The organism is Streptomyces thermodiastaticus (assembly GCF_014656135.1).
Lineage (GTDB): Bacteria > Actinomycetota > Actinomycetes > Streptomycetales > Streptomycetaceae > Streptomyces > Streptomyces thermodiastaticus.
Genome location: NZ_BNBV01000010.1, coordinates 57672 through 167262 on the forward strand (window position 1 = coordinate 57672; position 109591 = coordinate 167262).

Below are 109591 nucleotides of genomic sequence, written 5' to 3' on the forward strand. Positions count from 1 at the left end.
AGCCAGATCGCGCCGTCGCGGGTCTCCAGGCCGGTCAGGCCGCGCTGCACCAGGTCGAGGGTGCCCGCCATGGCGCCCAGGTGGATGCCCTCGCCGGTGGTTCCGCCCTGCACGTCGGCGATGTCGCCGCGCAGGGCCTCCTGCACGAACGCCCAGGCCTCCGCGCGGCGGGCGCGGGCCAGGACCCAGCCGTGCACCAGGCCGCTGAGCGTGGAGCCGTGGCTGGTGCGGGCCAGGTAGTAGTCGACGCAGCGATGCCAGAGGTCCTCGTCGACCGGCCGGCCCAGGCGGCGGAACAGCGCCTGGAGTTCTGCCGGGGAGAACAGGTAGCCGAGCATCAGCAGGTCCGCCTGCTTGGAGGCCTTGTAGCGGTTGGGGGTGTCGCCCTCCGCCTCCAGGATGCGGTCCAGCCGGCGGATGTCGCCGTAGCGTGCGCGGTAGCCCGCCCAGTCGAGTTCCTCCAGCTCGCCGTAGCCGTCGAACTGGCTGATGACGTCGTCGTGGGTGGGCACGTGCAGGGTGCGGGACACCTCCTCCCACCGCTGCGGCTCGTCGTCGTCCATCTCCAGCCGTTCCACGAGTTCGCTTCTGCGGGGCTCGGGCAGGGCGCGGAGGGTGTCCAGGGTCCGGGCCAGCACCCAGGCGGCGGTGACATTGGTGTAGGTGTTGTCGTCCAGGCCGGACCGTTCGGAGCCGGGGTAGGCGTCGTGGTACTCGTCCGGGCCCACGACGCCCCGGATGCGGTGCCGCCCCAGGTGGGGGTCCCAGGTGGCACAGTCGGCCCAGAAGCGGGCGATCTGCACGAGCATCTCGGCGCCCTGGGTGTGCAGGAACCCGGTGTCGCCGCTCGCCTCGCAGTACTGCCAGATGTTGTAGGCGATGGCCGAGCCGACGTGCCGCTGCAGGTGGGTGTGGTCCGGCAGCCAGCGCCCGGAGCGGGGGTTGAGGTGCAGGCGCTGGGTCTCCTCCCGGCCGTCGCTGCCGCTCTGCCACGGGTACATCGCGCCGCGCCGCCCCAGCGCGCGGGCCGCCGTGCAGGCCGCGCCCAGACGCCGGTGCCGGTACTGCAGCAGGGCGCGGGACACCTCGGGCAGATGCAGGTTCAGATACGGCAGGACGAACAGCTCGTCCCAGAACACGTGCCCGCGGTAGGCCTCCCCGTGCAGGCCGCGGGCAGGGACCCCGACGTCCAGGTCGGCGGTGTTGGGCGACAGGGTCTGCAGGACGTGGAACAGGTGCAGCCGCAGGATGCGGCCGGGGTCCCCGGGGACGTCGATGTGGGCCCGGCGCCACAGCCCGTCCCAGGCGGCCCGGTGGGCCGTCAGCAGGTCGTCGAAGTGGGGCGCGACCAGCACCCGGTCGGTCGCGGCACGCAGCGGGTCGCTGATGGCCGGGTCGTGGGAGGTGTGCAGGGCCACGGTCTTGTCGAGGGTGACGGGGCGGCCGGCCGGCAGACGCAGGTGCACCATCTGGATCGCCTGCTGGTGCTCGTGCCGGGTGTGGACGATGGCGTCGCCGTGGGCGGTCAGCCGGGAGGCCACGCCGATGCCGGTCTCGGAGGTGCGGGTGCGGCAGTGCAGCCAGACCGTGCCGGGGGCGAGGGTGCCGGTGTCGACGTCGGTGAGGTGGCGGCCGTCCAGGTCCCGGTACCGGGGCACGCCGGCGTTGGTGACACCGCCGTCGATCGCCGCTTCCACCTCGAGGTCCACCGGGCCGCCCTCGGCGGTGAGTTCGGTGCGCAGGGCGGCCAGGTACGGGTCGGCCATGTGCACGATGCGCACCTGGCGGACCGTGAGGGCCTGGCCGTCGCCGAGGTCGTAGCAGGTGCGGCGTTCCAGCACACCGGCGTCCAGATGCAGGGTCTGCCGGTGGCCGAGGACGGTGACGGTGTCGGGGGTGAGCCAGGAGCCGCCGGGCTGCCGGAAGCGCACCGGCAGCCAGTTGGGCAGGTTGACCAGGTCCTCGTTCTCCACCTGGCGGCCTGCGACGCGGGAGACGAGCCGGTTGTAGCAGCCGGCGACGTAGGTGCCGGGGTAGTGCACGTCGTCCGCGGTGCACTCGGGCAGCGCGCCGCGGGTGGCGAAGCGGCCGTTGCCGAGGGTGCACAGCGCCTCCCGCAGCCGTTCCTGCGCGGGGTCGTACCCGTCGTACTCCCATGTCCCGGCCGTGATCGACGTCATCGGGGCTGTCATACCACCCGGTGCGGCACGACGGCGACCGGGCACTGCGCGTGGTGGAGCAGTGCGCGGGTGGTGCGGCCCAGCTGGGGGCCGGGGTGTCCGGTCGCACGGCGGGCTCCCACGATCACCAGATCGGCGGCGGCCGAACGGTCCACGAGCACCCGGTGCGCGGGCCCCTCGGCCGTCGTGGCCCGTACCCGCACCGAGGGGTGCTCGGCCCGCGCCTGGTGCAGCAGCTCGTCGAGGACGGCGGCGTCGCGTCGTGCGCCTGCGCGGGGCTGCGTCTCGTCCGTGCCGGGGGAGGCGGCGGTGCGGCGCCCGGCGCGGACGACGTCGAGGACGCAGTCGCGCAGCTCGGCCTCGCACAGCGCGAAGCGCACCGCCTCACCGCAGGTCGCGGGGTCGCCGGCGCCGAGCAGGATCCGTTCGTGGCTGCCGGCGAGGCCCGCGGTGTCGCCGCGGACCACGATCACCGGGCACCGGGCCCGGGCCGCCAGGGTCCGGCTCACCGAGCCGAGAAGCAGCTCCCTCGGTCCGCCGCGCCCGCGGCTGCCCGTGACGAGGACGCAGGCGCCGGCACTCGCGTGCACCAGGGCCGACACGGGGTCCTCGGGGAGGACGCTCGTCCACACCGTCACCTCCGCGTCGCGCCGCCGGGCCCACTGTGTCGCCGTGTCGGTCACCTGCCGGGCCATCAGCCGTTCCGCGGGCAGCTCGGTGCCCGCGGGGGCAACGGCGCCCTCGTAGCGCTCCCAGAGGGAGGCGTGCACCAGCCGCAGCGGCACCCCGCGCCGGGCGGCCTCGTCCACCGCCCAGTCGACCGCGGTCAGGGCGGGGCCCGACCCGTCCACACCCACCACGACCGGCAGCTCCATGTCCACCGCCACCTTCACCGAGCGCTGCCGCCGGACAGGGCCTGTCGGTCGGATCAGGCCTCAGCACGGCAGGACGTCCGTACCTCTCACCGTCGCATCACACCCGGCCCCGGCGCGAGGGCGCAGTGGCCCCGGTCCGGGACGTTCGGCCCGGTCCGCGGCCCACTCGGCCTCTGGGGCGGCGGCCCGGGCCGCCGGAGGGTGGAGACGACGACCGGGAGGGAGAACGAGCGATGACCACGGCCGGGCCGGCGCCCGTGCACGCCCTGCTGGCCGACGGCACCACGGTCCGCATCCGGTGCCCGGTCCCGGGCGACCGTGCGGCGGTGCGGCGGCTGTACGAGGAGATGTCGGACGAGAATCTGCGGCTGCGGTTCTTCTCGCTCAGCCGTTCCTCCGCGCGGCAGGCCGCCGAGCGGGTGGCCGGGCCGCCGCGTCCCGGCTGCGGAGCTCTGGTGGCCGAGCACGGCGGCCGACTGATCGGTGTCGCCGAGTACGAGGCCGGCCCGGACGAGGGGGCGGCGGAGGTCGCGGTGGCGGTGGCCGACGACTGGCACCACCGCGGCGTGGCCACGCTGCTGCTGGAGCATCTCGCGGACGCCGCCCGCAAGGCGGGCTTCACCGCGTTCACCGCCGACGCCCTGGCCGAGAACGTCGATGTGCTGCGGGTCTTCCGTGATCTGGGCCTGCGGGTCAGGCGCCGGTTCGAGGGACCCGAGGTGCACTGCGTGGTGGAGCTGACCGAAGACGAGACGTATGTGCGGGCGGTGGACGCCCGTGACCGGCTCGCGGACGTCGCGAGCCTGCGGCCGCTGCTGCGGCCCAGGTCCGTGGTGGTGATCGGGGCCGGTCGCAGCCCGGGCTCGGTCGGGCGGGCGATCCTGCGCAACATCGTCACCGGCTCGTTCCCCGGGCGGGTCTTCGTCGTGCACCCGTCGGCCGGTGTGCTCGCCGGGGTGCGCGCCTGCCCGTCCGTGGCCGCGCTGCCGCAGGTGCCGGATCTGGCGGTGGTCGCCGTGCCCGCGGGGGCGGTTGCGCAGGTGGCCGAGGAGTGCGGGGCGGCCGGTGTGCGCGGCCTGCTCGTCGTCTCCGCCGGGCTCGACGCCCGCCAGGGGGCGGCCCTGCTGGACGCGTGCCGCCGGCACGGCATGCGGCTGGCCGGCCCGAACTGCCTGGGCCTGGCCAACACCGAGGACGGGGTCCGCCTGGACGCCACCTTCGCCGCCCGGCATCCGGGCTCCGGCACCGCGGGCGTGGCGGTGCAGTCCGGCGGGGTGGGCATCGCGCTGCTGGACGGGCTGGCCCGCCTCGGCATCGGTGTGTCGAGCTTCGTCTCGCTCGGCGACAAGTACGACGTCAGCGGCAACGACTTGCTGCGGTGGTGGGAGGCGGACGGACGCACCGGCCTGGTGCTGCTGCACCTGGAGTCCTTCGGCAACCCGCGTGCCTTCTCCCGCACCGCCCGCCGGGTGGCGCGCACCCTGCCGATCCTGACCGTGGACGCCGGACGGTCCGAGGCGGGACGCCGGGCCGCGGCCTCCCACACGGCGGCGGCCGCGACCCCCACCATGACCCGGCAGGCGCTGTTCACGCAGGCCGGCATCACCGCGACCCGCACGATCGGCGAACTCCTCGATGCGGCCGCCCTCCTGCACTGCCAGCCGCTGCCGGCCGGCCCGAAGGTGGCGGTCGTCAGCAACGCCGGCGGTGCGGGCGTGCTGGCCGCCGACGCGTGCGCGGAGGCGGGGCTGAGCGTGCCGGTGCTCCCCGCCGACCTGGTGCACGGGCTGACCGCGCTGCTGCCCGAGGGCGCGACCGCCGCCAACCCCGTGGACACGACCGCGGCGGTCGGCGAGGACCGGCTGGGGGCCTGCGTGGAGCTGCTGGTGCAGTACGGCGCCGTCGACGCCGTCCTGGTGACCCTGGTCCCGACCGCGGTGGCCCAGGCGACCGGCGAGGACCTGGTGCGGGCGGTGACCGGCATCCCCCGGCCGCAGCTGCGCCCCACGGTCGTGGTGCTGCCCGCGCAGGCGGCCCGCGTGGAGCTGCTCGGCACCGAGGCCGAGGGCCGGGTGCCCGCCTACGGCGACGCGCAGGACGCGGCACGCGCCCTGGCGCACGCCGCCACCCGGGCCCGGTGGCTGGCCGAGCCGCCCGGCAGCGTGCCGCGGCTGACGGACGTGGACACGGCGCGGGCGCGGCGGATCGTCACCCGGTTCCTCGGCGGCCGTCCGGAGGGTGCCTGGCTCGACCCGCACACCGTCTCCGACCTCCTTGGCTGCTACGGCGTCCCGCAGATCCGCTGGGCCTGGGCCCGCGGCGAGGACGAGGCGGTCGCCGCCGCCGAACGGCTGGCCGGTCCCGACGGCCGGGTGGTGATGAAGGCGTACTGGCCGGGACTGGTCCACAAGAGCGAGCAGCACGCCCTCCACCTCGGCCTGCAGGGCGCGGCCCAGGTCAGAAACGCCCACCGGGATCTGGTGGCGCGGTTCGGGGACCGTCTGACCGGGGTGGTGCTCCAGCCGCTCGCCGGACGCGGCACCGAGCTGTTCGCCGGCGTCGTCCAGGACGAGGTGTTCGGCCCACTGGTGCTCTTCGGCCTCGGCGGCACCGCCACCGACGTCCTCGCCGACCACGCCGGCCGGCTCGCCCCGCTCACCGAACGCACCGTGCGTGAGCTGCTCACCTCCCCCCGCTGCTCCCCTCTGCTCTTCGGTCACGCGGGCGCCCCCGCCGCCGATCTCGAAGCCCTGGAGCAGCTGCTGCACCGGATATCCCGGATGGCCTGCGATCTGCCGCAGCTCGCCGAGGCCGACCTCAACCCGCTGCTCGCCGGCCCCGACGGTGTCATGGCGCTCGACGTCCGGGTCCGCCTCGAACCGCGCCGGCCCCGCGCCCCGTACCTGCGGCGCCTGCGCTGAGCGCGGGCCGAGGGCCGAAGGGTCCCGGTCCGGGACCGGGCGGCCCGTGGTGTTCCATCTCGCGCGGCCACAGTCTGGAAGCAGCCCGCCCCGCGGTCGCGTGGGGCCGGCAGCCCGGTGCACGGGGCGGCGCGGCCGACGGCATCCCGGCCTCGACGGCACCGACGACGAAGGAGCGCACGACGATGACGACCTCCTCCCCCACCCTGACGGCGGCCCTGTCGCCCGAGCACCGTGCCCGGCTGATGTCCCTCGCCCACGACGTCGCGTTCGAGGCGGGCACACGGCTGTTCGACGAGGGCCGGCACGCCGACCGCTTCTGGATCATCAAGACCGGCACGGTCGCCCTCGACCTGCATGTCCCCGGCCGCCGCGCCGCCGTGATCGAGTGTCTGGGCCACGGTGAACTGCTCGGCTGGTCCTGGCACTTTCCGCCGTACCTGTGGCATCTGGGCGCCGAGGCGTCCAGCCCGGTGCGGGCCCACGAGTTCGACGCGGTGACCGTGCGGACGCTGTGCGACGAGGATCCGTTGTTCGGCCGTGCCGTCGCCGTCTGGGTGGGCCAGGTGGTCGCCCAGCGGCTGCACGCGGCCCGGGTCCGCCTTCTCGACCTGTACGCCCCGTACGGCAGCGGCCGCGGAGAAACCCTGTAGCAGCCGCCCGTGCCGGGGAAGCACTCCCGGGCTACAGGCCGTACAGGCTGCGTCCGCCTGCCAGTGCGCGGCCGGTGATCAGTTCCGGCTCGATACGGATGACGACCTCTTCGGGCCACGGCACCCAGGAGCGCGGCACCTTGCCGGCCAGACGACGCTGGTGCGCGAGGTCGGTGATCACGGAAGCGGTGCCGGTGACCACGACACTCCACCCGGAGTGAGCGGCCGCGTCGACCTCGTCGGCCTCCAGGGCGACGACCGCGCCGTCGACGGCCCGGGCCAGCTCGGAGGCGGCCGAGGTGCGGATGAGCACGGCGGCGTCGTCGTCCAGGGCGAAGTTCACCGGGAGCACCGCGGGCAGGGCGTGGCGCGTGTGGACGATACGGCCCACGGGAGCCGTGGCCAACAGCTCCAGGCACTCGCGCCGTTCGAGTTCGCTGAAACCGTCGTTGCGATACATCAGCCGGTCGTCCTTCTGCCGCGCCGGCCCTGCGGCCGTGGAAGTCGGTGGACGGCCTTTCCGCCGCGCCACCTCACAGACTCAGCGTGCCCGGCTGTCCGCGGGCGGACATGGGCCCTTCGGCCCCGAGGGCCTGCCGACCGGGGCGCATCCGCGGCACTCGTCACCTGCTCCCCTGCGCGGCCGGTCCGGGACGGTCCGGTGCCCCACGGCTCCGAGCGGCTGCCGGGGTCACGACGTGGGGTGGTCCGGCTCGTCGCCGTCGACCCGGTAGGTCTTGGTCCACGTGGCTCCGCACCGGCAGCGGGAGTACTCGACGAGTTCGCCGTCCTCGGAGACGCTCAGCCCCTTGCTGAGCCGTACATGTACATGTTCACCCATGAATCCGTTCCCCTGACGTCCGGAAAACGTCGATCATGCCGCCTTTGGTCTCCCGGCGGCTATGACGCAGCCCACACGCAACGGGACGCCTGCGGGTACGCGTGGCGGGTCGGACTTCACGCCGCCAGGTGCCCCGGGCATCGCGGGCACGGCCCGGGTCGGGCCCTGCGTCCCGTGCGGCGGGGACGAACGGCGGCCTCGCCGGCACGGCCGCCCCAGGCGCCGGGTGCGTGCGGCCGCCACGCTGGAGGAGTGGCCGGGTGTGCGGTGTGCCGAACCGGGCGGCACCTCATCCGGCGCGAGGAGGAGGAGACCATGCAGCAGCACCGAACGGTGGGAGACCTCATGACCCACGGTGTCGTCCGCGTCCGGCGGGACACCCCCTTCAAGCAGATCGTCCGCACCCTGGCCGACCACGACGTGACCGCCGTACCGGTCGTCGACGACCTCGGCCATCCCGTCGGCGTCGTCTCGGAGGCGGACCTGCTGCGTACGGTGGCCGGCCGCGCCGACCCGGCCGGGCTGCTGCCCCCGCTGCCGCCCGACGAGCCGGAGGCGGGACTGGAGCGTGCCACGGCCGAAGAACTCATGACGGTTCCGCCGGTGTGCGCCCGGCCGGAGTGGAGCGTCGTCGAGGCCGCGCGCACCATGGACGAGGCCAAGGTCAAGCGTCTGTGCGTGATCGACGAGACCGGGGTCCTGACCGGCGTCGTCAGCCGCGGCGACCTGCTGCGGATCTTCCTGCGCCGGGACGAGGCGATCCGTGAGGAGATCATCCGGGACGTCCTGGCGGGCACCCTGGGCCTGGCGCCGGCCGACCTCACGGTCTCCGTGACGGACGGCCGGGTCGCCCTCGCCGGGACCGTGGAGGACGAGAGTTTGGTGCCGGTGGTCGAGCGCCTGTGCCTCGGGGTGGACGGCGTCGTCTCGGTCACCTCGGACATCGCCGTCCGCGCCGGCATTCCGGGCGACGCACCTGGACCGCGCTGACCTTCCGCGCGGTCTTCGACGGTGCCGGCCCGGTTCAGGCGCGGTGCAGCCAGTCGTCCAGCACGCTCTGCCTGGCGCCGTCGTCGAAACGCGGGTCCGTGTCGTCGACCCGGTGGGTGAGGTTGTCGACGACGTCGACCACGCCGTCGATCTGCCGGGCCATCGACACCGCGACCTCGGCGTCGCTCCTCCGTTCCAGGCTGCCCTCCAGGGTGACGACACCCCCGGTCACCGTCACCGTGACGCTTCCCGGCGGAACACGCAGGGCGTTGACGCACACCTCGCGGATGACCTCCTCGCGGATCTCGGCGTCGGGCCGCAGGAACACCCGCAGCAGGTCCTGCCGGGTGACGATGCCGACGAGCCGGTCCTCCTCGTCGATCACCGGCAGCCGCTCGACCTGCCGCTCGGCCATGGTCCGGGCGGCCTCGGCGATGGTGTCGTCGGCGTGCACGGTGACGGGTGGCTGCGACATGAGCTGTCCGGCGGTGCGGGCCTTGGCCTTCACGGCCTGGCGCCGGGCGGTCATCGTCAGAAGGGCACGGAAATGCCGGCCCGGCGCCCAGGGCTCCGCCGTGAGCACCTGGCGGGTCATCAGGTCGGCCTCCGAGACGACGCCGATGACGTGGTCGTCCTCGTCCACCACCGGCAGGCCGCTGATCCGGTGGTCGGCGAGCATGCGCGCCACCTCTTTGAACGGGGTGCCGTACTCGGCCCGGACGACGTCCTGCGTCATCACCGAACCGATCTTGTCGTGTTTCATGTCCGCTCGCTCCTCACCCCGGCCGGCACGGAGGGCGGCTGTCCGGAACCGCCGCTTCTTCCGCGGTTCGAGCATCCCGCGGCACGGACCGGAAGCCCATGGGCTGTCCGGGGCTCGCCGGGGGCCGGTCGGCCCTGAGTGCTCCGCGCCCGGCTGGCAGGGTCGGGTCAGGACCGGCAGCGTGGAGTAAGGAGCAGCGACGCCGAAGCGAGGTGGGCATGCAGACCAGTGGACCCGAGCCGCGGGTGGTCGTGGGTGTGGACGGTTCGCCGTCGTCGTATGCCGCGCTGCGCTGGGCGGTGCGGTACGCGGAGCTGGTGGGCGGGGTGATCGAGGCGGTGTCCGCCTGGGACACGCCCTCGGACATCGGCTGGGCCGGACCGGCGGTCGATCCCGACTTCGACCTCGAGCAGGCCCGGCAGCGGTTCACGGAGGAGCTGAACGCCGTGTTCGCCGAGGGGCAGCGGCCGGCCGGTCTGCGGGAGCATCTTGTGGAGGGCGACCCGTCCGAAGTGCTGATCCGTGCCTCGCAGGGGGCGGACGTCCTCGTGGTGGGCAGCCGGGGGCGGGGCCGTTTCGCCCGGGCGATGCTGGGCTCGGTCAGCCAGCGGTGTGCCCAGCACGCCGCGTGCCCGGTCGTCGTGGTCCGCCAGGACCACGATCCGGCCCACTGACCGCGTCCCGCGACCGTGCTCCACCGGTGCCGCACCGGTGGCCGTTCATCCGTCGGTGGCCGCTCAACCGCCGGCGGGTGTGATGCGCCGTCCGGTCAGCCGCGTGGGCCGCACCCGCACCCAGAGCGTGCGGGCGCCACCCGCCCACGGTCCGGAGCGTGCCTGCCGGTGCAGCCGGTCGGCCGTCTCCGGGTCGTCGACGGCCTCGGCACGCCCCACCACGAGCACGCTCCAGCCCCGGCTCATCACCTCGTCGACACGGTCGACCTCGAAGGCGACCTCGCGGCCCACGGCCGCGGCGGGTGCCGCATCGGGTGCGGTGCGGAAGCAGACGTCGCCGTCCACCATCTCGTAGTTGACCGGGAACGCGGCCGGCCCGTCCGGTGCGCTGAAGGCGATGCGTCCCACCCCGTGCGTGGACAGCAGCGCCCGGCACTCGTCCTGGCCGAGGCCGGTCAGACGGGGGTGCAGCAGGGCCGCTCCCTGTCCGGGAGGCAGGTCCTGATCGCAGCCGCGCAGGGCGCTGAGGCTGGTGTCGAGCGCGTCGGCCAGGCGCAGCACGGTGGCGATGCCCGGCTCGGAGGGCCGCTGTTCGAGATAGGCGAGATACTGCGGCGACATCCGGGCACGTGCGGCCGCCTCCTGCAGGCTGAGCCCCCTTTGCCGGCGGGCCTCGGCCACACGTCGTCCGAAGTCCCCGGGGTGCCCTGCCTGCGCGGCGGCGGGTGCCGGCGGTGCCTGCCCGGGTGACGGGGGCCGTTCGTGCCTCAGGTGCTGGACATGTGCGTCCGGCCCGGGGAAGACGAGGGTGACCTCGCCCGTGTCCGACCAGCGCACGTCGTACGGGGGTGTGCCGTCGTCGTGGTGCAGACCGACGATCTCGCCGTCACGCCGGGTCACCCCGGTGGCCGGGCTCTCCACGACCAGTCGGTCGCCTAGCTGAGCGTGCATGGCATGCCCTCCCTCCGGGACGTGTTCTCAGCATCGCCCCGATCCGGCACCCGCACCAATGGGTCCGAGGTCCCGGAACGGCACACCTGACTAAGGGGCCGTACGGCCGGAGGACGGGCGGTGGGCGGCGGCGCCGAGGGGTGCGTGCCACACCAGGACCGTCCCTCCGCCCTCGGGCGTGGCGATCTCCAGGGAGCCGCCGAGACCGCGGGCCCGCTCGGCCATGTTGGCCAGGCCGCTGCGGCGGCCCCGGGGCGGTATGCCGACGCCGTCGTCGGTGACCGTGAGGCACACCTGCTCGCCGTCGGTCTCCAGCACGACCTCGGCGCGCTGTGCGCGGGCGTGCCGGGCGATGTTGGTCAGGGCTTCGCACAGCACGGCGATCACATGGTCGGCGACCTCTTCGGGCACATGTGTGTCCAGCAGGCCCTCCATGCGCACGGCGGGTGCGAAGCCGAGCACGGGTGTGGCCTCGCCGACCGCCCGGACCGCGCGTGCCCTGAGTCCCGGGGCCGCCTCGTCGTGCGTGCGCAGACCCAGGATGGTCGACCTGATGATCTTGATGGTCTCGTCCAGGTCGTCCACGGCCCGCAGCACCCGTTCCTTGGCTTCCGGGTGCTCGATGAGGGGGCCGGCGCTCTGCAGGGTCATCCCGGTGGCGAACAGCCGTTGGATGGCCAGGTCGTGCAGGTCCCGGGCGATGCGGTCGCGGTCCTGCCACACCGCGATCCGTTCGGTGTCCTGGCGGCGCTCGGCCAGCTCCATGGCGAGTGCGGCCTGTGCGGCGAAGCTTTTGAGCCGGTCCAGTTCCCGGGCGGAGAAGTCGTCGGCGCCGGTCAGCCGGGCCAGCAGGACGACTCCTCGGACGTGGGCGCGGGAGCCGATGGGGAGCGCCACCGCCGGGCCGAGGCCGGCGAACCGCGCCGGACGGGCGGTCACCCGTTCGTCGTGCTCGATGTCCGGGCTGATCACGGGTGCGCCCTCGGCGAAGGCCTGCCCGGTCAGGGTGCCGTCCATGGGCAGGACCAGGCCGCGGTGGGCCTCCGCCTGCCGGCCCATGGCGACGTCCACGCTGAGCGTGTCCGTGTTCGGCACAGGTGTCGACATCACCGCCAGGGCCGCACCGGTGATCTCCCGTGCGCGTTGCGCGATCAGTGCGAGGACCTCCGCGTGGGCGGCGCCCGACATGAGGCTGTGGGTGATCTCCGCGTTGGCCTGCAGCCAGCGCTCCCGCAGCCGGGACTCCTCGTACAGGCGGGCGTTGTCGATCGCCACGCCCGCCGCGACCGCCAGCGTGGACAGGATCGACTCGTCCTCCTCGTCGAACTCGCCCCCGCCCCGTTTCTCCGTCAGGTAGAGGTTGCCGAACACCTCGTTGCGCACCCGGATCGGGACGCCGAGGAAGCTGCGCATCGGGGGGTGGTGCGGCGGGAAACCGTACGACGACGGGTGTTCGGCCAGGTTCGGTATGCGCAGCGGCTCGGGGTGGCGGATCAGCTCCCCCAGGATGCCGTGGCCCTCCGGGTACCGGCCGATCCTCGCGACGACCTCCTCGGACACCCCGACCGTGTGGAACGCCGACAGCCGCCGGCCGTCGGGGCCGATCACGCCCAGGGCCGCGTACTCGGCGTCCACCAGGACGGCGGCGGCCTCCACGATCCGCCGCAGCACCTGCTGCAGCTCCAGCTCGCGCCCGACGGAGAGCACCGCCTCCAGCAGATGGTGCACCCGGTCCCGGGTACAGCGGGCGGCGTCCAGGCGTGCCTGCAGTTGCTCCAGCAGTTCGTCCAGCCGCAGCTGGGGCAGCCGCACCCTGGCCGTCCCGGCCTCGCCGAACTCCTCGGAACCTCCCACCGGTGTGCCTCCCAGCCCCCGATGTGGCGCTCTTCTGCCACCGTAGTGGCCGCGGCACCGGACGGCACGGGCACCAGCCGGCCCGGACGCCACGGCGCCGGGGCGCCCGCGATGCCGTCGGGGGGCCCGCACAGCGGGTCGCGGGCACCGGGAAGGGCCGGTTCGTCAGCGGGTGTCGCCCTTCAGCCGGTCGCGGGCCTCGGTGGCGATGACGGCGGCCTGGATGCGCCGTTCGACCCCGAGTTTGGCCAGCAGCCGGGAGATGTGGTTCTTGACCGTCTTCTCCGCCAGGTACAGGCGCTGGCCGATCTGGCGGTTGGTGAGGCCCTCGCCGATCAGGGCGAGGATCTCCCGTTCACGGTCGGTGAGACCGGGCAGCGCGTCCGGCGGCTCCTGCGGTCCTCCGCCTCGCAGCCGGGCCATCAGTTTCGTGGCGGCGCTGGGATCCAGCAGCGACTGCCCGCCGGCGACGGTGCGCACCGCCGCGACCAGATCGGAGCCGCGGATCTGCTTCAGCACATAGCCGGCGGCCCCCGCCATGATCGAGTCCAGCAGGGCGTCCTCGTCGTCGAACGAGGTCAGCATCAGAGGTGCCAGGTCCGGCTGGCGGGAGCGCAGTTCCCGGCACACGCTCACCCCGTCCCCGTCGGGCAGGCGCACGTCCAGCACCGCCACGTCGGGGCGCAGCGCGGGCACCCGTGCCAGAGCCTGCTCGGCGGTGGCGGCCTCGCCGACCACCTCGATGTCCGGTTCGTCGTCCAGCAGGTCGTGCACGCCCCGCCGCACCACCTCGTGGTCGTCGAGGAGGAAGACCCGGATCGGGGCGCCGGGCCCTGCCGCGCTGTGCGGTGCGGGTGCCGTCCTGTGCTGCGCTTCGGTCGGCCACACGGCTGCTCCTTCTTTCGTGCACCGCACGTCCGGCGCCCGGCGTCCCGTGCGGACGTGGCATCCGGGGCGACGTGACGTGACGGGGTGTGCGTTCTCACGGTCGTGCGTCGTGGTGCTCGGTCACCGCTGTGCGTCCCGCGACGCGTGCGGCGATGCCGGTGTGCCGCCGCCGTGGTCCGCGGTGTCGTCCCGGTCGAAGCCGAGCCGGGTGACCACCTCCACCACGCCGTCGACACAGTCGCACAGCCGTACGAGGATCGGGATCAGGCTCTTGTGCGGGACGGTGCCGCTGAGGATGACCCGTCCGTCGGTGACCTCGACGGTCAGCGCGGACGGCGGCAGGCCCAGCGTCCGTACGATGACGTCCTCCAGGATCTCCTCCTGGATCGCGCGGTCCCTGCGCAGGAACAGCTGCACCAGGTCGCTGCGGCTGATCACCCCGATGAGCCGGCCGTCGCCGTCCACCACGGGAAGCCGCTTGACCTTGTGGCGCTCCATCGTCCTCGCGGCCCGCACGGCATGCCAGCCGGGCTCGGCGACGACGGCGGGGCTCGTCATCAGGTCCTGCGCGCTGCTCCCGGCGCCGCTGTCCGTCTGCTTGCGCAGCAGGTCCGCCTCGGACACCACCCCGACCGGCCGCTCCTCGTCGTCGATCACGGGAACGGCCGTGATCTGGTACTCGTCGAGGATGCGGGCGATCTCCTTGAACGGCGTGCCCGGCCGCACACTCACGGCGGTGGGTGTCATCAGATCGCCCACGCTGCGTTGCCTCATCGCCACGCCCTTCCCGGTTGCTCGTCACCGGTGCGCCGGCCGGGCGGGCGCGCCGGGAGGCGGTGCCGCCGCCCGGCGCGCCGCGCTGCCGCGTACCGTGCGCCCGGCGGCCGGGAGGCGGCCGGCGGTGCGCCGCGGTGACGGACGTCATCCACCGTGCTGGACCTCGATGTGCTTCTCCTCGGTCCGCTCACGTCCCATGCCCACGCTGACGGTGAGCATGCCGTCGGTGTAGTCGGCGGTGACGTCGTCCTCGTCGGCTCCCGGCGGCAGGGTCACGGTGCGGCTCATGGAGCCGTAGCGGATCTCGCTGCGGTGCTTGTCCACGTCGTGTTCGGTGCGTTCGGCCCTGATGGTCAGCGTGCCTTCGCTGAGGACGACGTCGATGTCGTCGGGCGAGACACCCGGCAGTTCCGCCCGTACGACGTACCGGCCCTCCTCCATGTACTCCTCGATCCGGACCGCGTACAGGTCGCCCAGGGAGGGCATGCCGAACCGGGCGGGGAAGGACTCGAACCACTCGGGGATCTCCGGGAAGGAGAACCTCTGGCGTCGTGCGAGTGTGCCCATCGTTCTCTCCTTTGTGGGTGTTCACATGTCACGTACGGGTGGTCGGGCAGGGGCGGCGTGTGCGTGACGACGTACGCCGGCACACCCAGTGCACCGCGCGCACGCCGGGTCCGGTGGGGCCCGACAGCCCCGCGTGCGGGCTGTGAGGGTCCCGCTCCCCCGTCGCCGCCGTGTCCGGGACGGCTCAGTGCGCCACGCGGACGGCGAGCAGGGCGACATCGTCGTGGAAGGTTCCCTGACGCTGGGCGAGGAGGGCATCGCAGAGTCCTTCCAGGGGGGCGGTCGCACAGCGGGCCGCGGTGTCGGCCGTCTGTCTCATGCCGTCGTCGCAGCTGTGGCCGCGTTCTTCGATGAGTCCGTCCGTGTGCAGCAGCACGGTGGCACCGCAGGGCAGAGGGTGGCGGTGGTCCGGGCGTGCGAGTTCGGGGCTGACACCGAGGGGCGGCCCGGCCTCCGCCGTGAGATAGCGGGCCCGGTTGTCCGGGGTGATCAGCAGGGGAGGCAGATGTCCCGCGCTGCACCAGCGCAGGAACCTGCCTTCGCCGCTGCCGACGGGTTCGATGCGGGCGACCAGGGCGGTGGCCATCGGTGCGTCGTCGAGGTGGTGCAGGAGCGCGTCCAGCCGGTGCAGGATGCGGCTGGGCGGCTGCTCCTCGGCGTAGGCGATGACGCGGATCATGTTGCTGATCCGGCTCATGACGCTGGCGGCCTCGATGCCGTGGCCCATGACGTCGCCGACCATCACGCACGGCACCTTGTCCGGCAGGCAGATCACGTCGTACCAGTCGCCGCCGACACTGGGTGCCTCGGTGGAGGGCTGGTAGCGGGCCTGGAACGCCAGACCCGGCAGAGGGACCAGATCGGGCAGCAGACGGCGCTGGAAGTCCTCCGTCGCCTGCCGCAGCCGCTGGACGAGACGGGCGTTCTCGATGGCGACACCGGCGGCGCTGGCCAGCGCGACGAGGTATTCCTGGTCCTCGTCGGTGAAGGCTTCGTCGCCTTCCTTGTCCGTCAGGTAGAGGTTGCCGTAGAGGGTGTCCCGGACGCGGATGGGCACCCCGAGCAGGGTGCTCATCGTGGGATGTCCCTCGGGGAAGCCGCTCGCCCGCGGGTGGGTCGCCAGGTTCTCCACCCGCAGGGGTTCGGGGCGGCGGATCAGCTCGCCCAGCAGACCGGTCCCCCGCGGCAGCCTGTCCTTGTCCCGTACGTCGCCGTCGCCGGAACCGGAGGTGATCAGCTGGACGAACGCGCCGGTCTCGTCCAGGACGCCGAGGGCGGCGTAGCGCGCCCGGCCGAGCCGCCGGGCGGTGTCGACGATGGCGTGCAGGACGACGTCCAGGTCCAGGGCGCTGCTGATGCCGACGACGGCGTCCAGCAGCTGGCGCATCCGGCTGTGCGCCTGCGCGAGCTGCCTGAGCCCGGCCTGGATCTGGTCGAGGTCCTCCTCCCCCAGGGGCGGGATAGGGGGGCTGCGTCGCGAAGGATCGTCGGGTGTGCCCCTGAGCTGTCCCTCCACCATGGCACCCCCTGCTGGTCTGCTGCCGACGAGCGCTCGCGGCTGCCGGGTACCCCGCCTGCGCGTGATGCACGTCCTGCTCCGGCCCCGCCGGCCGCCGGTGTCCGGGCGTCACCGGCGACGCGGAACCGGCGCGGCACCCGCTTGTGCCCGGTGCCGCGTCAGTGCGCGGCCGCCCGCCGGTGCGGAGTCAGCGGTCGTCTCTCTCGGGCGGGAGGCCGACGGGGTAGGGCTCGCCGAAGTCGGCCGACCGGCTGACGTTCTCCCAGGCGGTGGCCTCGGCGAGCTGCCGGCGGGAGTGCTCCAGGGCCATCGTCACCGCGTTCACTCCCAGCAGCAGATGGGACGGCACCCGGCCGCGCCGGACGGTCCGCACGATGATCTCGGCGGCGCGCTCGGGGTCGCCGGCCGGCCCGTCCGGACTCTGCCGCACCCGGCGGTTCATCTCACCGACGGTTTCCTCGTACGCGTCGGGGATCGGGTGGACCGTCATGGAGGCACCGGCCCAGTCCGTGGCGAAGCCGCTCGGTTCGACGACCATGACCCGCACGCCGAACGGTGCGGTCTCCGCGGCGAGCACCCGGCTGAAGCCGTCGACGGCGAACTTGGCCGCCTGGTAGGACGCGATGCCCGGGGATCCGCCGACGCGCCCGCCGACCGAGGAGACCTGCACGACGGTGCCGCCGCCCTGGCGGCGCAGGACGGGCAACGCCGCCTTGGTCACGTGGTGGACGCCCCAGAAGTTCGTCTCGAACTGTGCCCGGACATCGTCGTCGTCCGCGGTCTCGATGGGCGACACGTTGGCGTATCCCGCGTTGTTCACGAGCACGTCGATGCGTCCGTACCGGCCGACGGCCGCCTCGACGGCCCGCCGGGCCGCCTCGGGACGGGTGACGTCCAGTGCCAGCGGATGCACGCGGTCGCCGTACTTCTCCCGCACAGCGGCGAGGGTTTCCGGGCGACGGGCGGTGGCGACGACGCGATCGCCGGCTTCCAGCGCGGCGACGACCAGTGCACGGCCGAGGCCGCGCGACGAACCGGTGATGAACCAGACCTGTTGACTCATGCCTCTAGTGCAACACCGTTCTCTTATTTACGCAACACCGTTCTCTTAAAGCCTTCCTATGATGTGGCCCATGACTTCGCCTGCCTTCCAGCGTGCGCGCAGTGCCGAGGCCAAGCAGGCTCGAGAAGCAGCGATCCTGGACGCGGCCCGCACGCTCGGCCGCAGTCGCGGGGTCCGGGACGTCACCCTCACGGACATCGCCGCGGCCGTGGGGATGCACAAGTCCGCCCTGCTGCGCTACTTCGAGACCAGGGAGCAGATCTTCCTGAAGCTGACCGCGGAAGGCTGGCGGGAGTGGTCGGCCGCCCTGCGCGCCGAGCTGGAGGCGTGCACGCACGCCACCGCCCAGGAGGTCGCCGCACTGATCGCCTCCAGCCTGGCGACGCGACCGCTGTTCTGCGATCTGCTGGCACAGGCCCCCATGAACCTCGAACGCAATGTGTCGGTCGACGCGGTCCGCTCGTTCAAACTCGTCACCCTCGACGAGATCGCGCTGATCGACGCCCAGCTGCGCCGGCTTCTGGGGCTGTCCGAGACGCAGACGGTCGACCTGATCTCCACGGCGACGAGCCTGGCCGGGGCGCTGTGGCAGATGGCGACCCCCGGTCCGCGGCTGCGGGAGCTGTACCGGAGCGATCCCCGCCTCGGCCACGCCGTCGTGGAGGTGGAGCCCCGCCTGTGCCGCGTGCTGACCGCCTTCCTCACCGGACTCGGCGCGGGCTCGTCCGCGACCAGCGAGGCCGACCCCGCCGCGCCGGAGCACACCACGGCAGGGACGGCGGACAACGGGCAGGCGGCCGGACGCCCGGCGTAGTCGCCCCGCACCGTGGGTACCGGTCGCCATGAGCCGGCGACGGCCGCCCGCGACACGGGTGAGATCATCCGTGCGTGAGCAGTGACATGAGTGACGTGGACATAAGCGCTCTGGCCATCAATGTCACGATCCCCGAGGCACTGCGCTGGAACGACACCCGGCGCGGTGAAGCCTTCACGCTGACCACGCTCAACGTCCGGCTTCTCCCGGACGGCCACCTCGCCGTGAAGGCCTACGGCAAGCCGGTGGCAGGCGGCCGGGGCGCCTACGTCTCGTTCCCCGTCCCCGACACCCCCGAACTGGCCGCCCTGGTGTCCCGAGCCGCCGACCGGGCAGGACAGTTGTGGACCACCCATCGCGGGCTCGGCTGATCTCCCGGCACACGGCGGGCACGACGGGCGCTGCCCGCCGAGGTGTCAGGAACCGCGCCGGATGCGGCCGGCGTAACGAGCCTCCAGCACCTTGTTGTGCTCGTCGCCGCCGGGCACGTTGGCCGAGAGATACACCGGCGGGGTGATGCCGTCCTCGATCAGCAGACGGACCGTCTCCGCGGTGACCATCTGGGCCAGCAGGGCAGCGGTGATCGTGGAGACGGCGCACACCGAACCACCGGAGGGCAGCGGCAGCAGCGCGTCGCCGAAGGGCGCGCCGTTGTCGAGGACGACGTCCGCGAAGTCGCTCAGGCGCTTGCCCGAGGTATGACGCGGCGTGGCACGGGAGGTGTGCTGGACGCTGGTGACGGCGATCAGCGGGTGCCCGTGCTCCTTGACCAGCCGGGCCATCTCGACGATGCACCCGTTGATGCCGGAGTTGGACGCGATCACGAACACGTCCTGCGGGTGCGGTGCGGCGAGTGCGTACAGCCGGTGCGCGACCTCGGGGTCGCGCTCCAGCAGGGGGTCGTCGAGCGTGCCGGCGGGCGCGCCGCCGTACAGGACGAGGTCCCGGATCGCGATCTTGTTGGTGGGCACGAGTCCGCCGGCGCGCCCGGCTATCTCGGTGGCCAGCGACTCCGAGTGCCCGGTACCGAACGCCTGCACCACACCGTCGTTCTTGAGCGCGGCCGCGATCAGCCGGGCCGCCGCGAGCGCGGCATCCGTCTGTGTGGTGACCACGCGGTCGACGACGTCCTTGGCCGCGGCGAGGAACTCCTGACTGTCCGGCACGCCCGCTCCTTCGGCTCCGCTGAAGAAGGCCTGTCCCTTCTTCGCCTCTTCGCCGCTCGACTCTGCGCAGGGCGGGCGCGCCGAGTCAATGGACAGGCAGCCCGCTGGACAGCCTGCGCGGGATTTCGCTGCCGGGCAGCCGGGAGAAGGATCACCGCCTGCGCCGGGAAACGAGGCGAGCGCCGGCACCGGCACGGCGGCGCGCGCGCCGCGGACACACCCGTACGCCTCCGTGGCATCAGGCGGTACAGACGCCTTCCAAGGTGGGCAGAAGTCGGAGGAGCACCGGCCCGACCGACGGGCGTGCTCCCGCGCCGGAGGCGTCCGGCGCCATGTCCGGAAGGGGGACACCGTGACGACGAGCGAGGAGCAGCGGGCGGTGGACGGGACGGCGTGGCCCGCCGTCATCGGCATCGACGCGGGCGGCACCCGTACCCGCGCCGCGCTGGCCCGGGCTGCGGCGGACGGCGGGCCGCCGCTGCGCACCGGCGTGTCCGGGCCGGGCAACGCCCTTTCCGTCCCGCTCGACGTGCTGACCTCGCACCTGCGGCAGGCGGTCGCCGCCGCGACGCCGCCCTGGCTGCGCCCCCGCGTCCGCGCGGTGGCCGCGGGGCTGGCCGGGTGTTCCGCACTGCCCGGCAACGCCGGTGCCGCGCACGCGCGTTCCGCGCTGCGGGCGGCCCTCACCGAGCTGGGCATACGGCCCGAGGTCGTCACGGTCCTGAGCGACACCGAGATCGCTCTCGCGGGCGCTCCGGGCAGTCCGGGCGACGGCCTGGTGCTGATCGCGGGGACCGGCGCCGTGGCCGCCCGGATCACCGGCGGGATCACCGTGGCCACCGCCGACGGCAACGGCTGGCTGCTCGGCGACAGCGGGAGCGGATTCTGGCTCGGGCGCGAAGCGGTGCGCAGCGCGCTCGCCTCCCTCGACGGGCGCGGCGCGCCCACCGCCCTGACCCCGGCCGTCCTCGCGCACTACCTCGGCGAGATGGCACCGGACGAGCCGGCGACGCCTGCCGCCGCACAGCGGCTGCGCGACCGGCTGGTGCGGGCGGTGCACGAACGGCCCGTTGTGGACCTGGCCTGCTTGGCGCCGCTGGTGGCGCAGACGGCGGACCGCGGCGACCCGGTCGCCCGTCGACTGCTGTCGGGCGCGGCCGAGCACCTGGTCGATACGCTGGACGCGCTCTCGCCGCGTCCCGGTCAGACCCTGGTGACCACCGGGGGGCTGCTCGGTCCCGGCGGGGTACTGCTCGGCCCGCTGACCCGCCGGCTCGCCCCGCGAGGCCTGCGCCCGGTGCCGGTGCCGGACGGCCTCGCGGGAGCGGTGGCCCTGGCACGGAAGGCACTCGCCGGGACCGGTCGGCCGCGCGGGGACCCGGCCGGCTGACCGCTCGGAGACCCGGCCGGCCCGACCGCGCTGCGCGCCCGCATCACACCCGCTCACCGACCACGGCACCTCTCCAAGAGAGCTACACCGTCTTCGTCATACCGCCGTCGGTGACGACGTCGGCGCCGGTGATGTTGGCGGCTTGGTCGGAGAGCAGGTAGACGATGAGCGCGGCGACTTCGTGCGGCTCCGGCAGCCTGCCGAGGGTGAGGCCGAACCTCTGTGCCAGTTCGTCGACGAACGTGTGGTGCTCGGTGCCGGACAGCTCGGCGAGCTGTGCACCGAAACTGCCCGGCGCCTCCCACAGACCGGTGCGGACCGGCCCCGGTGACACGGTGTTGACGCGGACGCCGCGCGGTCCGACCTCTTCGGACAGCGATTCGGTCAGCGCGGTCAGCGCGGCCTTCGAGGTCGCGTAGGGTGCGGGTACACCGCTCGGCATGCGGGCGCTCACGGACGAGACATTGACGACGGCGCCCCGGCGGTCGAGGAGACTGGGCAGCGCGGCCCTGGTCACCCACACCGCGCTGAAGAAGTCGGTGGCGAAGGTGGCGGCCCAGGTGTCGTCGTCTATGTCGAGGAACCGAGCCGGTGAACCGACGACACCCGCGGCGTTGACGAGCGCGTCGACGTGGCCGAGGGCCTCGACGGCCGACCGGACGGCCGCGGTGGCCTCGTGCGGGACGCTGAGGTCCGCGGCGATGGCGAGCGCGCCCGTCTCCTTCAACTCGGGTGTGATGGTGCGGGAGATGCCCGCGACACGTACGCCTTCGCCGGTCAGGGCGGTGACGGTCGCCAGTCCGATGCCCCGGCTTGCCCCGGTGACGATGGCGGTCTCGGCGGACAGGTGGATGTGCATGAATCCCTCCGAGGGATGGTGCCGGCACGTGCCGCCGCACTGCGTGCGGTCCGGCGGCCCGAGCCGGATGTGTTCCCGTGAATGCCGCAGCGACACCGCCGACGGACCGGAACGCGGCGGGGAGGTCGCTGCAAGGGTGCGGGAGGCCGGTGGTCCGGTCAGGCCGCCGCCTCGGTGATCCTGTCGCGCAGCCGGTCACGGTCGACGGCACGGCCGGCGATCACAACCGAGGAGATCCTGCGGGTGTTGCGGATGTCGTCCCGGGGGTCGGCGTCCAGGATCAGCAGATCCGCGCGGCGTCCCGGCTCCAGCAGTCCGCGGTCGTCGAGGCCCAGCAGGTGCGCGGAGCGCCGGGTGGCGAACTCGATCGCCTGCAGTGCGGGGATGCCGGCCTCCACCAGTGCCTGCAGTTCGCGGTGCTCGGCCATGCCGGGCAGCTGTGCGAAGACACCGGTGTCGGGTGAGAAGACCAGCCGTACGCCGGCGGCGTACAGGGTGGTCACGGTGCGTTGCAGCCGTTCGTACGTCCGGCTCGTGTCGAACAGCGGCTCGTGCCCCCGTTCGGCGAGGCGGTCGCGGAAGGCGGCGATGGTCTCCTCGGGCAGCACCTCGTGCAGGATCGGCTCGTCGAGCCAGTCCGTCGTGGCCGGCCCCTGCACGCTCATCGAGGTGAACACCGCGACGTCGCGGTCGAGCAGACGCCGGATCAGCTCGTCGTCGGGTCCGGGGTCGCGCGGCATGTGCGCGAGGAGGTCCGCGCCGGCGTCCAGGGCGGTCCTGGCGTCGTCGGCGGTGTAGATGTGTGCCGCGGTCTTCAGGCCGTGACGGTGTGCCTCGTCCACGATCGCCGCGGCGGTCTCCGGACTCAGCTTGGCGGCAAAACCGCCGCGGTCGTCGATCCAGAACTTCACCGTGTCCACGTGCTTCGCGGCGAGGGCGCCGACGTGGGCGCGGGCGTCCTGTGGTCCGGTCGCCGCGTGCACGGCGTCGACGGCGAAGAAGGGAGCGCCGCTGCCGGCGTCGGCGGTGGGTGCCGCGACGATGCCGGCCCCCGCGGTGAGCAGCGTGGCGAGATCGGGGTCGTCCAGGCGGCCGGCACGCTGATCGTCGCGCAGGGTGATCTCGGTGTCCCGCAGATCGGTGCCCAGCGACTGGAAGGTGCTGATGCCGAAGTACAGGGAGCGGCGGAGGTGATCGACGACATTGTCGCGGGAGTAGTGGCGCGGGTGGCATTCGGTGCCGCGCATGTAGCCGAGGTGCCCGTGCGGGTTGACGAGGGCCGGCATGATCGTCTTCCCGTGGACCGGGACGACGGCTCCGGCGGCCTCGGACGCACCGGCCTCCGTCCCGTCTGCCTCACGGGCCGGTGCGACACGTGCGATGCGGCCGTCCTTGACGGTGAGGACCGCGTTCTCCAGGACGGTGTGTCCGTCGCCGGTGATCACGCGGGCGCCGACGTAGGTGGTGACGTCGTCCGCTGTGCGGCCGGACGGGACAGGTGTGATGTGGTCGTGGGACACGGCGATCTCCGGAGCGGGGTGGGGGCGGGGGCGAGGGGGTGTCTCAGGCGTAGCGCGAGGCGCGGGCCTCGTACTCGGCATAGCCCATGAACGATTCGAAGGCGCGCTGGTCGAGGACGAGGTCGCCGAGGCCCTCGATCTCGGCGCCGTACGCGAGCGCATCCAGGGTGTCGGCGACGGCCTTGGCGGCGGCGCCGACCAGGCTGTACCACAACAGCAGCACATCCGCGCCCGCGTCGGCGTACTCGGCCAGGGTGCTGCCCGGCTTGCTGCCGTCCGGTGCGTCGTAGAGGTCGGCGGCGACGACGACCGGCGCCTCGATGCACGACCGCACCTTCTTCAGGTCGGCGGCGGGGATCTTCGGTGCGAACACCATGTCGGCCCCGGCGGCGACATAGCGGCGCAGCCGGGCCACTGCCTCCTCCAGATCCCCGTGGATCCACGCGGCATCTGTGCGGGCGATGATCAGGAAGTTCGCATCGTCACGGGCGTCCAGCGCCGCGCGGATCCGGTTGGCCATCCGGTCGGCGTCCAGCAGCCCGGCGGGACGGGAGGTGTGCTTGCCGCCCAGGTTGTCCTCGATGTGGATGCCGGTCGTGCCGGCGGCCTCGAAGGCCCTCACGGTGCGCCAGATGTTGGCGTCCTCGTAGAAACCTTTCTCGGCGTCCACCAGGACGGGCAGGTCGGTGGCCTCGACGATGCGGCGGGCGGCGTCGGCCAGTTCGGTCAGGGTGACCAGGCCGACGTCGGGAAGCCCCTGGAGGCTGGCGGCCGCGGCGAAGCTGCCGAGATAGGTCGCGGGGTAACCGGCGCGCTCCACCAGGTGGGCGCTGAGCACGTCGTACGCCCCGGGGAGCAGCAGCGGCTCCGGTGAGGCGAGCAGATCTTTGAAGGCGAGGCGCCGCTGCGCGGCGGATACGGGCATGGGTCACATTCCTTGATCGTGTCGGCCCGGTGGGACGGGGACGCGGGGGCAGGGACGGCGACGGGAACGGTGCGCCGGCACGTCGCCCCTGCGGATGGACGGGTTCCCGGCCCAGGACCCGTGATCACCGGGAAACCGGCACATCTCGGCAGCCCGCACCAGCCCGCCTGAGTACTTATTTGCAATCTAGACGGCTGGGTTTCATCACGCAACCCATCCCGCTAGACTCGGCCCCATGGCCAAGACGCTGGGCAAGGATGCGACCTGCTCCATCGCCCGAGCCCTCGAAGTGCTCGGCGACACCTGGACCGTGTTGATCATTCGTGAGGCGTTGATCGCCGGTTCGACGCGCTTCCAGGAGTTCCGCGACGCCCTCGGTATCGCTCCGAACATCCTGTCCCGGCGCCTGGAGACCCTGGTGGAGCAGGGCATCTTCGAACGTCGTGCGTATCGCGAACCGGGTGAGCGGAGCCGGTACGAATACGTGCTCAGTGACGCGGGCCGCGGGCTGAACGTGGTGATCGCGGCGCTGGCGGACTGGAGCCGGCAGTACCGGCCGCAGACCGACGGCACCTCCCCCAGGTTCATCAGCACCGACGACGGCACCGTGGCAGAACTCGCCTTCGTCACGGAGGAAGGCAGCCGGATCGCTCCGGCCCGGCTCGTGGCACGCCGCATGGAGGACGCCCTGCTCCGGGCGTCGTGAGCGGCGAGGCGCCGCAGGAGGTGTGCCGCGGCGGACGCGGCATCGCATGACGGGACTGCGGCGGCCGGCCTTGCCGCCACCAGGCTCCGTATGCCCTCCGCCGGAATCCGCACTCGGTCGACGGCCAGGAGCGCGTACGCGTCTCCCACCCGGAGGGGCGATGTACGCGCGAGGCGGTCCGGCTCAGGGAGTCCGCAAGCCGGCGAGGACGATGTCCAGGTAGGGGGCGCCGGTCGCGGGGTCGCGGACGAGGGTGCCGGGCAGGGCACCGACGAGGGCGAGAACTTCCTCGGGGGCGACGTCCGACCGGACGGCACCGCTGCGTTGGGCGGCGGCAAGGAGAGCGGCGAAGGCCGCGCGCATCGGCGCGCAAGCGGAGGCGACCGGCGAGTCCGGGTCGCCCAGCGATCTGCTGATCTGGGCGCTCATGCCTCCGTAGCGGCGCCCGGTGCGGTAGTACAGGCGCAGCCAGTCCGCAAGGACGGCGGCGGCTTCCTCCGGCCCCCGGCGCGTCCCCGCGGCCAGCCGGTCGGTGCAGGCACGGGCGCGCGCCTCCAGCACGGCGAGCTGGTCGTCGATCAGGGCGGCGAAAAGATGCTCGCGGGTGGGGAAGTTGCGGTACAGGGTGGCACGGCCGACACCGGCACGGCGCGCCACCTCGTCGAAGGGCGCGTCGATCCCTCCTGCGCGGAAGACCTCCCGCCCCGCCTCCAGAAGAGCGGCGTAGTTGCGCCGGGCGTCCGCCCGGCGTCTCCGCGTGGTGCCCGCGCCGGTCTCGCTCCCCTCATGCGTCCCGGCACCGTCCGCAGAAGGCGCACTCGCCCTGTCGGCACCCGTCCGTCGCCCTGTCGTCCTCTTCACGATCCGAAAGCCTAGGTTGAAACGGACGCGCCGTCCAGTTAGCCTGCCCGGCGAGAACCGGACACAACGTCCACTTAGGCACAGGCGTGGTGCGTCCCCCGACGCGCACGTCGAGAAAGCAAGGAACCCGGCATGCAGCGCCTTTGGCACATGGGCCTCGCCGTCCCCGACCTCGACGAGGCGAAGCACCGGCTCGGCGAGCTCTTCGAACTGAACTGGCGGCCGACCGTCACCCGCTCCCTCACCCTTTCCGGACCCGACGGCGCCGTACAGAAGGTGGACGTCCGCGTGACGTTCTCCCTCGGCGGCCCCTTCGCCGTCGAGGTCTGGCAAGGAATACCGGGCACGCCCCTGGCCATCCCCGAGACCGGCTGGCTGCACCACGTGGGCTACTGGGTCGACGACCACGCCGCCGAGCGAGCCCGGCTGGAACGGCTCGGCTACCCGCCGCTCCTGCGCGGCGCGGAGGGTCTGACGGTGAACCGCGGGCCCGGCGGCCTCGGCCTGGAACCCTGCGACCTCACACGTGACCAGCCCTACCTGCGAGACCTCTACCCACCCAGGTCGCCGTTCCACGGTGAGCCCGTGCTTCCCGCGTACGACGCCGATGCGGAAGGCGGTGTTCCGGCATGAGGATCGCCGTCATCGGAGCAGGCGACATCGGCGGGACGCTGGCGCTGCGCTGGGCACGGCTCGGCCACGAAGTGCGGCTCGCGAACTCCCGCGGGCCGCGAACGCTCAGCGCGCTGGTCGCGGGCACCCCCGTGGTCGCCGCGCCACTCGGGGAAGTGGCGGCAGGAGCGGAGGCAGTCGTGCTCAGCATTCCGTTCGGCGCAGTGGCCGCCCTGCCCCGTACCGTTGTCGCGTCGTGCCCGGCGGACGCGGTCGTGGTCGACACCGGGAACTACGTACCCCATCGGCGCGACGCCGTGATCGACGCGATCGAGGCAGGTCAGGTGGAGAGCATGTGGGTCGCCGAGCGGCTCGGCCGGCCCGTGGTCAAGGCCTTCAACACGATCGGTGCAGCGAGCCTGCGCGACAAGGCGCTTCCCGCGGGTGCGCCCGGACGTGTGGCCGCGCCCGTCGCCGGGGACTCCGAGCCGGACCTGCGCGTCGTCTCGACCTTGGTGGACGATGCGGGGTTCGACCCCTTGACGGCCGGCCCACTGGCCACCTCCTGGCGCCAGCAGCCCGGAACCCCTGTCTACACGGCCGACCTCCCGCTGGCCGAAGCGGTCACCGCCCTGGCGGCGGCGGACCCCGGTCTGACCGCTGCCTGGCGCGCCGCCTGGAGGAGCTGAACGGCCGAGGTGCGGCAGGTGCGGGCAGCCGTGCGGGAAGCGTGCCGCGTCCCGGTGCCCCATGCCTCGGTGGAGAGCCCGTCGAGGGCAGCGCGGGCACCTGAGCACCTCGCGGGGGCACGGTGCACCGGCGTGCGGGGCGGGCACACGGACTGCCTCGGCCGCGGAGGGCAGCGTTCGCCCGTGGTGAGGAGCCCGGCCGACCGGACTCCTCACCACGGCTGCCGCAGGCCTGCGGCGGTCAGGCCCGCGGCAGCCGTCCGTGCACGATCACCAGCCCGGTGTCGCCGTCGACCTCCACCCGGTCACCGGTCTGGATGCCGGCGACCGGGTCGTCGTCGGCGAAGTCGGTCACCGTGGGGACGCGGGTGACGATCGCGCCGAGGGCCGCCTTGGTGGTCAGGTGGGTGAAGACCATCGCCAGCGGCGCGGTGCCCAGCAGACGGGTCGCCTGGAAGAAGCCGGACCAGCCGGAGGACCCCTTCGCCCCCGGGAAGACCAGCACCTTGCCGGTGAAACAGACACCGCAGAGTTCGTGCCTGCGCTCGATGATGGTGCCGGTGGCCGGGTCGATGCCGCCCCAGCCGGAGATGGTCTCGTGGGAGACCAGGGCCTCGCCCTCGGCGCGCCCCGGCACGATGCCGCGGCCACGGAACACCAGCCGACCAGACTGTGCGACGTCGCTCGTCGGACCGCTCACCGGACCACCTCCGCGGGGGCCAGCGAGCCGCGCCAGCGGCCCGTCACGGCGGCGTCGACGCACTCCTCGGTGGTGCCGAACCAGGCCTCGATGCCGAGGATCGCCGGCAGATAGTGCGCCTGCTTGGCCGAGTCCGTGGCGAACACCTCGGTGCCCGCCGGTGCGACGCGCGACATGGCCGGGCAGGAGTCGGTCAGCACCCGGCCTCCAGCACGTTCGATGGTGGCCGTCCAGCCGTTGCGGTCCGCCACGGCACGCAGCGCGCGCGGTGTCATGACCCACAGTTCGGAGCCGGGCGACAGGGTCCGTCCGTCGAGCGCCCGGGCGACACGCCCGATCTGCTCCAGCGTGGCGTGCGGGCAGCCGATCAGCACGAAGTCGACGTCCTCGCTGTCGCCGATGGAGTTCAGCGACTCGTAGACCGCGCGGCGCTCCGCCGCGCCGTAGCGGACCGGTTCGGGGAGGGCGGCGCCGCCGAAGGCGGCCTCCAGGGTGGGCGCGTCGGGGGTGCGTCCCGGGATGTGGTACATCTCGACGCCGCCGGAGGAGGCGGCGGCCGCCCCGAAGTGCTTCAGATCCGCCAGGTCGGGCTGCCCCAGCTCGCCGGTCACGACGGGCCGCGCCTCCTGGACCACGTCACCGACGAAGTAGCCGAACATGCCCCAGTCCTGGAAGCCGTCGATGCGCACCCCGGACTCGATCAGATGGGTGCCGTAGCGGTTCTCCACCAGGTGGTTGCCCCAGCAGGGGATACGGCCGGTGAGGCTCGCCGCGCCGGTCGAGGCACCTCCTTCGCAGTTGGTGCGGGCGCCGAGCACCGAGTTGGCGTACACCACCGCCGAGGATTCCATCCAGGCGATGTGCTCGCCGTAGGTGGGCAGGTTGCCGACCTGGTAGGGGGTGCAGGTGGCCAGGATGTTGACGCCCTTGGAGCTGTAGAACGACTCGGCGTCGGCCTGCAGTTCGATGGCGCGCTCGGAGTACGGCATGATGCCCCGGGCGTCCTCGCCGAAGCCGTGCTGGAGCTGGCAGGTCGGCACCTTCATCGGCGGCACCTCGATGTCGTCGTCGCAGTCGAGGCTGATCACCGCGAACGCCTTCGACCAGCCGCCCTCCTCGAAGAGTTTCGTCTTGGCGGGCGAGGGCTGGGTGTTGGTCCCGGCCACGTTGCGGGTCTCGCACAGGTGCTCCGCGCCCAGTGCGTCGGCGTAGCGGACGAGCAGGTCCATCGCCGCCGCGACGGCGTCGCCGTCACGGCCGTCGCGCATGGCCTTCTCCTCATCGGTCAGAGCGACCATCGGCTCCTCCATGGTTCTCGGCGTTCTCGCGGCCGCGTGCGGGCCGCCGTCCGGACGGCCCAGTGGGCGTGTCCGCCCCGGGACGGGTCCGGGATGTGTGCGGTGCCGGGGCGCACCGGCCGGCCGGGGCCTGTGCCTTTCGCGTCGCGGGCAGCCGCGTCCCCGTGGGCCGGGCGGCCGGCCGCGGGCAGCGGGCGCGCCGCGGCCCGGGTGTCGTCGCCGGTGCGGCTCACCGTGCGCCCTCGACGGTCAGCGGGGCGGCCGTGCCCGCGGCGGTGCCGCCGCCGGCCGGGGCCGTCACCGGATTGGTCTCGGGGCCGCGCCGCACTGCCACGTGCATCAGCAGACCACCGAAGACGATCAGCACGATCGGGGTGTACTCGTACGGCATGATCTTGCCGAGCCAGAGCAGTTCGAAGGAGTACAGGCCCGGCAGGATCAGGCCGAACATGTAGCCGATGCTGTAGCCGCTGGCGCGGACGGAGGCCGGGAAGCGCTCGTTGAGGTAGGCGAGGATCACGCCGAGCGGAGCGGACGGGGTCACCTTGGCGACCAGGTAGATCAGCACGGTCACCCAGGCCGGCTGGTGGCCGCCGCGGGCCAGGGCGAGGGCCGCGAAGGCGGCGGGTACCACGGTCGCCATGACCAGCGACCAGATCATCAGCAGTTTCCGGCGCCCGATGCGCTGCCCGATCCGGGCCAGCACCAGGATGACGGCGATGGTCAGGACCGCGGCGATCAGCTCGGCCACGGTGCTCACGTTCGCGCTGTGCCCCTGCACCTCCACCAGCAGCGTCGGCAGGAACGACACCGACATCTGCGCGGCGAACCAGTAGCCGCAGGTGAACAGGAACACACCGAGGATCAGTGCGCGGTGCGTGGTGAACAGCTCCACGACGGGCTGCCGCCCATCCTGCGCACGCCGCCGCTCGAACACCTCGGAGTCCTCGTGCACCGAGCGGTACGACCACAGGTAGACCAGGCCGAGCAGGAAGCCGAGCAGGAACGGCAGGCGCCAGCCCCAGGAGAGGAAGCTGTGCTCCGGCACGACGTTGAGCATCACCAGCAGCAGTGAGTTGATGACCAGGAACGAGCCGGGTGCTCCGGCGCCGATCAGCCCGCCGACCCAGCCGCGCCTTACCGGTCCCGCCTGCTCCAGTGCGAGCGGCATCGGCGCGGCGTAGCCCCCGGCGAGGAAGACGCCGCTGATCAGCCGCAGCGCGGCGAAGACGGCCACGGCGCCGAAGCCCCAGGCGGCGTACCCGGGCAGCAGCCCCATCAGCAGGGTGCTGACGGTGAAGCCCCAGCCGCTGATCAGTGTGGTCCGCTTGCGGCCGATGCGGTCGGAGACATTGCCGAAGACGACACTTCCGATGGGCCGGCCGAGCAGGCCCACGGTGAACATCAGCGTGGTCATGGTGGCCCGGGTCGCGGCGGGCATGTCGTCCGGCATGAAATAGCCCATGGCGGCGGGCAGGACCAGGGCGGGCAGATACACGTCGAAGCTGTCGACGAACATCGAGAAGGCGCCCGCACGGGCGGAACGCCGTGCGTCGGCTTCGGTGACCTCGACCGCGGAACGGGCTTCGGACAGCGTCATTGCAGGCTCCAGAAGGCCGGAGTGGGGATGGGTGGGGACGGGGGGTGGGGTGGTGCGTGATGCGTGCGTAGGGGGGTGGGGTCAGTGCGGGGTGAGGCTGACGGAGAGGCGGGTCCGCGGGGCGGGGACCCCTGCGGGCGGGAGGCGCGGACGCGGGAGAAAACACCACGGCCCCGCGTCACCTGGGGGCCGTACGGCTGCTCGGTCACCTGGGGCGCAGTACGGCTCCCTCGTCGAGCGAGCGCACCGTCCGCCGGTACACGGACAGCCATCCCGTCTCGCCGTGCTCCCCCGCCGGCGGCAGCCCGGCGCGCCGGCGCTCGAGTTCGTCGTCCGGAACCCGCAGATCGCAGATGCGCCGCGGCAGATCGATGTGGACGACGTCGCCGTCGCGCACCAGGGCGACCGGGCCCGCGTCCGCGGCCTCCGGGCGTACTTCGCCGACCACGATGCCGCGGTTGACCAGGCCGGAGAGCTGCCCGTCGGTGATCACCGCGACCTTGCCGGTGAGTCCGGCGCGGTCCAGGGCGAAGACGATCCGGGACGCCATCCCCATGCCCGGGCGGCCGCGCGGCCCCAGGCCGCGGACCACCACCACGTCGCCCGCCGCGATCGCACCCGCAGCGAGCGCGTCGAGCGCGTCCTCCTGACCGTCGTAGCAGCGTGCGGGACCGGTGAACGTCTCGGGCCGCTCCCCTCCCGCACCGTCCACGGAGAGTTTCACGATGCCGCCGAGCGGGGTGAGCGAGCCACGGAGGATGAGGATCAGCGGGTCCCGGGTAAAGGGCCGGTCGCCGGAGCGGATGACGTCCGCGTCGGCGGGTGCGACCCCGGCGAGGTTGTCGCCGACGGACGTGCCGGTCGCGGTGAGCGCGTCGAGGTCCAGCAGATCCCTCAGCTGCGCCATCACCGCGCGGGCCCCGCCTGCCGCGTCGAACTGCTCGATGGTGTGCGGGCCGTTGGGCCGCACCGCGGACAGCAGGGGTGTGCCGACGCCCAGCTGTGCGTACAGCGCGGTGATGTCGATGTCGACCTCGGTCTCCGCGGCCACCGCCTGCAGGTGTTTGACGGTGTTGATCGAGGCGCCGACGGACAGCGCGACCCGGGCCGCGTTGCGGAAGGCCGCCTCGGTCATGATCGTGCGGGGGCGCAGATCCTCGCGGACCATGGCCACGATCCGCTCCGCCGCCCGGTCCGCCTCCCGCCACATCGCCGGGGAGTCGGCCGCGACCGGGGTGGATCCCGGCAGGGCCATGCCCAGGGCCTCGGCGACGATGTGCATCGAGTTGGCGGTGCCCATGCCGGCGCAGACACCGGGGCCGCGGACCGCGTCCTCGCTCATCTCGGTCAGCTCACCGGTGAGGGTGTCGCTGGGTGTGCCGCAGGCGTGCAGAAACACGTCCTCGATGTCGCAGTGCTCCCCGCGGAACTGTCCGCTGGGCTGGTAGCCGCAGGCCAGCAGCAGCGTGGGGATGTTCAGCCGGCCCGCCGCCATCAGCTGGGCCGGGGCGGTCTTGTCGCAGCTGGCGAGGCAGATCATGCCGTCGAGCTGGGCGCCCTCCACGCCCACCTCGATGTCGTTCACGATCAGGTCGCGGGCGGAGAGGACGTAGCCGCCGCCGTGTCCCGCCGAGTGGATGAAGTCGCTGGGCGCGGTGGTGCGCACCTCGAACGGCAGGCCGCCGGCGGCCCGTATGCGTTCCTTGACCCGGGCCGCCACGCGGTCCAGGTGGCTGAAGCAGATCGCCAGGTCGGACGAGGAGTTCACGACCGCGATCTTGGGTTTGAGCATGTCCTCGTCGGACAGGCCCAGGGCCCGCCACTGGGCGCGGCGCGTGGCCCAGCGCACCGTGCCGGGCTGGTAGTTGCTGCGGAGCATGCGTCCTCCTGTGGACTTCTGCCGCGGTGAGGGTGTGGGTGTCTTCCGGCGGAGTGCGACGGTGTGCGGTGGTACGGAAGCGGGCGCGTCCCGGGCCGGACGGGTGTGTTCAGGTGTGCGGTGGGTGCCGGGCCCGGTGGCCGTCGCTCAGTCGTCGAGGTTCGCGGCGAGACGTCCCGCCAGTTCGGTGAGGTCGACGTCGTGCACGCTGCCGGAACCGGAGGGCGCGTCGATCATCTGCAGTACGTGTGCGGCGGCGGTTCCCGTCGCCCCGCACGGCCCCATCACCCGGATGCTGGACAGTGCCGCCGCGTCGCCGTCCACGCAGCGGCCCGCGACCAGCAGGTTGTGCACGTCCGGCGGGGTCATCGAGCGCAGCGGCACATAGTGCAGGTGGTCGGGGCCGAAGGTCTCCCAGACGTAGCCGTGCGGGCTGTCGTGCAGCTCGATCGGCCAGGCGGTGCGGGCCACCGCGTCGGGGAAACGTGTGCCGGCGCGCACCTCGTCGACGGTGAGCTGGTGCACCGCCCGCACCCAGCGGGTCTGCCGCCGCCCGGGGAACCCGTAGCTGCGCACCCGCGCCTTGGCGAACGTCTCGGGGAACTCGGCCCGCAGGAACTCCACGACCCGGTCGGCCTGCACCTTGCCCTCGATCTGCGCGCGGGCGGCGGCGACCGGCTCCAGCGGGGCCTCGATGTGGGTCATGTTGAGCACGGCGGTGCCGCGGCCGGGGAAGAAGAACGCCAGCCCGTCGTGGCGCAGCAGACCGTACTGGTCGGCCTTGGCCTTGACCCGTGCGGCCAGCTCGTCGGGCCGGGGCCGCTGTTCCTCGTCCAGGTGCTCGACGACCAGCTGCTGCGAGCCGTAGATCTCCCGTTCCGGCAGCCGGCACGGCAGCCCGGCCTCCCAGGCGAGCGAGGCGTCACCGCTGGCGTCGACGAAGCCGGCCGCCCGCACCGCGAGGGTGCCGAACCGGGTGGCGAACCGGATCGTGTGCAGCCGTCCGTCCTCGCGTGTCACCTCGGTGATCACCGCGCCGGTGACCGCCTGGATGTGGTGCGCGCGGACCGCGTTCTCCACCCAGCGTCCGAGGGCCACCTCGTCGTACCCGACGGTGGTGGTGTGGGTGCGGTTGTAGAACAGGTCCCCGGTGGCGTCGAGGTCGCGGAAGATGTCGTCGAAGATGCCGTGGGTGAGCTGCCGGTGCTCCGGGGCGTTGCCGAACACGCCGCAGAAAAGACCGATCAGCGAATTCACCATCTGACCGCCCAGCACCGGAAGCGCATCGACGAGAACAACGCTTCTGCCGAGCCGCGCCGATTCGATGGCCGCGGAAAGTCCGGCTATTCCCGCGCCGACCACGCAGACATCTGCTTCGAGTTCATGGGCGGCCGAGGACGCGGGCTTGGTGACGGTTCGGACTTTGAGGTCTGTCAGTGCATGGGGCATGCGGGTCAATGTAAAGAGGGCGGTTGTCTCCCGGAAGGCGTCGGCGGATAGACAATTCAGCTGGCCGGGCATCAATGCGATTGATGCCCGCAGGTCACGGCGGGCTCACAGGAAGGGTTCACAGCGTGGCCGCCGCTTCCACCAGAGTCTCGCGCAGCCATTGGTGGGCCGGATCCCGGTCGCGGTCCGCATGCCACCACAGCTTTTCGGTGATGGGTTCCGGATTGCCGGGGCAGGGCAGTACGGCAAGTCCCATCGGCCCCGCAACACGCCGGGCGAGGCGCTCTTGCAGCAGTGCGACACGGTCGGTGCCGGCCACGAAATGCGGCACCGCCTGATAACTTTCCACCCGCACTCTTATGTCCGGCTCTATTCCGAACAGGGCGAGTTGCCGCGTCGTCGGAGCCGCCGTCATGGACCCCGGATCGGGGTGGAAAGGTGCCACCCAGTCCATGTGTGCCATGTCGGACAGGCTCAGGGAGCCCCGGATCGCGTACGGGTGGGCCGCGTCCAGCACGCACACCCAGCGGTCGGTGAACAGATCCACCGACCTCAGCCCCGGTACCTCGAACCGGCTCACGGGCGGCGCGATCACCCCGTCGATGAACCGCACGGTCTCCGCGGCCTCCGTGGTGAAGGCCTCCCGCACGAGGCGTATGTGTGTCTCCACCCGCGGCGCCTGCCGCGCCAGCGCCTTCGACAGGGGCGCCCCGAGCACGGAGACGGTGTAGTCCGCCATCAGCAGCGTGAACTGTCGCCGTGACGTCGCGGGATCGAACCGGCTGTCGGTGGCGAACAGGCGCTCCGCCGCCGCGCACACCGTCTCCACCTGATCGGCCAGCTGCATCGCCAGTGGCGACAGGACGTACCCGTTCTTGCCGCGGATGAGCAGATCGTCCCCGAAGTGCCGTCGCAGCCGTGCGAGCGCGGCGCTGGCCGCAGGCTGCGTCACCCCGATCCGTGCCGCCGCCCGCGTCACGTTCCGCTCCCGCAGCAGCTCCCGCAGGGCCACCAGCAGGTTCAGGTCCAGATTCGCCAGGTGGAGGGAAGAGTGCCGTGTCACGGGCGGACTATAACCGTCTGCGCCGTTCGGCCCGGAGTGCCGCAGCGGTGGCACCGGGCGGGCGGCAGCCCTTGCGGATCCTGGTAGGCCCGTGCGGGTCACCGCCTGCCACGTGCGGCAACGCCGGGTCGCCGCGGCGCCGGCCGCCGCGCGGGATGCCGGTCACCGCGGCACGCTGCCGCACGGGCGTGCCCGGGGCACCGCGGCCGCCGCCGTACGGGCACGCCGGTCACCGCGCGTGCGCCGCACCGCCCCGCGAGTGCCGCGTGAGCGCCGGGCGGACAGGCTGCCCGTCCGTCATGATCGCCGCATCCGGCCGCTCCCTCGGACGCGGTGCGGGTTCCGAGCGGCTCACCACGGCGATGACGATCGTTTCGACGGTTCGTCCGGCGGCCTCCGGACGACTGAGAATGACGTGCCCCGGTCAATCAAGCTCATTGATCATGCACATACTTCACGTTTGCCGATCACCGACCATCACAGTGGCCACGGCCGACACCACGACGAACACGGCGTCTTTCAACGGTTTCTGACACGCCTTCCGCTGAACACCGGCACCCTCGAGCGCCCGACCGGCCCGCTTTATGATCTTGTAGGATGAGCCGCCACCCGCGATGAGGCTGGGCCTGGAAGGCGCTGGACACAGCGTCCCTGGGCGGGGGAGGCGTGCCTTCGTGCGCCGAAGGGGATCGCGGGCGGCGCCCTGAAGACAGGGGGCGGGTCCGTGCACGCCCACGGTGAGCCCGCGACCTGTGCACCACGCAGTTCGAACCGGAGTCCCTGTGCAGGTCTGTCATGCCCGCAACTGCAGTGCGGACGGCGGTCTCCTCCGTGTGAGCGGCGGGCGACGCCTTCGCCGACCGTCCCTGCCCCGCCCCGTGAAAGCCCTCGTGTCATGACCGTTTCCTTGTACGAGGCCCAGCCGGCCGGGCGGCACGCGGCCGCCCCGGAGGGCGGGCTGCTGCGGCGGGTCTACGCACCCCGCGCCTGCGACGCGCTCGCCTACTCCATGGCGACCTACGCCATGCCGCTCGTCGTGCTGGCCTCCACCGGCTCGGCGTCCCTGACGGGGCTGGCCTTCGCCTTGGAGTGGATACCCCGGGTGGCCGCTTTCGGCGTCGCCGGCGCCCTGGTCGACCGCAGCGGCGCGGCCATCGTGTGCTTCCTCGCCTCGCTGGCCCGGGCCGTGCTGGTGGCCGGCGCGGCGGTGGCGCTCGTCCTGGTTCCGCCGGGCACCCTCGCGACCGTTCTCGTCATGGTGCTCGCGGCCGTGACCGGGGCTCTGACACAGTTCAGCTTCATCGCCAACGAAGCCGTCGGCGCCATCGTCAGCCGCCACAGCGACGGGCCCACCCACAAGGTGCAGTCGGTGCTGATCGGCATCGATCAGACGGCCACCCTCATCGGACCGGCCCTGGGCGGTGTCCTGCTGCTCACCGGTCCGACATGGATGCTGGCGTGCCTGAGCCTGCTGTCCTTCCTGTCCGCCGGACTGGCCCTGCAGACCCCGTCGACTCCCCTGCGCGGCACGCGCCCCGGGGCCGCACGTCCGGGCGGCGGCCTGCGGGAGGGCTGGCAGACCCTGCGGTCCCTGCCGCCCCTGCGGCGGCTGGTGGCCGGTCTCGCCTGCTCCAACCTCATGCTGGGGCTGCTGCAGTCGGCCAGCCCCGTCCTCGTCGAGCACCGTTTCGGGCGGTCCCCGGCCGCCGCCGGCGCCCTGTGGTCGGTGACCGCGGCCGCCACCCTCATCGCGGTCGCCTGCTGCCGGGCCGCCCTCGACCGGCTCGGCCTGTGGGGGGTCGGCATCATCAGCTCCACCGTCGCGGCAGCGGCCTGCCTCGCCGTGTCCGAGGCCCCGTCCTACTCCGGCTACACGGCCCTGGTGTCTCTGTTCGTGGCCGCGGACGGAGGCCTGACCATCGTCCTGCGCACCGTGCGCTCCCAGGTCATCCCGCCCGCGGCCTTCGGCACGACCCTGTCCCTGACCATCCTGCTGCTCCTGCTGCCCTACCCCCTGGCCGGCATCGTCCTCGCCGTCACCCCGGCCGCCCACCTCACCGACGCCCTGCGGGGCTGCGCCGTGCTGCAGGCACTGGCCCTGCTCATCACGTTCCTCCGGCTGCGCCACGACCCGGCTCTCCAGCGCGTGCCCCAAGGGCAGGAGGCGGGGCGAGAGGCGGGTCAGGAGGTGCCGGAGGGGGCGCGGCGTTAGGGCTTCATCGCCTGCGGACGCGAGCGTCACGATGCACGAAGGTGCGGACGCGAGCGTCACGACGCACGGAGGAAGCCCGTCGGCCCGGAAGCCCGTCGACCCCGAGGCCTGCCCGGCCTCGCGGTCCTCCGTCTCCGCGGACCCCTCCTCCGGTCCCCTGCGGCTGCCGGATGCCACGGCCCGCCGCAGGATCGGGCAAGAGCACAGGAGGATCGTTCTTTGTCCCTGTTCATCGGCGCGGTTGGCTGAACGTGTCACATTCCGTACGGAGCCTGGCTCCGCATGTGCAGGAGGCACGACTGATGAAGGTAGCCGTCGTCACCGGTGGCAGCTCGGGCATCGGCCAGAGCGCGGCCCTGCAGCTCGCCCGGCGCGGGACCGGCGTCATCCTCACCTACAGTTCCAACGCGCGGGGCGCCGAGGACACCGTCAGCCGGATCGAGCAGCTGGGCGGCACCGCCGTGGCGCTTCCGCTCGACATCGGCGACACGACGGCCTTCCCCGCCTTCCGCGACGCCGTGGCCGGCGCACTGCGCGAGACGTTCCAGCGGGACAGCTTCGATCACCTGGTCAACAACGCGGGCTTCGCCGGCGAAGCGCTGATCGCGGACACCACGGAGCAGCAGTTCGACCGGCTTGCCGACGGCCTGTTCAAGGGGCCCTTCTTCCTCACGCGGACGCTGCTGCCCCTGCTGGCCGACGGCGGCGCCATCGTCAACCTGACCAGCAACTCCGCCCTGCGGCACGTCACCGCCCCCGGCTACTCCGTCTACGCCGCATGCAAAGGGGCCATGGCCGTCATGACCCGGTACATGGCCAAGGAGTTCAGCTCGCGCGGCATCCGCGTCAACTCCGTCGCACCCGGCGCCACCCGCACCCGGTTCGCCGACGATGCCTTCGACAAGTATCCGGAGATCATTCCGGAGCTGGCGAAGACGTTTGCGCTCGGGCGGGTCGGCGAGCCGGACGATGTCGGCGCCGTCATCGCCGTGCTCGTCTCCGACGAGGGACGGTGGATCACCGGACAGGACATCGAGGTCTCCGGCGGCCAGAACCTCTGACCGGGGCGGGTTCGGCATGGGTGCGCGCGTGCTCGGACTCCGGGAGACTTCGCCGGAACCGCAGCAGCCCCGGCCCGGGTGCGAGACTGGCGCCATGCTTCTCGATCAGATGAGCGAGCTGCTGAGCCGCCATGCGCGCCCCGACCTGAAGACAGCCATCGAGGGCGTGCACGCGTGCCGGTTCGAGCGCACCGCGCCCCCGGTGGCCGGCATGTCGGGCACGGTCCTCGCGGTGATCGCCCAGGGCGGCAAGCGGCTGGCCTTGCATGATCGTCTGTACGACTACGGGCCGGGACAGTACCTCGTGACCTCGGTCGACCTCCCCGTCACCGGACGGCCGATCGACACGGGCACGCCCACACTGGCGTTCGGCATGGTCCTCAGCCCCTCGGACATCGCCGGACTGCTGCTGGAGGCGGACCCGCGGGATCTTCCGGCACCGGCGCGGTCGGTGCCGCCCGGCATCGCGGTCACCGCCGCCCCGGCAGAGCTGCTCGACGCCATCGTCCGCCTGCTGCGTCTGCTGGACCGCCCCGCCGACCGCACAATCCTCGCCCCGCTGATCAAGAAGGAGATCCTGTGGCTGCTGCTGCGCGGCGAACAAGGAGCCATGATCCGGCAGCTCGGCCTCGCCGACAGCACGCTCGCCCACATCAGCCGCGCCGCCCGGTGGATCCGGGAGCACTATGCGGACAGCTTCCGCGTGGAGGACCTCGCCCGGCAAGCCGGCATGAGCGCCTCCACCTTCCACCGCAACTTCGCGACCGTGACCGGGATGAGCCCCATTCAGTTCCAGAAACAGGTGCGCCTGCAGGAGGCACGGCTGCTGCTCGCCGGCCGCCCCTCCGACATCACGGGCGTCGGCCACGCGGTGGGGTACCACAGCGCTTCGCAGTTCAGCCGTGAGTACCGCCGCATGTTCGGCGTGGCCCCCAGCCAGGACTCCACTCGGCTGAGGGCCCTGCGCACGGCGTCCGCGCCCGCTCTTCCCTGACACCGGAGGGGACACGTCGGCCCGAGGGGACGGCGACGCAGATGCCGCGCCGAGCCGGACGGTGCCGGCCGGCATCGGCCGGCACCGTCCGGCTCGTCTGGCATCGGCCGGCTGGTCTGGCATCGGCCGGCTCGGTCGGCACCGTCCGGCTTCAGTCGGCTTTGATCAGCTCTGGTCGGCTGTGACCAACGCAGACGGGTCAGGCCGAGACGGCCTGCGGGCTGCGCTCCTGGCCACTGCCCGGCACCGGTGCGGACGCATCGTCCCCCAGGGCGACGATCCGGTTGGCGGCGTCGACATGCACGACCCGCGGCTTCAGCGCCCGCGCCTCGGCGTCGGTCACCTGGGCGTAGCTGATGATGATGACCAGGTCACCAGGGTGCGCGAGGTGGGCGGCGGCCCCGTTGATGCCGATGACCCCCGACCCGCGCTCGCCCTCGATGACGTACGTCTCCAGCCGGGCACCATTGGTGATGTCGACGATGTGCACCAGCTCCCCGGGCAGCAGGTCGGCCGCGTCCATCAGGTCCGCGTCGATGGTGACGGACCCGACGTAGTGCAGGTCGGCCTGGGTGACCGTGGCGCGGTGGATCTTGGACTTGAACATTGTTCGCAACATCGGGGCACTCCCACAAGTAGGCTCCCTGCCTGCGTTTTTGCAGGTCAAGGGCTGTTTCGACACCCTACAACGAGTCGCATGTCCGGGCAGCTTCAGGTTCTTCCAGTTCTTCAGCCGTGACAGGGCGTGTTCCACGCGTGCTCGCGCCCGGCGATGGACGGCATTCTTCGCCTCTTGTCGCTGGCTGAGGTACGTCTGGCCCCGTCGCTTGCGGTGCGGGATGAACAGGCCGGTGCCCTGGTAGCCGCCATCGGCGATGGTCAGCGCACCACGGCAGACCTGCGGCAACCACCGGGGGCTTCGTCGTGCTGCCCGGAGGAAACCGTGCCCACGTACGTGACACTCCCCCGCTTCGCCACCGGCCTCCAGCACCTCACCCGCGCCCAGCGCCAGCACTTCCGCCGCGTCGTACGGGAAGCCTTCACCCCCGATCTACGCACCGAGCTGATCCGTCCCGCCCCGGGCATCAAGCGCGTCCGCTGCACCCCGGGCGTCTTCGACCGGTAGTGCCCGCACCGACCATGCCCCGCAAGCAGGTCGAAGTCGTCGACGGACACCTGTTCTCAACGCGCTCGGCACGCGCTGGCGGGTACGGCCGCCGCCGGGATGGGACGGTCGTGCTTCAGGCTCTCGGGCTCACATCAGGGCAGTACCAGACCCCGGCGGCAGGCCCCGGTCAGGGTGAGACGACGTCGGGCTGCCAGCGGTAGTTGGCGAGGACTTCACCCGTCAGCACCAACCACCCAGCAGACCCTGACCTCGCAGACCCTCCACCAGGTGCCGCATCGAAGTCGAGGCACGGAGGCGGGGAGACGCCAGCACGAGCACGACATACACCACCGGACGCGTGGCACGGCGCAGCCGTATGGTTGGCTGCGCCGCGCTGTGCCGGTTGACGGTGCCGCGTTCTACAGCGGGTACTTCTGGTCGCGGTTGAGGGTGACCATCTGGACGGCGGTGAACTCCTTGATGGAGTCGGTGCCACCGAAGCGTCCGTAGCCGCTGTCCTTGACGCCGCCGTAGGGAGTCTGCGATTCGACGGCGATGGTGGGGCCATTGATGTGGACATTACCGGTGGCCCAGCGGGAGGTGAGTGCGAGTGCACCGGTGACGTCGCTGGTGAAGATCGAGCCGGAGAGACCGTACTCGGTGTCGTTGGCGATGGCGAGAGCGTGTTCGGCGTCGCGGGCGCGCACGATGGAGGCGACCGGTCCGAAGGTCTCCTCACGGTAGATGCGCATCTCGGGTGTGACGTGGTCGAGGACCGCGGGACGCAGGAACGTACCGGTGCGTTCGCCGCCGGTGAGCAGGGTGGCGCCCTTGTCGACGGCGTCGTCGATGAGTGCGGTGACGGCGGCGGCCTGGGGTTCGCCGATGAGGCAGGCCACGTCGGTGCCGCCGTCCTCGCGGGGGTCGCCGACCCGCAGGGCGGCGGCGCGTTCGGCGAGGCGGCCGGCGAGTTCGTCGGCGATCGACTCGTGCGCGACGATGCGTCCCGCCGTCATGCAGACCTGGCCCTGGTACATGAAGCTGCTGAACACGGCGGCGTCGACCGCGGCGTCGAGGTCGGCGTCCTGGAGCACGATCATGGAGTTCTTGCCCCCGAGCTCCAGCAGCACCGGCTTGAGATGCCGGGCCGCGAGTTCGGCGACGATCCTGCCGACCTTCGTCGAACCGGTGAAGTTGACGTGACGCACGGCGGGGTGCTCGACGAGGGCGGTGACGATGTCGGCGCCGTCGGCGGGGGCGTTGACGACGACGTTGACGACGCCCTCGGGGAAGCCGGCCTCGGCGAGGATCTCGCCGAACAGCAGGTGGGTGCCGGGGCTGAGTTCCGAGCCGCGCATGACGGCGGTGTTCCCACAGGCCAGCGGCACGGCGACGGAGCGTGACGCGAGGGAGATGGTGCCGTTCCACGGTACGATGCCGAGGGTGACGCCCAAGGGCCGGCGGATGGCCATGTTGAAGACGCCGGGCCGGTTGGACGGGATGATGTCGCCGCCGACCTGGGTGGTCAGCGAGGCGGCTTCGCGCAGGTTGTTGACGCCCATGATGATGTTGTGGCGCACCCATGCCTCGGTCGCGCCGACCTCGGCGGTCATCAGCCGCTGCACGTCGGGGATGCGCTGCTCGAGCAGGTCGGCGGCCCGGTTGAGCAGCCGGCGGCGCTCGGCCGGCGTGGTCTGCGACCAGGCGGGGAAAGCGGCGGCGGCCCGGTCGACGACGGCGGTCGCCTCGTCGACGGTCATGGCGGGCGATGTGCTGGCGACCTTTCCGGTGAGCGGCTCGATCCGCTCGAAGGTGGCGCGGTCCTGGCTCGTGCGGTGGGTTTCGGTGGCGGTCATGGTCAGCCTTCTCCGGTGAGACTTGCGTTATCGGACGTGGTGAGGTGTTCGCAGCGGGCGCCTGTGCCAGGTGTGACGGCAGCGCCCCGCTCAGCCGAGTTCGCGGTGTGCGTACTGGGCGAGGGTGGTGGGTTCGCGATCGAGGAGCCAGCGCAGGACATTGGGGTTGCCGAGCAGCCCGTAGCGGTCGTAGTGCGTGGTCAGCCGGATGAAGCCGTCGACGGTGTAGTCGGGCGCTCCCTGCGGAAGCATGTCGCGGACGTCGATCTGTTCGGCGCGCACCTCGGTACCGCTCGCCTCGGTGAGGACACGGGCGATCCCGTGGCCGGTGAGGGTGTCCGTGCCGCACAGTTCGTAGGTCGCCCAGAGATGCCTCGCGGGATCGGCGAGGACAGTCGCGGCGACCTCGCCCACGTCGGCCAGGTCGACGAAGGACAGCGGCCGGTCCAGGGAGTAGGGCTGCCGGAAGACGCCGGTCTTCACGCAGTCGGCCACGTCCACGTTCTGCATGTAGTGCATGGGCTGGAGGATCGTGAACGGCAGCCGCGAGGCCAGCAGATGGCGTTCGACGGCGAGCTTCGCCTGGTGGTTGAGCAGCGGCTCGATCTGCGGTTGGGTCACCGACATCAGGAGCACGTGCCCGACGCCCGCCTGCTTTGCGGCGTCGATGGCGTTCTGGCCCACGGTGGTCTCGCGAGGGTGCATCGGGGGGCCGATGTGGACCAGGGCGTTGCAGCCCTCCAACGCGCCGGCCAGCTCGTCGGGACGGGTCAGGTCGGCGACGACGGCCTCGCGGGCGCCGTAGGAACGGGCTTCTTCGAGACGGGCACCGGAGTGCACCAGGGCGCGCACGTCGTGACCCGCGGCGGACAGCGCGCGCAGGACGTGCCGACCGGTGGTACCGGTGGCGGCGGTGATCGCGATCATGGACAAGCCTGCCTTCCTGGTGCTGATCAAGCGGTGTTGGGGCTGGCGTCCGCGGGCGGGCGCCCGGTCCTTCACGGGCCCGCAGACCTGTGCCGAGGGCCCCGACCTCTGGCTCCCGCGCGCTGCCGGCCGGCCCGTTGTCAGACCCCGGCGCGGGCCTTGTTCTCCGCCTCCGACTCCTTCTCCCTGTCCGTGTTCGCCGCGCGCAGGGCACCCCTGCTCCCCTTGCGGTCGGCGATGAGGAGGAGGCCCAGACCGCCCAGGACCCAGGCACCCAGGGTCAGAGCCGGAGTGGCGGCGCCGTTGCCGTCGAAGAAGGCGTTGGCGCGCAGCAGGCTGCCGGTCGCGCCCGGCGGCAGGATCTGGCCGAGGGTGGACCAGCCGGTGGGCAGCCAGTGCGGGCCGGTGCTGAGGGCGGACAGCGGGTTGCCCATGAGCATCATGACGGCGCTGCCGATGCCGATGCCGGCGAATCCCATCAGGGATTCCAGGCCGATGAACGTGGTGGCGAGGGCCGCCATCCCCAGGCTGAGACCGAGTGTGGTGAGGGCGAAGTTGCCGTCCACGGTACCGGTGGCGAACTGGAGGAACGCGGTGATCGCGGTACCGGCCACGAGGGAGAAGGCGATGACACCGGCCACACGCGTACGCAGCCCACGGTGTCCCGGGAAAAGACGGGTCAGGACGATGGCAGGGAACAGACTGCCGAGGATCATCGGCAGTGCCGCGGCGGAGAGTCCGGCACCGCGGGGGTCGTCCTGCGTGAAGGGGACGAGGTCGTGGACGGTCGTCGTGGCGTGCTGCCGCTCGGCGACGGCGTCCGCGACGGCGGTCAGCGCGGCGGTGGCCGAGGGGGCTCCCGCGGAGGCCGTGTAGAGCTCGATGCCGCCGTCGCTGACGACCAGGCCTCCGACGACGTCGCGGTCCTGGATCGCGGCGGTGAGGGCGGTGGTGTCCGGATAGGCGGTGACGTGCCACTGGTCGTCGTCAAGTGCCTTGTCGATACTGTGGGTCGCGGCCTGCGACCCGGTGACACCGACGGGAACGGCGTGGGGACCGCTGTTGACGCTGGGCAGGGCGAAGGCGGTGAGCATCAGGGTCACCAGGGCGGCGAGCCCGACGATGATCACCATGAGCCTGCGTGCGGTGCCGGGCGCGGGCCCGGGCATGGTCTGCGTGGACATGGGTGGACTTCCTTCCGGCCCGCCGACCAGAAGGTGGGCCGAGGGCTTGTGCGTGGTGCCGGTGGTGCCGAAGAGGGCGGGCACAACCCGGCCCGCTGCGCTGCAGGGGCAGATGGCGGCTGGCCGGCTCGTCAGACGCTCACTGCCCGGTGCCGGGGAGGCCGGGGGCGTTCTCCGCCTCGTCGAGAGCTGGGCTCTCAGGCGCTCTCCTCGGCCATCTCACTGGTCCCGCCCTTGCCGTGCGGAGCGTGGTGTCCGAGCTGGCGGTCCGGCCAGGAGTAGGGGCTCTTCTTGTCGTGCATGAGGACGTTGGGGGCGACCACGCCGATGCCGATGAAGGCGGCCATGTACGCGAGGCCCTTGGCGAAGTCCGAGCCGGTCGCGCGGTCGCCTTCCTGGCGCAGGGCTCGGAAGTAGGCCACCCCGATGGGGGTGTGCAGCAGGGCCGAGGCCAGGAAGCCGGGGCTGTAGCGGTCGCCGGCCCGCAGCGGAAAGACGATGCCGTGGGTGATCGCCTGGCTGATGCCGAACACCACGGGTGCGATGCCGACCCACTTGTTCTTCGGGAACAGCACCGGGGCGAGGTAGAAGGGGTACGCGAAGGCGGTGTTCACGCACAGCGCCGAGTTGGTGTTCAGCGGGTAGTGGGCGGGGTCCTCGCTCTTGAAGACACCCTTGTTGAACTGGCCGGGGAACCAGCCCGGGTCCTCGTACTCCTCGTACTGGTGAACCAGGACGGCACCGAAGTTCACCAGCGAGAGAAGCTGCGACTTGCTGAGCTTCCCGGAGGCCAGCGCGGCCGTGCCGCCCACCGCCATGGCCAGCACTCCACCCACGCGGGGCCACTGCTTGCGGTATGTGGCCAACAGAGACTTCATGCCCATAACCGATTTCCCTTCCGATCCGGGTGTCGTCACCGCCGAGATACAAGGAGTGACACGTCATGCATTCGACCTCTTTGTCGCGGCAGGTTTCATGCGACCGCGAGCCCCACCGGGTCGCACTCGATTGCCGTCCGCCCCACCCCGCGGTAGCGAGGTACATGCCAGGGCAGGGGCGGTTACTGCCGCTGGCCACAGGCCCGACGGCACCGTGGCGACATCTCCACGGTAGCAAGTAATTGAGATACATCAAGTGCTTGATGAAGACCAAGTGCTGTAAGGTTGATGCCATGAGCAGCAGCCCGGCGCCCGACGCGCCCATCACCGGCGAGCAGATCTTCACCCGTGTCGCCTGGGCACTGCGCCGCGCGGATCTCAATCTGCAGACGGCGAAGGAACGTCCTCTGCGAGAGATCGGCATACCGGGTTCCCACTACTCGGTGCTGATCAGCCTGCAGGTCACCCCGGGGGTGACCGCGGCGGAACTCGCCCGCGTGATAGGCGTTACGCCCCAGGCGGTGGCGCTGCTGGTCGCGAAGCTGACGGCAAGCGGCATGATCGAGCGCCGGACCCATCCGCGGCACCGCAGCGTCCAGGAACTGCATCTCACCGACGCCGGCCGCGAAGAACTGGCGAAGGCCGAGTACATCGTCAGCGACCTCGAACGGCACATCCGCGACTCCCTGGGCGACAAGAGCTACCGGCAACTGCGCGAACTGCTCGGTCAGGTCATCGACGAACTGCCCAACTGGGTTCCGCCACAGACGGACCGAGGCACAGTCGACCCGGCAGCCGATCAGTAGCCGCCCTGAGGCCCACCGGCCGAGCCACCTCCGTTCGAGCGGAGCCACAACACGACGACAGGGCGGAGGCGCCATGGCCACACGCGGCAAAGCGTCCGCCGGACGGTGAGCCGGTGTGGAGCGCGCGTTTGTCTTCTGAGCCGCTTTGACGGACTCATCGCCGGCTGTCGCTGACCGAGCTGAGCCGCCGGTCCGGTGTGCCGCTCAGCCCCGCCCGGCTGGCCTCCCAGCTCATGAAGTGCGGGACCCCGGAGCGGGACGCGTCGGATCGATCCACGATCGGTGTGCGGCCGTACGAGACGGCGGCACTGTGGTTCTCCGCGACGTCGCGACGTCGCGGCCGCCGCATGATCGTGCCGGATCGGGACTCGGGCGGCCCGGGAACGGTCAGGGTCCCACTTGAGCATGGCAATCGGGCCGAGGGTCCCGCGACATGTCGTGCAGTTCCGCACACGGTCCGGTGCTGTCCCCCGGCGCTGTCGCGCAGGATGATGAAGGCGACGATGGCCTGCCCGGTGATCGGGGGCGTTTCACCAGCCAACCGCCCTATGCCTGCGCACTCTTCAGCACGGGCGTGCGGTACGGCTGCGCGCCCACCGACGTTCCATCGGCTCCGTTGCAGTCCCCGCTCGCCCCCGCAGCAGAGCATGAGCTTCTTCTCCGCGCAGATCCGCCTGAGGCGTTCGAGCATCGTCCTGCGCGTCGGAGCCGCCCTCCTCGTGCTGCTTCCCCAGGCCGTTGCGGAAACGGATGGTGCACGGGTGCCGGAACCCAGCCGGCCTGACACGCCACAGTGCTCGAACAAGCCCATTCCTGTGACCAGCGGCTTCAAACAGCTTGGTCATCCGAGGGGCCCCCGTTCCACCAACGCCGCGAAACCGGCAGCACACTCCCTCAGCCGCAACATGGCGTCTCATCACCTGAGAACGCTCGAACCCTCGCTCTGCCAATGCCTTCCAGATCTCGGGAAAAGCTCAGTTCGCCTACTCCGTCGGCACGGCGGGCAACCTTCCGGTCAGGTAATGCTGGATGACAGGGCCCACACAGGCCACAAGTTGTTCGATGTCGGCCCTGGCCAGCGGCGCCACGCCAAGGATGTGGCGGCCGATGACCAGACCGGCCAGATGGCTCGCAGCGAGGGAGACTCGCAACTCGGGTCGGTCACGCCGTGAAGCGGCCACCAGCGGCCCCAGCAGGTGCGTCGCGAGGAACTGACCGAGTGCGTCGGCCGCGCCCTCGTCGGAGAATACGGAGCGGATCATCGCTGACAGCGGAGTGCGCACATTCTGGTCCCGCCACGCGGTCAGGAACAGGCGGACCACGTGCTCGCCCATGTCGTCGGGATCGGTGCGGATGAGCGCGGAGACCTGGTCACGCAGGTGCAGGGGCAGCCTCAGTGTCGCGCCGAACAGGTCACGCTTGCTGCCGAAGTAGTGGATGACCAGGGCCGGGTTGACATCCGCGTCGGCGGCGATGGCGCGGATGGTGGTACTGGAGTAGGACCCCCGCGCGAAGTGCTGACGCGCCGAGTCGAGTATGCGGTCACGGGTCGTGGTGTCTCCGGCCCGCCGTCCCGCAGGACGGCCGACTCTTCGGCGCGGAGACGGTACGGGGGCGGTGGAATGCGGGTCACTCACACAGAGATCGTAATTAATTAAACGCCAGTTGCAATAGTTCGGACGCTGTTCCTACGCTGACGGCCTCTCAGGCGCAAGCCGCCTGGGACGGTCAGAGTTGGGCACGCCCCGCTCTTCTGGGTGCGGTGTACAGAACAAGGCGGTGGGCCCGGTGTGGGCGATGATCCTCAAAGAGTTTCTGGAGTTGCGGCGGGACCGGCGGACGATGGTGATGATCATCGCCCTGCCGCTCGTGCTCCTGGTCGTCTTCGGCTACGCGGCCAACTTCAAGGTCACCGACGTGCCGACATACGTAGTCGGCCCCAAGGCCGAGCAGGTCGCCGCCCAGCTCAGGGCACCGTTCGATGTCCAGAGGATCGACCCTGACGACACGGAACAGGACGGTAAGGACGCGCTGCGCTCGCAGGACGCGGGCGCGGTCGTGGTGACCACGGACGCAGCTGGACCCTCGACGGTCCTCATCGACGGGTCGAACCAGTTCGCCGGGCAGTCCGCCGCCGCGGCGGCGCTGGCCACCAACGGCATGCTGAAGCCCGAGGTCCTGTACAACCCGGACCTCAAGACGTCCTGGGTGATGGTCCCCGCCCTGGTCGGCATGATCATGGCGTTCATCGGGACGATCATCACTGCCATCGGCCTGGTACGGGAACGGCAGGCGGGCACACTGGAACAGCTCGCGGTGATGCCGTTCAAGGCCTCCGACGTCATCGTGGGCAAGATCGTGCCCTACTTCGTCCTCGCCGCCTTCGACATGATCCTGGTGACAGTCCTGGGCTGCCTGCTCTTCGGCGTGCCCTTCACGGGCAACGCCCTCGTGCTCGCCCTCGGCGCCGCCCTGTTCCTCTTCACCGTCCTCGGCCTCGGCGTGCTGATCTCGTCGGTATCCCAGAACCAGGGCCAGGCCATGCAGATGGCACTGATGACAATGCTGCCGCAGATCCTGCTCTCAGGAATGATCTTCCCGCTGTCGGCCATGGCAGCGGGAGTGCGCTGGATCGGCTACCTCTTCCCGCTCACCTACTTCAACATGATCTCCAACGGCGTCATGCTCCGGGACGCCCCACTCCCCTCGCTCGCCATACCCCTGGGTGTGCTGGCCGGTATGGCCCTGCTGGTGTTCACCGCCGCCGTGCTCCGTTTCCGCCGCGACCTCGCACCAGCCGCACCCAAGGCCGCCCGCACCCCCGCCACGGCCAGGAGCGCGCGATGACCCACACGGACACGGCTCCAATGGCCTGGGGAACGAACAAGGTCACCGTCACCTTCGGGAACACCACCGCCCTGCGCGAAGTCACACTCGACGCGATACCCGGCCAGGTCACCGCCGTCGTGGGCGGGGACGGCGCCGGCAAGACCACCCTGCTGCGCACCCTCGTCGGCCGGATCCGCCCGCAGTCGGGGCAGGTGAGCGCACCCGCATCGACGGACTGCGGGTTCATGCCCACCGGCGCCTCCGGCGTGTGGCAGGAACTCACCGTCGACGAGAACATCGATTTCGTCGCCGCCGCCCACCATCTCACCGGCCGCGAACTCGCCCGGCGGCGCGCGGAACTGCTGACCGCAGCGGGCCTCGAGAAGGCCACCGACCGTCTGGCCGGCGCCCTCTCCGGTGGCATGCGCCAGAAGCTCGCCTTCTGCCTGGCGATTCTGCACCAGCCCAGGCTGCTGATCCTTGACGAACCGAGCACCGGCGTCGACCCGGTCAGCCGCGTCGACCTGTGGCGGCTGATCTCCAGAGCGGCCGCAGGCGGCGCCGCGGTCGTCATGTCCACCACCTACCTGGACGAGGCGGAACGCTCCTCCACCTGCATCGTCCTGAACCGAGGCAAGGCACTGGCCTCGGGATCGCCCCAGACGATACTGACCCACGTGCCCGGCACCGTCACCACCGGAACAGCACCATCCGGGCCTCCGGAACTGTCCTGGCGCCGCGGTCGGCAGACCCGCTCCTGGCACGCCGGTCCCGCTCGCCCGGGAGAACAGCCGATCCTGGCCGACATGGAGGACACCGTCATCGCCCTCGCCCTCGCCGACCAGCGCCAGGAGTCCTGACATGAGCGCAAACCCCACCTCCGGTGCACCGGAGGCCCTGCTCGTCGCCGATCACGTCACCAAGCGCTTCGGCACCTTCACCGCCGTCGACGACGTGTCCATGCACGTGGAGCCGGGCGAGATCGTCGGCCTGCTCGGCGCCAACGGCGCCGGCAAGACCACCCTCATCCGCACTCTCCTCGGCTTGGCCGTCCCCACCGAGGGCCGAGTCCTCGCCTTCGGCCGCACCCCGGACCGGACCACTCGCCGACGGCTCGGCTACGTCCCCCAGGGCCTGGGCCTGTGGGGCACCCTCACCGTCGCCGAGAACATCTCCTTCGCCTGCGCCGCGTTCGAGTCCGCGCCGCCGGCCCTGGACCCGGCCCTGGACGCGGTACAGGACCGGCTCGTCGCCGACATCGGCCTGGGCCTGCAGCGCCAGCTCGCCTTCGCCCTCGCCCTCGCGCACCGGCCCGCCCTGCTCGTCCTGGACGAACCCACCTCCGGCGTCGAGCCGCTGGCCCGGGCCCGACTGTGGGAAACGGTCCACGCACAGGCCGACGCGGGCACCGGAGTCCTCGTCACCACGCATTACATGCAGGAGGCCCAGCAGTGCGACCGGCTGGTGCTGATGTCGCGCGGCCGGGCCGTCGCCGCCGGCACGGAAGACGAGATCATCGGCGACACCACGGCCTGCGAGGTCGAGACCGACGACTGGGCCGCGACCTTCGCCGCCCTGGACAAGGCCGGCCTGCCCGTCACCCTCACCGGCACCCGCGTCCGTCTCGCCGACACCACGTCCGACACCGTCCGCAAGGCACTGGAGTCAGCCGGCCTCACAGGCGAAGTCCACGAGGTCAAGGCCACCCTCGAGGAGAAGATGACCGTCATCGACCGGGCGCCAGCCAACGCCTGAGGCCGCGTATCCTGGTCAGCGGGGTCGGCGGAGGTTACGCGGTCCACCTCGCCCACTACGCCGGTGCCGAGGTCACCGCCAATGCCAGCCCCCGCAGCATCGACCGTGTCCTTGCCTACGGGGCCGGCCGACCACGTCGTTGATCGGCACCACCCCGCCCGGCAGGGAAGCCGACCCCGGCATGAGGGTCGTACGGATGGCCGTCCGCAGCGAGCGGGGCAGTTGACCCAACTGCTGGACTGTGGCGCCTCGCGAACCCTGCGGATCAACACGGACCACCGCCCCCTGGCCGACATCCTGGCCGACATCCTGGCCGTCCACTACGAGGCCGCGCAGGGCCGGTTGGTCGGCAAGACCGTCCTCATTGCCTGGTACCGCAACGATAGTTGCTGTGACTGGTGGCTAGGTCAGGGGCTGTGTCCGCGTCGTTTGCAGTGGCTGGTGCGGGCCTGGTGTGTCGTCGGCGACGCCAGGCCGACCAGTGCACGACGTGCTCGACGGGTGTGGCTCGGCGGTCGGTGAGACGGATGATCAGCCGTCGTATCTCGGCGAGGTAGAGGTGCACGAGTTCGAAGGATCCGTTTCTGCTTTGTCCGCATCCAGCTGCCGAGCTCGCAGGACGGTCAGGCATGCGTGAGCGGCCATGGTGAGGGTCATGTGACGGTGCCAGCCGGGATAGCGGCGGACCTGGTAGTCGTCCGGGCCGCATTCCTGCTTCGCGCTCCGGAAGCACTCCTCGATGGCCCACTCCCGGTGTCCGGCGAGGCGCCCGGGGAGTCGGCGACGACGCGCTGCAAGCGTCTCCACCACTGGACCTCGTACCCGGCGTGCCCTCCGTGGCCGACTACCGCAGCCTGCGTACCCGCAGCGGGCTGAGCGACAAGTCTCTCGAGGGTGCTGCGATCGGCTTGGCTCACACCTGGTACGGCGTCGTGGTGCGGCACGATGGCCGCCCCGTCGGCATGGGGCGGATCGTCGGGGACGGGGTCGCCGTGACGCCGACCCCCGGATCCTCGCTGCGGGAGTGACCTGTCCCCGGCTTTGTCGCCGTGCGTGATGATGGATCGGCTGGTTCTCGCCACACTCGGGAGGGGCTGGGATGACGGACGGCTTCAAGCGCCGCAAGCAGAGCCGGTGGGGTGAGGGGGCCGCGCTGCGGGACGAGATCCTGGACGCCGCCGCGCGGCTGCTCGCGCAGTCGGGGCGGGAAGGCGACTTGTCGCTGCGTGCGGTCGCCCGGGAGGTCGGTATCTCCGCCCCCAGCATCTACCTGCACTTCAAGGACCGCCGGGATCTGGTGGAGGCCGTGACGCAGCAGGCCTACGACCGGCTGGTGGCGGAACTGGACCGGGCCAGGAAGCTCGGCGACGCGGACGGGCCTCACGAGGCCTTGCGCGCGATGGTGCGGTGCTACTGCCGGTTCGCGTTGGACAACCCCCGTCAGTACCGGCTGATGTTCGGCATCGAGCGGGTGGAGGTCGACCGTGAGGACGCCCGGACGCATCCCCTGCACGCGGTGATGGCGGCCTGGACGGAGGCGGTCGCCGCCTGCCGGGACGGCGGGAGTGCCGGGGCGGGAGCCGATCGGGTGGCGCGGCTGCTGTGGTCGTCGGTGCACGGCATGGTGGCGATGTCGATGACGGTGCCGTTCGCGGTGGACCCGCAGCGGATGGAGGAGATGGCGCAGGATCTGCTCGGTCTCGCCCTGGCCAGGTGACCGGGAACTGTCCGGATGCGGTAGGCCCGGCCGCCACTCTCCGCTTACATCGTTGCCCTAGGCACCTAACGGTGTTAGGAAAGAGCCGACGGCGATTCCCCCCACGGAGGCAGGCATGACCGAGACACTGCCGGACACCCCGGCTCAGCTCCCCGAACACCCGATGCCCAGGGCAGCCGGCTGCCCGTTCGATCCGCCGCCGGCGCTGCGGGAGCTGCAGTCCAGCAGCCCGATCTCCCGGGTGCGCATCTGGGACGGCACGACCCCTTGGCTGATCACGCGCTACGACCATGTGCGCACCCTGCTCGGCGACCCGCGGGTGAGCGCCGACACGACCCGCAGCGGCTATCCGCACCGCAACGCCGCGATGCTGGCGCGGGAGCAGGACCAGCGCACGTTCCTCACCATGGACGACCCGGAGCACGCCCGGCTGCGCCGGATGGTGACCGGACCGTTCGCCATCAGGAAGATGGAGCAGCTGCGGCCAGACGTGCAGCAGATCGTCGACGACCTGATCGACGAGATGCTCGCCGGCCCGAATCCCACCGATCTGGTCACGGCGTTCGCGCTCCCCGTGCCGAGCCTGGTCATCTGCCGGCTGCTCGGGGTGCCCTACAGCGATCACGACCTGTTCCAGCGCAACACACAGGTGATCGTCCGCCGCACGTCGACCCCGGAGGAGGTGGCGGGAGCCACCCGGACGCTCACCGACTACCTCGACGACCTGCTCACCGTCAAGCGGAAGAAGCCCGAGGACGACCTGTTGTCCAAGCTCGCCACCGAACGCGTGGAGACGGGCGAGATGACACAGCGCGAGGCCGCCCGCATGGGTGTCCTGCTGCTCAGCGCCGGCCATGAGACCACCGCGAACATGATCGCGCTGGGCACCGTCGCTCTGCTGGAGCACCCCGAGCAGCTCGCCCTGCTCCGCGAGTCCGAGGACCCCGCCGTCGCCGCACGGGCCGTCGAGGAGCTGCTGCGCTACCTCACCATCACGCACTCCGGGCGGCGCCGCGTAGCCACGGCGGACATCGAGATCGGCGGCCAGGTCATCCGCGCCGGCGACGGGATCATCCTGGCGACCGACATCGCCAACCGGGACCCGGAGCACTTCCCCGACCCCGACCGGCTCGACATCACCCGTGACGCGCGCCGCCACGTCGCCTTCGGCTACGGCGTGCACCAGTGCCTCGGCCAGCCCCTGGCCCGCGTCGAACTGCAGGTCGTCTACAGCACCCTGTACCGCCGCATCCCCACCCTCGCCCTGGCGACGGACGCCGACGAGCTGCAGTTCAAGCACGACGGCCTCGTCTACGGCGTCTACGAGCTTCCCGTCACCTGGTAACTCCCCCCACCCCCAGCGGAAACGAGGCACCTCATGCACGTGCACATCGACCAGCCGAAGTGTGTCGCCTCCGGACAGTGCGTCCTGATGGCTCCGGACGTGTTCGACCAGGACGACGACGGCATCGTCGAGCTGCTCACCGACCGTCCCGGCCCCGAACACCACGACGGGGTCCGGGAAGCCGCCGCGGTCTGCCCGGCCGCGGCGATCCGGCTGGAGGAAGGGTGACCACCGCTCCCCCGGTACGTCCCTGGTGATCACGGTCGCCTCGACGACCGGCCGCCCCGGTCGTCGAGGCCTCCCGTGATCCGACGGAGACGCGCTGTACCCGGTCCCGGTTCCGCCTGCCGCCTGGCCTCAGTCGCGACACGAGCAGGGCGCGGCCCTTACGCGGTCCGGCCCGCGCCGGAACCGGAACACGTGCGGGCCAGCCTCCGACCTCGCGGGAGACGGGGGCCGGCCCGTGGGGCCGGGTGAGGGGTCAGGGTGTCGTGGCGAGGTTGCGGCGCAGTGAGCCCGGTGCCCGCAGTGCGCGTTCGATGTCCTCCAACGGCCGGTTGCGGGTCTCGGGTACCTTCAGTGCCACGAAGACGATGCAGAGCACGTTCAGCGCGGCGTAGAGGAAGAAGGTGCCCGCCCGGCCCACCGCGTTGATCGTGCTGAGTGCGGTGACGGCGATCAGGAGGTCGAACCCCCAGACGGACAGGGTCGCGAGGCTGGTCGCCGGCCCGCGTACGCCGAGGGGGAGGATCTCCGGGGCGATCAGCCACACCACGGACTGCATGCCGATGCCGTTGCACAGGATGTACACGAACAGCGCGGTGATCACGATCCAGTGCTGTGCGGGTGAGCCGTTCATGAGGAAGGCGAGCCCCAGGACGGCCATGGCCAGCCCCGACAGCGGCATGAACCACAGCATGGTCCTGCGGCGGCCGATGGCGTCCACCGCGATGGCCCCGGTGATGCCCGCGACGACGAGCATCGCCCCGATGCCGATGCCGGTGACCAGCGCGACCGACTCCCCGAAGCCGGCGTCCGACAGGATCGTCGGTGCGTAGTAGACGATCGCGTTGATGCCGGTCAGCTGGGAGAACGCGGCCACCCCGAGCGCGACGACCAGGGCGGGGCGCAGCCAGGGCTGCAGCAGTGCGCGGCTGTCCTGCCGGGGTGTCGACGCGGCGACGTCGCGGATGGCGGCGATCTCGCCGGCGATGTCGGTGCCCTGGGGACGCAGCCGGCGCAGTACCGCGTGGGCCTCGGTGGTCTCACGGGGGCCGCGGCGGCGCCCAGCGCGCCCACGGTGAAGACCACAGCCACCCAGAGCACCACCCGGCGCCTGCCGAGGCGCCCGGCGAGCCGCCCGGTAACCAGGGCACCGATCATCGCTCCGACGAGGATGACGCTGACGACGATCTCCTGCCCCCGGGAGGACAGGTGCAGGTCCTGACGGAGGCACAGCAGTGCGCCGGAGATGATGCCGGTGTCGTAGCCGAACAGCAGGCCGCCCAGGGCGGCCTGCTGTTCGGCCGCCCAGGGCGGACACGGCGGCCACCGCGTAGACGTGGGCCGGCGTGCGGACGCGGCCGCGCTCGCGAGCCGGAGCGACCGCGGTTCCCTCAGGCATCGCCCATGACCAGACCCTCGATGGTGTGCTTCTGCGTGACGGGCTTCAGCTCGTCCACCACCGGGCAGTCCAGGTGCCTGCGCACGCGCTCGGGCAGGGACTCCCAGAAGGCGTGGGTGACGGCCGTGTCGTGCCGGTCGGCGTTGTTCGCCTCCGGGCCGTCGACGCCGAGGACGAGCACGGGGCGGGACTTGGCGGACTCGTTCAGCGGTTCGGGGTCCGTCGCCGAGGAGACACGGGCCCGCGTCCAGGCGGCCCTGGACGAGCTGGGCTACCGCCCGAACCTGGCCGCCCGCAATCTGCGGGCCGGCCGCACCGGCCTGATCGGTCTGGTCATCCCCGAGCTGCACTCGCCGTACTTCGGTGAACTCGCCGGCCTGCTCGTCGAGGCCGCCCAGCAACGCTCGTGGACGGTCGTCATCGACCAGACCTTCGGCGACGGCGAGGCCGAGCGGCGACTGCTGGAGGGCACCGGAGGACGGATGGTCGACGGGCTCATCATCAGTCCGTGGTCACTGCGCCCGGACGAGCTGACCGCCCGCGCCCGCGACATCCCGGTGGTCCTCCTGGGCGAGCAGCGCGCGCCGGGGCTGGCGGACCGAGTGGCCGTCGACAACGTCCTCGCGGCCGACGAGGCCACCACTCACCTGCTCGACACCGGGCGACGGCGCATCGCCGCGATCGGTCTGCAACCCCATCTGCACAACGACACCGCCCGCCAGCGGCTGGAGGGATACCACCGCGCACTGCGGCGCGCCGGTCTGCCGTCCGACGAGGCACTGCAGCGCACGGTACAGGCGCTGCACCGCGAGGACGGAGCCCGGGCGATGGCCGAGCTGCTGGACTCCGGCGCGCGGCCCGACGCGGTCTTCGCCTTCACCGACGAACTCGCCCTCGGCGCGCTCCACGTGGCCCACGCACGCGGGCTGCGCGTTCCCGACGATCTCGCCGTGGTCCGCTTCGACGGCATCGAGGACGGCCGTTACGCGTATCCGCCGCTGACCACCGTCGTGCCCGACAAGAAGCAGATCGCCGAACGCGCCCTGCAGTGCCTGGCGGACCGCATCTACAGCCCCGCCGCATCGGTGCCGCCCTCGGACATCGTGGTGCCGCACCGGCTCGAGGTCCGCGACAGCAGCCGCCCGGCTGGATGAGCCGTTCGGCAGGGAGCCGTACGGCAGGGTTCCGTGCAGCCGGGCAGGGTCCCGGCCGCACGGTTCCGGTCGAGCTGGTCTCCGGGCCGCCGGTGCGTGCCGGCGACGGCGGCTCCCGCCGGTCGCGGGCGCGGCACCGATCCGGTGGTGGACGCAGAGGGTGGTCTCGGCAGACGACCTCGCGGTGAACAGGCGGGCCCGGGTTCGGTTGGGCATCCGACCCTCATGACCCAGTTGCCGCACCGCTGCATCGAGATCGACTCCCGGAAGGCGGCGCCCCGTTCAGACATGCGACGAGGACCGCGACCGTCAGGTCGAGGTCCTCGTTCTTCATGCCTCTCGGGTGAGTGCGAGTGTCCGAGGGGGGACTTGAACCCCCACGCCCTGTACGGGCACTAGCACCTCAAGCTAGCGCGTCTGCCATTCCGCCACCCGGACTTGGGTCTGTCGCCTTCCGGGACGTTCCCCGCGGCGACAGGGACAACCATACCAAGCTTTGGCAGTGCCTTTCACCTGCGTATCCGTCTCCGCCGGGGGTGGCGGCCGGCCGGCGGGGCGCCCTGGGCGGTGTCACGCTCGGCACACACGTCGACACGTCTGTACGCAGCGATGGCGACCCCTCCGGCCGCATCGCGACTCCCCGGGGCGCCCCGCAGTCGCCGCAATCGGTGGTCAGCCGGATCCGTGCGCCATCACCAACCCGGGCCCACGACCGCGTAAAAGATTCCGCACGCCCCCTGGACACCACCCACGCAGTGCGGGATAACAAGCTCCATACAGTATTCGTCGACTGTATGCAATCTACGTACTGTCTCACGCACCACCCCACGCACTGCGAGCCGCCTACGAAGGGACGGGACTTCGCCATGCCCGACGACACCCAGGACGCCCAGGCAGCCCAGGACCTGATCTCCGGTGGCCACCTGGTGGCCAAGGCACTCAAGGCCGAGGGGGTCGACCGCATCTACACGTTGTGCGGCGGCCACATCATCGACATCTACGACGGCTGCGTCGACGAGGGCATCGAGGTGGTCGACGTCCGTCACGAGCAGGTCGCCGCGCATGCCGCCGACGGATACGCGCGTATCACCGGCAAGCCCGGGTGCGCGGTGGTCACCGCCGGTCCCGGGACCACGGACGCGGTCACCGGTGTGGCCAACGCGTTCCGGGCGGAGTCCCCGATGCTGCTGATCGGCGGTCAGGGGGCGCACACCCAGCACAAAATGGGGTCGCTGCAGGATCTGCCGCACGTCGACATGATGACGCCGATCACCAAGTTCGCGGCGACCGTTCCGGTCACCTCCCGGGTGGCCGACATGGTGTCGATGGCGTTCCGCGAGTGCTATCACGGGGCGCCCGGGCCCTCGTTTTTGGAGATACCGCGGGATGTGCTCGACGCGAAGGTGCCCGCGAGCACGGCGCGTGTGCCGGCGGCCGGGCGCTACCGTGCCTCGACCCGCTCGGCCGGCGACCCCGAGGCGATCGAGAAGCTCGCCGACCTGCTGGTCCACGCCGAACGGCCCGCCATCCTGCTGGGCAGCCAGGTGTGGACGACCCGCGGCACCGAGGCCGCGATCGAGCTGGTGCGGACGCTGAACATTCCCGCGTACATGAACGGCGCGGGACGCGGCACCCTGCCGCCCGGGGACCCGCACCACTTCCAGCTCTCCCGGCGGTACGCCTTCTCGCACGCCGATGTCATCGTCATCGTCGGCACGCCGTTCGACTTCCGCATGGGGTACGGCAAGCGGCTGTCGGCCGCGGCGACCGTGGTGCAGATCGACCTGGACTACCGCACCGTCGGCAAGAACCGCGACATCGACCTCGGCATCGTCGGCGACGCCGGGCTGGTGCTGAAGGCGGTGACCGAGGCGGCCTCCGGCCGGCTCAACGGGGGTGCCGCCCGGCGCAAGGAGTGGCTGGAGGAGCTGCGTGCCGCCGAGCGGACGGCAATCGAGAAGCGGCTGCCGCTGCTGAAGTCCGACGCCTCCCCCATCCACCCGTACCGGCTGGTCAGCGAGATCAACGACTTCCTCACCGAGGACTCGGTCTACATCGGTGACGGCGGTGACATCGTCACCTTCTCCGGGCAGGTGGTCCAGCCGAAGTCGCCGGGGCACTGGATGGACCCGGGGCCGCTCGGCACGCTCGGCGTCGGGGTGCCGTTCGTGCTCGCCGCCAAGCAGGCCCGCCCGGACAAGGAGGTCGTGGCGCTCTTCGGTGACGGCGCGTTCTCCCTGACGGGATGGGACTTCGAGACGCTGGTGCGGTACGACCTGCCGTTCGTCGGCATCGTCGGCAACAACTCCTCCATGAATCAGATCCGTTACGGCCAGGCCGCGAAGTACGGCAAGGACCGCGAGCGGGTCGGCAACACCCTCGGTGACGTCCACTACGACAAGTTCGCGCAGATGCTGGGCGGTTACGGCGAGGAGGTGCGCGACCCGGCCGACATCGGCCCGGCCCTCAGGCGTGCCCGCGAGTCCGGCAAGCCCTCGCTGATCAACGTCTGGGTCGACCCGGACGCGTACGCCCCCGGAACCATGAACCAGACCATGTACAAGTGAGGTGACAGCTCGTGACGGGCAAGGCACTCGACGGCATCCGTGTGCTGGACATGACCCATGTCCAGTCCGGTCCCTCCGCCACCCAGCTGCTGGCCTGGCTCGGTGCGGATGTCATCAAGCTGGAGGCACCGACGGGTGACATCACGCGCCGCCAGCTGCGTGATCTGCCGGACGTGGACTCGCTGTACTTCACGATGCTCAACTGCAACAAGCGGAGCATCACCCTGAACACCAAGACCGAGCGCGGCAAGGAGCTGCTGACCGAGCTGATCCGGCGCTCCGACGTCATGGTGGAGAACTTCGGGCCGGGTGCGGTGGACCGGATGGGGTTCACCTGGGAGCGCATCAAGGAGATCAACCCGCGGCTGGTGTACGCCTCCATCAAGGGGTTCGGCGAGGGCCCGTACACCACGTTCAAGGCCTACGAGGTCGTGGCGCAGGCGATGGGCGGGGCGATGGCGACCACCGGGTTCGAGGACGGGCCGCCCACGGCGACCGGTGCGCAGATCGGCGACTCGGGCACGGGTGTGCACCTGGTGGCGGGTGTGCTGGCCGCGCTGTTCCAGCGGGAGCGCACCGGACGCGGGCAGCGGGTGAACGTCGCGATGCAGCACGCGGTGCTCAACCTGTGCCGGGTGAAGCTACGCGACCAGCAGCGTCTGGCCCACGGGCCGCTGGCCGAGTACCCCAATGAGCACTTCGGGCAGGAGGTGCCGCGCTCGGGCAACGCCTCCGGGGGCGGGCAGCCGGGCTGGGCGGTCAGGTGTGCGCCGGGCGGTCCCAACGACTACGTGTATGTGATCGTGCAGCCGGTGGGCTGGAAGCCGATCTGCGAGCTGATCGGCCGGCCGGAGCTGGCCGACGACCCGGACTGGGCGACGCCGGAGGCGCGGCTGCCGCGGCTGACCAAGATGTTCCAGATGATCGAGGAGTGGTCCTCGACGCTGCCCAAGTGGGAGGTGCTGCGGCAGCTGACCGCGCACAACATCCCGTGCGGGCCGATCCTGTCCACCAAGGAGATCATCGAGGACGAGTCGCTGGCCTCCAACGGGATGGTGGTGAGGGTGCCGCATCCCGAGCGCGGTGAGTTCGTGACGGTCGGCAGCCCGCTGAAGCTGTCCGACTCCCCGGTCGAGGTGCGCACCTCGCCGCTGCTCGGTGAGCACAACGAAGAGGTCTACGTCGGTGAACTCGGCCTGGCGGTCGAGGAGTTGCGCGAGCTCAAGGCGAGCGGGGTGATCTGAGGTGATGGCGGAGGACCGCGAACTGCGGGTGCGTGCGCTGCTGGACCGGGTGCGCGCGGAGGGGCGTACGGCCCTGACGGCGCCCGAGGGAAAGGTGATCGCCGACGCCTACGGGATCGCCGTGCCGGGCGAGGAGCTGGCGCGGGACGTGGAGGAGGCCGTGGCCGCGGCGGCGCGGTTCGGCGGGCCGGTGGTGATGAAGATCGTCTCGCCGGACATCCTGCACAAGACCGACGCCGGCGGGGTGGTCGTGGGTGTGGAGGGCGCGGCCGAGGTGCGGTCCGCGTTCTGCCGCATCGTCGGCAACGCGCGGGCGTACGACGCGGATGCGCGCATCGAGGGTGTGCTGGTGCAGGAGCTGCTGACCCAGGGGCAGGAGGTCCTGGTCGGCGCGGTCACCGACCCGACGTTCGGCAAGGTCGTGGCGTTCGGGCTGGGCGGGGTGCTCGTCGAGGTGCTGAAGGACGTGACGTTCCGTCTGGCGCCGGTGGACGCGGACGAGGCGCTGTCGATGCTGGACTCGGTCCGGGCGGCGGAGGTGCTGCGCGGAGTGCGGGGCCGGCCGGGTGTGGACCGGTGGGCGCTGGCCGAGCAGATCCGCCGGGTGTCGCATCTGGTGACGGACTTCCCGGAGATCGCGGAGGTGGACCTGAACCCGGTGATCGCCACGGAGCACGGTGCGGTCGCCGCGGACATCCGGATCGTCCTGGCCGAGCGGCAGCCGGCGCCGCGCCGGAGGTACTCGCGGGAGGAGATCCTGGCCTCGATGCGCCGGCTGATGCAGCCGTCGTCGGTGGCCGTGATCGGTGCCTCCAACGAGCCCGGCAAGATCGGCCATTCGGTGATGCGCAATCTCGTCGACGGCGGTTTCTCCGGCGACATCCATCCGGTCAACCCCAAGGCGCACGACATCCTGGGCCGCAAGGCGTACCGGAGTGTCACGGAGATCCCCGGGGACGTGGACGTGGCGGTGTTCGCGATTCCCGCGCGCCTCGTGGCGGGGGCGCTGGAGGAGGTGGGGCGCAAGAAGATCCCCAACGCGGTGCTCATTCCGTCGGGGTTCGCGGAGACCGGTGAGCACGAGCTGCAGGCACAGATCGTGGCCATCGCCGAGCGGTACGGGATCCGGCTGCTCGGGCCGAACATCTACGGCTACTACTCGACCTGGCAGGATCTGTGCGCCACGTTCTGCACCCCGTACGACGTCAAGGGTCCGGTGGCGCTGACCAGTCAGTCCGGCGGCATCGGGATGGCGATCCTCGGGTTCGCCCGGACGACGAAGACGGGTGTGTCGGCGATCGTGGGCCTGGGCAACAAGTCGGACCTGGACGAGGACGATCTGCTGACCTGGTTCGGGGAGGATCCGCACACCCAGTGCATCGCGATGCACCTGGAGGACCTGAAGGACGGGCGGGCCTTCGTCGCCGCGGCGCGCGAGACGGTGCCGAAGAAACCCGTGGTGGTGCTCAAGGCGGGCCGTACGGCGGCGGGCGCGCGGGCCGCGGGGTCGCACACCGGGGCCCTGGCGGGCGACGACGCGGTGTACGACGACATCCTGCGGCAGGCGGGTGTGATCAGGGCGCCCGGTCTGAACGACATGCTGGAGTACGCGCGTGCCCTGCCGGTGCTGCCCACCCCGAAGGGCGACAACGTCGTCATCATCACCGGGGCCGGCGGCAGCGGGGTGCTGCTGTCGGACGCGGTGAGCGACCACGGTCTGCGTCTGATGGAGATCCCGCCCGATCTGGACGAGGCGTTTAGCCGGTTCATCCCGCCGTTCGGGGCGGCGGGCAACCCGGTGGACATCACGGGGGGCGAGCCGCCGTCGACGTACGAGGCGACGATCCGGCTGGGACTGGAGGATCCGCGGATCCACGCGCTGGTCCTCGGCTACTGGCACACCATCGTCACGCCGCCGATGGTGTTCGCGGAGCTGACCGCGCGGGTGGTGGCACAGATGCGGGAGCGTGGCGTCGAGAAGCCCGTGGTGGCGTCGCTCGCCGGGGACGTGGAGGTGGAACAGGCCTGCGCGTACCTCTTCGAGCGGGGGATCGTGGCCTACCCGTACACCACGGAGAAGCCGGTGGCGGTGCTCGGTGCGAAGTACCGGTGGGCGCGGGCGGCGGGACTGCTGTCGTGAGCGGCGACCGGCCCGGGCCGTGCGGGCTGTCCGGGGGGTGGTCGATGGGCTGAGCGAGCCGCGGTCCGGGGGCGCCCCTCGGTGACGGCCCCGGGCCGCCGGCCTGCACGGAGCCGGCGCTCTTGTACGTGTCTCCGGTCCGGCCCCGTGCCCGGTGCACCTTTTCCATCCGCACCCCTTGGCGAGGAGATGGCCTCAGATGACGGCTGATCCGATGGCAACAAGGAACACGTCGGCCGATCCCGGCACGGCGAAGGGCACGTACCGTGAAGTGACCGATCCCCGGGGGCGGGTCTACCGCATCGGGGAGACGGACCGGGACATACTCGGCCATTCCCGCAAGCTGATGGTCTACCTCCCGTGGGTGGCGATGATGGCCATCAGTGTCTCCGAGTACGCCTACGGTTCCGCGGAGGACACCCTGTCCACGGCGCACGGGTGGACGCAGAGCAACACGTTCTGGATCCTCAGCGTCTGGGTGTTCTTCCAGGCGGGCATCGCCTTTCCGGCGGGCTGGCTGCGGGAGAGGGGGATCCTGACGGCGCGCCGGGCCATGTTCACGGGTGCGGCGATGTGCTTGCTGGGGTTCCTCGCCCTGTCGCACCTGGACAATGTGCTGCTCGCCATCGTCGGTTTCGGTGTGGTGGGCGGTGTCGGCTCCGGGCTGGTGTACGCGACGTGCATCAATATGGTCGGCAAGTGGTTTCCGGAGCGGCGGGGCGCGAAGACCGGGTTCGTCAACGGCGGTTTCGCCTACGGCTCGCTGCCGTTCATCTTCATCTTCAACTACGCCTTCGACACCGGCAACTACGACGAGGTGCTGGACCTGATCGGCGTGTATGTGCTGATCGTGGTGGTGGTGTGCGCGTTCTTCTTCAAGGACCCGCCGAAGAACTGGTGGCCGGCGGACATCGACCCGCTGTCGTACTCCGGCAACAAGCGCAGCGCGGCGAGCCTGGCCAAGAATCCGCCGGCGGTGCGGCAGTACACACCCAAGGAGGCGATCAGGACCGGCATGCTGCCGCTGATGTGGGTCGCCGTCGTGATGACGGCGGGTGTGTCGATCTTCGGTATCTCCTTCCAGGTGGACTACGCCAAGGAGATCGGCTTCGGTCCGCTGGTCGCGGCCTCGTCGATGGGCATCATGGCGGTGGTCAACGGCGTCGGGCGGGCCGTGGTGGGCTGGCTGTCGGACCTGTGGGGCCGCAAGACCGCGCTGATCTTCGTCATCGTGGTGCTGGGCCTGGCCCAGTTCGGTGTCATCTGGGCCGGTGACATGAAGAACGAGTGGCTGTTCCTGTTCTTCGCGTTCCTGTCCGGCTTCGGCGGCGGGGCGTTCTACCCGATGTTCGCGGCTCTGACCCCGGACTACTTCGGCGAGAACTACAACGCCACCAACTACGGCCTGGTCTACAGCGGCAAGCTGGTCAGCGGCCTGTTCGGCGGCGGTCTCGGCTCGATGGTGGTGGGCGCCTGGGGCTACAACGGGGCCTACGCGCTGGCGGGCGGGATCTCGATGGTGGCGGCGGCGATCGCGCTGCTGCTGCGGCAGCCCGGCCGGAGCAGGAAGGCGGCGGCCGGCTGACACAGTCGGTGCCACGTGAGGGGGGGCCTGTCCGCGGGTGCGGGCAGGCCCCCCTCAGGTGTGCGTTACGTGCGGCGGCGCAGGGCGGCCAGGTTGCGGTAGCCGATCCGCGCGTACTCCAGGGACTGGCCCAGGTCGGTGCTGCTGGGCGCGTTGTCCTGCTCGACCATCGGGTTGTGGTAGGTGCGGTGGCCGACGCGGGTGAAGAACGTCGTGTAGTCGATCACGCCGGTGCCGAACGGGACCATCTCGTAGCCCTGCCCGTTGGTGGTGTCGACCACGCCGTCCTTGGCGTGGAAGAGCGGGTAGCGCTTGTTGTGGCGGGCGACCAGACCCGCCGGGTCGAAGACGTTCTCCCGCACGGAGCCGTCGTGGGCGGTGTAGGTGCGGAACTTGTACTGGGCCACGTGCGCCCAGTAGATGTCCATCTCCAGCCAGACCAGTTCGGGGTCGGTGACGGTGAGGAAGTACTCGAGTCTGCGGATGCCGGAGCTGCGGGTGGGCCGGCCCCGGTCGTCCAGCGGGCCGCCGTCGAGCAGGAAGCTGTAGGCGGCGTCGTGGTTGTGGGTGTACAGCTTGATGCCGGCGCGGCGGGCGATCTCACCGAGGGTGTTCCACTTGTCGGCGGCCACGTCCCAGTCGCTGCGGTAGGGGCTGTCGGTGGGGTCGGCACCGGTGCCCATGTGGTCCATGCCGAGGATGTTCGCGATCTCCAGGTGTTTCTTGAAGGTGTCGAGGTCCTGTCCGGTCAGCGGCCAGGACGGCGGGATGAAGCCGTGGTTGCCCTGGGCGCGCAGCCCGCTGTCGTCCAGCCAGCGGCGCAGCAGCCTGGCGCCCTTGACGTTCTCCAGGTCGGCGCCGCCGGGCGCGTTGGGGTGCTGGGCGTAGCCGGCAAACTCCACCTGCCGGTAGCCGAACCGGGCCAGCTGCTCGAACACGGCGCGGAAGCCGGAGGGCAGCGGGGTGGACAGCGGGTCGCGTCCGGTGGCGTCGCGGACGGTGTAGAGGATGATGCCGCGCTTGTCGGCGGGGACGAGGACCTTCCCCTTTCCGTGGGTGGTGGAGGAGGGTGCGGCGTGCACGGGGCTCGCGCCGAAGACGGGGGCGGCGATCGCACCGGCGGCGGCCGCGGTGCAGGTGCTCAGGAAGCGGCGGCGGTCGATGCCGAGGCTGCGGCGCAGCCGCTCGTCGTGGTCGGTGCCGTGGAAGTCGTTCACGGTGTCCTCTCTCCTGATGTGGCGTCGGGTGTGCCGAGACCGGCGAGACGGAGCAGCAGTGACTTCACGTCGGTGGCCGCGATCCGGTCACCGACGGCGTGGGGGGTGGAGCTGATGAGGAGCGGGCCGTCGTCGTCGCTCGCGGGCAGGCGGCCGTGGCTGCCACGCACCGGGGACGGGTCCAGCGGGACGACCGCCATGCGGTAGCGCAGCCCGAGTTTCTTGCGGACCAGGGCCGAGGCCGCGCGGAGCTTGACGTAGGGGTCGAGCGGGTCCATGAACAGCTCGGCCGGGTCGTAACCGGGTTTGCGGTGGATCTCCACCATGCGGGCGAAGTCGGGGGCGCGGGCGTCGTCGAGCCAGTAGTAGTAGGTGAACCAGGCGTCCGGTTCGGCGACGGCGACCAGGTCGCCCGAGCGCGGGTGGTCGAGGTGGTGGGCCTTCTTGCCGGTGTCGTCGAGGAGCCGGTCGATGCCGGGCAGGCCGTCGAGGGCGTCCCGGGCCGCGTCCAGATCCTGCGGGCGGCGCACGTACACGTGGGCGATCTGGTGGTCGGCGACGGCGAAGGCACGCGAGGTGGTGGGGTCCAGGTACTCCATGCCGTCCTGGGTGTGCACCTGGAGCAGGCCGGCGCGGCGCAGGGCGCGGTTGATGTCGACGGGCCGGTCGGCGCGGGTGATGCCGTACTCCGACAGGGCGACGACGGTGCGGCCCTCGGCGCGGGCGTCGTCCAGCAGCGGGGCGAGGACGGCGTCCAGGTCGGCGGCGGCGCGGTGCGAGCGGGGGTCGTCGGGGCCGTAGCGCTGCAGGTCGTAGTCGAGGTGGGGCAGGTAGGCCAGGGTCAGGTCGGGGTCGCGGGTGGCGAGCACATGGCGGGTGGCGTCGGTGATCCACTGCGAGGAGGCGATCCCGGCACCCGGACCCCAGTAGCTGAACAGCGGGAACGTGCCGAAGCGCGCGGTGAGTTCGTCGTGCAGGGCCGGGGGCCGGGTGTAGCAGTCGGGTTCCTTGCGGCCGTCGGCGTGGTAGACGGGCCGGGGGGTGACCGTCCAGTCGGTGTCGGCGCCCATGGCGTACCACCAGCAGATGTTGGCGACCGTGTAGCCGGGGTGGGCGCGGCGGGCGGCGTCCCAGATCTTGTCGCCGGCGACGAGCCGGTTGTGCTGCCGCCACAGCAGCGCCTCGCCGAGGTCGCGGAAGTACCAGCCGTTGCCGACGATGCCGTGTTCGGCGGGGGTGGTGCCGGTGAGGAAGGTGGACTGCACCGAGCAGGTCACCGCGGGCAGCACGGGGTCGAGCGGGGCCTGCGAGCCGGACGCGGCGAGCGCGGCCATGCGGGGCATGTGCCGCAGCAGCCGCGGGGTGAGACCGACGACGTCGAGGACGAGCAGCGGGGTGGGGCTCATGGCAGTTCCTTCAGGCCGAGTCCGGTCACAAGGTCGCGGGCGAGGGTGAGTTCGGCGGCGATGCCGTCGGTGAGCTGGGTGCGGGCGCGGGGCCGCAGCGCGGGCGGGAGGGCCTGCCAGGTGTAGGTCTCCACCTCCAGGTGGTGGGTGAGCGGGTGTTCGCCGCCGACCAGCCGGGTCAGCGCGGCCCGCAGCACGGGCAGGGTGGAGGTGAGGGGCTGGGCGGGGTCGGCGTGCAGGGGGACGTGGAAGTGGGCGCGCCAGGGAGCGGTGTCCGGCAGGCGGGTGCCGGCGAGGGCCTGGCCGAGGTCGTCGGTGCCGGCGAGGCCGTCCGGGGTGAGGGTGCGGGTCTGGTGCAGGAAGCGGGGTTCGTCGAAGGCGGCGAGGGCCGCGCGGACCTCGGGGCGGTCGGGGTGCTCGGCGTGCAGGGCGGCCGACAGCTGGGCCTTGACGACGGGGATCGCGGCGTCGGTGAGGATGTCCAGCGCGGTGTCCGGGTCCTCGAAAGCGGTCGCCAGGTGGCAGGTGTCCAGGCACACGCCGATGCGGTCGTGGCCGATCGCGGTCAGCGGGGCGACGGCGTCGCGGGTGGTCTCCACCACGCAGCCGGGTTCGGGTTCCAGGCCGATGCGCACCGAACGGCCGGTGAGGTCCTGCAGCGCGTCGAGGCGCTCGCCGAGGGTGCGCAGCGCGGCGTACGCGGCGCGGGCGCGGTCGTCGTCGCAGGCGGTGCGCCAGGCCAGCGGCAGGGTGGAGACGGTGCCGTCGGTGACGTCGTCGGGCAGCAGGCCGGCCAGGACGCGGGCGAGGGAGGTGGTGTGTTCCAGGCGTTCGGGGTCGGCCCAGTCGGGCCGGTAGACGCGGTACTTGACCTCGCTGGCGCCGAAGCCCTGGTAGGGGAAGCCGTTGAGGGTGACGACCTCCAGGCCGCGCCGGTCGAGTGCGGCGCGCAAGGTGCGCAGCGCGGCCGGGTCGGCGGCCAGGGTGCGGGCGGCGTCGCGGGCGAGCCACAGGCCGATGCCGAGCCGGTCGCGGCCCAGGCGGCGGCGGACCGGCTCGCAGTGGTCGCGCAGCTGGGCCAGGACGCCGTCGAGGGTTTCCGCGGGGTGGACGTTGGTGCAGTAGGCGAGGTGGACGATCGAGCCGTCGGGGTGTCTGAACCGCATGGCTCACTCCCCGCCGCGCAGCACGGAGTTGCCCTCGTGCGTGCCGCCCGGCGGGGTGACGTTCAGGTCCAGGCGTCCGCTCAGGCCGTAGAAGGCGACCGGGTTGCGCCACAGCACCAGGTCGACGGTGTCCTCGTCGAAGCCCTCGGCCAGCATCAGGTCGGCCACCTTGCGGGTCTTGAGCGGGTCGCTCCTGCCCCAGTCGGCGGCGGAGTTCACCAGCACCCGCTCGGGCCCGTAGACGCGCAGCAGGGCGACCATGCGGGCCTCGTCCATCTTGGTGTCGGGGTAGACGGAGAAACCGAGCCAGCAGCCGGAGTCCTTGGCTTCCTTGACGGTGGTCTCGTTGAGGTGGTCGACCAGGACGCGGTCCTCGGGCAGCGCGGACTCGCGGACCACGTCCAGGGTGCGGCGCAGCCCGGCGAGCTTGTCGCGGTGCGGGGTGTGCACCAGTGCGGGCAGGCCGTGGTCGGCGGCGAGCTGCAGCTGGGCGGCGAGCGCGGTGTCCTCGGCGGGGGTCATCGCGTCGTAGCCGATCTCGCCGACGGCGACGACCCGGTCCTTGACGAGGTAGCGGGGCAGTTCGTCGAGGACGGGCCGGCAGCGCGGGTCGTTGGCCTCCTTCGGGTTCAGTGCGAGCGTGCAGTGGTGGGCGATGCCGTACTGGGCGGCACGGAAGGGTTCCCAGCCCAGCAGGGAGTCGAAGTAGTCGTAGAAGGAGGCGGGCGAGGTGCGGGGCTGGCCGAGCCAGAACGCCGGCTCGACCAGGGCGCGCACCCCGGCGGCGTACATGGCCTCGTAGTCGTCGGTGGTCCTCGACGTCATGTGGATGTGGGGGTCGAAGATGCGCATCACGCCTCCTTGCCGTGGGGACGGGTGCCGTGGGCGCGGTCGGTGCCGTGCGGCGGGGTGGCGGTGGCCAGGGCCAGGACGCGCTGCAGGCCGTCCGGGACGCCGCGGCCGGCGGCGGTGCGTTCGGCGGCGTAGTCGCCGAGCATGCGGGCGAGTTCCGCATCGCCGGCGGCGCGGCGCTCCAGGCCGGCCACGGTGTCCACGGGCACCCCGGTGAACAGGCATTTGAGCACGGCGTGCCGCCAGGCGTGGGCGGGCAGGTGCCGGGCGGCGTACGGGCCGACGGCGGCGGCGAGCAGCCGGGTGTCGTTGGTGCGCAGGGCGTCCTCGACGAGCGGCAGGGCGTCGGGGCCGGTCACCAGGTGGGGCAGGGCGTGCAGCACGGCGCGGCGTTCGTCGGCGGTGCCGTGGCGGTAGACGCGGGTGAGGGCGTCGGTGCCGGCGCGGGCCGCGTGCAGGATCAGGACGCGGGCGGCGTCGGCGTGGTCGCTGCCCACGCGGCGGCCGGCCTCGGCCAGGCGCAGCTCCCACACCGGGATCGGCCGGTCTGCACCGTCGTCGCCGGCGGCCTCCTGGAGTGCCTGGTGCAGCCAGGCGCGGGCGGCGCCGTCCAGGTCCGCCTCCAGCCGGGTGCGTATGTCGTCGAGTGCGTCCGGCGCGGTGGCCGCCGGGGCGGTGCCGGAGGGGGAGGGGATGGTGTGCGGGGGGTGGATCATCGCGTGCTCCCTTCGCGGGGTTCGCGGGTGGCGGACGCGGTGGGGGGTGCGGGTGTGCCGGCGGGGGCGGAGGCGGAGGCGGCTGAGTGTGCCGGCGTGCCGGTGTGTGTGGGTGTGCCCTGTGCGGCGGCGCGCAGGAAGGGCAGAGAGTCGGCCGCGTACCGCGGGCCGGCGTGGGAGTGGCGGGGCAGTTCCACGACGGTCAGGCCCTGGTAGCCGGTGGCGGCGAGGGCCGCCAGCACGGGCGGGAAGTCGATCTCGCCCTCCCCGAAGGGCAGGTGCTCGTGGACGCCGCGGCGCATGTCCTCGATCTGCACATGTTTCAGCCAGGGTGCGGCCCGGCGCACGCAGTCGGCGGGCGGGAGCGGCTCCAGGCACTGGCAGTGACCGATGTCCAGGGTCAGGCCCAGCTGGTCCGGGTCGCCCAGGGTGCGGCGCAGCCGGTCGAAGTCGTCGAGGGTGGCCAGCAGGTGCCCGGGTTCGGGTTCCACGGCCAGCGGCACACCCGCGGCCGCGGCGGCCTGCAGGACCGGGGTCAGGGACTCGGCCAGCCGCTTCCAGGCGGTGTCCTCGTCGGTGCCGGGCGCAAGGACGCCACTGAAGCAGTGCACCGCGTGGGCTCCGAGGTCGGCGGCCACCTGGACGGCCCGCAGCAGCAGATCGACACGGCGGGCGCGGTCGTCGGGGTCGGCGTCCAGGAGGGTGGGGCCGTGTTTGCGGCGCGGGTCGAGCACATGGCGGGCGCCGGTCTCCACCGTCACCTGGAGTCCGAGGGCCTGGATGCGGTGCGCCACCCGGCGGGTGCGGGCCGCCAGGAGGGGGGCGAGCGGGTCCAGGTGCATGTGGTCGAGGGTCAGCCCCACGCCGTCGTAGCCCAGGTCGGCGAGCAGGGCGAGGGCGTCGTCCAGGCGGAGGTCGGCCAGGCCGTTGGTGCCGTAGCCGAACCGCAGGGGCGTGCCGCCCGTCTCGGGTGCGGTCATGTGACACTCACCTTCCTCGCGAATCTGCGGGCGAGCGGGGCCAGGGCCGCGGTGAACGCGGCGGTGGCCGGGGCTCCGGCGCGGGCGGCCAGCGCGGCCTGCAACGGGATCGTGGCGCGGATGCCGCCGCCCACGGCTCGCTGGGTGAGCGGCGGGGAGGGGTTGAGAGCGGCGTGCAGGCAGGGCCGGGCCCAGGTCGTGGTGTAGGCGGCGGCCAGCAGAGCGGGCAGAGAGCGCCGCACGGCAGGTGTACGGCGGCGTCCGGGGCGCGGGTGGCGGGTGAGCAGGCCACCGAGGGCGCCGGTGGCGGCCAGGGCCGCCAGGGGCGCGGCCGGGGAACCGCCTGTGGTCTCGTGGCGGGAGACCGCCGTGACGGCCAGGGTGTGGGCGCCGAGGAGGGCGGCCGAGGGCAGGGCGGCGCGGGCGCGGCCGGTGGTGGCGGCCGCGCCCAGCAGCAGGTCCAGGCCCCGGGCCGCCGCCATGGCGAACGGGCCGGCCGCCGTGTGTTTCAGGGCCAGGTCGTACGCCCACACGGTGGCCGCGAGCGAGGCCGCGACCGCCGAGGCAGGGCGGCCCGCGCGGCCTGCGAGGGCCACACCGGCCGCGGTGAGGGCCGCGGCCGCGGTGAGGGCCGCGGCGGGGCGGATACGGCCCGAGGGCAGCGGGCGGTGCGGGCGCTCCTCGGCGTCCTCGGCGCGGTCGGCCCAGTCGTTGAGGACCATGCCTGCCTCGTACAGGCAGGCGGAGGAGCACACGGCGAGCAGGGTGCGGGGTGTGAGGCGCCCGTGGGCGGCCGCGGCACCGGACAGGGTGTCGCCGGGGACGGTGAGCAGCGCGGGCAGCCGCAGCAGTTCGGCCCAGGCACGCGCAGCGCCGCCGCGCCCGGCCGGCATGTGGGTCTGCGGGCCGGCGGGCCGGGCGTGCGGCGTGCCGTCCGGCCTCACCGGTCCTCCCCCGCCGGTGTGCCGTCGGTGCGCAGCCGGGCCGCGAGACGGAGCAGTGCGGCGTACTGCTCCGTCAGGTCCGCGGGCCCGTCGCCCACCGGGTCCTTGAAGTAGAAGCCCAGGTCGCCGAGCGGGCCGGACAGGCCGGCCTCGTGGGCGCGGGCGGTGAGCCGCACCAGGTCCAGCACCAAGGGGGCGGCGAGCGCGGAGTCGCAGCCCTGCCAGATGGTCTGCAGCACCATGCGGGTGCCGAGGAAGCCGTCGAAGGCGATGTGGTCCCAGGCGGTCTTGAACTCGCCGAGCGCGGGGACGTCGTCGATGTGCACCTCGCCCTCGGGTGTGTGGCCGAGGGTTTCGGTCAGTACCCGTTCCTTGCCGGCGTTCTTGGCGGCTGCCGCGGCCGGGTCGGCGAGGGCGGCTCCGTCGCCGCCGCCCAGCAGGTTGGTGCCCGACCAGGCGCGGACGGCGAGGGCGCGCTGCCGGAACATCGGGCCGAGCACCGAACGCAGCAGGGTCTGCCCGGTCTTGCCGTCGCGGCCGGCGTACGGCAGGCCGCTCGCGGCGGCGAGCGGGGCCAGTGCCGGGTGGTGCAGGCCGGTGGACGGGGTGAAGTTGACGTAGGGGCAGCCGGCGCGCAGGGCGGCCGCCGCGTACAGCGAGCTGGGCGGCAGGCCGGTGCCGTGGGGCGCGGGTTCCGTGGACGCGACGTTGACCACCACGGTGCGGGCGGCGCCGGTGCGGCGGGTGAAGTCCTGGATGTCCGCGGCGAAGGCGGCGATCAGCTTCTCGGGTTCCCTGCGGTCGCCGGCGACGGGGCCGCCGGGCCGGATCTCCTTGTCGGCGGCGGCGAGTTCGGCGGCGACGGCGGTGGTCAGTCCGTGCGGGAGCACACCGGCGGCGGTCAGTGCCTCGGCGCGTTTGGGCAGCGGACAGTGTGCGGTGTCGTGCCCGCCGAAGACGAGCGAGGACAGCGCGGGCAGCCTGCTGCCGGAGAAGGCGGGCGTCTCGGTGAGCATGCCCGTGGGCGGGTGCAGCCCGGCGGCGAGGGCGGCGCACCCGGCGACGACGGTCGTGGCCACGGAGCCGCGTGCGCCGATCAGCCAGACGCCGACGGGAGCGCGGGGTGGGAGGGACGCGGACATGGGCAGCCTCCTGTCAGACGCGAAAGCCGGAGCAGAGACCCCGGAAGGAGCCGGAGGAGAAGGGGTGACGGCGGGCGGGGGTCCGGCGTCCCCCGCCCGCCGCCGCTCAGTGGCCCTGCGACGCGCCGGTCGCGGGCAGTTCCTTGATCCGGATGTTTCGGAAGGAGACCTGGTCGTCGGCCGAGTGGTTCTGGATGCCGATGTGGCCGTCGGTCAGGCTCCGGGCCGGATCGGTGTTGGTGAAATCGTTGATCAGGACGCCGTTGAGCCACACGCGCAGGCGTTCGCCCTCCACGCGGATCTCGTAGGTGTTCCACTCCCCCGGCGGGTTCAGCGCGCGGTCGCGCTTGGCCAGGTCGGCGGACTGGAAACCGTAGACGGAGCCCGTGGTCTTCTCGGGCACGTCGGTGGCGTCGATCTGGATCTCGTAACCGTTGTCGACGGCCGACCACGGGTCGTCGGAGGGCGGGAAGCCCACGAACACACCCGAGTTGTCGTCGCCGGCCGTCTTCCAGTCGAGCTTGAGCGAGTAGGAGGAGAAACCGGAGGCGGCGTACCAGAGCAGGCCCATGCCGCCTACGGAGGTGAGAGTGCCGTCCTCGGAGAGGGTGAAGGAGCCGGGTCCCGCCTGCTGCCAGCCGGCCAGCGAGGCGGCGGTGCCGTCGAAGAGGGCGCGGTAGCCGTTCTCCGGGCGGCAGTCCGCCTGCGCGTCGCCGATGGCGTACCGGATCCCGCCGAGCAGGTGTGCCCGGAAGGCGGGGTCGGCGTAGGACTCCTCCGTGTGGCCGAACCCGGTGTAGAAGGCGCGGCCGCCCTGGTAGTTCTGGCACCAGGCGATCGGGTGGTCGCCGTTCATGGTGCCGCCGGTGTACGAGGACTCGTCCAGCGAGGCCAGCACATGGGCGCGGGTGCGCGGGTTGGAGCGGTAGTTGTACCACTCGTCCGTGCGGTCCCAGGCGGACGGCAGGTGTGCGGTGGCCGGGTGGGCGCGGTCCTCGACGTCCACGCGGGCCTGCTGGATCTGCGGGTGCGACTGGAAATAGGCGCCGACGAGGCCGCCGTAGAACGCCCAGTCGTACTCGGTGTCGGCTGCGGCGTGGACGCCGACGTAGCCGCCGCCATGCCGGATGTAGTGCTCGAAGGCGCGTTGCTGGGCGGTGTCGAGGACGTCGCCCGTGGTGGACAGGAACACCACCGCCTGGTAGCGGCGCAGGTTCGCCGGGGTGAAGGCCTTCGCGTCCTCGGTGGCGTCGACGGTGAAGCCGCCCACGTCGCCGAGTTGTCTCACCGCGGCGATGCCGTCGGGGATCGAGTCGTGCCGGAAGCCGGCGGTCTTGGAGAACACCAGCACCCGCTTGCCGTCCGCCGGGTGGGCGGAGGCCGGGAGTGCGGCACCGCCGAGCAGCAGGGCCGCCGCGGCGGCCAGGGTGGCCGTGCGTCGGATCGAGCGCTTCACGGGTTCGCCTCCTCTCAGCCGGTGGTGAAGGTGAAGTCGTCCACGTCGAACAGGGCGTCGCCGCTGCCGCCCTTGAAGACGAGGTACAGCGTGGTGGTGCCCTTCGGGGCGCGGGACAGGGGGGCGGAGACGTCCTGGTAGGTGTCCCAGCCGCCGGTGGCCGGGACGGCCGCCTTGCCCAGCAGGGTGCCCTTCGCCGAGCCCGCGCGGACTTCGAGGGTGCCGCCCTGGCCGGCGGTGGACACCCGGGCGGTGATCTTCGTGGCGTTCTTCAGGACGTAGGGCGTGAAGGAGATCCAGTCGCCGTTGGAGATGTCACCGACGGTCTTGCCGCCGTGCGCGGCGCTCTGGTCGAGCACGGTCACTCCGGAGGAGTCGCCGAAGTGCTCGGCCTGGCGGTGCCGGGGCTGGGTGACATGGCTGGTGTGCGTGGTCAGCGGCGCCTGGCCGCCGCCTCCGTTGTCGGTGTACTGGGCGTCGAACACGCCGAAGATGTTGGCGTTCTCGTCGTGTCCGCCGTCGTTGCTGGTCTGGATGGTGCCGGAGCAGCCCTGGGCGGAGGTCAGCGGGTGGCCGTGGCTGTCGTGGCCGAGGACGAAGGTGACGGTGACCTTGGAGCAGTCGATGTTCTTTCCGTCCTCGGGGTCGGTGACCTTCACGGTGAACGGGACCGCGTCACCGAAGCTGAACAGCTGCCCGTCCTGCGGGAGTCGCAGGGTGACGGTGGGCGCGGTGTTGCCGACGACGACCTGGACGCTCGCGCTTCCGGTGCGCCCGGAGGAATCGGTGGCGGTCAGGGTCGCGGTGTAGGTGCCGTTCCTGCGGTACGTGTGCGTGGGGTTCGCGGCCGTGGAGGTGGTTCCGTCGCCGAAGTCCCAGCGGTAGGTGAGGGCGTCGCCGTCCTGGTCGCTGCTGCCGGCGGAGGAGAAGGCGACCTTCAGCGGCGCCTTGCCGCTGGTGCGGTCGGCGGCGGCCTGGGCGACCGGGGAGTGGCCGTCGGTGGCGTTCTCGATCCGGTACAGGGCGGAGTTGTCGTCACCGCCGAACCAGCCCAGGCCGTAGTCGAGGACGTACAGGGCGCCGTCCGGGCCGAACGCCATGTCCATCACCTGGGTGCCGGACCAGGGGAAGGGGTTGATGGACTGCACGGTGCCGTCGTCGTCGGTGACGATTCGCTTGATCCACTGCCGTCCGAACTCCCCGGCGAAGACGTTGCCGTCGTAGGAGGCGGGGAACTTGACCGGCGAGTCCAGGTCCGGGTCGTAGTGGTAGACCGGGCCGCCCATGGGGGACTCGGAGCCGTCGCCGAACTCGGGCACGGACGGGCCGTTGTAGGGGATCCAGGCGGGCTGGGCGGGCGGCAGGTCGGTCAGGCCGGTGTTGTGCGGGGAGTCGTTCTTCGGGGCGTCGCAGTCGAAGGGCTCACCGCTGGTTCCGGTCGCGAAGTCGTAGTCGACGTAGGCGTCGTTGGCGCCGGTGCAGTACGGCCAGCCGAAGTTGCCGGGGCCGGTGACGCGGGCGAACTCGACCTGCCCGGCCGGGCCGCGCTTCGGGTCGGCCGCGCCGGCGTCGGGGCCGTAGTCGCCGACGTAGAGGATGCCGGTCTCCTTGTCGACGCTGAACCGGAACGGGTTGCGGAAGCCCATCGCGTAGATCTCGGGACGGGTCTTCGGGGTGCCGGGCGGGAACAGGTTGCCGTCGGGGATGGAGTAGGAGCCGTCCTCGTTGACCTTGATCCGCAGGATCTTGCCGCGCAGGTCGTTGGTGTTGCCGGCGGTGCGCTGGGCGTCGAAGGCCGGGTTGCGGTCGCTGCGCTCGTCGATCGGGGTGAAGCCGTCCGACTGGAACGGGTTGGAGTCGTCGCCGGTCGACAGGTACAGGTTGCCGTCCGCGTCGAAGTCGATGTCGCCGCCGACGTGGCAGCAGATGCCGCGGGAGGTCGGGACGTCGAGGATCTTCTTCTCGCTGGCCAGGTCCAGGGTGCCGTCCGTCTTCAGTACGAAGCGGGACAGGCGGTTGACGCCGTCGAAGGGCGCGAAGTCCTCGGCGGTGCCGGTCTCGGGGGCGTCCCCGTCGGGCGTGTCCAGCGGCGGCGCGTAGTACAGGTAGATGTACCGGTTCGTGGCGAAGTCCGGGTCCACGCCGACGCCCTGCAGGCCTTCCTCGTCGTGGGAGTAGACGTCGAGCTTGCCGGCGACCTTTGTGTTGCCGGCCGCGTCGGTCAGGCGCAGGGTGCCGTCGCGCGATGTGTGCAGGACCGAGCGGTCCGGCAGCACGGCCAGCGACATGGGTTCGCCGACCTCCGCGGCGCCCTTGGCGAGGGTGACCTGCTGGAAGTCCTCGGCGGCCGCGGTCGCGGCGGTGCCGGAGGTGTTGGAGGTGCCGGAAGCGCCGGCCTGCGGGGCGGTCAGCGTCAGGGTGGTGCCGGCCAGCAGTGCGGCACTGGCCAGGGCGAGCGCGGTGCGCAGGGGTGTGCGGCGCCGGCGGCCGCCGGGTATGCCGGTTCTGGTGGTGCGGTCTGTCCCGTGCACGTGTGCCTCCCAGGGCGGGGGTTGTCGTACGGGCGGGTGCTTGCGCCGGGATGCGCCGTCATCCCGGAGACGGTGGGAAGGTCAGTTGCCGAAGGCCGCGTCGAACGAGGCCGACGGCGGGTCGAAGTCGTAGGCCTTCAGGCGCCGCAGTGCCTCGGGGGCGCCCTGCAGCCGGTCCATGCCCGCGTCCTCCCACTCCACGGACACCGGGCCTCGGTAGTCGATGGAGCGCAGCATGCGGAACACGTCCTCCCAGGGGACGTCGCCGTGCCCGGCGGAGACGAAGTCCCAGCCGCGGCGGGGGTCGCCCCAGGGCAGGTGGGAGCCGAGCCGACCGTTGCGGCCGTCCAGCCGCTTGCGGGCCTCCTTGCAGTCCACGTGGTAGATCCGGTCGCGGAAGTCCCACAGGAAACCGACCGGGTCGAGGTCCTGCCACACGAAGTGGGAGGGGTCGAAGTTCAGGCCGAACGCGGGCCTGTGGTCCACCGCGTCCAGGGCGCGGTGGGTGGTCCAGTAGTCGTAGGCGATCTCGCTGGGGTGGACCTCGTGGGCGAAGCGCACACCTTCGGCGTCGAAGACGTCGAGAATGGGGTTCCAGCGGGCGGCGAAGTCCTCGTAGCCGCGGTCGATCATCCGCTCGGGGACCGGCGGGAACATGGCGACGAGGTGCCAGATCGCGGAGCCGGTGAAGCCGATGACGGTGTCGACGCCGAACGCGGCGGCGGCCCGTGCGGTGTCCTTCATCCGGGCGGCGGCCCGCTGCCGCACGCCCTCGGGGTCGCCGTCGCCCCACACGTCCGCGGGCAGGATCCCCTGGTGGCGTTCGTCGATGACGGCGTCGCAGACCGCCTGCCCGACCAGGTGGTTCGAGATCGCCCAGCACTTCAGGCCGTACGTGTCCAGCAGCTCGTGGCGCGAGGCGAGGTAGGCCGGGTCCGCGAGGGCCTTGTCCACCTCGAAGTGGTCGCCCCAGCAGGCGAGTTCGAGGCCGTCGTAGCCGAAGTCGCGGGCCAGCCGGCACACCTCTTCCAGGGGCAGGTCGGCCCACTGGCCGGTGAACAGCGTGAACGGGCGCGGCATGGGTGTGTTCCTCCTTCAGGCGGCGACGGGCGTGTACAGGGAGTTCCTCGCGGCGCTCTCCTCCACGGCCGCGAGCACCCGCTGCACCTGCAGCCCGTCCGCGAAGGACGGTTCGGGCCGGGTGCCCTCGGCGACGGCGTGGACGAGGTCGCGGGCCTGGTGGACGAAGGTGTGCTCGTATCCGAGGCCGTGGCCGGGCGGCCACCAGGCGTGCAGGTAGGGGTGGTCGGGTTCGGTGACCAGGATGCGGCGGAATCCGGCGCCGCCGGCGGGCTCGGTACCGTCGTGGTACCACAGCTCGTTGAGGCGTTCCAGGTCGAAGGCGAGCGAGCCGCGGTCGCCGTTGAGTTCGATGCGCAGCGCGTTCTTGCGGCCGGTGGCGTAGCGGGTGGCCTCGAAACAGGCCAGCGCGCCGGAGGTGAAGCGGCCGGTGAACAGCGCGGCGTCGTCGACGGTGACCTGCCCGGTGGCGGGCGCGGATCCCGCGGGCTGTGCGGACAGGCCGCTGGTGGCGCCGGCCGGCAGGGGCCGCTGCCGCACGAAGGTCTCGGTGAGCGCGGACACCCCGGCCAGGTGTTCGCCCGCGAGGTGCTGGGCGAGGTCCACGATGTGCGCGCCGAGGTCGCCGAGCGAGCCGGACCCGGCGCGTTCCCTGCGCAGCCGCCAGGTCAGCGGGAACTCCGGGTCGACCAGCCAGTCCTGCAGATACGACACCCGCACGTGCCGCAGGGTGCCGAGCCGGCCCTCGGCGATCATGCGCCGGGCCAGCGCGGTGGCGGGCACCCTGCGGTAGTTGAAACCGACCATCGCGACCTGGCCGCGCTCGGCGGCGTCCTCGGCGGCCTGCGCCATCGCCTCGGCCTCGGCGACGGTGTTCGCCAGCGGTTTCTCGCACAGCACGTGTTTGCCGGCGGCGAGCGCGGCCAGCGCGATCTCGGCGTGACTGTCGCCGGGGGTGCAGATGTCCACCAGGTCGATGTCGTCCCGGGCGACCAGGGCGCGCCAGTCGGTCTCGGCACCGGCCCAGCCCAGCCGGTCGGCGGCGGTGCGCACCGCGTCCGCGTCGCGGCCGCAGATCGCGGTGAGCTCCGGGCGGAGGGGCAGGTCGAAGACGCGGCCCACGGTGCGCCAGCCCTGGGAGTGGGCGGCGCCCATGAAGGCGTATCCGACCATGCCGATGCGCAGCGGCGGCTTGTCGGCCTCGGCCGGGTCCGGGTGCTGCGGCTGTTCCATACGGGTGTCTCCTCGTTTGTGGATGGTGACGCCGTGGGGGGTGCCGGGTCCTCGGATGGCGGCGCCATGAGGGGTGGGGGGCCGGTGCGGGTCAGCGGAACCCGGTGGGCATGTAGGTGTCGACGTTGGTCTTGTCGACGACGGCCGAGTACAGCGTGATCGAGGCGGGGATCTCGAACTCGGCGAGCCCGCCGATGCCCTTGCCCTGGCCGAGGGCGCGGGCCAGGTCGATGGCGGAGGCCGCCATGGTCGGCGGGTAGAGCACGGTGGCCTTCAGCACGCTGTCGTCGCGTTTGATGGCCTGGAACGCGGACAGCGCGCCGGCGCCGCCGACCATCAGGAAGTCGTCGCGGCCCGCCTGTTCGATGGCGCGCAGCGCGCCCACGCCCTGGTCGTCGTCGTGGTTCCACAGCGCGTCGAACTCGGGCTGGGCCTGCAGCAGTTGGGCCATCTTGGCCTGGCCGGACTCGACGGTGAAGTCAGCGGCCTGGCGGGCCACCTTCTTGATGTTGGGGTAGTTCTTCAGGGCGTCGTCGAAACCCTGGGTGCGCTGCCGGGTCAGTTCCAGGTTGTCCAGTCCGGCCAGTTCGACGACGCGGGCGTTCGGCTTGTCCTTGAGTTTCTCGCCGATGTAGTGCCCGGCGTTCAGGCCCATGCCGTAGTTGTCGCCGCCGATCCAGCAGCGGTAGGCCTGCGGGGTGTTGAACACCCGGTCGAGGTTGACCACGGGGATGCCGGCGCGCATCGCCTTCAGGCCGACCTGGGTGAGCGCCTTGCCGTCGGCGGGCAGCACCACCAGCACGTCGACCTTCTTGTTGATCAGTGTCTCGATCTGGCCGATCTGGGTGGCGGTGTCGTTGGAGCCCTCGGTGATCTCCAGGGTGACGTCGGAGTACTTCTCGGCGCGGCTCTTGGCGTTGTCGTTGATGGCGTTGAGCCAGCCGTGGTCGGCCTGCGGGCCGGCGAAGCCGATGGTGACGTGTTTGCCGGGTGTGTCGGACGCGGCCGGCTGGGCGCTGCCGGCCTGCTTGCCGTCCGACGGTTCGTTGCTGGTGCACCCGGCGAGGAGGGCACCGGCGGAGACGGCGGCCGTCCCGAACAGCAGCCCTCTGCGGCTGGTCAGTGGTGACATGGTGGTGGACCCCTTCCTCAGGTGGTGCCGGCGGTACGGCGCTGGACCAGCACGGCGGCGACGATGATGGCGCCCTTGGCGATCTGCTGGGCGTCGGTCGGCAGGTTGTTCAGGGCGAAGATGTCGGTGATCGTGGTGAAGATCAGCACGCCCAGCACGGAGCCGGTGATGGTGCCGCGTCCGCCGCTGAGCAGCGTGCCGCCGATGATCGCGGCCGCGATGGCGTCGAGTTCGTACAGGTTGCCGTTGGTGTTCTGGCCGGAGCCGGACAGGACGATCAGCAGGAAGGCCGCGATGCCGCAGCACAGCCCGGACAGCAGGTACAGATACAGGCGCTGGCGGCGCACGTCGATGCCGGCGAGGCGGGCGGCCTCCGGGTTGCCGCCGACGGCGACGGTGCGGCGGCCGAAGGTGGTCCGGTTCAGCACCAGCCAGCCGATGACCGTGACGACCGCGAACACCAGCACCAGCGGCGGGATGCCGAGCACGTAGGAGTCGCGTTCGCCGAGGCGGAGGACGGAGTCGACGGTGACGACCTGGGTGCGGCCGCCGGTGATCCGCAGGGCCAGGCCGCGCGCCGAGGCCAGCATGGCGAGGGTTGCGATGAACGGCACCATGCCGCCGTAGGCGATGAGCACCCCGTTGACCAGGCCGCAGCCGAGGCCGACGAGCACCGAGGTGAGCAGGACGCCGCCGACGCCGTACTCCTGGGTGGCCACCGTGGTCGCCCACACCGAGGCCAGGGCGACGATCGCGCCGACGGACAGGTCGATGCCGCCGGCAGTGATCACGAAGGTCATGCCGACGGTGACGACCCCGATGACGGACGCCTGGGTGAGCACCAGTTGCAGGTTGCGGGTGTCGAGGAACTCGTCGGGTTTCGTCACGCCGCCGATGACGATCAGCGCGGCGAGCACCCCGAGCAGGGAGAGGGTGCGCACGTCGGCGCGGGCGGCCAGCGAGCGCCAGGCGGGCGGCCGGCCGGCGGTCGCGGTCTTGTCGGTGCCGCCCCGGGGCGGCGACACGGGCTGTGTCATGACGCCGGGCTCCCTTCACTGGCCACGGGGTGTGCGTTCATCACGAGGTCGAGCACCCGGTGCTCGTCGAGGTCGGTGGCGGGTGCGGTGTGCACGACGTGTCCCTCGCGCAGCACCAGCACCCGGTCGGCCAGGCCCAGCACCTCGGGCACCTCGCTGGAGACCAGCAGCACCGCGAGGCCCTCGTCGGCCAGCCGGCGGACGACCGCGTACAGTTCGGCCCGCGCGCCCACGTCGACGCCGCGGGTGGGTTCGTCCAGCAGCAGCACCTTGCAGCCGCGCAGCAGCCAGCGGGCCAGGACGGCTTTCTGCTGGTTGCCGCCGGACAGGGTGCGCACCGGCACGGAGGGGTCGTCGGGCCTCAGGGACAGCTCCCGCACGGCGGCTCGTGCCGCGCCGCGTTCGGCGCTCCGGTCGATCCAGCCGGCCCGCGCGAACCGGGACAGGGAGGAGACGGAGACGTTGCGGGTGACGGACTCCAGCATCAGCAGGGCCTGCGCCTTGCGTTCCTCCGGGGCGAGCCCGAGCCCGGCCCGCACGGCCGCGCGGACACTGCCGGGACGCACCGGGCGCCCGTCGACGAGGACCTGACCGGCCGTCGGCCGCCGCGCCCCGTAGATGGTCTCCAGGATCTCGGACCGTCCGGAACCGACGAGCCCGGCGAGCCCGACGATCTCCCCGGCCCGCACCTCGAGGTCCAGCGGCGCGAACTCGCCCGCGCGGGCCAGCCCGCGCACCTGGAGCACCGGGGGCCGCTCGGCGGCCGGGGCGGGCGCGGGCCGTTCGGGGAAGACGTACTCGACGGTGCGTCCCGTCATCAGCGCCACCAGGTCGCGGGTGGGGGTGGTCTTCGCCGGCAGGCCGCGGGCGACCGCCCGGCCGTCCTTGAGGACGGTGACCCGGTCGCCGATGCGGCGGATCTCCTCCAGCCGGTGGGAGATGTAGACGACGGCGACGCCGTCGGCGGTGAGCGAGGCGACGATACGGAAGAGGTTGTCGACCTCCTCCGGGTCGAGTGCGGCGGACGGCTCGTCCATGACGATGAGCCGCACGTCGTGGGAGAGCGCGCGGGCCATGGACACGATCTGCTGCTGCGCCGCGGACAGCCGGCCCACCGGGCGCGCCGGGTCGATCTCCGGGTGCCCGAGCCGGGCCAGCAGCTCGGCGGTGGCGGCACGGGCGGCACGGCGGCGGACGACGAACCCGGCCGCGGTGGGTTCGTGGCCCAGGTGCACGTTCTCGGCCACCGACAGGTGCCCCACCAGGTCGAGTTCCTGGTAGATGGTGGCGATGCCCAGGCGCATCGCGGCGATCGGCGAGCGCAGGACGACGGGGTCGCCGCGCCAGCGGACGGTGCCGGTGTCGGGCTGGTGGGCGCCGGCGAGGATCTTGATGAGGGTGGACTTGCCGGCCCCGTTCTGGCCGAGCAGGCAGTGCACCTCACCGGCCTGGACGTCGAGGTCGACACCGTCGAGCGCCCGGACGCCGGGGAAGGACTTGGTGATGCCGGACATGCTGAGCAGCGGTGGTTCGGGTGCCATGCGGTTCCCTCTGAGGCGTACGGCCGGTTTCCGGCAGGGCGGGGCTCGGTGCGGTGCGAGCGGTCACGGTGCTGGAGCGTGCGGGACCGAACGGGTGGAGCCGGGCGGTGCTGGAGCGTGCGGGACCGAACGGGTGGAGCCGGGCGGTGCTGGACTGAGCTGGACCGAACGGATGGAGCCGGGCGGTGCTGAGCGGAGCCCGACAAGAGGGTGCCGGGCCGGGTGCCCCTCGGGTGGCGGCGCCCGGTCGCGGACGCGGTGCTGCTGTGCGGGTGAGACGTGCGGTGCTGCGCGGGTGAGACGGTGTGGTGCTACGCGGGTGAGAACAGGTGGTCGCTGATGAGCCGGGCTGCGCCGATCACGCCGGCGTTGGGGCCCAGCTCGCCCAGGACGATGGGCAGGTTGCCGGTCGCCAGCGGCAGCGACTGGCGGTAGACCTGGGTGCGGATCGCGGCGAGCAGGGTGTGGCCGAGACCGGTGACCCCGCCGCCGATCACCACCAGGCCGGGGTTGAAGAACGACACCAGACCGGCGATGACCTGGCCGGTGCGGGTGCCGCCCTCCCGTATCAGGTCGATCGCGGTGGCGTCGCCCGCGGCGGCCGCGGCGGCGACGTCGACGGAGGAGAGGGTGCCGTTCGCCGCCAGCCGGGAGGCGAGTTCGGCGGACCGGCCCTCCTCGGCCGCCTCCAGCGCGTCGCGGGCGAGCGCCGCGCCGCTGAAGTGGGCCTCCAGGCAGCCCCGGTTGCCGCAGGCGCACGGACGTCCCCCGGGCACGGCCTGGATGTGCCCGATGTCGCCCGCGCTGCCCGTCGTCCCGCGGTACACCTCACCGCCGACGACGATGCCGCAGCCGATGCCGGTACCGATCTTGACGCACAGGAAATCGCCCACGGAGCGGGCGACGCCCGCGTGCATCTCCCCCATCGCCATCAGGTTCACGTCGTTGTCGACCATGACCGGGCAGCCGAGTTCCTGGCTGAGGGCCTCCCGGACCGGGAACCCGTCCCAGCCCGGCATGATCGGCGGCGCCACCGGGACGCCCTCGGGGAAGCGGACGGGTCCGGGGACGCCGATGCCGGCGCCGTCGAACCCCTCCGCGAGCCCGGAGGCCCGCAGCTTCGCGGCCATGGACAGCACCTGTTCGAAGACCGCGACCGGTCCCTCGCGGACGTCCATGGGCTGGCTGAGGTGACCCAGCACCTCCAGTTCGGCGTTGGTGACGGCGACGTCGACGGAGGTCGCGCCGATGTCGACGCCCAGGAAACGCAAGGTGGGCGCGAGCCGCACGTTGTGGGAGCGGCGCCCGCCGCGCGAGGCGGCGAGCCCGTCGGCGACGACCAGACCCGTCTCCAGGAGCCGGTCGACCTCCACGGCCAGTTTCGACCGGGACAGGTCCACCCGGTCGCCGAGCTGTGCGCGGGAGCTGGGCCCCGAGTCACGCAGCAGCTTCAGCAGTCGGGCCTGATGCGCGTTGGCGGGTCGTGCGGTCATGCGTCTCACGTGCCCCTCCCCGCCTCGAATCGGCCGTCCGTTCCGGGCTTTTGAGAGGAACGTAGCAGCGACCGCCTAGGCTGAGAAGAAGCTGTGCACGAATCGGGGCCGACTTTTTCCACTCAGAGGACAAAGGGGGGTGGGGGGTGCTGCTGACCTCGACGGGTGCTCTGGCTCGGGAGCGAGCCGGCGGCTCCGGCGGGCGGGCCCGGTCGTCGGGCGGCTCGGGTCGGCTGCGTGTCGACGCGTGGCAACGGCCCGGAGCAACGTGCGGTTGCCGGTGACGCGACAGCGCCCAGAGCGCCGCGCCCACACACCTGTTGCTGCTCCCCGCGCATGCGGGGAGGGACCGGCGAACGCCGACGCTCAGGACTCCGCGCGCTCGTGATACGAGGTGCGCGTGTGCTCCGTGTGTTCGCGCATCAGCCGGGTGGCGCGTTCCTCGTCGTGGTCGGCGATGGCGGCGATCAGCGCCCGGTGCTCGATCCATGACTGGGCACCACGCTGGCGGGCCACGGGCGTGTAGTACCAGCGCACCCGGCGGTCGACCTGGGCGGCGAGTCCTGCCAGGACGGTGTTGCCGGCCAGCTCCATGATCTTGGCGTGGAAGCGGGCGTTCAGTGCGACGGCCGTGTCCACGTCGTCGGAGGCGACGGCCCGCTCCCCCTCGGCGCACAGCTCTTCCAGCGCGGCCACCCCGTCGGCGTCCGCATGAACGGCGGCCAGCCGCGCGGCCTCGGCCTCCAGCAGGGTGCGGACGGTCAGCAGCTGGTCGGCCTCCTCCTCCGTGGGCTCGTGCACGAACGCGCCCTGGGCGGGCCGCAGATCGACCCAGCCCTCGGTGTTGAGCCGCTGCAGCGCCTCCCGCACCGGCTGCCGGGAGACGCCGAGGTGACCGGCGAGTTCGCTCTCCACGAGGTGCTGACCCGGCCGCAGCGCACGCGTGATGATGAGTTCCAGAAGCGTCTCGTAGACGCGTTCCCGCAGCGGCCCCGGGCGTTCGAGCCGGGGCACCGCCCCCTGCGGCAGTCCTGTCGACAACATCGCGGTCCCTTCCCGGCCGGGGCCGTGCACAGCGGAGACGGAGGACGTAAGACGCTCAGCGGTCACCGGAGACGGTGCCGCTCCGCACGGTCCCGCACCCCGGCGCGGTCCGGTGCAGCGCGTCAGGTCGCTCCAGTGTCGATTGTTTTTCGTCTACAGTCTACGGCGCACCAGGCCACCGACGGCGCGCTGTAGCCCACGTCACAACAACCCTGCGGACGAGCGTCGCGGCCGGCCGGGGGATTCCGGGGCCGGCCGCGACGGGAGCCAGTCGCGAGAGCGTCCGACGGCGGTGGGAGATGCCAGGGCGAGGTGGTCGAGCGGGCCGCGGGGACGGTGCCCGCAGCGGTCATCCGGTGAACAACTGCCGCGCCTTCAGCACCAGTTCGTACAGCCCGTAGGCCAGCGGCGCCCCGACCCACACCCAGGACAGGACGATCAGGCCCTTGCGGTCAGGCGGGTTGTTCGCGGCGGCCATCGGCCACCTCCTTCGCTGCGGTGACATGGTGGCGGGGGTGGACGGGCCGGACCAGTTCGTTGGCGATGAAGCCGACGACGAGCAGGCCGATCATGATGTCGAACGACAGGCCGTACAGGGACGCGCCCTGCCGTCCCGCCTTCTCCTGGTGGTCGGCGATCCAGTTGACGATCAGTGGCCCGAGGACGCCCGCGGTGGACCAGGCGGTGAGCAGGCGGCCGTGGATCGCGCCGACCTGATAGGTGCCGAAGAGATCCTTCAGGTACGCGGGGATGGTGGCGAAGCCGCCGCCGTAGAAAGAGAGGATCACCAGCGCGCACAGGACGAACAGCGCCTTGGAGTCGTCTCCGAACAGGGCGATGAGCAGGTACATCAGGGCGCCGACGCCGAGGTAGAGGCGGTAGACGTTCTTGCGTCCGATCAGGTCGGAGGCCGAGGACCAGCCCAGGCGGCCGGCCATGTTGGCCGCCGACAGCAGGGCGACGAATCCCGCGGCGGCGGAGGCCGACACCGGGGCCGAGGTGTGCGCGAAGAAGTCCGTGATCATCGGTGCGGCCTTCTCCAGGATGCCGATGCCGGCGGTGACGTTCATGCAGAGCACGAGCCACAGGCACCAGAACTGCGGGGTGCGCACGGCGCTGCGGGCGGAGACCTGCACGCCCTCCGGGACGGCCGGCCGGTCCCCTTGGGGCGCGGCGGTGCGCGGCACGCGGACGAGGAGCACGCCCAGCGTCATGAAGACGGCGTAGGTGAGCCCGTGCACGAGGAAGGCGAGCGCGATGCCGGAGGAGCCGGCGCCGAAGGAGTCGAGCATCTGGGCCGACCAGGGGGAGGCGATCAGCGCGCCGCCGCCGAAGCCCATGATGGCGATCCCGGTGGCCATGCCGGGCCGGTCGGGGAACCACTTGATCAGTGTGGAGACCGGCGAGATGTAGCCGATGCCGAGGCCGGTGCCGCCGACGAAGCCGTAGCCGAGGACGATCAGCCAGTACTGCTCGGTCGCCGCGCCGAGCGCGGAGAGCAGGAAGCCGGAGGAGAAGCAGATCAGCGCGACGGTCATGGCCCAGCGGGGACCATTGCGCTCCACGAGGGTGCCGCCGAACGCGGCGGACAGGCCCAGCATCACGATGGCGAGCTGGAAGGGCAATGCGCTCTGGGTGCCGCTGAGGTGCAGGGCGGACTCCAGCGGGGGTTTGAACACGCTCCAGGCGTAGGCCTGGCCGATGGAGAGATGGACGGACAGAGCGGCCGGCGGGACCAGCCAGCGGCTCCATCCCACGGGTGCCACAGGAGGACTCATGGGCGAAAGATAGGCACGGGACCGTCGTTCGAGAACCCTCGCGACGCTCCCGTCACCGCGAGTTCCGAGCTGTGCATGGACCCTTGCCGCAGCACCTCCCATACTGTAGACAATATTCCGTCGACGCCGTCGACGCCCTGTCCGCCTCGTCGTTCGCACGTCCCCCGGAACGTTCGTCGCCCGCGCCCGGCCGTCCACGGCCCCTTCTCCTCACCCCACGTCCTGCTCGCGCCGAGGAGCGCCGCATGAGGAAACGTGATGGCAACCCGAAGACGTACACGCGGCTCACCCACCCCTTGGTGCGTGACTCACGGGAGGAACCCTTCCGGCGGGCGAGCTGGGACGAGGCCCTGGACCGGGTCGCGCGCGGTCTGGAGCGCAACCGGGGGGCCTTCGGCATGTTCTCCTGCTCCCGCGCCACCAACGAGATGAACTACGTGGCGCAGAAGTTCGCCCGGGTGGTGATGGGCACCCACAACGTCGACTCCTGCAACCGCACCTGTCACGCCCCCAGCGTGGCCGGGCTGGCGGCCGCTTTCGGGTCGGGTGGCGGCACCTCCTCGTACGAGGAGGTCGAGCACACCGACGTCATCGTGATGTGGGGTTCCAACGCCCGGTTCGCCCACCCGATCTTCTTCCAGCATGTGCTGAAGGGCATTCGCAACGGCGCCCGGATGTACGCCGTGGACCCGCGGCGTACCGCGACCGCCGAGTGGGCGGAGAGCTGGCTCGGCCTGAACGTGGGCACGGACATCGCCCTGGCGCATGCGATCGGCCGGGAGATCATCGCGGCGGGCCTGGTCAACGAGACGTTCGTCGAGCGGGCGACGACCGGTTTCGAGGAGTACCGGGCGCTGGTCGAGCCGTGGACGCTCTCGCTCGCCTCGAAGGTCACGGGTGTGCCGGCCGCCGCGATCCGCGAGCTGGCCCACGCCTACGCGCGGGCCGAACGCGCCCAGTTGTGCTGGACCCTCGGTGTCACCGAGCACCACAACGGCACCGACAACGTGCGTGCGCTGATCAACCTGGCGCTGCTCACCGGGCACGTGGGCCGCTACGGCTCCGGGCTGCAACCGCTGCGCGGGCAGAACAACGTGCAGGGTGGCGGCGACATGGGCGCGATCCCCAACCGGCTGCCCGGCTTCCAGGACATCCTCGACCCTCAGGTGCGCCGGAAGTTCTCCGCCGCGTGGGGCACCGACCTCGCCCCGCACTACGGGCTGAACCTGACGGAGATGTTCGAGGCCATGGAGGACGGCACGCTGCGGGCCGTGTACTGCGTCGGGGAGAACCCGGCCCAGTCGGAGGCGGACACCCAGCAGGCCGTACGGCGGCTCAAGCAGCTGGACTTCCTCGTGGTGCAGGACATCTTCCTGACCCGCACGGCCGAACTGGCCGACGTCGTGCTGCCGGCCACCGCGAGCTGGGCGGAGACCGAGGGCACCACCACCAACAGCGAACGCCGGGTGCAGCGGGTGCGCCGGGCCGTCGCCCCGCCCGGCGAGGCCCGCGACGACATCGACATCCTGTGCGATGTCGCGGCCCGGCTCGGCCACCGCTGGGAGTATCCCGACGCCGAGGCGGTCTGGGACGAGCTGCGGTCGCTGTCCCCGGTCCACCACGGCATGACGTACGCCCGGCTGGAGGAGCACCAGGGCATCCAGTGGCCCTGCCCGAGCACCGACCGGCTCGAACCGAGCTATCTGCACGGCCGGTTGTGGGAGCCGGACCCCGCGCGCCGGGGGCGCCCCGCGCCCTTCGGGATCGTGCAGCACGATCCGCCGGTCGACATGACCGACGAGAACTACCCCATCCGGCTCACCACCGGGCGGCGGCTGGACTCGTACAACACCGGGGTGCAGAGCGGCGGGTTCGCCTCGCCGCTGCGCCGCGGCGAGTACATCGAGCTGTCGCCGGAGGACGCCGAGCACTACGGCGTCGTGACGGGCGAGCAGGTGCAGGTGACCTCGCGCCGCGGGTCGGTGACCGCGCCGGTGTGGGTGGATCCCGCGCTGCGGCCCGGTCTGGCGTTCATGACGTTCCACTTTCCCGACGAGGTGGACACCAACCAGCTGACGATCGAGGCGAACTGCCCGATCGCGGGCACGGCGGAGTTCAAGGCGTCGGCGATCCGGATCGAGAAGCTGCCGGTCGCCACCGAGGTGCCCCCGCTGACCCGGCTCTGATGCGACGGAGGTGACCGGCGTGGATCTGCACTTCGGCGACAGCAAACCCACCGACGACGAGCGCGCGGCCGTGGACGCCCTGCTCGGTCCCCCTCAGTCCGCCTGGGAGGGCGCCGACCGCTCCGACCAGGACCTGCGCTGGGCGCGGGGCGGCCGCGCCGTCCGTGAGCGCCGGGACCTGCTGCTGCCCGGGCTGCACGCGATCAACGACCGGGTCGGCTGGATCAGCCCGGGCGCCCTGGACTATCTGTGCCGGCGGCTGACCGTGCCGCCCGCCGAGGCCTACGGTGTGGCCACCTTCTACTCCCTGTTCTCCCTGCGTCCGCGCCCGGCGACCGTGCTGCACGTGTGCACGGACCTGGCGTGCCAGGCGGCGGGGGCGGAACAGGTGTGCGCACAGGCGGAGTCGCGGCTGGGGCCGGGCAGCGGGGTGCGGATCGAGCGCAGCCCGTGCCTGGGGCTGTGCGAGCGGGCCCCGGCGGCGCTGGCGATCCGGGCCGGCGACCCGGTGCGCACGGCCGTGGCGGCACCGGCCGGCGCGGCCTCGGCGGTCAGCGCGGCGGCCCTGCCCGACGCGGCACCGCAGGAGCCGCCGGCCGCCGCTGCCGCACCCCAGACCTCGGGATCCGGACCGGGGCGGGACCGGCTGCTGCTGCTCGGCCGGGTCGGCGTGGCCGACCCCGAGAGCCTCGACGACTACCGGGCGCACGGCGGGTACACCGCGCTGCGGCGGGCCTTCGCTCTGGGCCCGGCCGGGGTGATCCGCGAGGTCACCGAGTCGGGGCTGCTCGGGCGCGGCGGCGCCGCCTTCCCCACCGGCCGCAAGTGGCAGGCCACGGCCGCGCAGCCGGAGCAGCCGCACTATCTGGTGTGCAACGCCGACGAGTCCGAGCCGGGCACCTTCAAGGACCGGGTGCTGATGGAGGGGGACCCGTTCGCGCTGGTGGAGGCGATGACCATCGCCGGCTATGCGATCGGCGCGCACCGCGGCTTTCTGTATCTGCGGGGCGAGTATCCGAGGGCGCTTCGGCGGATGGAGCACGCCGTCGCCCAGGCCCGGGCCCGCGGCCTGCTCGGCGAGGACGTCCTCGGCCAGGGGTACGCCTTCGACATCGAGATCCGGCGCGGTGCGGGCGCCTACATCTGCGGGGAGGAGACGGCCCTGTTCAACTCCCTGGAGGGGCGGCGCGGCGAGCCGCGCTCCAAGCCGCCGTTCCCCGTGGAGAAGGGCCTGTTCGGCAAGCCGACCGCGGCCAACAACGTGGAGACGCTGGTGAATGTGCTGCCGGTGCTCACCCTGGGCGCGCAGGAGTACGCGGCGATCGGCACCGGCCGTTCCACCGGGCCGAAGCTGTACTGCGTCTCGGGCAGCGTGGAGCGGCCCGGTGTCTACGAGCTGCCGTTCGGGGCCACCCTCGGGGAGCTGCTGGAGCTCGCCGGGGTGCGGCAGGGTCTGCGGGCGGTACTGCTGGGCGGCGCGGCCGGCTCCTTCGTGCGGCCCGACGAGCTGGACATCCCGCTCACCTTCGAGGGCACGCGGGAGGCCGGCACCACCCTCGGGTCGGGTGTCGTCATGGCCTTCGACGACCGGGTGCCACTGCCGCGGCTGCTGCTGCGCATCGCGCGGTTCTTCCGGGAGGAGTCCTGCGGGCAGTGCGTGCCGTGCCGGGTGGGCACCGTGCGGCAGGAGGAGGCGCTGCGGCGGCTCGCCGAGCGCACCGGCGACGCCGCCGACGACATCGCGCTGCTGCGCGAGGTGGGCCGCGCGATGCGGGACGCCTCGATCTGCGGTCTGGGGCAGACCGCGTGGAACGCCGTGGAATCCGCCATCGACCGTTTGGGGGCGTACGCATGACCGTCACACCGCTGGGGATGCCGCGCCGCCTGGTGGAGGTGACCCTCGACGGGGAGCCGGTGCGGGTGCCGGAGGGCTCGACCCTGCTGGACGCCTGCCGGGCGGCCGGGAAGGACGTCCCGACCCTGTGCCACGGCGACACGCTCACCCCGAAGAACGCCTGCCGGCTGTGCATGGTGGAGGTGGAGGGCTCGCGGACCCTGGTGCCGGCGTGCTCCCGGAAGGCGGAGCCCGGCATGGAGGTCCGTACCGGCACCGAGCGGGTCCGGCACAGCCGCAAGATCGTGCTGGAACTGCTCGCGTCCTCGGCGGACCTGTCCACCACCCCCCGGGCCGCCGAGTGGATCGAGGAGTACGGCGCCCGGCCCGGCCGCTTCGGCCCGGACGCGGCTCGCCTCGGGGAGGAACCGAGGATCGACAACGAGCTGTACGTGCGGGACTACGACAAGTGCATCCTGTGCTACAAGTGCGTCGACGCCTGCGGGGAGCAGTGGCAGAACACCTTCGCGATCGCGGTCGCGGGCCGCGGCTTCGACGCCCGTATCTCCGTGGAGCACGACGCGCCGCTGCCCGACTCGGCGTGCGTGTACTGCGGCAACTGCGTGGAGGTGTGCCCGACGGGTGCACTGTCGTTCACGTCGGAGTTCGACATGCGGGCGGCGGGCACCTGGGACGAGTCCCGGCAGACGAGGACGACCACGGTGTGCGCCTACTGCGGGGTCGGCTGCACCCTGACGCTGCACGTGCAGGACAATGAGATCGTCAAGGTCACCTCGCCGCACGACAACCCGGTGACCCATGGCAACCTCTGTATCAAGGGCCGCTTCGGCTACCAGCACGTACAGAACCGGGACTGATCAGACCATGGGACGAGTCACGGAACGACGCAAGGTGATCCGCATCCGCGACGGGGCCGTCTCGTCCCGGCCGGACACCCTGGTGGCCGAGGAGCCCCTGGAGATACGGCTGAACGGCAAACCCATCGCCGTCACCATGCGCACCCCGGGGGACGACTTCGCGCTGGCCGCGGGTTTTCTGGTCAGCGAGGGTGTGCTGGGCTCCGCCGCGGACCTGGTGAACATCGTCTACTGCGCGGGCGCGACGGCGGACGGCTCCAACACCTACAACGTGGTCGACGTGACGACCGCGCCGGGTGTCCGCCTGCCCGACTTCACCCTCGAACGCAACGTCTACACCACCTCCTCCTGCGGGCTGTGCGGCAAGGCGTCGCTGGACGCGGTGCGCACCACGGCCCGCTGGCCGATCGCGGACACCCCGCAGCTGCGGGTCGACCCCGGTCTGCTCGCGCGCCTGCCCGACCGGCTGCGGGCCGCCCAGCGGGTCTTCGACCGCACCGGCGGCCTGCACGCGGCGGCCCTGTTCGGTGAGGACGGCGAGCTGCTGGACATCCGCGAGGACGTGGGCCGGCACAACGCGGTCGACAAGCTGATCGGCCGGGCCCTGCAGAACGGGCAGCTGCCGCTGTCCCGGGCGATCCTGCTGGTGTCCGGCCGGGCCTCCTTCGAACTGGCCCAGAAGGCCGTGATGGCCGGCATCCCGGTGCTGGCCGCCGTGTCGGCGCCGTCGTCGCTGGCCGTGGACCTGGCCGCGGAGACGGGTTTGACGCTGGTGGGCTTTCTGCGGGGCAGCTCGATGAACGTGTACGCGGGCCACGAGCGCGTGCTGGTGGAGGCCGCCGCGCGGAGCTGAGCACGGGTGCCGCGCGGGTCCGGGTCCTGGGTGTGTGCGGCTGCCGCATGCCGGACCGGTGGTGCGCACCGGCGCCGGCATGGTCGCCCTCGGTGCGCTGGACGCCGCGCGGACGGAGAAGGGCGAGACGGTGCTGGTGACGGCGGCCGCGAGCGGCGCGGGACACCTGGCGGTGCGACTCGCCCCCGCCGGGTGCCGTCAGCGGTCGCGGCTCGCCGCGGCGGCCGGCGGGCGGGCGGCGGGGGTCTCGGTCTCCTCGCGGACCTCGGGGTCGCGGGCGCGGCGCTTGGCGATCACCGCGCACACCATGAGCTGCATCTGGTGGAAGAGCATCAGCGGCAGCACGGCCAGCGAGGCATGCGCGCCGAACAGCACGCCGGCCATGGGCAGGCCGGAGGCCAGGGACTTCTTCGAGCCGGCGAACTGGATGGCGATGCGGTCCTCGCGGCCGAAGCCCAGCGCCTTGGCGCCGTACCAGGTCAGCAGCAGCATCACCGCGAGCAGGACGGCCTCCACCACCAGCAGGCCGCCGAGGCGGAGGGGGCTGACCTGGTGCCAGATGCCCCGGACCACGCCCTCGCTGAACGCGGTGTAGACGACGAGCAGGATCGAGCAGCGGTCGACCAGACCGAGGACCTTCTTGTGCCGTGTGATGAAGCCGCCCAGCCAGCGGCGCAGCACCTGGCCGGCGAGGAACGGCACGAGCAGCTGCAGCACGATCTCGGTGAGCGAGTGCGCGGAGAAACCGCCGCCGCTGCTGCCGAGCAGGGTCGCGGCCAGCAGCGGGGTGACGACGATGCCGACCAGGGAGGAGAAGGAGCCGGCGCAGATCGCGACGGGCACGTTGCCGCGGGCGATGGAGGTGAAGGCGATCGAGGACTGGATGGTGGAGGGGACCAGGGTGAGGAAGAGCAGGCCCTGGTAGAGCGGCTGGTCCAGCAGGACGGGGACCAGGCCGCGGGCCGCGGTGCCCAGCAGCGGGAAGACCACGAAGGTGCAGGCGAGCACGGTGACGTGCAGCCGCCAGTGCCGCAGCCCGTCCAGCGCCTCCCGGGTGGACAGCCGGGCGCCGTAGAGGAAGAACAGGAAGGCGATCGCCGCGGTGGACGCCCAGGAGACGGCGTCGGCGGCCGTGCCGCGGGCCGGCAGCAGCGCCGCGAGACCCACCGTTGCGAGCAACAGCACGATGTACGGGTCGATCGGCATCCAGCTCGGCCAGGCCAGGCGTTTCACAGTGCTCCACTTGCTCGTCTTGCACGGACGGGAACACGCGTCACAGCCCTGTCGCGAGCCGACGGGTCCCCGTTCCATGGTGCCCCCGGAAAGGGTGATCGGGAATCCGTCATACCGCTCTCACTGTCATCATGTCTCGTGATGACCGCAGGTAGGCTGGCCGGTATGTACGACCCCGCTCAGCTGCGCACCTTCCTGGCCGTGGCGCAGACGCTCAGTTTCACCCAGGCCGCGCGGCGGCTCGGGCTGCGTCAGTCGACCGTGAGCCAGCATGTGCGCCGCCTGGAGGACGCCACCGGGCGGCTGCTGTTCACCCGCGACACCCACTCGGTGGAGCTGACCGAGGACGGCGAGGCCATGCTGGGGTTCGCGCGCCGCATCCTCGAGGTGCACGAGCAGGCGGCGGCGTTCTTCACCGGCACCCGGGTGCGCGGACGGCTGCGCTTCGGCGCCTCGGAGGACTTCGTGCTGACCCGGCTGCCGGAGATCCTGGAGGGCTTCCGCTACGAGCATCCCGAGGTCGACCTGGAGCTGACGGTGGAGCTGTCGGGCACGCTGCACGAACAGCTGGCCGCCGGGAAGCTGGACCTGGTGCTGGCCAAGCGGCGGCCGCAGGACCCGCGCGGTGAGCCGGTCTGGCGGGACCGGCTGGTCTGGGTCGGCACGGAACGGCTGCGCCTGGACCCCGACCGGCCGGTGCCGCTGATCGTCTACCCGCCGCCGGGGATCACCCGGGCGCTCGCCCTGCGGGCGCTTCAGCGGCAGGGGCGGCCGTGGCGCATCGTGTGCACCAGCGGCAGCCTCAACGGCCTGGTCGCCGCCGCGCGCGCCGGGCTGGGGGTGATGGCGCACTCGCGCGGGATGATCCCGCCGGGTCTGGTGCGGGTGCCGGAGCGGGCCGGGCTGCCGGAGCTGGGGCAGGTGGACTTCGTGCTGGTGCACGGCCGGCACCGGCCCTCCGCGCAGCCTGCGGCCGACGCGCTGGCCGCGGCGATCCTGGCGGGCGGCGAGCGACTGCACCGGGGGCAGGCCACGGCGGGACGCTGGCCGGAAACCACCGGGCGTACCGTCTGACAGCGGCGCCCCGGGGCGGTGACGGCCCGGGCGGGCACCGGCCCTGTGTCAGGGCGTCGTACAGATTCGGTGGAGATTACGGCACCGAAACCTACCGAACCGTAAGGATTTCTGTCCGGCCCTTCCCCTTCTGAGCACTTTTCCCCGACGCTGACCTGTGCGCCTGTGAGCACTGTCCGGTTCCGACCCCCATCCCGGCCCGGCCTGGTGTGAGGTAGCTTTCACGGCGCTGTGCGGAACATCACAAGGGAGCGGGGTTTGCGGGAGTTCACCAGCCCTCCGTTGGCTCTGGCACCGCCGGTGGGCGGTCTGGCCGATGTCGTCTTCCAGCATGCCCACGAGGACCCCCGGCGCGTCGCGCTCGGCCGCAAGGACGCGGACGGGACATGGCGCGATGTGACCACCGCCGAGTTCCGTGACGAGGTCCTCGCCCTCGCCAAGGGTCTGCTCGCCCAGGGCGTCCGGTACGGCGACCGCGTCGCGATCATGTCCCGTACCCGCTACGAGTGGACCCTGTTCGACTTCGCGCTGTGGACCATCGGCGCCCAGGTGGTTCCGGTCTACCCCACCTCCTCGGCCGAGCAGTGCTTCTGGATGCTGCACGACGCCGAGGTGTCGGCGGCGATCGTGGAGCACGAGGACCACGCGATGACCATCGCCACGGTCATCGACCGGCTCCCGAAGCTGCGCCGGCTGTGGCAGCTGGACGCGGGCTGCGTGCAGGAGCTGTACGAGGCGGGCGCGACGGTGGACGACGAGGTGGTGCACCGGCACCGGCAGGCGGTCACCCCCGACTCGGTCGCCACCGTCATCTACACCTCCGGCACCACCGGCCGCCCCAAGGGCTGTGTGCTGACGCACGGCAACTTCATGTACGAGGCGGACACGGTCATCGCCCGCTGGGAGCCGGTGTTCCACTCCAAGAAGGGCGACGAGGCGTCGACCCTGCTGTTCCTGCCGCTCGCCCATGTCTTCGGCCGGATGGTGGAGGTCGCCGCGATCCGCGGCAAGGTCCGTTTCGGCCACCAGCCGCAGCTCAGTGCCTCGGCGCTGCTGCCCGACCTGCAGGCCTTCAAGCCGACGTTCATCCTGGCGGTGCCCTACATCTTCGAGAAGGTGTTCAACGCCGCCCGCCGCAAGGCCGAGCGGGAGGGCAGGCAGGGGCCGTTCGAGAAGGCCGTCGACGTCGCGGTGAGGTACGCGGACGCGGTGGAGGCCAAGGCGTGGGGCATCGGCCCGGGCCCCTCGGCCGGGCTGCGCATGCAGCACCAGCTGTTCGACAAGCTCGTCTACTCCAAGGTGCGCGCCGCCATGGGCGGCCGGATCCGCACCGCCATGTCGGGCGGTTCGGCGATGGACCGCCGGCTGGGCCTGTTCTTCGCGGGTGCCGGGGTGCAGATCTACGAGGGCTACGGGCTGACCGAGTCCACCGCGGCGGCCACCGCCAATCCGCCCGAACGCACCCGCTACGGCACGGTGGGCCGGCCCATACCCGGGGTCACCGTGCACATCGCCGACGACGGCGAGGTGTGGCTGCGCGGCGGCAACGTTTTCCGGGGATACCTGAACGACCCCAAGGCCACCGACGAGACTCTGCACGACGGCTGGCTGGCCACCGGCGACCTCGGCACCCTGGACGAGGACGGCTACCTGACCATCACCGGCCGCAAGAAGGAGATCCTGGTGACCTCCGGCGGCAAGAGCGTGGCGCCGGGCGTGCTGGAGGAGCGGGTCCGCGAGCATCCGCTCGTCGCGCAGTGCATCGTCGTCGGCAACGACCGCCCGTACATCGCCGCGCTGGTCACCCTGGACCACGAGGCCGTCGAGCACTGGCTGACGATGCGGGGCAAACCGAGGATGGACCCCTCCCAGCTGGTCCGTGACCCGGATCTGGAGACCGAGGTGCGGCGCGCGGTGGTCGCCGCCAACACGCTGGTCTCGCAGGCCGAGTCGATCCGCACCTTCCGCATCCTCGCCCAGCCGTTCACCGAGGAGCAGGGCCTGCTGACCCCGTCGCTGAAGCTGAAGCGCAAGGCGATCGAGCAGGCCTACGCCCGGGAGGTGGAGGCGCTGTACCGCACGTGATTCGACGGGGCTCGAAAGATCCCGTGCGGAAGTGCGAAGATCGGGAGAGCACGGTCGACGACCAGGAGTGCGACAGCTTCATGATCGCGGGCCGTGCGAGTATCACGCACGACAACCGAAGGATCGACCACTCGTGACCCATCAGGTCCCCACGATCACGCTCAACAACGGCGTCGAGATGCCCCAGCTGGGCTTCGGTGTCTGGCAGGTGCCGGACGACGAGGCGGAGCGCGCCGTGGCCACCGCGCTGGAGGCCGGCTACCGCAGCATCGACACGGCCGCCATCTACGGCAACGAGGGCGGCACCGGCCGGGCCATCGCCGCCTCCGGCCTGCCCCGCGAGGACATCTTCGTCACCACCAAGCTCTGGAACTCCGAGCAGGGCTACGACTCCACGCTGCGCGCCTTCGACGCCTCGCTGGCCAAGCTCGGCCTCGACTACGTGGACCTGTACCTGATCCACTGGCCGCTGCCGGCCAAGGACCGTTACATCGACACCTACAAGGCGTTCGAGAAGCTGTACGCCGACGGCCGCATCCGGGCCATCGGTGTGTCCAACTTCCTTCCTGAGCACCTGCAGCGGCTGATCTCCGAGACGTCGGTGGTGCCGGCCGTCAACCAGATCGAGCTGCACCCGCACCTGCAGCAGGAGGCCGCCCGCAAGGACCACGCCGAGCGGGGCATCGCCACCGAGGCCTGGTCGCCGCTGGGCCAGGGCAAGGGCCTGCTGGAGGTCCCGGCGATCGTGGCGATCGCGCAGAAGCACGGCCGGACTCCGGCCCAGGTGGTGCTGCGCTGGCACCTCCAGCTGGGCACCATCGTGATCCCGAAGTCCGTGACGCCGTCCCGCATCAAGGAGAACATCGAGGTGTTCGACTTCAGCCTGGACGACGAGGACCTCGCGGCCATCGCGGCGCTGAACGAGGACCGGCGCCTGGGCCCGGACCCCGCGGCGTTCGACGTGGAGTGACGTCTCCCGGTCGTGGGCCGGTCCGCGCGGACCGGCCCGCACCGCCGCACTCTTGACGCGGACATGAAGTGTGCGCCAGTGTACGGCCTTCAGGAAGGAAACTTTCCTGACAGAAGGGCCCCCACAGTGCGCAGACGAACACTGCCCCTCATCGCGGCCGCCGGCGCCGCCCTGCTCGCCGCCGGCCTTCTCCCCACGACCGCCTCCGCCTCCGTCCGCGAGGGCTCGGTCGGCGCCGCCGAACTCCTCGCCAAGGTCTCGTCGTGCCGGCAGATCTCCTCGGGTCTGTACCGGACGGACGAGGAGGCCCCGGCCACCGTCCCCGTGTGCGGCACGGACGACGTGGTGTTCTGGAAGGCCGACATGGACATCGACTGCGACGGGCAGCGCACCGCCGACTGCAACGAGAACCGCGACCCCTGGTACCAGGACGACACCGCCTTCCACCAGTCCGACGGCAAGCCGCTGAACGCCGAGACCCTGCCCTATGTCGTCGTGCCGAGCGCGAGCGGCATCTGGGACTACGCGTCCGCCGGCATCAAGGGCGGCGGTGTGGTCGCCGTCGTCCACGGCGACCAGGTGGAGTACGCCGTCGTCGGCGACACCGGGCCCACCTCGATCATCGGCGAGGCGTCCTACGCCACCGCCCAGGCCCTCGGCATCGACCCCGACCCGGCGACCGGCGGGGCGGAGTCGGGCGTGACCTACATACTGTTCAAGAACAGCCAGGTCTCCCCCATCGAGAGCCACAGCGCGGCGGTCACGCTGGGCGAGAAGCTCGCCCGGCAGTTCGTCGACGGCGGCTGACATGCCGCCGGGTGCTCCCCGTCGGCCGGTCCGGCGGGGAGCACCCGGCGCGTCGGCGTGTGCCTCAGGACTCAGAGGTGTCCCCGTCCCGGACGGCCGTGTACACCGTGTGCGCCTGGAGGACGAAGACGTCCCGCCTGCGGTGCACACCCGCCTCGTCGTCCGGGTCCAGCAACCGGTCCAGGACGGCCCGGTCCTTTGGCAGCAGGTCGTCGGCCAGACCCTCGCGCAGCCGGGCGAGACGAGCGGCGACGAAGGCCCGGGCCTCGGCGGAGACCGGTGCGGGCAGGTCCAGCAGGAAACTGCGGGTGCCCGTCGGTCGGAGTCCGGCGGCGGCCAGCAGCGCCGGCCAGTCCTCGGCCTCGGCGACGGAGCCCGGCAGGTCCGCACGCATCCGGGTGAACCACTCCTCCTGCAGCGCGTCGAGCCGGGCCTGCAGGCCGGGGCGGCCGATGCCGATGTCCCGCGGCAGAAAACGGGCGGGCAGGCCGCCCTCCAGCAGTGCCAGGGTGCCGCCCGGTGCCAGGTGCCGGGCGAACGCGGTCAAGGCGGCGCGCTGGTCTCCCAGGTGATGCAGGCTGTTGCCGCACCACAGCAGACCGGCCGGGCGGTTGAGTGCGGACAGCGCGTCCGGGAGCGGGCCGGTCACGGTGGTGAGGCGGTCGGCGTGGCCGAGCCGGGCGGCGCGGGCACGGGCGCGTCGCAGCAGCGGTGCCGAGCCGTCCACCGCCACGACGCGGGCGCCGGGGAAGCGCTCGGCGAACAGGCACGCGATCACACCCGGGCCGCTGCCGGCATCGACGATCAGACCCGGGTCCCCCGCCTGTTGTGCCAGCCACGCCATCACCTGCAGGTACAAAGGTGTGAACACCTCGGCCTGGGACTCCAGCAAGGGGCCCATCACGGCCCAGTCGACGTCCGTCCCGTCGTGGTGTGCGTGACCGCCGTGGCCTTCCGTCGCGGCGACGGGTCCAAAAGGGTGGGCGTGCGGGCCCGGGCGGTGCCCTGGGTGTTCCGGCGTCATGGTGTGCGACCTCCTGTCGGTGTGCTCAGCATGCGACGGCGCACCGCGGTCAGGCCAGTCGTGTCGCCGGACGGACGGCGACACCCCGGAGAAACGGCACCGTGTGAGCGGCCCCTGACGACGCCGGGCGTGCCCGCCGGAGGCCGTGGGCAACACGGCGCCGCCGGGCACAGCGTCGGCTGTGCCCGGCGGCGGGTGTGCGCGCGGCGGCCGGACGGGCGCCCGGCGCGGCACGCGCGGTCCGCCGGGGCCGGCCCGTTGAGTGACGGGGGCAGGACGCTCCGGGCCGCCCCGCCCCGGCGGATCACCTTCGAGGACGCCTCACCGGGTCACGACAGCGGCGGGTAGGCGTTCTGCATCAGCTGCCGGAACTGGGCGGAGAACCAGTGTCCGGACAGCGGTGCGTCGGGCAGCGCACCCGAGGGGTTGTTCCCGTTGCGGGCGTTGCCCTGGTACGAGGGGTCGCACATCTGGTCGAAGCCCTTGCCCTCGTCGTTGTCGACGGGGGCGCTGGCACCGTCGGACTCCCCCGGCGGCTTGATCCACGTGTAGGCGTCGATCCCGGACGCGGGTGCGGCGGTGGGCCGTTCGCCGAGGCCGGCGCCGCTCTGGTTGCACCAGTTGCCGACGTGGATGCGCCGGTCGATGCGGCTGCCGTCGACGTAGGCGTCCACGCTGGTCTTCGGACCGGGGCCGGACGGACGGGCGGAGCCGCCCCAGCCGTTGCGGGAGGTGTCGATCAGCACGCCGATGTCCGACTTGAACCCGGCCGCGACGGCCTGGCTGCGCAGTGCCTGGGCGTAGGACTGCTCGTCCACGTACTGGTTCCAGTCGACCCACTTCGACTGGCGCACCGTCTGGCCGTTCACGGTGTCGGAGACCTTGAAGTACGGCTCCGTGGTGGGGCTGTAGTTGGCGGTGTTGACGGCGAAGCCGGCCACGTCGTCGACGCTGGCGCCGTTGCTGGTGGCGACCTTGTAGAACTCCTGCACGGAGGGGCCGAGGTTGGTGTCCCAGCCGAGCCATCCGTGGTGGGCGGCGTCGATGTAGTTGTAGACGTTCGGGATGGCACCGAGCTTGCTCAGGGCGTAGCTGACGCCCTTCTCGTAGTTGCCGTTGGCCTTCATGGTGGTGCAGGCCTCGGTGGTGGTGTTGGTGCCGCCCGCGTTGGTGACCAGGTTGGGCAGCGAGTCGGGCTCGATCACCGTGGCGATCCGCAGGCCCGCGTACTTGGGGTCGGACAGGATCTCCGCGATGGGGTCGATGTACTCGCTCTTGTACCGGTCGATCTCGTCCGGTCCCAGCTCGCCGTTGGAGGCGAGGGCGGCGCAGTCGCGTCCGGGCAGGTCGTAGATGACGAGCTGGACGACCAGTTCGCCGGAGCCCTTCTGCTTCAGTGCCTCGTCGAGGTGGTCGCGCAGTCCCATCTTGCCGTCGGCGCCCTCGATGGTGGCGATGCGGTCGAGCCAGACCGCGGTGGGCTGGTCCGCGACGCGGTCGCCGCCCGGCTCGGCCGCGGCCAGCGCGGACCACTCGGGGTTCACGTACATCTTGGCGCCGACGTAGGGGTTGTCGACCCGGCCGCTGGCACCGGTGCCACCACCGTTGTCGCCGCCGCCCCCTGGCTCGCCTCCGCCACCGCTGCCGTTGTCGACGTTGCAGGTGACGCCGTCGAGGGTGAAGGCGGACGGAACGGCGTTGGTGCCGCTGAAGGTGCCCTGGAAGCCGAAGTTCGTCGAACCGCCGGTGGCCAGGGAGCCGTTGTAGCTTTCGTTGGTGACGGTGACGTCCGCACCGCTCTGTGTGATCTTCGCGTTCCAGCCGCTGGTGATCTTCTGGTCGCCGGCGTAGGACCACTTCAGGGTCCAGGCCGACTTGGCGGCGCCGTTGTTGGTGACGGTGACGGCGGCGGTGAAGCCGCCCTGCCACTGGTTCTGCACCTTGTAGTCGACGGTGCAGGCGGGCGCGGCGGGGCCGGCGCTGGCAGGGCCGGCGGCGAGCGCCATGCTCATGCCGCCGGCCACCAGGGTCAGGGCGGCGAGCATCGCTGTTCTGCTGCGGCTCATGAGTGGGGTGTACCTCCATGGGTGACTTCGGGTGGGCCCGTACGCGGCCGAGGGCGCGCAGGCGCTCGTGCACCCCGGCGTCGTACGTGTGAGGTGAAGCGGCACGGCCGCACGGCCGGCGGAGCGGTCCCGGGTGCTCCGGGGCGGCTCGGGCGGGACGGTTCCGGGCCGCCGAAGGGCCGTGCGTGACAAGCCGTCGGCCACGCGGGCGGACCGCGCCGGCCGGCGGATCACAGCAGTGAACGTGGGGGGTGTCGCATGGGGGGACTCCTCGCGGACCGGGCACACCGCCACGGATGCGCCACTGATGGAATCGCTCCCACTGGTGCGAGTGAAGGTAGCGTCAAGTCACGGAGAAGAACAGAGGGTTCACCAACTTTGGGTTCACTTTCCGTCAATGCGGCGCGTCAGCGCGGGGACGAATGTTTTCGAATCCTTTATCTACTTGACGGTGCCCTGACAGGTACGCACTATGGGAGCGCTCCCACTGGTCATGGCTTGTCGTTGCTCGTTGCTTGCACCGCTCCCCCCGCTTCCTCCACTCCGAGCCGCAAGGAGGGACCAGCAGTGCACCCCCTTCACCGACACAGACGCCGCCTCGTGCGCAGGCTGTGCACCGCCGTGACGGCCCTGGCCCTGCCCACGACGATGCTGGCGGCGGGCGCGACCACCGCCCACGCGGCGGCGCCGCGCTGCAGCGTGGACTACCGGACGAACGACTGGGGCTCCGGCTTCACCGCGGAGCTGACCGTCACCAACCGCGGCACCGACCCCATCGACGGCTGGACCCTGACCTACTCCTACGCCGGCGACCAGAAACTGACCAACGGCTGGAACGGCGTCTGGTCGCAGTCGGGGCGGACGGTCACCGTGAAGAACGCCTCGTACAACGCCGTGATCGGCGCGGGCGCCGCGGTGACCCTCGGCGCGCAGTTCACCTACAGCGGCACCAACACCGATCCCACCGACTTCGCCGTCAACGGCACCGCCTGCACCGGCGCCCATCAGCCGCCCGTCACCGTGCTGACCAGTCCCGCCCCGGGCGCCACCTACACGCAGGGCGAACCGGTGCCGCTGGAGGCGACCGCGGCGGCGGCCGACGACGCGAGCATCACCAAGGTCGAGTTCTACGACGACACCACCCTGCTCGGCACCGACGCCACCGCGCCGTACACCCTGTCCGCCTCGTCCCTGGCGGCGGGCAGCCACTCCCTGGTGGCGAAGGCGTACGACAGCCTCGGCGCGTCCGCCGAGTCCGCGCCGGTCGGCATCACCGTCGCCGCGGGTCCCGCGGTGGTCGCCTCGCCGGCCCGGCTCGGCATCCGGCAGGGAACGTCGGGCACGTTCGAGGTGACGCTGTCGAAGCAGCCGAGCGAGGACGTGACGGTGACCGTCGCCCGCACGGAGGGCAACGAGGGCCTGTCCGTGACGGGCGGCTCCACGCTCACCTTCACCCCCGACGACTGGGACACCCCCCAGAAGGTCACCGTCACCGCGGACGACTCCGGAACCGGGACGGCCACCTTCACCGCCTCCGCACCCGGCTACGCCAAGGCCACGGTGACCGTGACGGAACTGGCCGCGGCCAAGGAGTACGACGCCCGTTTCCTGGACCTGTACAACAAGATCACCGACCCGGCCGACGGCTACTTCTCGCCCGAGGGCATCCCCTACCACGCGGTGGAGACACTGATCGTGGAGGCACCCGACCAGGGGCACGAGACGACCTCGGAGGCGTGGAGCTACCTGCTGTGGCTGCAGGCGATGTACGGCAAGGTGACGGGTGACTGGTCGGAGTTCAACGACGCGTGGGCCCTCATGGAGAAGTACATGATCCCCACTCACGCCGACCAGCCGACCAACTCCTTCTACGACGCCTCGAAACCGGCCACCTACGCCCCCGAACAGGACACCCCCGACCAGTACCCGGCCCGGCTCGACGGGTCGGTCCCGGTCGGCTCCGACCCGATCGCGGCCGAGCTGAGGTCCGCCTACGGCACGGACGACGTCTACGGCATGCACTGGATCCAGGACGTCGACAACGTCTACGGCTACGGCAACACCCCGGGCGGCACCTGCGAGGGCGGACCGGCGCAGCAGGGACCGTCGTACCTGAACACCTTCCAGCGCGGCCCGCAGGAGTCCGTGTGGGAGACCGTGCCCCAGCCGACCTGCGACAACTTCACCTACGGCGGGAAGAACGGCTACCTCGACCTGTTCACCGGCGACGCCTCCTACGCCAAGCAGTGGAAGTACACCGACGCCCCGGACGCCGACGCGCGTGCCGTGCAGGCCGCGTACTGGGCGGACGTGTGGGCCAAGGAGCAGGGCAAGGGCAGCGAGGTCGCGGCCACCGTCGCCAAGGCGGCGAAGATGGGCGACTACCTGCGCTACGCGATGTACGACAAGTACTTCAAGAAGATCGGCAACTGCACCGGTGCCTCCTCCTGCCCGGCCGGCACCGGCAAGGACGCCTCGCACTACCTGCTGTCCTGGTACTACGCCTGGGGCGGCGCCACGGACCCGAACGCCGGCTGGGCCTGGCGCATCGGCTCCAGCCACGTCCACGGCGGCTACCAGAACCCGCTGGCGGCCTACGCGCTCAGCTCCTACCCCGACCTGAAGCCGAAGTCGGCGACGGGCGCGGAGGACTGGGCCACCTCGCTGAAGCGGCAGCTGGAGTTCTACCGGTGGCTGCAGTCCGCCGAGGGCGCCATCGCGGGCGGCGCCACCAACAGCTGGCAGGGCCGCTACGCCACCCCGCCGGCGGGCAGGTCCACCTTCTACGGCATGTACTACGACGAGGCGCCGGTCTACCACGACCCGCCGTCCAACCAGTGGTTCGGCTTCCAGGCCTGGTCGATGGAGCGCGTCGCGGAGTACTACCAGCAGACCGGGGACACCCAGGCGAAGGAGGTGCTGGACAAGTGGGTGAAGTGGGCGCTGTCAAAGACCACTGTCAACCCGGACGGCGGCTTCCTGATCCCCTCCACCCTCACCTGGTCCGGGCAGCCGGACACCTGGAACCCGTCCTCGCCCGGTGACAACAGCTCGCTGCACGTCACCGTCGCCGACTACACCGATGACGTCGGCGTGGCCGCCGCGTACGCCAGGACGCTGACGTACTACGCCGCCCGGTCGGGCGACGCGCAGGCCAAGGCCACGGCCAAGGCGCTGCTGGACGGCATGTGGGACAACCACCAGGACGCCCTGGGCATCGCCGTGCCGGAGACCCGGGCCGACTACAGCCGCTTCGCCGACCCGGTGTACGTGCCCAGCGGCTGGACCGGCACCATGCCGAACGGCGACCGGATCGACTCCTCGTCGACCTTCCTGTCCATCCGGTCCTTCTACCAGGACGACCCGGCGTGGTCGAAGGTGGAGTCCTACCTAAGGGGCGGGGCCGCGCCCGTCTTCACCTACCACCGGTTCTGGGCCGAGGCGGACATCGCCCTGGCCATGGGGTCGTACGCGGAGCTTCTCGAATAGGCCCCCGCTGCTCCGCGTCGCGCGACGGGCGGACCCGGCTCGGTCCCGGGTCCGCCCGTTCGGCGTGCTCGGGCTCAGTCCTGGGGCGGCTTGCGGAACGCCCGCAGCGCGAACACCGGGTCGGGGCGGGGCCGTTCCTGGTCGGGCAGGGCCGCGAGCCGGGCGGCGAAGGCCTCGGCGGCGGCGCTGCCCGGAGGCAGGGTGACGAACCAGCCGCGGCGCAGGTCGGTGATGGTGCGGCGGGGGCTGCGGCCCTGGCCTACGCCCCGGAAGCGGGCCTGTCCGGCGGGGAGCAGACCGTGCGCGGCGGCGTGCGCGGTGACGAGGTCCGCGGCGTCCCGGGCGGGGCTGGGCGGCCGACCGGCGAGGACGGCGTCGATGTCGCTGCCGACGTTGTGGGAGGCGGCCTTGTCGACGGTCGTGACATAGACGCCGCCGGGGCGGAGCACCCGGGCGCATTCGGCGACGACGGCCCGGGCGTCGGCGTCGGTGGGCGCCAGATGCAGCAGCCAGACGCTGACGACGGCGTCGAACCGTTCGTCCGGGAAGGGCAGACGGCGGCCGTCGGCGCGGACCACGGCCCCGGGCAGCCGGGCCGCGGCCCGGCGGACCATCGCGGCCGACCGGTCCACCCCGGTCACCCGCAGGGCGGGCCGGGCCTCGGCGAGCCGGCGGGTGACGATGCCGGTGCCGCAGCCGATGTCCGCCAGCTGACGGCACTCTCCGGGCAGCAGGCCGAGGACGGCCGCTGCCGCCGCGGCGGCCCGTGGCTCGCCGCCGCGTAACGCGTCGTACTGTTCGGCTTCCTGGTCGTAGTCCAGCACGTGGCGTTCCCCCCTCGCCAGGTCGTCTCACATCGCCTGGTGACTTGCTGCCAGATCCTGGATGCGATGGGCCAGCTGGAAGTCCTTCTCGGTGACGGCGCCGCCCACGCTGTGCGTGTGCACGCTCACCGAGACGGTGGTGTAGCCGAGCGTCAGATCGGAGTGGTGGTTCAGTTCCTCCTGGACCTGCGCGATGTGCACCACCATCGCGGTCGCCGCGAAGTGCGAGCCGAGCCGGAAGGTACGGGTGAGCCGGTCGTCCGCCAGCAACCAGCCGGGCAGCCCGGCCAGCCGGGTCTCGATCTCCTCCCGCGACAGCGGTTCGACGGCCATCCGCACTCCCTTCGCCGGCTCCGGTGTGACGTTCAGACTGCCACAGGAACGCCGGTGCGTCGCCGCCCGCGACGCGCGTCGCGGGCGGCGGTCAGCCGTCGGACGGGACCGTCGGGTCAGCGGGGTCCGCAGACCGCGGCCAGGTCGTCGGCGACGGCGGCGATCGTGGCGCGGCCCTCGACGCGCTGCACCCAGGCGTGCGGCAGGCCGTGGTCGCCGTGACGGGCGCCGAGGATGTTGCCGCAGATGGAGCCGGTTGAGTCGCTGTCGCCCGAGTGGTTGACGGACAGCAGCAGGGCGCGCTCGACGTCGTCCTCGACGAGGGCCGCGTAGACGCCGACGGCCAGGGCCTCCTCGGCGACCCAGCCGGCGCCGAGCTGCTGCAGCCGCTCCGCGCTCGGGCTGCCCTGGGCGGCCAGGTCCAGCGCCTGGTGCAGCGCGGCGGTGGTCTCCTCGTGGTGGGGGTGGCGGGCCAGCAGGCGCAGGGAGCGCAGCACCGCGCCCTCGACCGACTCCCCGTCCAGCAGGCAGGCGACGATCGCGGCCAGAGCGCCGGCGGCGTAGTAGCCGGTGGGGTGACCGTGGGTCATCTGGGCGCAGCGGGCGGCGGCGTCGAAGGCGTCCTCGGGGCCGGCGCCGGTGAGACCGAACGGCGCCGACCGCATCACCGCCCCGCAGCCCTTGGAGTCGGGGTTGATGGGCCCGGGCGGGCCGAAGGCGGCCGCCGGGTCGGGCACGAAGTCCAGGCCCAGACCGGACATGCAGGCGTTGCCCGGGGCGCGCCGCGCGTACAGCCACGCCTCGTTGACCAGGCCGTCGCGCGGGCCGGTGTAGGAGCCGTTGGCGGGGCCTATCTCGGCGACCTGAGGGCTGCGGTAGTCCTGGGTCGCGAGCCAGCGTTCGTAGGCCCAGCGGATCAGCCGGAAGCCGTCCACGCCGAGGCGCTTGCCCGGCTGCTGCTCGTGGGCCTGCCGGATGCCCTCCGCGGTGAACAGGGTCATCTGGGTGTCGTCGCTGATCAGGCCGACGGCTCCGGTGGTGGTGGGCACCAGACCGGTGACGCCGCGTGCGCCGTGCGCGGCCCGGATGCCGTCCAGGGCGCTGAACTCGACCGGATAGCCGAGGGCGTCCCCGACGGCCCCGCCGAGCAGGCAGCCGCGCACTCTGGCGCGGTACACCGCCGTCGACTCCCAGGACGGCCTCCACGGCTCGTTCATGCGCCCTCCTCACGTGGCCGGATTCTCGGTCGTGGACCATTCTCGCGGCCGGGGCGGCGGCGTCGTCCACCGCCCCCACGGACCGGACGGTGCTGCGGGATTCCGGTGCGCGCGGCTGTCGCGACGGCGGCCGCCGTGTCACACTGCTCCGCGTTGTCCGAAGCACGTGCGGGAAGGGGCGTGACGTGAGTGAGCGGCGGCCCGCGCCGACCGTGGGCCAGGTGGTGCTCGGCAGACGGCTGCAGGAACTGCGGGAGGCGGCAGGCCTGACCCGTGAGCAGGCCGCGCGGGCGCTGCGGGTGGCCGCGGCGACGGTGCGGCGCATGGAGCTGGCCGAGGTGGCGCTGAAGATACCGTACGTGCAGGTGCTGCTGGCCACGTACGACGTGGACGAGAAGGAGGCCGAGGCGTTCGTCCGGCTCGCCGAGGAGGCCAACGAGCCCGGCTGGTGGCAGCGTTACCACGACGTGCTGCCGGAGTGGTTCAGCCTGTACGTGAGCCTGGAGGGCGCGGCGCGGCTGATCCGCTCCTACGAACCGCACTTCGTGCCCGGACTGCTGCAGACCGAGGACTACGCGCGGGCCGTGCTGGAGACGGGCACGGTGGGGCAGACCGGCCGGGAGGCCATCGAGCGGCATGTGGCGCTGCGGATGGACCGTCAGCGGCTGCTGGAGCGCGAGGACGCCCCGCATCTGTGGGTGATCATCGAGGAGACGGTGCTGCGGCGGCCGGTGAGCGACCGCGCCGAGGTGATGCGCGGTCAGCTGGACAAGTTGCTGGAGTACACCGAGCGGGACCGGGTGACGGTGCAGGTCGCGGAGTTCGCGGCCGGGCCGCACCCGGGCACCTACGCGCCGTTCTCGCTGTTCCGGTTCGCCGAGCCGGAGCTGCCGGACCTGGTCTACACCGAGTATCTGACGGGCGCGCTGTATCTGGACTCCCGCAAGGAGGTCTCCGCGCATCTGGAGGTCCTCGACCACATGACGGCGCGGGCGGCGTCCGCCGAGCGGTCGCGCCGGCTGCTGCGCGAGTGCCGCGACCAGTACTGAGCGAGCCCCGCCCGAGCTGAGGTCGGGGCGCCGGCGCCGTCCCGCCGCGGTGCCGGAGCGGCCCGTGGTGTCTCAGGCGGCGCCGCCCTGGCTGCCCTGCCGGTCGTCGTCGACGATCTCCGCGTCGACCACGCCCTCGTCCTCCGGTGCGTCGGTGCGCGTGCCGCCGGCCGCTCGCCCCTGGGTGTCCTCGGCCGGCCGTTCCTGCTGGGCCTGGGCGTAGATCGCCTGGCCCATCTTCTGGCTGACGGCGGCGAGCCGGTCCACGGCGGTGCGCAGGGCGGTGACGTCGGTGTCGCCCTTCTGCTCCAGCAGCTGTTTCACCTCGGCGGCGGCCGCCTCCACCTCGTTCCTGGTGTCCTGCGGGATGCGGTCGGTGTTGTCCCGCAGGAAGTGCTCGGTGGTGTAGACGAGCTGTTCGGCCTGGTTGCGGGTCTCGGCGGCCTCGCGCCGCCTGCGGTCCTCCTCGGCGTACTGCTCGGCCTCCCGCATCATCCGGTCGATGTCCTCCTTGGGCAGCGCCGAACCGCCGGTCACCGTCATCTTCTGTTCCTTGCCGGTGCCGAGGTCCTTGGCGGAGACGTGCATGATGCCGTTGGCGTCGATGTCGAAGGTGACCTCGATCTGCGGCACGCCGCGCGGTGCGGGCGGCAGGCCGGTGAGGTCGAAGACGCCGAGCTTCTTGTTGTACGCGGCGATCTCCCGTTCGCCCTGGTAGACCTGGATGCCGACGGAGGGCTGGTTGTCCTCGGCCGTGGTGAAGATCTCCGAACGCTTGGTCGGGATCGTGGTGTTGCGCTCGATCAGCTTGGTCATGATGCCGCCCTTGGTCTCGATGCCCAGGGACAGCGGGGTGACGTCCAGCAGCAGCACGTCCTTGACGTCGCC

94 protein-coding genes, 1 tRNA gene and 4 pseudogenes (1 of these 99 running past the window's edge) are annotated in these 109591 nt (G+C 71.9%); 38 read left to right on the forward strand and 61 right to left on the reverse strand.

All coding sequences use genetic code 11. The annotated features are described in order from the left end of the window. On the reverse strand, positions 1 to 2180 hold the 5' portion of the coding sequence (locus tag IE286_RS12155; protein ID WP_189796684.1) for a glycoside hydrolase family 65 protein. 205 nt of this gene lie to the left of the window's left edge; 2180 of the gene's 2385 nt are visible here — the first part of the coding sequence; the start codon lies at positions 2178 to 2180; the stop codon falls past the left edge of the window. Between the two features lie 8 nt (positions 2181 to 2188). After that, entirely contained in the window at positions 2189 to 3055 is an 867-nt protein-coding gene (locus IE286_RS12160; RefSeq protein ID WP_189796685.1) for a universal stress protein, read from the reverse strand. Between the two features lie 233 nt (positions 3056 to 3288). Here IE286_RS12160 and IE286_RS12165 point away from each other — a divergent pair, with 233 nt between their 5' ends. Next, positions 3289 to 5976, forward strand: a complete 2688-nt coding sequence (locus IE286_RS12165) for a bifunctional acetate--CoA ligase family protein/GNAT family N-acetyltransferase (RefSeq protein WP_189796686.1) — start codon at positions 3289 to 3291, stop codon at positions 5974 to 5976. A gap of 185 nt (positions 5977 to 6161) precedes the next feature. Next, positions 6162 to 6629, forward strand: a complete 468-nt coding sequence (locus IE286_RS12170) for a Crp/Fnr family transcriptional regulator (RefSeq protein ID WP_189796687.1) — start codon at positions 6162 to 6164, stop codon at positions 6627 to 6629. Positions 6630 to 6660: 31 nt separating this feature from the next. On the opposite strand, the gene IE286_RS12175 is transcribed toward IE286_RS12170, so the two are convergent. After that, entirely contained in the window at positions 6661 to 7089 is a 429-nt protein-coding gene (locus tag IE286_RS12175) for a pyridoxamine 5'-phosphate oxidase family protein (RefSeq protein WP_189796688.1), read from the reverse strand. 231 nt (positions 7090 to 7320) lie between these two features. Next, complete coding sequence (locus tag IE286_RS12180) at positions 7321 to 7470, reverse strand: hypothetical protein (RefSeq protein WP_189796689.1); 150 nt, start codon at positions 7468 to 7470, stop codon at positions 7321 to 7323. A gap of 315 nt (positions 7471 to 7785) precedes the next feature. Between IE286_RS12180 and IE286_RS12185 the strand changes: the two genes are divergently transcribed. After that, positions 7786 to 8460 carry a CBS domain-containing protein gene (locus tag IE286_RS12185; RefSeq protein WP_189796690.1) on the forward strand — a complete coding sequence of 225 codons (675 nt, stop codon included), beginning with the start codon at positions 7786 to 7788 and terminating at the stop codon, positions 8458 to 8460. 34 nt (positions 8461 to 8494) lie between these two features. On the opposite strand, the gene IE286_RS12190 is transcribed toward IE286_RS12185, so the two are convergent. Continuing rightward, positions 8495 to 9223, reverse strand: a complete 729-nt coding sequence (locus IE286_RS12190) for a CBS domain-containing protein (protein WP_189796691.1) — start codon at positions 9221 to 9223, stop codon at positions 8495 to 8497. Between the two features lie 218 nt (positions 9224 to 9441). On the opposite strand from IE286_RS12190, the gene IE286_RS12195 reads away from it, so the two are divergent. Beyond that, positions 9442 to 9897 carry a universal stress protein gene (locus tag IE286_RS12195; protein ID WP_189796692.1) on the forward strand — a complete coding sequence of 152 codons (456 nt, stop codon included), beginning with the start codon at positions 9442 to 9444 and terminating at the stop codon, positions 9895 to 9897. Between the two features lie 63 nt (positions 9898 to 9960). Here IE286_RS12195 and IE286_RS12200 read toward each other — a convergent pair whose 3' ends face one another. The 7 genes from IE286_RS12200 to IE286_RS12230 all read right to left on the reverse strand — a co-directional run bounded on the left by IE286_RS12200 (position 9961) and on the right by IE286_RS12230 (position 17516). Further along, positions 9961 to 10848, reverse strand: coding sequence for a pyridoxamine 5'-phosphate oxidase family protein (locus tag IE286_RS12200; protein WP_189796693.1), 888 nt, complete (start codon positions 10846 to 10848; stop codon positions 9961 to 9963). A gap of 90 nt (positions 10849 to 10938) precedes the next feature. After that, positions 10939 to 12702 (reverse strand): sensor histidine kinase, encoded by a 1764-nt coding sequence (locus tag IE286_RS12205; protein ID WP_189796694.1) that lies wholly within the window; start codon positions 12700 to 12702, stop codon positions 10939 to 10941. 165 nt (positions 12703 to 12867) lie between these two features. Then, positions 12868 to 13590, reverse strand: a complete 723-nt coding sequence (locus tag IE286_RS12210) for a response regulator (RefSeq protein ID WP_372462502.1) — start codon at positions 13588 to 13590, stop codon at positions 12868 to 12870. Positions 13591 to 13710: 120 nt separating this feature from the next. Further along, the gene (locus tag IE286_RS12215) at positions 13711 to 14364 is read right to left on the reverse strand and encodes a CBS domain-containing protein (RefSeq protein WP_189796695.1); all 654 of its coding nucleotides are present in this window, start codon (positions 14362 to 14364) and stop codon (positions 13711 to 13713) included. Positions 14365 to 14511: 147 nt separating this feature from the next. After that, positions 14512 to 14934 (reverse strand): Hsp20/alpha crystallin family protein, encoded by a 423-nt coding sequence (locus tag IE286_RS12220; RefSeq protein ID WP_189796696.1) that lies wholly within the window; start codon positions 14932 to 14934, stop codon positions 14512 to 14514. Between the two features lie 184 nt (positions 14935 to 15118). Continuing rightward, complete coding sequence (locus IE286_RS12225) at positions 15119 to 16453, reverse strand: PP2C family protein-serine/threonine phosphatase (RefSeq protein WP_229862426.1); 1335 nt, start codon at positions 16451 to 16453, stop codon at positions 15119 to 15121. Between the two features lie 187 nt (positions 16454 to 16640). Beyond that, positions 16641 to 17516 (reverse strand): SDR family NAD(P)-dependent oxidoreductase, encoded by an 876-nt coding sequence (locus IE286_RS12230; protein ID WP_189796697.1) that lies wholly within the window; start codon positions 17514 to 17516, stop codon positions 16641 to 16643. 70 nt (positions 17517 to 17586) lie between these two features. On the opposite strand from IE286_RS12230, the gene IE286_RS12235 reads away from it, so the two are divergent. Together IE286_RS12235 and IE286_RS12240 are read left to right on the forward strand one after the other, a co-directional pair. Beyond that, complete coding sequence (locus tag IE286_RS12235; protein WP_189796698.1) at positions 17587 to 18330, forward strand: TetR/AcrR family transcriptional regulator; 744 nt, start codon at positions 17587 to 17589, stop codon at positions 18328 to 18330. Between the two features lie 86 nt (positions 18331 to 18416). Continuing rightward, positions 18417 to 18701, forward strand: a complete 285-nt coding sequence (locus IE286_RS12240; protein ID WP_189796772.1) for a hypothetical protein — start codon at positions 18417 to 18419, stop codon at positions 18699 to 18701. A 45-nt stretch (positions 18702 to 18746) separates the two neighbouring features. Here the strand turns inward: IE286_RS12240 and IE286_RS27165 are convergent, their stop codons facing one another. Beyond that, entirely contained in the window at positions 18747 to 19496 is a 750-nt protein-coding gene (locus IE286_RS27165; RefSeq protein ID WP_268255391.1) for a sugar isomerase domain-containing protein, read from the reverse strand. Between the two features lie 352 nt (positions 19497 to 19848). Here IE286_RS27165 and IE286_RS12250 point away from each other — a divergent pair, with 352 nt between their 5' ends. Then, complete coding sequence (locus IE286_RS12250; RefSeq protein WP_189796781.1) at positions 19849 to 20886, forward strand: N-acetylglucosamine kinase; 1038 nt, start codon at positions 19849 to 19851, stop codon at positions 20884 to 20886. 82 nt (positions 20887 to 20968) lie between these two features. Here the strand turns inward: IE286_RS12250 and IE286_RS12255 are convergent, their stop codons facing one another. The 3 genes from IE286_RS12255 to IE286_RS12265 all read right to left on the reverse strand — a co-directional run bounded on the left by IE286_RS12255 (position 20969) and on the right by IE286_RS12265 (position 24190). Then, complete coding sequence (locus IE286_RS12255; protein WP_189796700.1) at positions 20969 to 21745, reverse strand: SDR family NAD(P)-dependent oxidoreductase; 777 nt, start codon at positions 21743 to 21745, stop codon at positions 20969 to 20971. Positions 21746 to 21903: 158 nt separating this feature from the next. Beyond that, positions 21904 to 23265: an amidohydrolase family protein gene (locus tag IE286_RS12260; RefSeq protein ID WP_229862434.1), complete on the reverse strand. Its 1362-nt coding sequence runs from the start codon at positions 23263 to 23265 to the stop codon at positions 21904 to 21906. 43 nt (positions 23266 to 23308) lie between these two features. Further along, a complete protein-coding gene (locus IE286_RS12265) occupies positions 23309 to 24190 on the reverse strand; it encodes an isocitrate lyase/PEP mutase family protein (protein ID WP_189796702.1) in 882 nt (293 codons plus the stop codon). 235 nt (positions 24191 to 24425) lie between these two features. On the opposite strand from IE286_RS12265, the gene IE286_RS12270 reads away from it, so the two are divergent. Continuing rightward, positions 24426 to 24896 carry a winged helix-turn-helix transcriptional regulator gene (locus IE286_RS12270; protein ID WP_189796703.1) on the forward strand — a complete coding sequence of 157 codons (471 nt, stop codon included), beginning with the start codon at positions 24426 to 24428 and terminating at the stop codon, positions 24894 to 24896. A 183-nt stretch (positions 24897 to 25079) separates the two neighbouring features. Here IE286_RS12270 and IE286_RS12275 read toward each other — a convergent pair whose 3' ends face one another. Further along, positions 25080 to 25757, reverse strand: a complete 678-nt coding sequence (locus tag IE286_RS12275; RefSeq protein WP_189796704.1) for a TetR/AcrR family transcriptional regulator — start codon at positions 25755 to 25757, stop codon at positions 25080 to 25082. Between the two features lie 132 nt (positions 25758 to 25889). Here IE286_RS12275 and IE286_RS12280 point away from each other — a divergent pair, with 132 nt between their 5' ends. Beyond that, positions 25890 to 26390, forward strand: coding sequence for a VOC family protein (locus tag IE286_RS12280; protein WP_189796705.1), 501 nt, complete (start codon positions 25890 to 25892; stop codon positions 26388 to 26390). Continuing rightward, positions 26387 to 27058: an NADPH-dependent F420 reductase gene (locus IE286_RS12285; protein ID WP_189796706.1), complete on the forward strand. Its 672-nt coding sequence runs from the start codon at positions 26387 to 26389 to the stop codon at positions 27056 to 27058. The genes IE286_RS12280 and IE286_RS12285 overlap by 4 nt, the downstream gene beginning before the upstream one ends. 241 nt (positions 27059 to 27299) lie before the next feature. Here IE286_RS12285 and IE286_RS12290 read toward each other — a convergent pair whose 3' ends face one another. The 6 genes from IE286_RS12290 to IE286_RS12315 all read right to left on the reverse strand — a co-directional run bounded on the left by IE286_RS12290 (position 27300) and on the right by IE286_RS12315 (position 35047). Beyond that, positions 27300 to 27758 carry an aconitase X swivel domain-containing protein gene (locus IE286_RS12290; protein WP_229862438.1) on the reverse strand — a complete coding sequence of 153 codons (459 nt, stop codon included), beginning with the start codon at positions 27756 to 27758 and terminating at the stop codon, positions 27300 to 27302. Further along, the gene (locus IE286_RS12295) at positions 27755 to 29056 is read right to left on the reverse strand and encodes an aconitase X (protein ID WP_189796707.1); all 1302 of its coding nucleotides are present in this window, start codon (positions 29054 to 29056) and stop codon (positions 27755 to 27757) included. The genes IE286_RS12290 and IE286_RS12295 overlap by 4 nt, the downstream gene beginning before the upstream one ends. 229 nt (positions 29057 to 29285) lie before the next feature. Further along, positions 29286 to 30656 carry an MFS transporter gene (locus tag IE286_RS12300; protein ID WP_189796708.1) on the reverse strand — a complete coding sequence of 457 codons (1371 nt, stop codon included), beginning with the start codon at positions 30654 to 30656 and terminating at the stop codon, positions 29286 to 29288. 205 nt (positions 30657 to 30861) lie between these two features. After that, positions 30862 to 32535, reverse strand: a complete 1674-nt coding sequence (locus IE286_RS12305) for a dihydroxy-acid dehydratase domain-containing protein (RefSeq protein WP_189796709.1) — start codon at positions 32533 to 32535, stop codon at positions 30862 to 30864. 147 nt (positions 32536 to 32682) lie between these two features. After that, a complete protein-coding gene (locus tag IE286_RS12310) occupies positions 32683 to 33984 on the reverse strand; it encodes an FAD-dependent oxidoreductase (protein WP_189796710.1) in 1302 nt (433 codons plus the stop codon). A 118-nt stretch (positions 33985 to 34102) separates the two neighbouring features. Continuing rightward, complete coding sequence (locus tag IE286_RS12315; protein ID WP_189796711.1) at positions 34103 to 35047, reverse strand: LysR family transcriptional regulator; 945 nt, start codon at positions 35045 to 35047, stop codon at positions 34103 to 34105. An 895-nt stretch (positions 35048 to 35942) separates the two neighbouring features. Here IE286_RS12315 and IE286_RS12320 point away from each other — a divergent pair. The 3 genes from IE286_RS12320 (at position 35943) to IE286_RS12330 (ending at position 39314) form a co-directional block, all read left to right on the forward strand. After that, positions 35943 to 37259 (forward strand): MFS transporter, encoded by a 1317-nt coding sequence (locus tag IE286_RS12320; RefSeq protein WP_189796712.1) that lies wholly within the window; start codon positions 35943 to 35945, stop codon positions 37257 to 37259. A 302-nt stretch (positions 37260 to 37561) separates the two neighbouring features. Further along, on the forward strand, positions 37562 to 38320 hold the full coding sequence (locus IE286_RS12325; protein ID WP_189796713.1) for an SDR family NAD(P)-dependent oxidoreductase: 759 nt from the start codon (positions 37562 to 37564) through the stop codon (positions 38318 to 38320). Between the two features lie 94 nt (positions 38321 to 38414). Continuing rightward, positions 38415 to 39314 carry an AraC family transcriptional regulator gene (locus IE286_RS12330; RefSeq protein WP_189796714.1) on the forward strand — a complete coding sequence of 300 codons (900 nt, stop codon included), beginning with the start codon at positions 38415 to 38417 and terminating at the stop codon, positions 39312 to 39314. 199 nt (positions 39315 to 39513) lie between these two features. Here the strand turns inward: IE286_RS12330 and panD are convergent, their stop codons facing one another. Together panD and IE286_RS12340 are read right to left on the reverse strand one after the other, a co-directional pair. Then, positions 39514 to 39933, reverse strand: a complete 420-nt coding sequence (panD, locus tag IE286_RS12335; RefSeq protein WP_189796774.1) for an aspartate 1-decarboxylase — start codon at positions 39931 to 39933, stop codon at positions 39514 to 39516. 90 nt (positions 39934 to 40023) lie between these two features. After that, a pseudogene (locus IE286_RS12340) lies at positions 40024 to 40221 on the reverse strand (transposase family protein); the annotation flags it as partial. Between the two features lie 48 nt (positions 40222 to 40269). Here IE286_RS12340 and IE286_RS12345 point away from each other — a divergent pair. After that, the gene (locus IE286_RS12345) at positions 40270 to 40440 is read left to right on the forward strand and encodes a hypothetical protein (protein WP_189796715.1); all 171 of its coding nucleotides are present in this window, start codon (positions 40270 to 40272) and stop codon (positions 40438 to 40440) included. Between the two features lie 401 nt (positions 40441 to 40841). On the opposite strand, the gene IE286_RS12350 is transcribed toward IE286_RS12345, so the two are convergent. The 4 genes from IE286_RS12350 to IE286_RS12365 form a co-directional block, all read right to left on the reverse strand. Next, complete coding sequence (locus IE286_RS12350; protein ID WP_189796716.1) at positions 40842 to 42278, reverse strand: aldehyde dehydrogenase family protein; 1437 nt, start codon at positions 42276 to 42278, stop codon at positions 40842 to 40844. 90 nt (positions 42279 to 42368) lie between these two features. Continuing rightward, positions 42369 to 43205, reverse strand: coding sequence for an SDR family oxidoreductase (locus tag IE286_RS12355; protein ID WP_189796717.1), 837 nt, complete (start codon positions 43203 to 43205; stop codon positions 42369 to 42371). Between the two features lie 140 nt (positions 43206 to 43345). Next, positions 43346 to 44389 (reverse strand): hypothetical protein, encoded by a 1044-nt coding sequence (locus IE286_RS12360; RefSeq protein WP_189796718.1) that lies wholly within the window; start codon positions 44387 to 44389, stop codon positions 43346 to 43348. A gap of 197 nt (positions 44390 to 44586) precedes the next feature. Beyond that, positions 44587 to 45267, reverse strand: coding sequence for an HXXEE domain-containing protein (locus IE286_RS12365; protein WP_189796719.1), 681 nt, complete (start codon positions 45265 to 45267; stop codon positions 44587 to 44589). Between the two features lie 293 nt (positions 45268 to 45560). Between IE286_RS12365 and IE286_RS12370 the strand changes: the two genes are divergently transcribed. After that, entirely contained in the window at positions 45561 to 46073 is a 513-nt protein-coding gene (locus IE286_RS12370; RefSeq protein WP_189796720.1) for a MarR family winged helix-turn-helix transcriptional regulator, read from the forward strand. Between the two features lie 983 nt (positions 46074 to 47056). Here IE286_RS12370 and IE286_RS12375 read toward each other — a convergent pair. Continuing rightward, positions 47057 to 47710 carry a TetR/AcrR family transcriptional regulator gene (locus IE286_RS12375; protein WP_189796721.1) on the reverse strand — a complete coding sequence of 218 codons (654 nt, stop codon included), beginning with the start codon at positions 47708 to 47710 and terminating at the stop codon, positions 47057 to 47059. Positions 47711 to 47870: 160 nt separating this feature from the next. On the opposite strand from IE286_RS12375, the gene IE286_RS12380 reads away from it, so the two are divergent. The 4 genes from IE286_RS12380 (at position 47871) to IE286_RS12395 (ending at position 51179) form a co-directional block, all read left to right on the forward strand. Beyond that, positions 47871 to 48920 carry an ABC transporter permease gene (locus IE286_RS12380; RefSeq protein WP_189796722.1) on the forward strand — a complete coding sequence of 350 codons (1050 nt, stop codon included), beginning with the start codon at positions 47871 to 47873 and terminating at the stop codon, positions 48918 to 48920. Beyond that, positions 48917 to 49762 (forward strand): ABC transporter ATP-binding protein, encoded by an 846-nt coding sequence (locus IE286_RS12385; RefSeq protein WP_229862441.1) that lies wholly within the window; start codon positions 48917 to 48919, stop codon positions 49760 to 49762. The genes IE286_RS12380 and IE286_RS12385 overlap by 4 nt, the downstream gene beginning before the upstream one ends. 1 nt (position 49763) lies before the next feature. Then, the gene (locus IE286_RS12390; protein WP_189796723.1) at positions 49764 to 50657 is read left to right on the forward strand and encodes an ABC transporter ATP-binding protein; all 894 of its coding nucleotides are present in this window, start codon (positions 49764 to 49766) and stop codon (positions 50655 to 50657) included. 222 nt (positions 50658 to 50879) lie between these two features. After that, positions 50880 to 51179: a hypothetical protein gene (locus IE286_RS12395; protein WP_189796724.1), complete on the forward strand. Its 300-nt coding sequence runs from the start codon at positions 50880 to 50882 to the stop codon at positions 51177 to 51179. A gap of 9 nt (positions 51180 to 51188) precedes the next feature. Here the strand turns inward: IE286_RS12395 and IE286_RS12400 are convergent. Continuing rightward, positions 51189 to 51425: pseudogene (locus IE286_RS12400) on the reverse strand (IS701 family transposase); the annotation flags it as partial. A gap of 59 nt (positions 51426 to 51484) precedes the next feature. Between IE286_RS12400 and IE286_RS12405 the strand changes: the two are divergent. From IE286_RS12405 to IE286_RS12420, 4 genes are all read left to right on the forward strand, one after another. Then, positions 51485 to 51685 carry a hypothetical protein gene (locus IE286_RS12405; protein ID WP_189796725.1) on the forward strand — a complete coding sequence of 67 codons (201 nt, stop codon included), beginning with the start codon at positions 51485 to 51487 and terminating at the stop codon, positions 51683 to 51685. A 71-nt stretch (positions 51686 to 51756) separates the two neighbouring features. Continuing rightward, a complete protein-coding gene (locus tag IE286_RS12410) occupies positions 51757 to 52374 on the forward strand; it encodes a TetR/AcrR family transcriptional regulator (RefSeq protein WP_189796726.1) in 618 nt (205 codons plus the stop codon). Positions 52375 to 52489: 115 nt separating this feature from the next. Next, positions 52490 to 53719 (forward strand): cytochrome P450, encoded by a 1230-nt coding sequence (locus IE286_RS12415; RefSeq protein ID WP_189796727.1) that lies wholly within the window; start codon positions 52490 to 52492, stop codon positions 53717 to 53719. Between the two features lie 33 nt (positions 53720 to 53752). Next, a complete protein-coding gene (locus IE286_RS12420; protein WP_189796728.1) occupies positions 53753 to 53947 on the forward strand; it encodes a ferredoxin in 195 nt (64 codons plus the stop codon). Between the two features lie 253 nt (positions 53948 to 54200). On the opposite strand, the gene IE286_RS12425 is transcribed toward IE286_RS12420, so the two are convergent. The 3 genes and pseudogenes from IE286_RS12425 to IE286_RS27170 form a co-directional block, all read right to left on the reverse strand. Further along, complete coding sequence (locus IE286_RS12425) at positions 54201 to 55040, reverse strand: MFS transporter (protein WP_229862469.1); 840 nt, start codon at positions 55038 to 55040, stop codon at positions 54201 to 54203. Continuing rightward, a pseudogene (locus IE286_RS12430) lies at positions 54998 to 55411 on the reverse strand (MFS transporter); the annotation flags it as partial. The pseudogene IE286_RS12430 and the gene IE286_RS12425, both read right to left, overlap by 43 nt. After that, positions 55336 to 55548, reverse strand: a pseudogene (locus IE286_RS27170) (phytanoyl-CoA dioxygenase family protein); the annotation flags it as partial. The pseudogenes IE286_RS12430 and IE286_RS27170, both read right to left, overlap by 76 nt. Here IE286_RS27170 and IE286_RS12435 point away from each other — a divergent pair. Continuing rightward, entirely contained in the window at positions 55535 to 56497 is a 963-nt protein-coding gene (locus IE286_RS12435; protein ID WP_229862445.1) for a LacI family DNA-binding transcriptional regulator, read from the forward strand. The pseudogene IE286_RS27170 and the gene IE286_RS12435 sit on opposite strands and share 14 nt — an antisense overlap. A 354-nt stretch (positions 56498 to 56851) precedes the next feature. Here the strand turns inward: IE286_RS12435 and IE286_RS12440 are convergent. Further along, positions 56852 to 56935 (reverse strand) — tRNA-Leu (locus IE286_RS12440). A 428-nt stretch (positions 56936 to 57363) separates the two neighbouring features. On the opposite strand from IE286_RS12440, the gene IE286_RS12445 reads away from it, so the two are divergent. From IE286_RS12445 to IE286_RS12460, 4 genes are all read left to right on the forward strand, one after another. Then, positions 57364 to 59064, forward strand: coding sequence for a thiamine pyrophosphate-binding protein (locus tag IE286_RS12445; protein ID WP_189796729.1), 1701 nt, complete (start codon positions 57364 to 57366; stop codon positions 59062 to 59064). 11 nt (positions 59065 to 59075) lie between these two features. Next, entirely contained in the window at positions 59076 to 60308 is a 1233-nt protein-coding gene (gene frc, locus IE286_RS12450) for a formyl-CoA transferase (protein WP_189796730.1), read from the forward strand. A gap of 4 nt (positions 60309 to 60312) precedes the next feature. After that, the gene (locus IE286_RS12455; protein ID WP_189796731.1) at positions 60313 to 62448 is read left to right on the forward strand and encodes an acetate--CoA ligase family protein; all 2136 of its coding nucleotides are present in this window, start codon (positions 60313 to 60315) and stop codon (positions 62446 to 62448) included. Positions 62449 to 62647: 199 nt separating this feature from the next. Next, positions 62648 to 64033, forward strand: coding sequence for an OFA family MFS transporter (locus IE286_RS12460; protein ID WP_189796732.1), 1386 nt, complete (start codon positions 62648 to 62650; stop codon positions 64031 to 64033). A gap of 65 nt (positions 64034 to 64098) precedes the next feature. On the opposite strand, the gene IE286_RS12465 is transcribed toward IE286_RS12460, so the two are convergent. From IE286_RS12465 to IE286_RS12550, 19 genes are all read right to left on the reverse strand, one after another. After that, positions 64099 to 65250 carry a sugar phosphate isomerase/epimerase family protein gene (locus IE286_RS12465; protein ID WP_189796733.1) on the reverse strand — a complete coding sequence of 384 codons (1152 nt, stop codon included), beginning with the start codon at positions 65248 to 65250 and terminating at the stop codon, positions 64099 to 64101. After that, entirely contained in the window at positions 65247 to 66656 is a 1410-nt protein-coding gene (locus IE286_RS12470) for an alkaline phosphatase family protein (protein ID WP_189796734.1), read from the reverse strand. Before IE286_RS12470 ends, IE286_RS12465 begins: the two co-directional genes overlap by 4 nt. After that, positions 66653 to 67822, reverse strand: a complete 1170-nt coding sequence (eboE, locus tag IE286_RS12475; protein ID WP_189796735.1) for a metabolite traffic protein EboE — start codon at positions 67820 to 67822, stop codon at positions 66653 to 66655. The genes IE286_RS12470 and eboE overlap by 4 nt, the downstream gene beginning before the upstream one ends. A 3-nt stretch (positions 67823 to 67825) precedes the next feature. Beyond that, complete coding sequence (locus IE286_RS12480; protein WP_189796736.1) at positions 67826 to 68674, reverse strand: TatD family hydrolase; 849 nt, start codon at positions 68672 to 68674, stop codon at positions 67826 to 67828. After that, complete coding sequence (locus IE286_RS12485) at positions 68674 to 69390, reverse strand: EboA domain-containing protein (protein WP_189796737.1); 717 nt, start codon at positions 69388 to 69390, stop codon at positions 68674 to 68676. Before IE286_RS12485 ends, IE286_RS12480 begins: the two co-directional genes overlap by 1 nt. Further along, positions 69387 to 70370, reverse strand: coding sequence for a sugar phosphate isomerase/epimerase family protein (locus tag IE286_RS12490; protein WP_189796738.1), 984 nt, complete (start codon positions 70368 to 70370; stop codon positions 69387 to 69389). The genes IE286_RS12485 and IE286_RS12490 overlap by 4 nt, the downstream gene beginning before the upstream one ends. Then, positions 70367 to 71263: an SCO3242 family prenyltransferase gene (locus IE286_RS12495; protein WP_189796777.1), complete on the reverse strand. Its 897-nt coding sequence runs from the start codon at positions 71261 to 71263 to the stop codon at positions 70367 to 70369. The genes IE286_RS12490 and IE286_RS12495 overlap by 4 nt, the downstream gene beginning before the upstream one ends. A 47-nt stretch (positions 71264 to 71310) precedes the next feature. Further along, complete coding sequence (locus IE286_RS12500; RefSeq protein ID WP_189796739.1) at positions 71311 to 72456, reverse strand: inositol-3-phosphate synthase; 1146 nt, start codon at positions 72454 to 72456, stop codon at positions 71311 to 71313. A gap of 106 nt (positions 72457 to 72562) precedes the next feature. Continuing rightward, positions 72563 to 73912: a ThuA domain-containing protein gene (locus IE286_RS12505; protein ID WP_189796740.1), complete on the reverse strand. Its 1350-nt coding sequence runs from the start codon at positions 73910 to 73912 to the stop codon at positions 72563 to 72565. Between the two features lie 14 nt (positions 73913 to 73926). Beyond that, positions 73927 to 76443: a PQQ-dependent sugar dehydrogenase gene (locus IE286_RS12510; RefSeq protein ID WP_189796741.1), complete on the reverse strand. Its 2517-nt coding sequence runs from the start codon at positions 76441 to 76443 to the stop codon at positions 73927 to 73929. Between the two features lie 81 nt (positions 76444 to 76524). After that, positions 76525 to 77523 carry a sugar phosphate isomerase/epimerase family protein gene (locus tag IE286_RS12515; protein ID WP_189796742.1) on the reverse strand — a complete coding sequence of 333 codons (999 nt, stop codon included), beginning with the start codon at positions 77521 to 77523 and terminating at the stop codon, positions 76525 to 76527. Between the two features lie 15 nt (positions 77524 to 77538). After that, complete coding sequence (locus IE286_RS12520) at positions 77539 to 78756, reverse strand: Gfo/Idh/MocA family protein (RefSeq protein WP_189796743.1); 1218 nt, start codon at positions 78754 to 78756, stop codon at positions 77539 to 77541. 91 nt (positions 78757 to 78847) lie between these two features. Continuing rightward, positions 78848 to 79888, reverse strand: a complete 1041-nt coding sequence (locus IE286_RS12525; protein ID WP_189796744.1) for a substrate-binding domain-containing protein — start codon at positions 79886 to 79888, stop codon at positions 78848 to 78850. A 17-nt stretch (positions 79889 to 79905) separates the two neighbouring features. Further along, positions 79906 to 80925 carry an ABC transporter permease gene (locus IE286_RS12530; protein ID WP_189796745.1) on the reverse strand — a complete coding sequence of 340 codons (1020 nt, stop codon included), beginning with the start codon at positions 80923 to 80925 and terminating at the stop codon, positions 79906 to 79908. Continuing rightward, entirely contained in the window at positions 80922 to 82466 is a 1545-nt protein-coding gene (locus IE286_RS12535; RefSeq protein WP_189796746.1) for a sugar ABC transporter ATP-binding protein, read from the reverse strand. The genes IE286_RS12530 and IE286_RS12535 overlap by 4 nt, the downstream gene beginning before the upstream one ends. Before the next feature lie 311 nt (positions 82467 to 82777). Next, positions 82778 to 83959, reverse strand: a complete 1182-nt coding sequence (locus tag IE286_RS12540; RefSeq protein ID WP_189796747.1) for an ROK family transcriptional regulator — start codon at positions 83957 to 83959, stop codon at positions 82778 to 82780. A gap of 366 nt (positions 83960 to 84325) precedes the next feature. Further along, a complete protein-coding gene (locus tag IE286_RS12545) occupies positions 84326 to 85003 on the reverse strand; it encodes a GntR family transcriptional regulator (protein WP_189796748.1) in 678 nt (225 codons plus the stop codon). Positions 85004 to 85352: 349 nt separating this feature from the next. Next, the gene (locus IE286_RS27625; protein ID WP_267969197.1) at positions 85353 to 85481 is read right to left on the reverse strand and encodes an MFS transporter small subunit; all 129 of its coding nucleotides are present in this window, start codon (positions 85479 to 85481) and stop codon (positions 85353 to 85355) included. Further along, complete coding sequence (locus IE286_RS12550; protein WP_189796749.1) at positions 85456 to 86781, reverse strand: OFA family MFS transporter; 1326 nt, start codon at positions 86779 to 86781, stop codon at positions 85456 to 85458. Before IE286_RS12550 ends, IE286_RS27625 begins: the two co-directional genes overlap by 26 nt. Before the next feature lie 245 nt (positions 86782 to 87026). On the opposite strand from IE286_RS12550, the gene IE286_RS12555 reads away from it, so the two are divergent. The 4 genes from IE286_RS12555 to fdhD are packed head-to-tail and all read left to right on the forward strand — an operon-like array spanning position 87027 to position 92532. Continuing rightward, the gene (locus tag IE286_RS12555; RefSeq protein WP_189796750.1) at positions 87027 to 88967 is read left to right on the forward strand and encodes a molybdopterin oxidoreductase family protein; all 1941 of its coding nucleotides are present in this window, start codon (positions 87027 to 87029) and stop codon (positions 88965 to 88967) included. Positions 88968 to 88986: 19 nt separating this feature from the next. Further along, the gene (locus IE286_RS12560; protein WP_189796751.1) at positions 88987 to 90822 is read left to right on the forward strand and encodes an NAD(P)H-dependent oxidoreductase subunit E; all 1836 of its coding nucleotides are present in this window, start codon (positions 88987 to 88989) and stop codon (positions 90820 to 90822) included. After that, complete coding sequence (locus IE286_RS12565; RefSeq protein WP_189796752.1) at positions 90819 to 91679, forward strand: 2Fe-2S iron-sulfur cluster-binding protein; 861 nt, start codon at positions 90819 to 90821, stop codon at positions 91677 to 91679. Before IE286_RS12560 ends, IE286_RS12565 begins: the two co-directional genes overlap by 4 nt. 7 nt (positions 91680 to 91686) lie before the next feature. Beyond that, on the forward strand, positions 91687 to 92532 hold the full coding sequence (gene fdhD, locus IE286_RS12570) for a formate dehydrogenase accessory sulfurtransferase FdhD (RefSeq protein ID WP_189796753.1): 846 nt from the start codon (positions 91687 to 91689) through the stop codon (positions 92530 to 92532). Between the two features lie 198 nt (positions 92533 to 92730). Here the strand turns inward: fdhD and IE286_RS12575 are convergent, their stop codons facing one another. Further along, complete coding sequence (locus IE286_RS12575; protein WP_372462503.1) at positions 92731 to 93765, reverse strand: bile acid:sodium symporter family protein; 1035 nt, start codon at positions 93763 to 93765, stop codon at positions 92731 to 92733. 165 nt (positions 93766 to 93930) lie between these two features. Here IE286_RS12575 and IE286_RS12580 point away from each other — a divergent pair, with 165 nt between their 5' ends. From IE286_RS12580 to IE286_RS12595, 4 genes are all read left to right on the forward strand, one after another. Then, entirely contained in the window at positions 93931 to 94839 is a 909-nt protein-coding gene (locus IE286_RS12580) for a LysR substrate-binding domain-containing protein (RefSeq protein WP_189796779.1), read from the forward strand. A gap of 258 nt (positions 94840 to 95097) precedes the next feature. Continuing rightward, positions 95098 to 96924 carry an AMP-dependent synthetase/ligase gene (locus tag IE286_RS12585; protein ID WP_189796754.1) on the forward strand — a complete coding sequence of 609 codons (1827 nt, stop codon included), beginning with the start codon at positions 95098 to 95100 and terminating at the stop codon, positions 96922 to 96924. A 178-nt stretch (positions 96925 to 97102) separates the two neighbouring features. Beyond that, positions 97103 to 97894: an aldo/keto reductase gene (locus IE286_RS12590; protein ID WP_189796780.1), complete on the forward strand. Its 792-nt coding sequence runs from the start codon at positions 97103 to 97105 to the stop codon at positions 97892 to 97894. Positions 97895 to 98020: 126 nt separating this feature from the next. After that, positions 98021 to 98701 carry a glycoside hydrolase family 75 protein gene (locus tag IE286_RS12595; protein ID WP_189796755.1) on the forward strand — a complete coding sequence of 227 codons (681 nt, stop codon included), beginning with the start codon at positions 98021 to 98023 and terminating at the stop codon, positions 98699 to 98701. A 64-nt stretch (positions 98702 to 98765) separates the two neighbouring features. Here IE286_RS12595 and IE286_RS12600 read toward each other — a convergent pair whose 3' ends face one another. Then, the gene (locus IE286_RS12600) at positions 98766 to 99725 is read right to left on the reverse strand and encodes a class I SAM-dependent methyltransferase (RefSeq protein ID WP_189796756.1); all 960 of its coding nucleotides are present in this window, start codon (positions 99723 to 99725) and stop codon (positions 98766 to 98768) included. A gap of 329 nt (positions 99726 to 100054) precedes the next feature. Then, complete coding sequence (locus IE286_RS12605; RefSeq protein ID WP_189796757.1) at positions 100055 to 101791, reverse strand: glycoside hydrolase family 6 protein; 1737 nt, start codon at positions 101789 to 101791, stop codon at positions 100055 to 100057. Between the two features lie 567 nt (positions 101792 to 102358). On the opposite strand from IE286_RS12605, the gene IE286_RS12610 reads away from it, so the two are divergent. Further along, a complete protein-coding gene (locus IE286_RS12610; protein WP_189796758.1) occupies positions 102359 to 105280 on the forward strand; it encodes a glycoside hydrolase family 48 protein in 2922 nt (973 codons plus the stop codon). A gap of 74 nt (positions 105281 to 105354) precedes the next feature. Here the strand turns inward: IE286_RS12610 and IE286_RS12615 are convergent, their stop codons facing one another. From IE286_RS12615 to IE286_RS12625, 3 genes are all read right to left on the reverse strand, one after another. After that, on the reverse strand, positions 105355 to 106104 hold the full coding sequence (locus IE286_RS12615) for a class I SAM-dependent methyltransferase (protein ID WP_189796759.1): 750 nt from the start codon (positions 106102 to 106104) through the stop codon (positions 105355 to 105357). A gap of 27 nt (positions 106105 to 106131) precedes the next feature. After that, positions 106132 to 106437 (reverse strand): 4a-hydroxytetrahydrobiopterin dehydratase, encoded by a 306-nt coding sequence (locus IE286_RS12620; protein ID WP_189796760.1) that lies wholly within the window; start codon positions 106435 to 106437, stop codon positions 106132 to 106134. 116 nt (positions 106438 to 106553) lie between these two features. Next, the gene (locus tag IE286_RS12625) at positions 106554 to 107654 is read right to left on the reverse strand and encodes an ADP-ribosylglycohydrolase family protein (protein WP_189796761.1); all 1101 of its coding nucleotides are present in this window, start codon (positions 107652 to 107654) and stop codon (positions 106554 to 106556) included. 185 nt (positions 107655 to 107839) lie between these two features. Here IE286_RS12625 and IE286_RS12630 point away from each other — a divergent pair, with 185 nt between their 5' ends. Beyond that, positions 107840 to 108703, forward strand: coding sequence for a Sco1979 family transcriptional regulator (locus IE286_RS12630; RefSeq protein WP_189796762.1), 864 nt, complete (start codon positions 107840 to 107842; stop codon positions 108701 to 108703). A 72-nt stretch (positions 108704 to 108775) separates the two neighbouring features. On the opposite strand, the gene IE286_RS12635 is transcribed toward IE286_RS12630, so the two are convergent. Beyond that, a partial coding sequence (locus IE286_RS12635) for an Hsp70 family protein (RefSeq protein WP_189796763.1) occupies positions 108776 to 109591 on the reverse strand: 816 nt, incomplete at its 5' end.

Coding starts and splice junctions, on each gene's coding strand:
- IE286_RS12485 (WP_189796737.1), bottom strand. CDS start 69,390: ATGATCCACCCCCCGCACACCATCCCCTCCCCCTCCGGCACCGCCCCG.
- IE286_RS12165 (WP_189796686.1), top strand. CDS start 3,289: ATGACCACGGCCGGGCCGGCGCCCGTGCACGCCCTGCTGGCCGACGGC.
- IE286_RS12295 (WP_189796707.1), bottom strand. CDS start 29,056: ATGGTCGCTCTGACCGATGAGGAGAAGGCCATGCGCGACGGCCGTGAC.
- IE286_RS12525 (WP_189796744.1), bottom strand. CDS start 79,888: ATGTCACCACTGACCAGCCGCAGAGGGCTGCTGTTCGGGACGGCCGCC.
- IE286_RS12320 (WP_189796712.1), top strand. CDS start 35,943: ATGACCGTTTCCTTGTACGAGGCCCAGCCGGCCGGGCGGCACGCGGCC.
- IE286_RS12305 (WP_189796709.1), bottom strand. CDS start 32,535: ATGCTCCGCAGCAACTACCAGCCCGGCACGGTGCGCTGGGCCACGCGC.
- IE286_RS12330 (WP_189796714.1), top strand. CDS start 38,415: ATGCTTCTCGATCAGATGAGCGAGCTGCTGAGCCGCCATGCGCGCCCC.
- IE286_RS12625 (WP_189796761.1), bottom strand. CDS start 107,654: ATGAACGAGCCGTGGAGGCCGTCCTGGGAGTCGACGGCGGTGTACCGC.
- IE286_RS12380 (WP_189796722.1), top strand. CDS start 47,871: ATGATCCTCAAAGAGTTTCTGGAGTTGCGGCGGGACCGGCGGACGATG.
- eboE (WP_189796735.1), bottom strand. CDS start 67,822: ATGCGGTTCAGACACCCCGACGGCTCGATCGTCCACCTCGCCTACTGC.
- IE286_RS12200 (WP_189796693.1), bottom strand. CDS start 10,848: ATGCACGCTCAGCTAGGCGACCGACTGGTCGTGGAGAGCCCGGCCACC.
- IE286_RS12540 (WP_189796747.1), bottom strand. CDS start 83,959: ATGACCGCACGACCCGCCAACGCGCATCAGGCCCGACTGCTGAAGCTG.
- IE286_RS12520 (WP_189796743.1), bottom strand. CDS start 78,756: ATGGAACAGCCGCAGCACCCGGACCCGGCCGAGGCCGACAAGCCGCCG.
- IE286_RS12495 (WP_189796777.1), bottom strand. CDS start 71,263: ATGCCGGCCGGGCGCGGCGGCGCTGCGCGTGCCTGGGCCGAACTGCTG.
- IE286_RS12410 (WP_189796726.1), top strand. CDS start 51,757: ATGACGGACGGCTTCAAGCGCCGCAAGCAGAGCCGGTGGGGTGAGGGG.
- IE286_RS12225 (WP_229862426.1), bottom strand. CDS start 16,453: ATGGTGGAGGGACAGCTCAGGGGCACACCCGACGATCCTTCGCGACGC.
- IE286_RS12580 (WP_189796779.1), top strand. CDS start 93,931: ATGTACGACCCCGCTCAGCTGCGCACCTTCCTGGCCGTGGCGCAGACG.
- IE286_RS12360 (WP_189796718.1), bottom strand. CDS start 44,389: ATGTCCACGCAGACCATGCCCGGGCCCGCGCCCGGCACCGCACGCAGG.
- IE286_RS12185 (WP_189796690.1), top strand. CDS start 7,786: ATGCAGCAGCACCGAACGGTGGGAGACCTCATGACCCACGGTGTCGTC.
- IE286_RS12300 (WP_189796708.1), bottom strand. CDS start 30,656: ATGACGCTGTCCGAAGCCCGTTCCGCGGTCGAGGTCACCGAAGCCGAC.
- IE286_RS12535 (WP_189796746.1), bottom strand. CDS start 82,466: ATGGCACCCGAACCACCGCTGCTCAGCATGTCCGGCATCACCAAGTCC.
- IE286_RS12220 (WP_189796696.1), bottom strand. CDS start 14,934: ATGGGCACACTCGCACGACGCCAGAGGTTCTCCTTCCCGGAGATCCCC.
- IE286_RS12565 (WP_189796752.1), top strand. CDS start 90,819: ATGACCGTCACACCGCTGGGGATGCCGCGCCGCCTGGTGGAGGTGACC.
- IE286_RS27625 (WP_267969197.1), bottom strand. CDS start 85,481: ATGGCCGCCGCGAACAACCCGCCTGACCGCAAGGGCCTGATCGTCCTG.
- IE286_RS12265 (WP_189796702.1), bottom strand. CDS start 24,190: ATGCCCGTATCCGCCGCGCAGCGGCGCCTCGCCTTCAAAGATCTGCTC.
- IE286_RS12180 (WP_189796689.1), bottom strand. CDS start 7,470: ATGGGTGAACATGTACATGTACGGCTCAGCAAGGGGCTGAGCGTCTCC.
- IE286_RS12620 (WP_189796760.1), bottom strand. CDS start 106,437: ATGGCCGTCGAACCGCTGTCGCGGGAGGAGATCGAGACCCGGCTGGCC.
- IE286_RS12365 (WP_189796719.1), bottom strand. CDS start 45,267: ATGAAGTCTCTGTTGGCCACATACCGCAAGCAGTGGCCCCGCGTGGGT.
- IE286_RS12550 (WP_189796749.1), bottom strand. CDS start 86,781: ATGAGTCCTCCTGTGGCACCCGTGGGATGGAGCCGCTGGCTGGTCCCG.
- IE286_RS12175 (WP_189796688.1), bottom strand. CDS start 7,089: ATGTATCGCAACGACGGTTTCAGCGAACTCGAACGGCGCGAGTGCCTG.
- IE286_RS12530 (WP_189796745.1), bottom strand. CDS start 80,925: ATGACACAGCCCGTGTCGCCGCCCCGGGGCGGCACCGACAAGACCGCG.
- IE286_RS12415 (WP_189796727.1), top strand. CDS start 52,490: ATGACCGAGACACTGCCGGACACCCCGGCTCAGCTCCCCGAACACCCG.
- IE286_RS12390 (WP_189796723.1), top strand. CDS start 49,764: ATGAGCGCAAACCCCACCTCCGGTGCACCGGAGGCCCTGCTCGTCGCC.
- IE286_RS12500 (WP_189796739.1), bottom strand. CDS start 72,456: ATGTCCGCGTCCCTCCCACCCCGCGCTCCCGTCGGCGTCTGGCTGATC.
- IE286_RS12590 (WP_189796780.1), top strand. CDS start 97,103: ATGCCCCAGCTGGGCTTCGGTGTCTGGCAGGTGCCGGACGACGAGGCG.
- fdhD (WP_189796753.1), top strand. CDS start 91,687: ATGGGACGAGTCACGGAACGACGCAAGGTGATCCGCATCCGCGACGGG.
- IE286_RS12230 (WP_189796697.1), bottom strand. CDS start 17,516: ATGAGTCAACAGGTCTGGTTCATCACCGGTTCGTCGCGCGGCCTCGGC.
- panD (WP_189796774.1), bottom strand. CDS start 39,933: ATGTTGCGAACAATGTTCAAGTCCAAGATCCACCGCGCCACGGTCACC.
- IE286_RS12255 (WP_189796700.1), bottom strand. CDS start 21,745: ATGCACATCCACCTGTCCGCCGAGACCGCCATCGTCACCGGGGCAAGC.
- IE286_RS12170 (WP_189796687.1), top strand. CDS start 6,162: ATGACGACCTCCTCCCCCACCCTGACGGCGGCCCTGTCGCCCGAGCAC.
- IE286_RS12240 (WP_189796772.1), top strand. CDS start 18,417: ATGAGTGACGTGGACATAAGCGCTCTGGCCATCAATGTCACGATCCCC.
- IE286_RS12280 (WP_189796705.1), top strand. CDS start 25,890: ATGCAGCGCCTTTGGCACATGGGCCTCGCCGTCCCCGACCTCGACGAG.
- IE286_RS12215 (WP_189796695.1), bottom strand. CDS start 14,364: ATGAGGCAACGCAGCGTGGGCGATCTGATGACACCCACCGCCGTGAGT.
- IE286_RS12370 (WP_189796720.1), top strand. CDS start 45,561: ATGAGCAGCAGCCCGGCGCCCGACGCGCCCATCACCGGCGAGCAGATC.
- IE286_RS12605 (WP_189796757.1), bottom strand. CDS start 101,791: ATGAGCCGCAGCAGAACAGCGATGCTCGCCGCCCTGACCCTGGTGGCC.
- IE286_RS12310 (WP_189796710.1), bottom strand. CDS start 33,984: ATGCCCCATGCACTGACAGACCTCAAAGTCCGAACCGTCACCAAGCCC.
- IE286_RS12285 (WP_189796706.1), top strand. CDS start 26,387: ATGAGGATCGCCGTCATCGGAGCAGGCGACATCGGCGGGACGCTGGCG.
- IE286_RS12470 (WP_189796734.1), bottom strand. CDS start 66,656: ATGAGCCCCACCCCGCTGCTCGTCCTCGACGTCGTCGGTCTCACCCCG.
- IE286_RS12555 (WP_189796750.1), top strand. CDS start 87,027: ATGAGGAAACGTGATGGCAACCCGAAGACGTACACGCGGCTCACCCAC.
- IE286_RS12235 (WP_189796698.1), top strand. CDS start 17,587: ATGACTTCGCCTGCCTTCCAGCGTGCGCGCAGTGCCGAGGCCAAGCAG.
- IE286_RS12385 (WP_229862441.1), top strand. CDS start 48,917: ATGACCCACACGGACACGGCTCCAATGGCCTGGGGAACGAACAAGGTC.
- IE286_RS12600 (WP_189796756.1), bottom strand. CDS start 99,725: ATGACGCCGGAACACCCAGGGCACCGCCCGGGCCCGCACGCCCACCCT.
- IE286_RS12455 (WP_189796731.1), top strand. CDS start 60,313: ATGGCGGAGGACCGCGAACTGCGGGTGCGTGCGCTGCTGGACCGGGTG.
- IE286_RS12195 (WP_189796692.1), top strand. CDS start 9,442: ATGCAGACCAGTGGACCCGAGCCGCGGGTGGTCGTGGGTGTGGACGGT.
- IE286_RS12480 (WP_189796736.1), bottom strand. CDS start 68,674: ATGCGCATCTTCGACCCCCACATCCACATGACGTCGAGGACCACCGAC.
- IE286_RS12515 (WP_189796742.1), bottom strand. CDS start 77,523: ATGCCGCGCCCGTTCACGCTGTTCACCGGCCAGTGGGCCGACCTGCCC.
- IE286_RS12350 (WP_189796716.1), bottom strand. CDS start 42,278: ATGACCGCCACCGAAACCCACCGCACGAGCCAGGACCGCGCCACCTTC.
- IE286_RS12490 (WP_189796738.1), bottom strand. CDS start 70,370: ATGACCGCACCCGAGACGGGCGGCACGCCCCTGCGGTTCGGCTACGGC.
- IE286_RS12355 (WP_189796717.1), bottom strand. CDS start 43,205: ATGATCGCGATCACCGCCGCCACCGGTACCACCGGTCGGCACGTCCTG.
- IE286_RS12160 (WP_189796685.1), bottom strand. CDS start 3,055: ATGGAGCTGCCGGTCGTGGTGGGTGTGGACGGGTCGGGCCCCGCCCTG.
- IE286_RS12325 (WP_189796713.1), top strand. CDS start 37,562: ATGAAGGTAGCCGTCGTCACCGGTGGCAGCTCGGGCATCGGCCAGAGC.
- IE286_RS12545 (WP_189796748.1), bottom strand. CDS start 85,003: ATGTTGTCGACAGGACTGCCGCAGGGGGCGGTGCCCCGGCTCGAACGC.
- IE286_RS12420 (WP_189796728.1), top strand. CDS start 53,753: ATGCACGTGCACATCGACCAGCCGAAGTGTGTCGCCTCCGGACAGTGC.
- IE286_RS12270 (WP_189796703.1), top strand. CDS start 24,426: ATGGCCAAGACGCTGGGCAAGGATGCGACCTGCTCCATCGCCCGAGCC.
- IE286_RS12460 (WP_189796732.1), top strand. CDS start 62,648: ATGACGGCTGATCCGATGGCAACAAGGAACACGTCGGCCGATCCCGGC.
- IE286_RS12445 (WP_189796729.1), top strand. CDS start 57,364: ATGCCCGACGACACCCAGGACGCCCAGGCAGCCCAGGACCTGATCTCC.
- IE286_RS12190 (WP_189796691.1), bottom strand. CDS start 9,223: ATGAAACACGACAAGATCGGTTCGGTGATGACGCAGGACGTCGTCCGG.